We start from the raw sequence: 112,859 nt of genomic DNA on the forward strand, positions 1-112,859 counted from the left end.
GTGGTGACGACCTCTTCGCCCATTTCTCGGAAATCCGCGCCGACGGCTTCAAGTCGCTGCAGGAAAACCAGCGCGTGCAGTTCGAAGTCAAGAATGGCCCGAAGGGCCTGCAGGCCGCGAACATCACCCCGCTGTAAGCGTTGACTGCCGGCGCGCCCCGTGCGCGCCGAACAGCATAGAACCCCGCCCGATGGCGGGGTTTTTTGTTTTCAGACGCAGGTAGCGCCACTGGCGGCGCTACCTGCGCCACCTTCATCACACCCCGGCCCGCCCCGCTCCCGCCTGCCCCGATCGCCGGCCAGGCGCCCCGCTCTTGCTCCCGCCCGCCGATGCGGCCGACAGCCAGCACTCCTGGCCTTGCGCGGCACGCCATCCCGCTCACCACCCTGCCTCTCGCCCCACGCAGAATCGGGTACGCCCTGCTGCGCCGCACGAAGTCCAAGGCTGCCCGTGGACGTCGCAGAAATGGGTACGGTCGGCCTGCCGGGCTAACTCGCGCTGTGCAGCGCCGTACGCAGAAACAGGTACGCCCTGCGGCGGATGTGGCCTTTCCAGAGGCCTTCTGGCACGCAGAAACGGGTACACCTGGATTTTTCTTCACCTTTGATTCGGTCGATGGCAGCGCTTGTCTGCTCCCGCATTCCGCCGACATATCCACAAAACGGGACCGGGCCGACGACGCAGAAACGGGTACGGCGGATGCTGCAACGCAGTAGCCACCTGAAGGCCTGAGGCTGCCCGCACCCAACGCAGAAACAGGTACGCCGGCGGGAGCAGGTGCACAACGTCATGGCACGCAGAAACGGGTACGCCCCCAAAGATGCGAGGCGGATGGCCACCAGGTCGCGCCGCGGCAACCATGGCATGTCTGCGCAGAAACGGGTACGGCACGCACCTTGGCGAGTTTGTCACGTATACGTTGAGTGTAAGCGCTAGCTTTTTATGCAGCGCCCATGTACAATGGAAACTGGGTGGCAATTCCGCTGGCGCAACCCCAGAAGTCTGCGCAGAAACGGGTACGCTGGGCCGAGGAAGTCCGGTGGCAGGCACGCAGAAACAGGTACGCTTCGCCGCGCACAAGACTCCCGGGGCGGGACGCAGAAATGGGTACGCCGCAGAAACAGGTACGCTGCGCCAGCACGGCGGTCGCTTTTCAGGCCAGCGCAGAAACAGGTACGGTTTCAGGCTTCGGAACGCAGAATCGGGTACGCATGGCGCGCAAAGCGCCCGGCGGCAGATCGGCAAGTGAACCTGTTTCTGCGTGGATAACCGGGCCCTGGCGGTGCTTTTCTGGGGAAGGAAGACTCAAAACACCCGTAAACTGCGTATACCCGGCGCTCGCTCGCAGAAACGGGTACGGTTTGTGGGGTAGCCGCTGTGGAAAAGGCTGTGGAACCAGCGAGTTATCCCCGCAGAAACCAGTTCGCGCCACCCGCAGATACAGGTTCGGCTCGCCGCAGATATGGGTTCGGCCTTTCGCAGAATCGAGTACGCTTGTCCGCAGAATCGGGTTCGGTGGGGTTGCTTTTTCCCTTAGGAATCAAGGCCCTGAACTTCACGTATACGGTTTACAAGTAGTTAACCCGTATCGGTATCGTTTACTGGTAGTGGATGGCTGGCGAACCGTGGACAACCCTGGCGGGTTGCCCACCGTCCGCCACCATGCGACCAATCGTGAGATCCCCAACTGGCAGAAAACAGGCGAGCAGGGCAAAGGCTTTGCGTACCTGTTTCTGCGTGACAACCTTTGCGGCTTCGAGTACAAAGGCGGGTAATCTGAAGCTCGCCAATATGCCCATCAAACGCTCCCCGGCCACCACGGGGGATCGACGCGTCCTCGACCTGGACGCCGAACCCTCCCGCATCATTGTTCCCGGCAACGAGAACAACCTGGTTCCGTCCGAGAAATTCCAGCGTCTGTTCGACGAAGCGCAGGCCATGGAGCGTGAAGACGCCTGGCAAAGCGGCGAAGTCGGCTTCCTGAGCCGCGCCAGCGTTCAGGTGACGCTGCCCTACCGCGCGCCCAAGGGCGCGCCGCCGGTATGGACCCGCACCAGCGGCAATATCTCGCTGATGATCCAGCCTGGCTACTTCACGCAGCAACGCTCCGAGCGTGCCGCCAACGGCCGCCAGAAGCTGGTGTCCGAGACCGTTTCGCTGGGCTACCCCTATGGCTCCTATCCGCGGCTGATGCTGGCCTGGATCGGCAAGGAGATCATGGCGAAGAAAAAGCGCGGCGAATTCACCGGCACGGTAGAGGACCGGCGCATTTCGCTGGGCAATTCGCTGTCCGAGTTCATGTACAACCTCGGTATTCCGATGGCCACCGGCGGCAAGCGCGGCACCATGACGCTGGTGCGACAGCAGATGATCCGCCTGTTCTCGGCCACCATTGCCATCGTGCAGAACAAGTCGACGCCGAGCCAGAACCAGAACCCCAACCACGAGCCGCTGTCGATCGACCGGGTGGGCTACCTGCTGGCCGACCAACTGTCGACCTGGTGGGACCCGATGCAGCCCGGCCAGGGGTCCATGTTCGAGAGCTTCGTGGTGCTGTCCGAGCCGTTCTTCAACGAGCTGGTCAACCGTCCGGTGCCGGTGGACATGCGCGCCCTGAAAGCGCTGAAGCAGTCGCCGTTCGCGCTGGACGTGTATTCGTGGCTGACCTATCGCTTCTTTACGATCCAGCGCCGCACGGAAATCCCGTGGGAAGCACTGCAGATGCAGTTCGGCACCGAGACCGAAAGCGAGCGCAAGTTCCGCGCGCTGTTCCGCAAAGCCCTGAAGGATGTGCTGGTGGTGTACCCCGGTGCCAAGGTCGATGCGGATTCGTCCAAGGCACTGATCCTGCAGCCCTCCCGGACCAGCGTACGCAAGCTGGGCTGATCTCCTGACTACCGGCCCGGGCCGCGCCCGCCATTGCGCGCGCTCTCGGGACGGCAGCAGCGGAAGGCGTCCACCATGCCCGCTCCCCTGAGTGCAGAAAAGGCAAGCATTGAACGCTTGCCTTTTTTGGTTTGCCCGCCGCGGACGGGTCCGCAACGGGCGGGTCAGCCGAGGCTGGTCAGGCCGGCTTGATTGCCGAAGCCTGCAGGCCCTTCGGGCCTTGCTTGACTTCAAACGTCACGCGCTGCCCATCCTTCAGGGTCTTGAAGCCCGAGCCCTGGATTTCCGAGAAGTGCGCGAACAGGTCTGCACCACCGTCGTCCGGGGTAATGAAGCCAAAGCCCTTGGTCTCGTTGAACCACTTGACCGTACCGGTTGCCATAGGAATTTCCTTTTCGAAGCAAGTTCTTGTACACAACGCAAACAACCGTTCAAGCACGTTGAGTTCTCGTAGATACCGAACGGAAGCCGACGAGGTTGACACGACTTGACTCGACTGTAGCGCGCATCATAACCACTTTGGATTGCGGTGTCATGTGCGGCGTAATGCGCACTACAGATACTTTAGGCACATTCCGGCCTGCTTTTCAAGCAATTTTACGGTCCGGCCTGATTCCGGCTGCCAAATGGCGGCCGGTGCTCCCAGTGGCCGTAACATATATTTTGTAAATTTGAAAAACGGTTGAAGCATCACCTGGTTTTGGCTACAGTTGCGCCTTAAGAATCAACCGCGCTTTCAGCGCTGAAAGAGAGGTCGCAGTGCCAGCCAAAATCATCACAGTCTTTAACCAGAAAGGCGGTTGCGGCAAGACCACGGTCAGCATGCACCTTGCCGGCACGCTCGGCCTGCGCGGCGCCCGCTCGATGCTGGTCGACATGGACGAGCAAGGCACCGCCACCCGATGGGCGGCGCAGGCCAGCGACGAGCGGCCTTTCCCGGCTTCCGTGATCGGCCTGGCGCCCTCGGGCGGCGCCATGCACCGCGAGGTCCGCAAGTTCGTCCAGGATTATGACTATATCGTCGTGGATTGCCCGCCGGCGGTGCATTCGGCAGCGCCATCGAGCGCGCTGCTGATTTCCGATCTTGCCATTATCCCGGTGGTACCTTCGCCGCCGGATCTGTGGGCGGCGGTAGCGGCCAAGACGCTGGCGCAACACGCCCAGGTCCAGAATGAATCCTTGCTGATCCGCGTGATGGCCAATATGGTCCAGCGCCGCGTCTCGATCGCGCGCCAGGCTATTGAAATCCTTGGCGACGACGGCGACGTACCGTTGTTGAATTCGATGATTGGGTCGCGCTCGGCATTCCGGGAATGCCAGGCGATCGGCTGCACCGTGCATGGCGTTGCCGGCGCACGTGAGGCGGTGCAGGAGGTCGACATGATGGTCGACGAAATACTGTCTTTGATTGAGCACTAGGCATGGCTACCAAACTGAAGAGCCTTAAGGCTGGCATGCTGGCCGGCATGGCGGCCGAAAAGAACCGCAACGAAACGCTGGACCGCTTCGCACGCGCGGAAGCGGCCATTTCCCAGCATCCGAACGGCTTGCTGCAGGGCAGGGGAGCCGATGGCACGCCCGTTTTCAGCGCTGAAAGTCTCGGCGAAGCCGCCAAGGGCCGGCAGCTGATCAGAATCCCGCTGGCGCAACTGCACGACAATCCCCTCAACGCTCGGCGCCTCTACGATCCGGCCGTGGTGCAGGAGCGGGCGGCATCCATCGCCACGCACGGCCAGAAGACACCCGGCCTGGCCGCGCCCGACCCGGCGCGCTCCGGCCATTACATCCTGATCGACGGTCATTACCGCAAGCGAGCCCTGGCCTCCGCCGGCAAGCTCGAGATGGAATGTTTTGTCGAAGACGACCTGAGCGACCTGGACTTCTACCGGCTGTCGTTCATGCTCAACGAGCAACGCTCGGACCAGTCGGCGCTGGACAATGCGATCGCCTGGCGCCAGCTGCTGGACGAGGGCAAGGTCCAGAAGGAAGAGGAAATTTGCGAGCTGACCGGCATCTCGGCCGGCACCGTGAACAAGACGCTGGCGCTGCTGCGCCTGCCCGAGTCCGTGCTGGGCGTGATGCGCGAGCGCCCGAGCGCGATCGGCATCGCCGCGGGCTATGAGCTGACGCTCTACTGCAAGCTGGCGGGCGAGGAGCGCACGCGCGACCTGGCGGCGCGCATCATCAATGACGGCCTGTCGAGCCGCGAGGTTGAAGCCATCCGCAAGCATGCGCAGGAGGGCAAGGCGCGTAAGGTCAAGGAAATCAGCCGGCAATACAAGATCCGGACCGACAGCGGCCAGTTGCTGGGCACCATCAAGGAATGGGACTCGGGACGCGTGATGCTGGACGTGCAGCTGAGCGACCGCAGTGCCCGCGAGGCGCTGGTCGAGGCCCTGAAGGCCCGCTTCGGGCTGGACAAGACGCTGCTCTGAGCCGGACAGGCAAGTCATGATGCTGCGGCGGCAGTACTGCCGCCGCAGAGCTCAGGCGAGCAGGTCGCGCGGCGACCGCGCTCCAAACTCCGGATCACAGGTCTTGCGGTAGCGCTCAAGCATGCTGGACAGCAGGGCGTGAAGGCCGCGCACCGAGTAGCCGGCCTGGGGCAATGCCGCCAGCTTGCGCTGCGCGCGCCGGGTCGGCGGCGCGGCGGGTGGAGCGATCAGCGAGGCGTCTTCGGTGCCCGCGCCATCCCACTGGAGATTGCGGTCACGCCAATGCCGGGCCAGTGCGTGCTGCGTGGCCGGGCCAAAGCCAGGCGTTCCGTCTGGCGCAGCGCTTCCCATACCGTCTTCCCGGCTCCGCACAGGCGGCTGCTTCGGGGCCAGTGAACGCCGCGTGACCGAGGTCAGCCGGTCCAGGCTGAGCCGGTGTTCCCGCAACAGCAGGATTGCCGCATGGGCCGTCCGGTAGCGCTGGCCATCGCCGTCGCCTCCCCGGCGTTCCAGCCATGACAGGAAGGGGGCCAGGCTGGCTGCGGGAACCTGCGTGGCGTCCGGCCGCGCCGCCGCAGTTGCCGCCATTGCTTCGGTACCGTCCGAGACCTGCGCTGGCCAGAGCGCTGCGCCGGGGTACCCGTTGGCATGCATCCAGCGGAAGAGGGCGGCCAGCACCCGCATGCTGTGCCGCACGCTTGCCGGACTAAGCGGGCCGGTGAACGGACGCCATGCGCCCAGGTGGCGCGGTGCGCGCGGTCCGCACCAGCGGCTGGCCGGTTCGGGCTGTGCCAGGAAGCCCAGGTAGGCCCGGCGGTCGTCCAGATCGAGCTGGGACAGGCCCTTGCGACGCTCCAGCGCTGCCCAGAGCAGCAAGCGTTCCGCCTCCTTGCGGTAGGCCGAAAACGTGCTGCCGCTGTCGCCGGCGGCATCGCGCAGCCAGGCCTGGACCACGTCCAGGCCCTGGCTGTACGGGCAACTGGCGTCAAGGTCCAACGCGGGCGACGCGGTCATCCATTCGAGCGGCAACGGCTGGCGCATCCCTGGCCCCAGCCCGCCTTGCTCGACCAAAGTGCGGTTGCCGATATGCGCGCCCAGCAGCGGCTTGCCGTCCGGGTCCCGGAAGGCGGCGCGGTTCTCGCTGAGCCAGCGGTTGACGGCCGCGCCGGCCAGCGCGCCAATGCGCGGGACGGCTCGCCACCAAGCGCCGCCGCGTTGGTTCGCGAGCGCGAAAAGAGTATTAAGCGTCACAATTTCGGCTTTGCGCAGGCGCCGGGCCAAAGCCGGAGCAAACCACAACTCCACGCCATGCTGGGGGCGCGGCGCCGCCGTGCCCAGCCGTTCGAGCTCGGCCAGCGCGTCCACCCGGCGGTCCATGCCGCGGTTGGAGCGGCCGGGGCCGGCCAGCAGCAGTTCGGCCAGGTCTCCCCGGCCATGCAGGTGCGCAAGCTGGACCATCCGGTCGCGCAGGGCAAGCAGGATCCGCAGTGAAGACTCGGCCCCGTCTTCGTCGTCATCGGTTTCGTCGGCCAGGTAGCGGGGCACCACCATGGCCGCCGGCATGCCCTGGACATAGGCGCGCACCGCCGCAAATTCGCTGCGGGTGAGGCTGACCGTCATCATTCCAGGAATCATGGGCACGTATGCGCTGAATGGCTAACTTATTGATTTATAAGGCACTTGAAGCGAGCGAGAATTCATCGGCCCCAAAATGCATAGCGAAATACAATGCCGATAATTTTATGCGTGTTTTCACTGGAAAGTCATCCCCGCTGGCCTTGTGCGATCCGTATGCTGGCGTCAGGCAGTGCTCGGGGAAAACCCGCCGCAGCGCACCATCACCTTGCATTCGCCCTACGCGTTTCATATGCTGCAGGTCAGGAGTTATAAATACTTAGATCAGACTTCAGTCGCATCTAAGACTGTTTCTACATAAGCGTGTTAACACGCAAAACGGGGCGATCCGGTATCTCCACGGGAAGGACGGACCTGCAGCCAGACGGGAAGGCTGCAAGGCGGTCTGGAGCGATGGCGGATCGTATGGAACTGCAACCGCAAGATAGCGGAGCATTTCCGACAAGCAAGCGCGGATTGTCGCAGGGTCCGTACTTGCCGCAATAATAAGAGAGCGGCCATGGCCACCATCCTCTTGATCGAGCCTCACCCCCTCCTGCGCCTGGGTCTGCGCCATCTGCTGGCCCAAGCACACATTCCTGGTGACCTGATCGATATCGATCCCCTCGCCCCTGTCGATTCGGATTTGTGGCTGTACGATGCCGACCTGCTGATCTATGGTCTGCCTGCCGACCACGCCGGCGGCTGGACCATGCTGGAGGACCTGTGCCAGCGGCTACGCCCGCAGCGCGTGCTGGTCCTGAGCGATCAGGCGGCACCATCGCTGCCGGATGCGGGCTTGCCTGACCCGGTGCGCGGTTGCGTGGCCAAGAGCTGCAGCGCGGATGCGCTCGATGCGGCGGTGCGGCTGGTGCTGGCCGGCGGCGAGTGTTTCCCGGCGCGTGCCCAGGGCAGCCACGCCTGGCAACCGGAACTCGAAGCCGGCCATGCCCCGGTGGCAGGCAGCGCAGGGCAGGGCGAGGCCCGGGTTGTGGCGCTGCGCGCAGGCATCGGCGAAGCCGTGCTCGACCACGCGGTGCCCGCGCCCCAGCGCCATTTCCAGGCGCATGCGACGTACCACGAAACCCCGTCGGCCGGCGCGCACCTGCTGAACATCACCGAACGTCAGTATGAAGTGCTTGCGCTGCTGGCGCGGGGCTATCCCATCAAGACGGTCAGCCGCATGCTGAATATCTCGGTGGCCACCGCGAAGACGCATGCCTGCACGCTGTACCAGCGCCTGCACGTGCGCAACAAAGGCGAAGCCGTCTACGTTGCCCTGCAGAAGGGTGCCACGCTCAACTGGGCCGGGCCCGCCACGCCCGCCAATCCGGTGACCCGCGTGCCGGCGCCCGACCACACCTGCCAGGCTGCATGACTGGTGGCGGCGCGGGGTTCCAAGGGGGGCAGGCGCGGATCAGCGCGTGGCGCCAGAGCGCTCCGGGCCGGCCGCGCCTCATCCTTATTGCGCGCGGCTCTCGGCCAAAAGCATGAGGCAATGGCGGCGGCGGCTTGCTACCTTGTGATGAAAGGCATCTGCAGACACTTTTGCCGGCGGCCGGCGCTGCTCTGATGCCCTGCAAGGCGGGCCGCGCCGCGGCCCGGATCCCGACCGGGTGGCAAGCGCATCTGCGGCCCGGGTCCGCTGCCAGACCGAGTCAATGCCGACCTACCTCATCGCCAGCAATGAAATGATGTGCCGTGTCCTGGCGCGTCGCCTGAACGCACTGGACGTGCCGCAGCCGATCACGTGGCGCACGCCGCAGTGGCTGCATGAATCCATGAGCGCATCGACGCAGGCCTCGTCATCGGAGCCGTCGCCGGACCCGGCCGATATTGCGCTGATCGACTGCAGCGCGCTGGAGGGCGACCCGCGTGCGTTGCTGGACCAGCTGCAGGCACGCCTGGCGCCACGGCGCTGGCTGGTGCTGTCCGATCGCCTCGATGCCACGCTGATGCTGCATGCCGCGCTGCTCGGTGCCAGCGGGTGTCTCCTGCTGCCGGCTCCGCTCGAACTGGTCTGCGCAGCCACCGCGCTGGTCTGGGCCGGCGGCCAGTGCTTTCCGCGCATGGCGCTGTCACTGACGGGCGCCAACGGGACGACCGCCTCCCTCCTTTGAGCGAGCAGACCTACATCCACCGGAGGAGTGCGCATCGCACCCGATTGCCTATGCTTGATTCGCCCGGAGGCAGAAGCCAGCCCAGTTTGCAGGCAGGCCGCCCCGGGGAAGTAAGGGGGTCATATGGAGGCCGGACTGGAATTCCTCGTCGTTCGCGGCTTTGCTGTGCGCGAAGGCAGAGGCAAGTGGGCGTGCTGCTTTGAGATCAGGCTGGCTGCCAGCCTGGACGATGGTTGCCACGCGGGTGCCAATGAGGGCAGCGATGAGCCGCTGCTCTACCGCGGTGAGCTGCACGGGCGTCAGTTTGACTGCGAGCTGGCCGCCGCCGACGCGGCCCGCGCGGCCGGCGAGCGCGAAGCGCGTCTGCGTGTGGAAAGCCTGAGGGCGCTGATCATTGCTCAGCATCGGCATCGCGTGCCGCCGCCACTCGTAGCCTGAGCCTGCAGGCATCCCGCGAGCATCATGCACAGTGGCACCCGGCGGCCTCGCCGGGTGCCACTGTGCCATTCCCTTCGTGATCGCGCAGCTAGTGTCCTGTTCCGTAGATCGCTTACCAAAATGAAATCGTCCAGTTGGCCGTCAGGCTAGGCGCGAGGAGGCGCCATAGCCGTAGCCATGGCAACGACGAGCAACGACGCATGGCGGGCAACTGGGCGATTTCATGGCAAGGCATTTGCGGAACAGGACACTAGCCGGCGAGCCAAAAAAGAAGCCCGCCGACCGGGGGACCATGCGGGCTTTGAAGGCGTGCGGGCCATACTGCCCGCCCACACGTCTCCTTGACGATAACCAATCGGCTCGCCCTCCTCCATCAACCAGAAGCACCATGCGCGCATATTTGCGGCTGAGTGCCCCTGAACTGCCTGCCTGTTTGTGCGCCGTCCAACAGACTGGCCTGAACCGCGCGCGCCAAGATCGCCATTACGGCCAATGGCAGCAAGAATCTGGCTCGGGTTCAGGGGGAGACGGAAATGACTGGTGTCAGCGCTCGGCCTGCCGTATCGCACGTCAGGCACGCGCGCGGGCCCGGCATGGGCCGTCCGTACCCGCTCATGAAACGGCAGGGCAGGCGCGGAGGTCACTAGTGCACGGCGACACCAGGATGCGTGGACGGGGCGGACCGGGGTTGCGCGGCGGCAATCCGGTGTGGTCGCACGTCAACTGCCATATCGACCTTTGGATCGAACTGCTGCACGGGCTGGACCTGCCGCCGGTCGCGGCACTGGCCTGCGCGGTGCGGCAGGACTTCGAGGCCGACCACTTCACGCAGTGCCGCTTTCCGGATGCCGACCTGGAGCGGCTGTACGGCCTCACCGTGCACGCGCTGGCGTTCTACGACTCACTCGAGTCGCACGTCGCGGCACAGACCTCGCGCGGCCATATCGTCGTGATGGAGCTGGACAGCAGCCAGCTGCCGCCACCGCGCGGCGCCGGCTACCTGCGCCATTGCACGCCCACCTGCATTGCCATCGATGTGCTGATCCCGGAGGCCGGCGCGGTCGGCTACTACCACTCCGACGGCTACCACACCGCGACCGGCGAGGACTACGCCGCCATCATTCGCCTGGCACCGGGCGTGCGCAGTGCCGAGGCGCTCCCCTTCATGCATGCCGACGTGGTCCGCCGCAACGGGCACCCGCACGCTGCCGAGACGCTGCTCGAGGCCTCGCTGGCATTGCTGCGCTTTCACCTGAGCAACCGTCCGCGCGAGAACCCCGTCACCCTGTTTCGCGCGGTGTTTCCCCAGCATCTCGAGCGGCTGATGGCGCGCGGCGAGCCGGGCTTTCACCACTACGCGTCGGGCGTGCTGCGCCAGCTGGGCGCCAATTTCGAGCTGCTGGCGCGCTACCTGCGCTGGCTGGTGATGCACGGGCAGGAGGTGCCTGAGAAGGCGGCGCAAGCCTGCTACACCATGGCATCGGAGGCGATGGTGATGCAGTTCCGCCTGATGCGCGCGGTCATCAGCCGCAAGCCGGACCCTTGTGAAGACTGCCTGGACCAGCTCGAAGCCTCATACCTGGCCAGTGTGCCGTTGCTGGCCGCGCATTTCGGCGAGTTCACGCCATGAGCCGGCTGATCGAGCCTGCGGCGGGCAACCGGTGGCCTGCGTGCCGCCTCTGGCGCGCGGCACAGAACCGGTTTGATCCGGCGCCGGCGGCAACCCGGTGCATCCGCCTTTTGCACGATAGCCCGCATCTCATGCCGACAGCGGAGGGCATGCCATGTATCCAGCCTTGCGTGCCTGCCGTGGCTGACTAGCCCGGAACTGCTTCCAGCCGCGGGGCCGCCTCGCCTCGCGCGGCGGCGGCAGACATCGCAGCCGCCGCGGGCGCATGGTGCCTTTGTCAGCGCCCGCTTCACTCTCGCCTTTCCGTCCAACCTCCCGATGGATGACCGTTTCCCAGCCGTTCGCCTACTGTCGGAGCGCGCTGCCATGACGCTAAATAGAGGCACTGGCTTGCAAAGAGCGCCGCATCTGGGTCGGTGGCGCAGCCAGCCGGTTCTCGGATAGCAGTCATGCCGAGCCAGGCCGGCAGAGCATTGTTCCCGCACACGGGATTGGACAGGGGGTACGAAAATGATTACGCATCGATCGGATCTGCATGTCAATCACCTGCTCAGCGCACTGCCGCGCGGCGAGTGGGAGACGCTGGCGCAGCACTTCGAGCTGGTCCGTCTGCGCGCCGGTGAACTCCTGACTGATTCCGGCCAACGCATCGTCCACGTCTATTTCCCGACCACCGCGGTGGTGTCGCTGCTGTCGCTGCTCGAGGACGGCGCGACGGTCGAGATTGCCGCGGTCGGCAACGAAGGGCTGGTCGGCATCCCCGTGGTCACCGGCGGCGACACCATGCCAAGCCGGGTGGAGGTGCGCAGCCCCGGCATGGCCTATCGCATTCCCGCCCGCCTGCTGCGCGGCGAGCTGCCGCGCCTGCCCACGCTGCAGCGCGTGACGCTGCTGTACGTGCAGGCCATGCTTACGCAGATCGCACAGACCGCGGCCTGCAACCGCCACCACTCCCTGAACAAGCAACTGTGCCGCTGGCTGCTGCTTGCCATCGACCGGCTCAGCTCCAATGAGCTGGTGATCACCCAGCAGGTCATCGCCAACATGCTCGGCGTGCGCCGCGAAGGCGTGACCGAAGCAGCCGGCAAGCTGGAAGACCTGGGCCTGATCCACCACAGCCGCGGCCATATCACCGTGCTCGACCGCTGTGGGCTGGAGAAGCATTCTTGCGAGTGCTACAAGCTCGTCAAGCGCGAGTATGACCGCCTGCTGCCCGCGCTGGCCAGCGCCTGAGCGGCACGCTCCGGCGCGCGTGGCCTGCGAAGCGCGGCGTGCATACGCCGCGCCGATCCCATTTGAGGAGCTGTACTCGTGAGCAGACTGTCATATGCCGGTGGCCCGGCAGAGAGCGCCACCCCGCGCCGTGATGCCCAGCCGGGCGTCACGCAGGCGCGCGCGCTGATGGACCACCTCGGCTGGATCGCCGCGGCTGGCGTGGCCGGTGCGGCCGCAGGCTTGCTGGTGGCGCTGTCGGCGCCGCCGCAGTATCGCGCGCAGGCACTGGTGCAGGTCGAGGGGCGCGATGGCGGCATGCGCAGCGTCGCCCAGATGCAGGGCCCGGCGGCCTTCGACGCGGGCCTGCTCAAGAGCCGCGCCGTGGTCGGTCCGGTGGTGGAGCGGCTGCGGCTCGATATCACCGCGCAGCCGCTGCGTGCGCCGCTGGTGGGCGCGCTGGTCCAGCGCTTTTCCACACCCGGCCAGCCGCGCGGCACCTGGCCCGCCAGCCTGGGCTATGCCTGGGGGGGCGAGCGCCTGGTGATCGCCAGCATGACCGTGCCCGAGGCGCTGGTAGATCAGCAGCTCACGCTCGAGGTGCGCGGCGAGGGCCGCTACCGCCTGAGCCAGCAGGACACCGTGCTGCTCGAAGGGCAGGCCGCCGAGACCGCGATGGCCAACGGCATTGTGCTGCGCGTGGACAAGATCGAGGCCGGGCCCGGTACGCGCTTCCAGCTCACGCGGCACGACCTGGCCCGCACCGCCGAGTCCGTGCGCCGCGGGCTCACGGTGGAAAGCGAACGCAGCGAAACCGCGGCGAGCCTGGGCGGCGCGGCCGACCCCCTGACCGCGCCGGGCGGCACCGTACGCGTGAGCTGGGAATACCCGGACCGCCAGCTTGCCGCCCAACTCGTCAACGGGGTGACGCGCGCCTATATCGACGGCCAGACCGACAAGCGCCGCCAGGACGCGGCCGGCACGCTCGCGTTCCTGTCGGGCGAGCTGCCGCGCGTGCAGAGCGAACTCACGCGCGCCGAAGAGGCGCTCACGCGCTACCGCGCGCGCACGGGTTCGCTGCAGCCCAGCCGCGACGCGCAGTCGTTCCTCAGCAACAGCATGGAGTACCAGCGCCAGATCGCAGCGCTCAGGCTTGAGCGCACGCGGCTGCTCCAGCGCTTCACGCCCGAGGCCAACGAGGTCCGCACCGTCGACAGCCAGATCCAGCAGATGACTCGCGAGCGCGCGGAGATCGACGCGCGCATGCAGACCCTGTCGGCCTCAGAGCGCGAATCGGTGGCGCTCACGCGCGACGTCAAGGTGGCCGAGGACATGTACATGTCCTTGCGCAGCAAGGTCGAGCAGCTGTCGCTGATGCTGTCCGACAGCTCCACCCAGATGCGCGTGGTCGATGCCGCAATCGCGCCGGTCACACCGGTCGGTCTCGGCGCGTGGCCGTTCGCTTCCGCCGGCGCCTTGCTCGGCCTGTGCCTGGGCGTGGCCGCGGTCAACCTGCGCCAGCGCATGCGCCCGTCGGTAGCCAGCGCCGCCGATGCCGAAGAGCGCCTGGGCATGGCCATGCTGGGCGATATCGCCTTCAGCAACGAGCAGACCGAGCTGGAACGGCTGGTCGATGCCAAGCGCCGCCTGGGCATCGCCTCCGGCTTTGTGCTGCCGCCCAATGTGCGCCTCGGCTGGCCCGACTCTGTCACCAGCGTGATCGACGCCGCCACGGCGGCCGCCCCCGAGGACGAGCGCGCGCGCGCCGAACGGCTGCTGCGCCAGGGCCTGCACGACCAGTTCCTGCTGGCGCGGCGCGCCCCGCATTCGCTCGCCGTGGAAGGCCTGCGCACGCTGCGGGCGGCGCTGCATTTCGCGTTGCGTGATGCGCCCAACTGCGTGGTTGCGGTGACCAGCCCCGCCGCCGCCGCCGGCAAGACCTTCGCCGCGGTCAACCTGGCGGTGCTGTTCGCTGAAGCCGGCCAGCGCGTGCTGCTTGTCGACGCGGACCTGCGCCGCGGCCGCGTGGCGGACTGGTTCGACCTGCCTGCCGAACCAGGGCTGGCAGAAGTGCTTGCGGGCCGCAGCGCGATCGCCGACGCGGTCAAGCCGAGCGTGGTCAACGGCCTGTTCCTGCTCAGCCGCGGCGCGGTGCCTGCGAATCCGTCCGAGCTGCTGATGCTGCCCGCGCTGGCTGAATCCCTGCGGCTGTGCGCGGGGCGCTTCGACCTGGTGCTGGTGGACACGCCGCCAGTGATGGCGGTGGCCGATGCCACGCTGGTGGCCAACCTGGCCGGTTCCACGCTGGTGGTGGTGCGCGCCGATGTCACGGCGACGGCGCAGGTCGACGAAACACTCAAGCGCCTGGCGCATGCCAATGCGCGGCTGGCCGGCGGCATCCTCAACGGTGTTATGCCCCGGCGCAGCAACCGGGCGGACTTCAACACCATCAATCCCTATCTGGGCATGCCCCTGCCGCCGCCACAGCTCAGGCATCCGGCGCTGGCAAAGTCAGAAGCGCCCGGGCAATCCTGAGCGGCAGGACGTCGGCCGTACCCATTTCTGCGTGCGGTCCGTTAGTGTCCTGCCGCAGGAATGGGCCGCGGCGGCAACGCGATGGCGTGCAAGTCAGGTCAGCGCGCCGGCGCGAGGCCGCTATGGCGCGAGCAGGATATGGGCACCAACGACGTTGTTTGCAGCATCGGCACCGGCGCCCACCTTGATGGTGTAGTTGCCACCGGTCAGGTCCGTCGTGATCGAGTTGTTCATGAACGTGGCTGCCTTGATGATGCCGACCACCGATCTGGAGCCGAAGTTCTTGTGCGGATAGGAAAGCTTGTTGCCTGAGAAGCTGGCAACCCCGGCCCTGATATTGGGAAAATCGTCGCGGTAGTCAGGCCCGTGCGTGCTGATGAAGGTGTTGTTTTCGATCACGACGCTTGCCCCCGCATCGGCCGCCTGGAGCCCGACGCCACTGCTCCTGATGGTGTTTCCCCTGACGATCGTATTCACTGCCTTCATGTCGCCAATGCCTTCCGAGAAAGAGGGATAAACACCGCCGTCGATGGTATCGATCTGATTGTTTTCAATGACGGCTCCGGGCGCCGACAGGATGATCACGTAAGGGTGCTTGTTCCCGGCCCGGCCGACGAATTCCGAATTCCGGATGGTGACGTTCTCGGTGTTGCGGCCATTGTCGCCGCCGACGAACTGCGAGCCTTTGTTGTTCACGAAGCGGCAGGCATCGAAGACCATGTCTCCGGTTCTTGCGGTCACGCCGTCGGCCGGCGTCCCGTCTGGCTCGATATCCACCCCGGCGGCGGGCGCGTGGGTAGGGTAGGCCCCGTCGGTCAGGCCCGTGTTGCGGAATGAGGAGTTTGTGATGCGGAAGGATCTTGCCTGCATGATGCTCATGCCCTGACGGGCATTGTTGTACGAATCCACCGCGTGGATGGTGCCATTGAGATCGGCGGTGAAGTCGCCGCCGATGAACAGGCCATCGCAGGCAAAGTGATGGATCTTCAGGTGGCTGAGTTCATAGTTGGAACTCGCGTGCGTCTGGATGCCGAAGGAAGGCGTTTCACTCAGGGGCTTGCCATTCGCCGAGGGCGGCCGCGACAGCTTGTCGACGTTGCCGTTGAGCTCCAGGCCCGAGATCCTGAAGTTGCTGGCGTTCCTGATCTCGAACCCGAGCTGGTGCCTGGCCGAATACCATGATCGGCCAGAGAAGTGGTCGTTGGTGATGGTGAAGTTCCCCTTGAAGGAAACCACGGACCCGGTGCAGCCGATCAGGCTGAAGTTGCTGGCTTTCAGCAGCCGGATATTCTGGTTATGGTTCGTCCAGGGACCGCGGGTGACGGCGTAGCGATCGATGTAGTAGGTGCCCTTGGGGAAATATACGATCTGGCGCCTGGTAAACCGTTGATTGGAAATATCCGCCGCCATCATCTGGAAGGCCAGATATTCATCCGTGACGCCATCTCCCCTGGCCCCGTAGGAGGTGATGGACCTCACGGTGGCGCCGGGATAAGCCTGTTTCTCGGCGCTCAGGAGGGGGCAGGGATCCGCGCGTCCGGAAGGCTTCGTGGCCGCGGCGTCTGCCGCGCCTGCGCCCGATGGGTTGCCGGAACCTTGCCGGGTCTCATTCGCACTCCCGCTTGTCGCCCGGGATCCGGCCTGCGCGTAGCTCGGAAGCAGCAGGAACGAAGAACAGGCGACAGCGGAGACTGACGGCCAGAGGCGCTTCGATTTCTTTCGCTTGTGCGGAGCAGACATCATGTCCCCCTGAATGACCGCTGGCTGACCCGGCGGTATTTGCCAGTAGCTGTCACGACTTCACATGGCAAGCCCTCCGGTCCGGTAGCGGACGGAGGGCTTGCATGCCGGCGATAGTCCGGAGTCCTACGTATTTCTACTTCGTTGGTCGTGGTCAATGCCGGCTGAGCTTCCTCAGGCCCGCTTTGGCGGCTTGGCGCTGTACTCGCCAAGGTAACGGTATTTGCCGAAGTAGTAATGCGCCCGGTACCAGCGCCCCTCGATGCGCAGGCCGTTGAGCAGCACACCCTTGACGTCCGCCCCGCTCTGTTTGAGGGCCCGATACGATGCCTGCAGTTCGTTCACGGTGGTCTTCTCGGCGAGCGCCACCAGGAAGACCGCCGCAGCCTTGCCCGCCAGGATGCCGGCGTCGGTGGCGGCCAGGATGGGCGGGGTGTCGATCAGGACCAGGTCGTAGCGCTTGGTGAGTGTGTCGAGCAAGTTCTCCATGGCGGGGCTGAGCAGGACATCCGCCGCATGCGGCGGCTCGCTCCCGGTCGAGATGAAGTCCAGGCCGGGCGCGACCTCTCTCTGCACGACCTGTTCGAACGGCGCGCCCAGCAACAGTTCAGTGAGCCCGGGCGTGCGCTGGGCGCCAAAGCGGCGATGCAGCGATCCGCGCCGCAGGTCGGCGTCAATCAGCAGCACACGCCGGCCGCTGGCGGCGATCGCCGAGAAGTTCGCGCAGATAAAGGACTTGCCGACGCCGGGCGCCGGACCCGTGATGACCACGGTCCGGTTCTTGTTGCCGGCCAGCGCGAACTGCAGGGCGGTGCGGAAACTGCGCAGCGTCTCCACGGCGGGATCGTCCGGCTGCTCGCGTACCAGCAAGCCGCCACCGCTTGCGGCGTCCCGCGTCTGCGCTTCCTGCGGGGCGAAGGGGATCGTGGTGTAGACCACCAGGCCCGTCCTGCGCTCGATCTCGTCGGCGTCCGCGACGCCGCCGTTGAAGGCATGGCGCAGCACCACCGCAGCCAGGCCGGCGATCAGGCCGAGCACGACCGCCAGCGTGGCAATCACCTCGCGGTTCGGGCGGATCGGGCCGAGCGGCACTTCCGCCGCGTCGACCAGGCGCGAGTTGCCCACCTTGCTGGCCTTCATCAGCCTGAGCTGCTGCACATCGTTCAGCAGGGACTGCAGCATTTCGGTGCTGACCTTTACGTCGCGCATCAGGCGCAGCACGTTCTGCTCGACGTCAGGCAGCTTCTGGATGCGGCCCGCCAGGCCGTTGATCTGGGCGTTGACGCTGGCGATCTGGGCGTCGATCAGGGAAATGATAGGGTGGTTGGGCATGAAGCGCGCGTCCAGCTCCTGCCGCTTCTGCCGAAGCTCTTGCAGCTTGGTCTGGAGCTGGACCGACTGGTTCAGCATCAGTTTGGATTCCTCGGGCAGGTCAACCGTGCCGCGCTGGTTGCGCATGGCGTTGTAGCGGTTCTCTGAGGTCTCGACCTGCTGCTTGAGCTGAGGCATTTGCTGTTCCAGGAAGGCCAGCGACTTCTCCGCTTCGGCAGCCTTGCGCAGCACGTTCTGTTCGACATACGCGTTGCCGATCTCGTTGAGCGTGGCCGCCACCATCGCAGGGTCGTCGCCTTCCAGCGAGATGCCGATCACGCCGCTTTGCCTGCCGCGCTCGGTGATCACGAGCTTGCCCTGCAGGCGTGCGATGGCGGTGCTGCGTGGCAGCCGGCGCAGTTCGAACCTGGCGCCGGGGCGTGCGTCGAGCTGGCTCACCAGCAGGCGGACGGCGCCGGCCGGCGTGGCGATCGACAGGGGCGCGCCGACCTTGCCGCTGGCCCTGGCGTCGCCGCCATTGAACGACACCGAATAACCGCCGTTGCCGGTCGCGGTCAGGTCGATCCTGCGGTCTTCCATCGATTCCGGCACCTCCAGCTCCTTGACCGCAATCGATTCGCTGCCCCAGGCATAGCCACCCCAGCCGAACAGGCCCGGGTTGGACAGTTCGCGCTTGAAGTGCGCGATGGTCTGCCCGATCAACGGAAAGTAGCGCGGCTGCGCCTCGACATCCAGATGCAGGGATGCCACGGCCTTGCCCACCACCATGCGCGAACGCAGCAGCTCCATTTCCGCCGTAGCCGCCGGCTTGATGTCCAGCACCGGCGATATCGACGTGGCCAGCTTGCTGGCACCTCCGCCATTGCTCTCTTCCACCTGGACCACGATGTCGGTGCGGTAGACCGGCGAGGCCACCATGGCGTAGAGCAGGCCCAGCGTGACGACGAAGATGGCGACGCCGCAGAACGTCCAACGGTAGCGGACCAGAATGTCGAGGTAGGCGGTCAGGTCGACAGACTTGTCCTGGTCTGCGGCTTCCTCGATCGCGTCATCTCGGTTGGTTATCGTTCTCATGTCGCCTCCCTGTGGCTGTCAATCGACGCAATGGCGTGTTCCTGTTCCAGTTGCGACGACCAGGACAAGATTCCCTGCTTGATCATCTCCAGGACAATGCTGAACATCTGCTGCGAACTGCCGTACGGGTCGGGCACGTCGAGATCCATGCCTTCGCAAAGCCGGAACGTCTTGCCGCGCGACTGCGGGAAGCGCTGTTCGAGCGCTTCCCGCTGGAGGCTCTCCATGACCAGTACCAGGTCGGCGGATTCCACCAGGACGCTATCGACCGCGCGTGCCCGGTGGCCGGCGAGGTCGCAACCCTCGTGGGCCAGCAAGCGCACGGCGCGCGGATCGGCCGCGGCGCCGACAGGCGGCGCGAGCCCGGCCGACGTCACGTCGAAACCGGGCAGGGCGCGGTTGAGCAGCACTGCCGCCATCGGGCTGCGGCAGATATTGCCGAGGCAGACAACGAGGATGGTTCTGGGCATGCCTGTTTCACTCACTTGATCCCTGCCGCAGTGCCGATCAGCGACGTGGACGGCAGCAGCAGGCTCATCACGCGGCTCCAGCGAACCAGGTCGCGGGCGTCGACATAGACCACGTCTTTCGGCTCCAGCTCAAAGCCTTCGGCAATGGCGAGCGCCGCCGGCGAAGTGCCGTCCAGGTGGAACACCGAGGGTTCGCCGTTGGGCGCTTTGCGGATGACGAAGATCTGCTCCGCGTTGGCCGTGCCCGGGTTCACGCCACCGGCGTCACCGAGCGCCTCGTTCAGCGTCATGCGGCCATTGCGCATCAGCAGCGATGTCGGTTTCCCCACCTCGCCGGTCACGAAGATCTTGTTGTCCTCGCGCTGCTCCACGCGCACGATGTCACCGGAGCGCAGCATGATGCGGGCCGGATCGGTGCCCCTTGCCAGCAAGGCCGGGATATTGACGTACCAGCTGCGCTCGCCGCGCGTCACGCGTATGCGGCTGTTGTCGCCGGTCAGGTTCAGCACGCCGCCGGCACGGTTGAGCGCCTCGACCAGCGTCATCGGCGCATCGTCGATGGCGAGCATGCCGGGCGTACGCACTTCGCCGTCGACATAGACGCGCTGGCTGCGGAAGCCCAGCACGCGCACGGTCATTTGTGGATTGCGCACCACGCGGGAGAGGATGCGGGCGGTTTCGTCGCGCACCTGGTTGGCGGTCTTGCCAGCGACCTTGAGCGAGCCGGCATAGGGAAACTGGATGTCTCCCTGTGCGCTCACCACGTAGCCGGGCAGGTTGGAGCCACCGGTCGATGCGGGAATTTCGAAGCTCGCGCCGGGGCTGTAGGTCTGGGTTGGGAAGACCAGTTCGGGGTGGTCCCAGACCACCACTGAAATGATGTCGCCCGGGCCGATCCGGTAAGGCTGCGCCGGGGCATACAGCTCTTCGACGCGCTCATTGGCGGGCTTGATCTTGTGGCGCAGTTGGCGCACCAGATCGAGCGTGATCGGCGTCACGGTGGTGGTCGCGTTGGGCCCGACCGCCTTGACCGGTGCGTTGCTGTCGAAAACCATGCCGGGGGAGGCGGCGCATGCCGTCAGCAGTGCACTGGTCAGGAGAGGCAGCAGCGACGCCGCAGGGCCGCGGCGCCGCGGCTGGTTGGAGCGCTGGATGGCACAGCTGTAGATTGATCTCACGGCGATCTCCTCGCGAAGCGGGCAGGCAACCAGGCCGGTACTTCACCCACGATGCATTAATCGTAGGAATGCCGGCTGAAAGTCTCGGTGCGCTGACACACATTGCTTTCAAGCGAGAGCACCGACTACGGCACGACCGAAAGCAGCACGGCACGGACGGCGGTTCCCCTCCTCCATCAGGAGGAGACGGCCATCTGGATGATGGTGCCGCCACGGCCAGGCTGTAGTCTGCGGGAACACACAGCCGGCACGGCTGCATGTCTGGTCAGCGAATGGAGCATAGGCCACGGCCATGGGGGCAGCCCTGACGGGGCGCCCCGCAGTGTGCGGGGGGCAACAGTGAGCGCGGTTGCTGGGGGGCAGAATACTTAGAATCGGTGCAAGCGCCCGGTCAACCGGGTGGCAGCGCCAGGCGCAGCCGCGGCGACTGAGGTTCAGTGCCGGGAGGCGTCATCAGAACGAAGCGGAGACGGTCCTGGCAAGGCGCGCGGCCCCGGACAGCAACAGTTGTACGGCAGGATCGCGCAACGAAGCCAGCGTGCTTTTGATAGGGGTTCCAACGAAGACCGGCAAGACTGGCAGGTGCGCGCGGCACATCCGGCGGCCCTGCCGGCAACGACTTTTCCGATCTTCTTTCCGGAGAGACCTGGCATGCAAATGCAGATCGCCCGCAATGTATTCTGGCTGGTCTTCGAGCGTGGCCTGCAGGTGGTGTTCGGCATCGTGAGCGTGGCCATGATCGCACGCGCCGTCGGCCCCGAAGGCTTTGCCGAGTTCCAGTACGCTCAGTCGCTGGTGCTGATTGCATCGGCGGTCGCCCTGATCTGTGGCAATGAAGTGGTCATCCCGCGCCTGGTTGCGGACCAGGCGCCGGCCGCGCAACACCGGCTGCTGGCCCATGTATTCGGGCTGCGCGAGATTGCCGCCGTGGTGGGCTACCTGCTGCTTGTGGTGGTCGTGGCAATGACGGAAGACGACGAGGTCATTGTCGTGATCGTTTTCATCACTGGCATCCCCATGCTGTTCCGCGAACCCTTCGGCGCGGTCCGGACCTGGCTGCAGGCGCGTACCGACAGCCGCCCTGCCGTGATCTTCAGCATGGTCGGCCTCGCCTTCCGGATGATTGCGGTCTCCGGGCTCTACCTGGCAGGCACGGACTCCGCGCCGGTCTTTGCCTGGGTGGTGGCGGTGGAGTCGCTGTTGTTTGCCGTGCTGCACGCCCGCTACTACCGCAAGCGCAGCCCCCGCGTGGCGGTCGAGCTTGACTGGTCTCTTGCCAGGAAGCTGTTGCGCGACGGCACGGTGTTCTGGGCGAGCATGATCCTGATGCTCTGCGCCAAGCGCATCGATCAACTCCTGCTCAAGCCGCACATTTCCCTGTTCGAGCTTGGTGGCTATGCCGCCTCCATGCAGGTCCTCGACAACTTCATGATGCTCAGCGCGATCGTCGCGAGCTCGGTGGCGCCGTTGATGATCTACGCGCAGCCGACCTTGACGCTGGTACGGCGCAATGTGCTGTACGTCGTCGCCGGCATGGTCTTCATGGGGGTCGCGGGAGGCGCAGTGCTGGCTTACTGCGCGCCCTGGATCATCGCCCTGATCTACGGCGATCACTATGATGCCGCGGCCAGCCTGCTGCGGCTTTCCGCGATGGCATCCGGGCTGGTGTTCGCTGATGCGGCCCTGTCGCTGCTGGTGATCTACCTGCGCAAGCCGAACTGGCTGGTGGAGAAATGGCTGCTGGTGCTGGGCACCATGATCCTGGTGGATCTGATCGCGATCCCCATCCACGGTGCCCGGGGCGCCGTCTATGGCTATATCGCAGGCAATTTGGTAGCGGTGATTGCCGGCATCGGCTTCTTCATCCGCTCCCGTGAGCCGGTCGCAATGGAGCAGGCGGTGTGACCGGCAGGCGCGCCTGAGGCGGCCAACTCTTGCTTGGGGTTTCGACCATGGAATACGCATCTTCCGCGTGGCATGTCATCAGCGCGACGCTCGTGCTGATGCTGGGCGCACCCGTGGCGGTGAGCATGGGCCGCAAGTTCGGCACCCGGCCGAAATGGGGGCTGTTTCTCTATGTCTGGCACACCATTTTCTGCATCTTCTACGCCAAGCTGGTGATGGAGAGCGGCGGAGACGCCGCGGACTACTTCGAGGCGTCGCTGGCGCCGTCACCCGAGTTTGGCATCGGCACGCGCGCCGTGAGCTACTTCACGCATATCTTTTCCATCTACCTCGGCTTCTCGTACGTGGGGGTGTTCTTTGTCTTCAACATCTTCGGGACGATCGGCCTGCTGGCGTTTGACGCGGTGCTGCGCACGGTGACACAGGACAGGAGCCGATTCCTGCGCAGGCTGGCCGTGGTGATCGTGCTGCTGCCGTCGATCAGCTTCTGGAGCGCCGCCATCGGCAAGGATTCGGTCGCCTTCATGGCCACCAGCCTTGCGCTATGGGCAAGCATGTCCATGCCGCGCCGCAGCTGGCTCATGATCATCGCCATCGCCTGCATGTTCCTGATGCGGCCGCACATCGCGGCGATCATGATCCTGTCGCTCGCTGCCTCAATGGTGTTCTCGGCGAAGGTCCCCTGGAAGTGGCGGGCCGCGCTGGTCAGCGTGGCATTGGCCGCCTCCGCGGCTATCGTGCCGTTCACCATCCAATACGCCGGCCTGGAGATGCCGGCGGACGGCGATTCCATCGAGACCTATGTCGAAAAACGCCAGGGCTACAACCAGCATGGCGGGGGCGGCATCGACATCGGCAGCATGTCGCTGCCGATGCAGCTCTTCACCTATGTCTTCCGGCCCCTGCCGTACGAGGCAAACGGCATCTTCGGCCTGGCGGCGTCGCTGGACAACGTGGTGCTGCTGGTGCTCGCGGTGCTCGGTGTGTGGGGGATGATTCGCCGGCGAGGCGATCGCGTGGTACTGAGGAACGCGGCGTTTCTCTGGATCTACAGCGCCGGCACCTGGCTGATCCTGGCGCCGATGACGGCGAACCTGGGCATCTCCGTGCGGCAGAAGTGGATGTTCGTGCCGATGCTGGTCTGCCTGCTGATCTGCAATGTCAGGGAAAGGCAGGTCAGGCGCCGGGCTTCGGCCGCTGAGTACCAGCCGCTCGGTACCAGCCGCTGAGTTTCAGCCGCTGAGTTTCAGCCGCTTGCCGCCACGTCGGCCCGCCTGGCCATCACCATCATCCGCCGCCCACGCAACAATCCGCGCAGATGGGCGGCGTTGCCCCCTTACCCAGCCCTTGATCCAGTGCTCCGTGCGCGCCTGCCTTGCTGATCTGAGGCGGCTGCGTACTCCCTGTCTCGCGAATCAGTGGGTCGCTCTGATACCTCCACCGGCTTTGCCCTGGCACCAAAGCGGCGATTGATATAAATCCGCATCGGCTTCTCGACGACGAAATGCAGCAGGATGGCGATGCCGACCGTCAACGCCAGCAGCAACGCTGCCTGCGCTACCCCCGGCAGGGCGGCAAGGCTCGCCATCTTGCCCCGCGCGAAGGCGAACATGTATTGCGGAATGCGCTGCACGATATAAATGCAGTAGGAGACCTCGCCGAGGAAGACGAGGCTGCGCAGCGACAGCACGCGGGTAAGAGCATCCTTTTCGTAGGAGAGGAAGAACACCAGCCCGGCCGCGCCGGCGACGAACAGGACATCCAGCCCCAGTCCGACGCCGAGCACGCAGACAGCCAGCGACAGCATGCCGCCAGCGGCGAAACCGTTGTGGCGCGGCATCGCTTCGCGCAGCCGGCAGAGCAGCACCCCCAGCAGGAATTCCGGAACCAGCCGTGCCACGCCGCCGCTCAGCGACAGATGGTCGGGCGCGGTGGCTTCCACTGCCGCGAGGGCCGCCAGGGCCAGGCAGCCGGCCATGGCGATGCGGGCCTTGTTCAGGCGTGGCGCTGCCAGCAGGAACAGCGGGAAGAAGACATAGGCAAACCATTCGGCGCTGACCGACCAGCCGACGTCATTCCACCCGCTCGGCCCGGCGTACTGCCACGCGCCCAGCATCAGCGCTTCCGGCACGAAGCTGGACAAGGTGTAGTTGCCCGTGCCGACGGTGTGCGTATGCAGGCCCAGGTCGCGGACGATCACAGCAAGCGCGAAGGCGAGCAGGCAGAAGAGGTAGACCGGGTAGATGCGGGCGATCCGCGCCACGATGAACTTTTTCCACTGCAGCTGCTGCCCCGGCGCCGGATCGTAGTTGTAGGCGAGGATGAAGCCGCTCAGGATAAAGAAGCCGTCGACGCCCAGGTAGCCATGATCGAAGTACGTGCTGGTGAAGCCGATGTTGAAGAGCATGGCGTCCTGCTCGTAGACATGGAAATAGTGCCTGCACAATACCCATAGGGCCAGGAACAGCCGCAGGCTGGTGAGTGGCTTGAATTGTTGCATCGAACGCTCCCGTTTCTGTCAATGCCGAAGCCGGCTGGTGGCCGGTCTGATAGTCGTGGGTCTGCGCCTGTTGCTTCCGTCACCGCCGCACGCCGGCCTCGGCTGGCGATGTACCGCCTGCAGGCGCAGAGTGCTAATCGGCGGGGCTTTTCGCCTCCTGGAACGCCGCCGCCGGAGGATGCGGTAAGACCCCGGTGCGGCTCTCGGCCAGGGGCTGCGGCACGGCGGGCGCATCGAAGGCACGGCTGCCGCCTTCCGCGGCGTGGCACCGGCTGATATGCCGCGCGATGCGGGGCGCGGCATACTTGGCGCCATAGACAAAGCGCAGTACCGGCCCAAAGCTCAGCGCCGACGCCGGTCCGGTGATATAGAGTCCCGGCATGGCGGATTCGAAGTTGCGCGACACGTCCGACCAGCCATCGACGAGCGACAGCGCGCTGACGATTTCCGGCGACAGGAAGGCATGCCTGGCCAGGTCGACCTTGAACCCGGTGGCGGCGACGACGTGGTCGCCGGTGATGGTTGCCGGTCCGTTCTCACCGTTTACCTCCAGCACCACCTCGTCGTTGCGGATCGCGACGTGCCGGACCGTGGTGTTCATCCGGAGCTCGATCTTGCCGGCCACCCGGTCACGCAGCCACCACGCCCCGGAGGGGCCGAACGAGGCCTCGGCGATGCGCTTGCGCGTTCGCTGCCCGACGCCCCGGAACAGGTACGGGAACTCAGACAGGACATAGGGATACCAGCCCTGGGCCAGCCCGCCCTCGGGACGCAGCATGCGCGACAGCAGGCTGCGTCCGACCTCCGGATCTTCGTTCCAGGAAATGATGCCGCCCCGGACCAGCACACGGACATGGGCGCCCAGTTCGTTGAACAGTGCCGCCAGGCCAAGCGCCGACTGCCCGCCGCCGACGATCACGATGCGCTTGCCCCGGGCCCATGCCAGGTTGCCGATCTCACCTGAGTGCAGCACATGCGGCCTGGGCAGCCCCTGCAGCACCTTCGGCGTCTGCTCGAACCCCTTGAGCCCGAGGGCGACCACCACGCGCCGTGCGGCCAGGGCGCTCCCGTCGCTCAGGGACAGGAGGAAGCCGTCGTCCTGGCGGCGCAACTCCGTGACGTCCACCGGGCGGACGTGGCCAACGAGCTGCGACTGGAACCAGAGCCCGTACTCGACAAACCGTTCAAGCGGCAGGCGCATGCCGATGGGGGCATAGGGCAGGTGCATGAGGCGGCAGTAATCCTCCAGCCGGTAGCCGGCGTGGGGCGCGTACAAGTCGGAGGCGAAGGCCTCCGATCGCATCAGCATCCCGGGCGGCATGAAATTGCGCCAGGCCAGCATGGGTTCCCCCAGCACCTGGTGGGGCACGCCGGCGTCGCTGAGGTGGGCCGAGATCGACAGTCCATACGGGCCAGCCCCGATAATCGTAGTGTCTGTGGTCGAGATCATTGCTGTTCCTGTTGGACCTGGTCGCGGCGCGTGGAAGGAAACCAGCCGCTCCAGTGCAGCAGGAAGCGGTCGAGCGGCATGCTCAGGCAGTAGTGTTGGATGGCAGGCAGCGGGTCATCCCAACGGAAATAACCGTCGAAAATTCGCGCGCCGTGGGGCATCAGGCTGCGCGGCGCGGAACGGAGGAAGGTCGCGCGCCAGACCGCGCCGCCGGGCGGGGGCGTGGCCGCCGGCAGGTCGGGCAGGCCCAGTTCATGCCGGTAGGCCGCCAGCGGGATATTGACCCCGCACAGCGTGGCGATCTCCTCCTGCCAGTCGATCCGCCCGACGGTCGGCTCGATCATCACGAAGCGCCGGTGGATCTCGTCCCACTTGTATTCCATGCTGCCCATGCCGTAGAAGCTGGCGCGCTCGGCGAAGGCCAGCGTGATCGGCTCCAGTTCCTCGCTGGCTTCGGGGGCCGCAACGCAGACGGCGGTGCTGCCGATTTCCGGCGGCCAGCAGGCGAGCTTCCTGCCCGTGAACACCGCCGCGGCCTTGCCATCCATGCCGCGGTAGAAGAGCGTGAAATGGATATTGCTCTGCGGGCCTTCGATCCATTCCTGCGCTACGATGCCGCCAGGGGTGCGCAGCATGGCGCGGGCGTGGGCTTGTCCCTCGGCAAGCGATTGCACGCGGATTGCGCGCTCCTTTTCCCCGGTCAGGGCCTGGCGCTTGTCGTCGGGCTTGATCACGGCGGGATAGCGCAGGCCGGACAGCAGGGGCACGTCGAGTTGTCCGTTCATGATGACCGTGCGCGGCACCGGGAAGCCGTTCTCTTCGGCAAAGCAATGGAAGGCCGACTTGCTGCTGAGCATGCGCACGCCTTGCGCCGGCGGCACGCAGAACCGGAACCATTCCGACAGCTCATCCCGGTTTTCCGAGACGCTGTGCACGGCATCCTCGTCGGTCAGGAACAGGACGGGCCGCTGGCCGAGACGCCGGGCCAGCGCAATCAGGTCTTCGGTGAATTCGCGCCCGACCAGGCTTCGAATGATGTGCCGGCGCGCATGGCGGGACCAGGACGCCGGCGTGGTGTGCCCGGTGTCTGCCAGGAGGACGGGAATCCCCTTGCCCGCCAATGACCGCACTAATCCAAGCCCGCCGAGTTCGCCGCCGACGACTACCGCCGCGGTTGTCTCTGCCGGATCCAGCGTGCTTTTCATCATGATTTCCGGGAAGTGTTAGGCGCTGCACTGAGGCCGGAAGGGGCCAGAAAAAGGGCAGGAAGGGGGTGCCTGGCGAGGTCCGCACGGTCTGCCCGTCGCGTCGATACCGGTGCCCGGCATGCGCACAAGTCGACGAATGCAATCTAGATCGATGCACATGGCTTATCCGTACGAGGACACACACACCGTTTGAAACATCCAGCACGGTCCTGCCGTCCTGTCGACACGGGTGCCGGCAATGCGCACCGGGTCGGCACTGGCAAGCTACCGCGACGCAAACGGGTGATCCGTACGGGGGCACACACATGCCGGCTTTTCCAACACTCGCGCACGGCAGCCGGCGTCACCACAGGCCGGCTACCTACCGAAGGATGATTGCGGCTCCGCCCTAAGGCTAATGTCGGGGCGCTGCATCCCGGCGCCAAATACCAGGAGCCATTGCACCCGATCGCCAGGGAGGAAGACATGTCCTGTCTGTTGCCAGAGACCGCCGCGCGGGAGAGCCTGGTCATCATGGTCACTACAACCGAGCCCGCAGGCTGGGAGCGGTTGGTGGTGCAGCGTCTGCAAGCCTCGGGCACGTGCCGAGTGGTCGAGCGCGCGCTTGGCGCCATGAACGCGCTGGAGGAAGCGAGCGGCACTGCCGATCGGGCGAAGGCGCTGCAGGCGGGCGGGCCGGTGACCGCCATCGTCGACCTGACCGGCAGGCTCGATACCGGCTGGAGCCGCCACGCCGCAGAGGGCGTGTGGCGCCTGTGCGACGCGCGCGGCCTTGCCCCGGGCGACCCGCACCACGGCCTGGAGACCCACGCTAGCGGTGCCGGCATCCGCCTGCACCTGGTGGCCTGGACGCCCTCGCATGCGGTCATGGTCGATACCGCGTCCGGCTATGCCGAACCCTGCGAGAAGGTTCGCCCCGAACGGCTTGCCGTCATGGGTGCGTCGCTGCTTGACGGCGCCCTGCGCGAGATCCGCGCCCTGGGTGGACTGTCGGGGCGCCAGGCGTGGACGGGGTGCCATGGCCGCGTGCCGGCATCGCGGCGCCTGCTCTGGCGCCTGCGCGCCCTCGGCAGTCACGCCATCATCCAGCTCAAGGGATTCGTGCTGGTGGAGGAATGGATGGTGGGCATCGTCGAGATGGCGTTTGCCGACGCCGTGCGCGCGCAGCGCCTGCCGGTGCGCTGGCTCGGCACTCGCATGCCGTCGTACTGCTGGGCCGATCCTTTCGGCGTGCCCGGCAGTCCGGACGAGATCTATTGCGAGGAAGTCGACTTGCGGCAGAACATTGGCCGCATCGTCAGGCTCAAGCTGGACGCGCACGAGGCGCCGTCCAGCGCGGGGCAGGTCGATCTCGGGCTGCCGGGGCACCTGTCGTTCCCGTATCTGTTTCGCCATGACGGGGCGCTGTACTGCGTGGCGGAGTCTTCGCAGAGCCGGCGCTGCGTGCTGAACCGGCAGGAGGAAGGCGGGCGCTGGCAGCAGGTCGCGGTGCTGCTGGAGGACGTGGCCGCAGTCGACCCGACCATCTTCGCGCATGAAGGCCGTTTCTGGCTGTTGTACACCGACGTCGCGATGGGGCAGTTCGACAACGTATGCCTGTGCTATGCGGATAACCTGCTCGGCCCCTGGCAGCCGCACCCGCAGAACCCGGTCAAGTTCGACCACGGCTCGGCGCGCGCGGCCGGCTCGGTCATGCGGGAAGCAGACGGGCTGCTGCGAGTGGCGCAGGTCTGCAAGACCGGCTACGGGCAGGCCATCGCCGTCAACCGCATCGTGCACTGCACGCCCGAGTTCTATCGGGAGGAGACGGTGGGGGTCATCAGCCCGGCGGGGGATCGTGTCAACCCGCACGGCTTGCACACCTTGTCGGCGTGGGGCGGGCGCGTCGTGGTGGACGGCAAGCGCCATGGTTTCAATGGCGGCGTGCTGTGGCACAGGATCGTGTCGCGCGCCGCCCGCGCCTTGCGCCTGCCGCTGCCTACTCGAACCCCATCTCGCGCAGCATCACGGCGTTGACCTTGCGCACGTCGTACTTGGACTCGGCGATCTGACGCGAGCGCTGGCCCATGCGCACGACTTGCTCCCAGTCCTCGATCAGCTGCATCATGGCCTGCTCCAGCGCGCCCACGGACTTGACCGGCACCAGCAGGCCGTTGTCGCCGTCAACCACCGTCTCGCGGCAGCCTGGCGCATCGGTGGTGATGATGGGACGGCCCATCGCCATGGCTTCCAGCACAGAGCGCGGCGTGCCTTCACCGTAGGAAGGCAGCACGTAGACGTTGCAGCCGGCAATGGCGGGGCGCACGTCGGACAGGCGGCCGAGGAAGTCGACGGTTCCGTCCGCGACCCATGCGTCCAGCTCGTCCTGGGCGATGGCGTCGGGGCTGGCATCGATCCAGCCCACCAGGCTGAAGCGCGCACCGGCGCCCCGCGCCCGGATTCTTCGCGCGGCCTCGGCATACTCGCGCACGCCCTTGTCGCCCAGCAGGCGGGCGATCAGCAGGAAGCGCGGGCCGTCGTCGGGCAGGGGCGCGACCTCGAAGCTCGCCACGTCCACGCCGGAACCATTGACAATGCACGAACGCTTGCCGGCCGGCAGGATTTCCGCGCGGCGGAACAGCGCCTCGTCATCGGGATTCTGGAAAAAGGTCGTATGGGCGCGGCTGAGCGCCAGCGCGTAGAGCCGCTGCACCACCGCGCGCAGCCGGCTTCTGCCGCTGTCCTCGCGAAAGGCATAGCCCAGCCCGGTGATCAGCGCGAAGCGGCGCGGCACGCGCGCCAGCCAGCCCGCCAGCATGCCGTAGATCACCGGCTTGATGGTGTAGCTCATCACGCAGGCGGGCCTGACCCGCCGCATCAGCCGATGCAGGGCGAGCAGCGTGCGCGCGTCGGCCAGCGGGTTCATCCCGGTACGCTGGAGCGGGACGTGATGCACGACCACGCCACGCGATTCCAGCGCGGCGCGCACCTGGTGCCCCGCTGGCAGGTCGGGCGCGGCGATATGCACCTCCAGGCCCTTTTGCTGCAGCGCTGCGATGAGCGGGCCGCGAAACGCGATCAGTGACTCGGCATAGCTGGCGATCATCAGGAAACGCATGCGGGACTCCTTTCCTGTGCGGTCTGGTGCGCGAGCCATGCCTGGAACATCAGCACGCACCAGAGCTGATGCTGCCAGTTGCGCCGCCCGGAAAGATGCTCGGCCCAGCGCTTGCGTATCGGCTCCGTGTTCAGGTAGCCCTCGCGCCGCAGGCGCCGGGGATCGATCAGGTCCTCGGCCCAGTCGCGCAGCGGCCCGCGCAGCCACGCGTCGATCGGAATGCCGAAGCCCATCTTGGGCCGCTCGATCAGCGTGCGCGGCACATAGCGGTCCAGCACCTGGCGCAGCACCCATTTGGTGGTATAGCCCCGTGCTTCCCTGCGCAACTTGTACGCCAGCGGCAGGCGCCACGCGAATTCGACCACGCGGTGGTCGAGGAACGGTATGCGGGTCTCAAGGCTGTGATGCATGGCTGCGCGGTCGACCTTGGCCAGGATGTCGTTGGGCAGGTAGCTCAGCATGTCCAGCGCCATCATCCGCTCCACGTCGGTCAAGGCGCTGAAGGCCTGCGCGCTGCCGTCCAGCACCGTGGCCGCCTCCGCGCCGCCGACGACGAGCATCTCCGGGTGGGGCCAGTGGGACACCATGCCGCGGTACAGCTCGGCCGACGAGCGCGCCGCCATGACGCCGGCGCCCTTGTGGATCTTCTCGCCCACATTGGCCCAGCGCGAGGCGACGGGGAACGCGGCTGCGATCCGGTTGATGCGGTCTGGCGGGCATCGTGTCAGGCTCCATGCCGCAGCTGCCCGTAGCGGGGCGGGAATGCGCGAGAGCCGGGGCCACAACTCGGCCGTGATCTGGTAGCGGTTATAGCCGCCGAACAGTTCGTCGCCCGCGTCGCCGGAAAGCGAAACGGTGACATGCCGCCGCGCCAGCTCGCTGACCAGCAGCGTCGGAATCTGCGAAGAGTCGGCGAATGGTTCGTCGTAGATCCGGGGCAGGCCGGGGATGACCGCCATCGCATGTTCGGGCGTGACGTACAGCTCGGTATGGCTCGTGCCAAGATGCCGCGCCACCGCCTTCGCGTGTGGGGCTTCGCTGTAGTCGGAATTATGAAAGCCAATGGAGAAGGTGCGGATAGGCTGCGACGATTGCGACTGCATCAATGCCACCACCGTCGAGGAATCGATCCCGCCGGACAGGAAGGCACCGAGCGGGACGTCCGCCATCATCTGGCGGCTTACCGCATCACGCAACAGCATCTCCAGCTGGTCCACGGCTTCGTCCGGGCTCCCGGCGAAAGGATGCTGAACGCCGTCAAGCGCGGCCTCGGCACCGGACCAGTAGGGCCGCAGCACGGGCTCAGGCGCCCCCAGCGAGACCGTCAGCAGATGCGCCGGCGGCAGCTTGGCGACATTGTGGTAGATCGAATGGCTGCCGCTCACATTGTTGTGGCGCATATACAGGCACAGCGCGTCGCGGTTGATGCGGCCCTCGAACGCCGGGTGCGGGCGCAGCGCCTTGAGTTCCGACCCGAACAGGAAGGCACGGCCCCTGCCGGTTGCCTGCCAGCCGTAGTAGAGCGGCTTTTCGCCGAGCCGGTCGCGCGCCAGTGTCAGCGTGCAGGTCCGCCGGTCCCACAGCGCAAACGCAAACATGCCCACGGCGCGCCGGACCGTGGCCTCGGCGCCCCAGGCGTCGATGCCGGCAAGCAGCGTTTCGGTGTCGGAGTGGCCGCGCCACCGGGGCGCGACGCCGGCACGCTCCAGCTCGGCGCGGATGTCCAGGTGGTTGTAGATCTCGCCGTTGAAGGCAATGACATGGCGGCCGCTGGCGGCGGTCATGGGCTGGTGTCCGGCCGCGGACAGATCGACGATCGCCAGGCGGCGGTGGGCCAGCCCGAACGGCTGGTCCGGATCGCACCAGGTGTCGCCATGGTCCGGTCCGCGGTGGCGGATCTGGTTGGCCATGTCGGCGAGCAAGTCCGCCCGGTCGGCGAGGGTGGCGGGCAAGCCGCCAAGAAATCCTGCAAATCCGCACATGGCTATGTCCCGGTTGTGCTCAGGCGTTCAGTGCCTGCTGCATCTGCACGTACCAAGGCATCGCCTCGGCCAGCCCGTCGCGGACGCGGTGGGTGGGCAGGTATCCCAGCAGGCGTTGTGCCTTGCCGATGTCGGCCTGGCTGTGGCGCACGTCTCCGGCCCGGAAGCCGCGATAGACCGGCTCGGTGCCGGCGGCGACGCCGTAGGGCCGCAGCCCGTCGCGAAGCAGCTCGAACAATGTGGCCAACGTGGTGCGGTCGCCGACCGCCACGTTGTAGACCTGGCTGTCCCCCTCGCAGTGGTCGCTGGCGGCGGCGAGCAGGTTGGCCTGCACGGCGTTCGCGACGTAGCAGAAATCGCGGCTGGTTTCTCCGTCGCCGTTGATGTAGACGGCCTCGTGCCGTAGCAGGGCTGCGATCCATTTGGGAATCACCGCCGCATAGGCACCATTGGGATCCTGGCGCGGCCCGAACACGTTGAAGTAGCGCAGCCCAGTGGCATGCACGCCGTAGCATCGGTGGAAGACGTCGGCATACAGCTCGTTGGCGTACTTGGTGACCGCGTAGGGGCTCAGCGGCTTGCCGATGCGGTCTTCCACTTTCGGCAGGCCCGGGTGGTCGCCGTAGGTGCTGCTGCTCGCCGCATAGACGAAGGTACTGACCTGCGCGTCGCGGGCGGCGACCAGCAGGTTCAGGAATCCGCTGATATTGACGCTGTGAGTCGCGATTGGGTCTTCCAGGCTGCGCGGCACGGAGCCGAGCGCCGCCTGGTGCAGCACGAAGTCCACCGGGTACAGGCCGTTGGCTGCGCCCTCGCGCCCGGGCGCGCAAAAGCGCATGGCGCTGCGGCAGTGCTCGAGGTTGCGGATATCGCCTTCGATAAAGCGGAAATTGGCCCACTGCCGGGGCGACACCAGCGCCTCGACCTCGATGAGGTTGCGGCGGTGCCCGGTGGAGAAGTTGTCCAGGCCGACCACGCGCTGGTCGAGGCGCAACAGCGTTTCCAGCAGGTTGCTGCCGATGAATCCGGCGACGCCGGTGACAAGCCACGTGCGCGGCGTGGCGGCCAGGCGGGCCTTGAGGTGCGCGTAGGCGTTCTCTTGCATGGGGACGGTGGTTCCGTTGCGCCGCTTCCGGCGGGTTTTCCGTGCGTGACCGCAAGGCGGCTACAGGCGTGCGTCGATTTCGCTCCTCGGCAGGATGCCCTTGACGTCGAACAGCACCGCATGCGCCTTGCCGAGAGCCTTGATCGCCCGCACGCCCATGGTGACGAACTGGTGGTGCGCGACCGCCAGCACGATGGCGTCGTACTGGTCGTTGCGCGGGGCCTCGCGCAGGCAGGACAGGCCGTATTCGTGCTCGGCGTCTTCGATATTGATCCACGGGTCGTAGACATCGACCTGAGCGTTGTAGCTGCGCAGCGTGGTCACGATGTCCACGGCCTTGGTGTTGCGCACGTCCGGGCAGTTCTCCTTGAACGTCAGGCCGAGCACCAGCACGCGGCTGTCGAGCACCGGAATGCCCCGGCGCAGCATCAGCTTCACCACCTCGTCGGCAACGTGGATCGCCATCTTGTCGTTGATGCGCCGGCCTGCCAGGATGACCTGCGGGTGATAGCCGACCTCCTGCGCCTTGTGCGTCAGATAGTAGGGATCGACCCCGATGCAGTGCCCGCCGACCAGGCCCGGGCGGAACGGCAGGAAATTCCACTTGGTGCCGGCGGCCCGCAGCACTTCGAGCGTGTCGATGCCCAGCTTGTGGAACAGCAGGCTGAGTTCGTTCATCAGCGCGATGTTGACATCGCGCTGGGTGTTCTCGATGACCTTGGCCGCCTCCGCCACGCGGATGCTGCTGGCGCGGTGCGTGCCGGCCACGATGATCCTGCCGTAGAGCTTGTCGATGGCCTCGCTCGCCTCGGGCGTGCTGCCGCTGGTGACCTTGCGGATATCCGGCAGCCGGTGCTCCTTGTCGCCGGGGTTGATGCGCTCCGGGCTGTAGCCGCAGAAGAAGTCCACGTTGAACTTCAGGCCGCTGTGCCTCTCCAGCACCGGCACGCAGATTTCCTCGGTGGCGCCCGGGTAGACGGTCGATTCGTAGATCACCACGGCGCCCGGCGCCATCGCCCTGCCCACGGTCTCGCTCGCCAGGATCAGCGGCGTCAGGTCGGGGCGCTTGGCCCGGTCCACCGGTGTGGGCACGGTCACGATAAAGACCTGGCAGTCCCTCAGCGCTTCGGGATCGTTGCTGTAGCGCAGGTGGTGCGCGCTGCGCAGCTCGTCCGGGCTGACCTCCAGCGTGGCGTCGTGGCCGGCGCGCAGTGCTTCGATGCGTGCGGCATTGACGTCGAAGCCCAGCACGGGCTGCTGCTTGCCGAACTCCACCGCGAGCGGCAGGCCGACATAGCCCAGCCCTATGATGGCGACTTGTGCGTGACTGAGTTCCATGACCGTGATCTTCCGAGTAGTCGAGCCTGTCGTCGTCGGCATGGAAAGGCAGACTCGTTGAAATTATCGTGCGCGGGCGGCGTGCCGTGCGCGGCGGTTCGTGTCTTGACGTACACAAGCCCGCAGCCGTGCGGCAGTGGTGGCCCGCGTCATGCCATGCCGATTTCGCTGGTGGTGGTTTCTCCGGATGTGCCGGACAGCAGGCGTTCCCAGTGCGTGCCGATTTCGCCCGGCGTGAACCTTTGTGCGTGACGGCGGCCCGCTTCGGACAGGCGGGCCGCCAGTTCGGGACTGGTGATGACCGCCGCGATCCCACGCGCCAGCGCGGCGGGGTCGTCGACCGGACTGAGCTGGGCGTTTTCTCCGTGAGTGAGCATGGCCTTCACCCCGGTCTCGCAGTTGGTGGCGACCACCGGCAGGCCATATGCCATCGCCTCCAGCAACACCAGCGAAAAGCCTTCAAAGCGGGAACTGAGGCACAAGAGAGAGGCGTCGCGGTACACCGACTCGATATCGCTGCGTGCCGGTTCGATGTGTACGCAGTCCTGCAGGCAGAGCCGGTCGCGCAGCTGTGTCAGGGATTCGAGCAACTCGCCGTTGCCCACGATCCGCAGCCGCCAGTCCGGAAACGTCGTGGCGATGGGCACCCACGCTTGCAGCAGCACGTCGAAGCCTTTGACGTCGGCCAGGCGCCCCACGGCAACAGCGGTGCGGGACGTGCGCGCAGCCGGCTCGGCGGGGATGGGGAAGGTCAGGATATTGGGGATGACGTCGATATTGGTGCAATGCAGGCTGCGTACCCATTTCTCGCGGTCCAGCTCGGTCAGCACCACGATCCGCTCGCAGGTGCGTGCGGCGAGGCGGCGCGCGATGCTGCGCAGCGGCAGGCCCAGGTCCTGGTCGAAGTTGCAATGCTCCCAGGCAATGCGGCGCATGCCCAGCCCCAGGCATGCCGGCAGGGTGAACAGCGTCAGCAAGGGGTCGACTTCCACCAGCACCGCAATCTTGTGCTGCCGGAGGTAGCGCCGCAGGCGCGCGATGGTGGGCAGGAATTGCGAACGGAAGGAAGGGCGCCGATCGAACAGGGCGTCGTGCCGGACCGCCGGATCGAGCCGGAAGCAGCTGCGGGGATCGCACAGGCTGAGGATGTGGATGTCGTGGCCGCGCCGCGCCAGCTCGTTCGCCACCGTGGCGGCCATGCGCTCGGCCCCGCCGAATACGTTCAGCGTGCCGGTCAGGAAGCAGATCGCCGGCGCCGCCGTCGCGTCGGCGTCCTGGTGCCGGCCCGGGCTACTGGTAGCGCGCGGCCGCATCGGTGGCCTCCACGTGTGGCGCCGCGCCGGCGCTGGCGAGCCTTGCATACAGGTGCAGCCACTCGCGGGCAATGACCTCGATGTTGAATGCCGCCGCGATATGCTGGTGCCGCGCCGCTTCGTCGACAGGCTCACCGCGCCCGTGCGCGACCGCGTCGCGAATGGCGCGCGCCAATGCCGCGGTATCGCCACGAGGGACCAGGGTGCCGATGGTGCCGAGCATGGCCGGGACGCCCGAGGCATCCGTGGCGACCACCGGGCATCCGCACGCCAACGCTTCGCCCACGACCAGCGGCATCCCTTCGATCAGGGACGACAGCACGAACAGATCCGCCGCATTCAGCAGCGCCGGCACGTCCGCCCGCTGGCCCAGCAGACGCACGCGCCCGCTCAGCCCGTACTGTGCGATGCGCTGCGCCAGGGCATCGCGCAGCGGCCCGTCGCCAGCGATCATCAGCAACGTGCCGGGCCCGGGGCACGCCTGCGCGAAGGCATCGATGAGGTCGGCCTGGGCCTTGTCCGGCACCAGCCGGCCAACGTTGAGGACGAACCGGTCGCCCGGGCCCAGGCCGAGCCCGGCACGGGTGGCGGCGCGCTGTTCAGCGCTGGGCCGGTAGCGGGTGGTATCGAAGCCGTTGGGCATGTAGATGATGCGCGTCTCAGGGGCCGCCCGCACCTCGATCATGCGCTGCCGGCCTTCGTTGCTGACCTGGGTGGTGAGATCGGCCCAGCGGTCGGTGAGGCGGTACGCCAGCATGCGCCAGGTGCTGCCCTCCATGTAGTTGTGCGCCGTGCAGATCGTGGCGGGGACCGGGCACACGCGTGTCAGCAGGCGCGCGACCAGGTTGGCGTGAACCAAGTGGGCATGGATGACGTCGGGGCGCCAGCGCAGCACGAACCGCCGGACCTGCATGAGGGTGGCCAGCAATGCCAGCGGGGTCTTGCGTATCGCCAGCATCAGGGTCTCGACGCCTTCCGGAAGCTTCACCTCGCAGCCCGGCATCAGGCTGATCACTGAGACCGCGTGTCCCAGCGACAGGTACTGGCGCGCGAGCGCGGCCACCTGCTGTTCCGCGCCCCCCATCTGCAGGCAGGTGATGAGCAGGGTGATCCGCATTGGCCCGGCTGGCTTTCCGGATTGGCTCTGGTCCATCCTGTCTCCTCGGCATGGTTGATGCGGTCCCAGGCACGCTACCGCTGCCGGAGCGCGGCATCTGTTCGGCGTCGAACGCAGGCGCTTGCCCCCTGCGCCATGACGGCCGGCGAGGTTCTGTGGTGTACGACACGTTCCCGCGCGCTCGGGTGGTTCACAGGGACGGGCGAATCGGATTTCATATCTCCTGTACATGGCACAGGCGGCGGGAATCGATCATGAAGCGCGTTCTGGATGTTGTCCTCACGTCGGTGGCGCTGGTGGTGCTGGCGCTGCCCTTGCTGGTCGTGATGGGGCTGGTTCGCTGGAAGCTTGGCGGTCCGGTCTTCTTCCGGCAGACGCGGGCAGGCCTCGACGGCAAGCCCTTCGAAGTCATCAAGTTCCGCACCATGACGGATGAGCGCGGTCCCGATGGCGAACTGCTGCCCGACGCGCAACGGATCACGCCGTTCGGCTGGATGATCCGGCGCACCAGCATCGACGAACTGCCGGAGCTCTGGTGCGTCCTGAAGGGCGAGATGAGCCTGGTCGGGCCGCGCCCGCTGCCCACGTTCTACCTGCCCCTCTACTCGCCAGAACAGGCGCGGCGGCTGCTGGTCCTGCCGGGCATCACGGGCTGGGCGCAGGTCAACGGGCGCAATTCGCTGAGCTGGGAGGAGAAGTTCCGGCTGGACGTCTGGTACGTGGATCACCAGTCGTTCTGGCTCGATCTCAGGATCCTGTGGCGAACCATCGGCACGGTGCTGGCCAAGGAAGACATCAGTGCCGCCGGCGAAGTCTCGGCGACCCGCTTCTGCGGGAGCAAGGAGGCGCCATAGACGCCATGGGCGCCGTGGCCCGCACCGCAACCCTTGGGGAATTGCCAATGCTCGATACCGGATTCTCGCCCTGGCCCAGCTTCAGCCGCGAAGAGGCGCAGGCAGTGCAGCGCGTGCTGCTCTCGAACCGTGTCAACTACTGGACCGGCACCGAGTGCCGCGACTTCGAAAAGGAGTTCGCGGCATGGTGCGGCGCCGAGTACGCCGTCACCCTGGCGAACGGAACGCTGGCGCTCGATGTGGCGCTGCATGCGCTGGACATCGGGCCGGGCGACGAGGTGGTCGTCGCGCCCCGCACCTTCCTGGCCAGCGTTTCGTGCGTCGTCAATGCGGGGGCGAAGCCGGTGTTCGCGGACGTCGATCCGGACAGCGGCAACCTCAGCGCCCACACCATCGCGGCCGCGCTGACGCCGCGCACGCGCGCCGTCATCTGCGTGCACCTGGCCGGTATGCCGTGCGACATGGACCCCATCATGGCGCTGGCGCGCGAGCACGGCTTCAAGGTGATCGAGGACTGCGCGCAGGCGCACGGCGCCGTCTACAAGGGACGCATGGTCGGCACCATCGGCCATATCGGGGCCTGGTCCTTCTGCCAGGACAAGATCATGACCACAGGGGGCGAGGGAGGCATGGTCACCACCGACGATCGCGAGCTGTGGTCGCACATGTGGTCATACAAGGATCACGGCAAGAGCTGGGAGGCCATGCATGGCCGCGCGCATCCACCAGGCTTCCGCTGGGTCCACGACGCCTTCGGCACCAACTGGCGCATGACCGAGATGCAGGCCGCGATCGGCCGCATCCAGTTGCGGCGCATGGCTGACTGGCACGAACGGCGCACCGCCAACGCCATGGCGCTGGCAGATGCGCTTGGTGCTTGCGATGCTCTGCACGTGCCGCTGCCGCCAGCCGGGATCGAGCATGCCTGGTACAAGTTCTATGCGTTCGTGCAGCCCAGGGGCCTCGCCGAGGGCTGGAGCCGCGACAGCATCATGGCTGCCATCAATGCCGCCGGCGTGCCCTGTTATGCGGGCATCTGTGCCGAGGTCTACCTCGAGAAGGCCTTCGACGGCACCGGATTGCGCCCGCCTGCACGGCTGCCGGCAGCGCGCGCGCTGGGCGAGACCAGCCTGATGTTCCTTGTGCATCCCACGCTCACGGATGATGAAGTGCGCATGACCGGGCAGGTGGTGCGCAGCGTGATGCAACAGGCAACGCGCGTGGCGGCTTGATGGCGACTTTCCTGTGGAACCACTACCTCTATTTCGGCGAAAGCCGCGTGGCATTGCCGCTGGTGGCCTGGGTCGCGGTCTGCTTCGTCGTGGCCGGGCAAGGCTGGCGCGCGCTGCGCTGGGCGGTATCGTTCGGCGTCGGCGGCGCATTGCTGATGGCGGCCAAGTCCGCGTTCAGCTACGCCGGCTGGTCCCTTCCGACCATCGGCGTCTACAGCGTCAGCGGGCACGCCATGCTGACCGCAGCGGTGTACCCGGTGCTGCTGATGCTGCTGGGTTCCGTGCTGGGCAGGCAGATGGCATGGCTCGGACTGGCGACTGGGGTGGGGCTGGCCTTGTTCATGCCCGTGGTGCTGGTGACGGATTTTCACCATACGATCGGTGAGTCGCTCATCGGGCTGGGGGTCGGGTTTGCCGTTGCCGGGGTGACCCTGTGGCGCTGGCGGCCGGTTGGCTTTCTGCACGTCGGCGCGGCCGTGGCATTGCTGGTGCCGGTGGCGCTGCTGTTCGACCCGCGCGACGCCGTCGAAGACTTGCAGGGCGCGTTGCGCAGCCGCGTCATGCTCTGGACGGGAGCGACCGGCGAATACTGGCGCAGCATCGACCCGGATCCGGCAACGGGAAGGCGGGTCATCTCCGTCGGGTTTTGGAGTGAGAGAGACACGTCAGGGCAGGTCCCCCATCGGCGCCGGCATCACAGCGCATGGCCGTCGTATGAAGTTCTCATTGAGCGCGCTGGACGGCACCCATGAAATCTGCCACGGAATTCGGCTCATTCTTCCCGCTCGACCCCGCCGTCCCCCTGGGCGGTGAGGCCTGGCTGCGCCCGGGCGACCTGCTGACCGGCACCGGCCGCGATGCGCTGCGCGCGATGGTGGCGCACGGGCGCTCGCACGGATGGCGGCGGCTCTATGCGCCCAGCTACTACTGCCATGCGGTGCTGGACGACATCGCCCGCGACATCGACGTGCGCATGTATCCGCATGCTCCGTTCGGCGGCCCGGCGCAGCTTGCGCTGGGCGACGACGAGGCCGCGATCGTTCCGGAATACTTTGGCCTGCAGGCCGAGGTGGAGGTGCAGGGCGGCAGCGTCCTGCTCGACCGCTCCCACGACCTGCTCGCCACCTGGTCCTACGCGCGGGCGCCGGACTATGTGTTTGCGTCGCTGCGCAAGACCCTGCCGGTGCCCGACGGGGGACTGGTGCGGCCGCCGCCCGGGCAGCCGTTTGCACGTTCGCTTGCGCCCACGCCGGCACATGTGCGCGCCGCCGCCAGCATGGCCGCAGCCATGGCGATGAAGGCGGCGTACCTGGCCGGCGCGCAGGTCGCCAAGGCGGCCTACCTGGCGCTGGCCGCCGAGGCCGAGGGCAATCTGCGCAGCGATGCCGAAATCTCCGGGCCATCGGCGCTGACGCGCGTGCTGGCGCCGGCCGTCGATCTTGGCTGGATGCGGCAGCGGCGGCAGGAGAACCTGGCGCTGCTGGCCCGCTGTTTCGCCGGCCCGCACGCCGCCCTGCCCGCCGGCATGCAATGGCGGGAAACGCCGGCCTTTGGCATCCTGCTGTGCGCCGATGCGCCGCAGCGCGAGCGCGTCCGGCAACGGCTGATCGGCGCGGATGTCTATCCGGCGGTGCTCTGGCCCATGACCTGGCCCGGCGTCCCCGAGGACAACCACCGCCTGTGCGGGCGCATACTGGTCCTTCATGCCGACTACCGCTACGGCCTGCACGACATCGGGCGCCTCGGCGAGATCATCTTGCAGATCGCCGCCAGCATTGCCGCAAATCCCGATACTTCCGACGAGGACCGACGATGATGAAGATCAATCTGCTGGAGACCTCCAGCGCCGAGTGGCTCGACGTGCTGCAGCGTTGCCGGCACGACAGCCACCATATGCCGGGATGGCTGCGGGCGGCGCAACATGAAGGCAGTGGCAAGGCGTTTGCCATCCACGTCATGGATGACGGCCATGAACTGTTCGTGCCGCTGCTGAACCGCGACATCAACGGCAAGGACTGGGATGCAAGTTCGCCCTACGGGTTTGCCGGCCCGCTCGTCAGCGACGACGCGCCGGACGCGTTCATTGACACCGCCTTGTCCGAGGCCCTGGAACTGCTGCGCGGGCGCGGCTGTGTTTCATGCTTCATCCGGCTGAATCCGATTGTCAACGCGCCATGGCGCAGCGCCGTCGGCACGCTGGTCGATCATGGCATGACGATCTCGATCGACCTCTCGAAGAGCGAGGCCGAGCATTGGCACGACACCTCGCACGGGCACAGACTGGAGATCTCCAAGGCCATGCGCGCGGGGGTCACGGTGCGGCTGGACGAGACCCTGGAAACGCTGCCGCATTTCATCCGTCTCTACAACGCATCGATGGACCGGCTGCGTGCTTCCGACTACTACTTCTTCGACGACGCTTACCACTACACGCTGGCCCGGGAGCTCGGCGACCGGCTGCGGCTGTTCGTGGCGGAGGAGGATGGCGTCATCATCGGCGGCGCGACCGTCACGGTGTCTGACGGCACCGGCATTCTTCAAGGCCACTTGATGGGCATCGACGCACGCTACCGGCACCGTCAGCCCAGCAAGATCATGCTGCACGCCATCCGGCAGTGGGGACGGGAGCAGGGCCACCGCTATTACCACCTCGGCGGAGGCCTCGGCGGCTCGGCCGAGGATTCGCTGTTCCGCTTCAAGCGCGGGTTTTCGCCGGACACCCATGTATTCCGCACGCAGCGGGTGGTAGTGGATCCCGGCAAGTACCTGGCGCTGTGCGACGGCACGCCCTCGGTGCTTGAGGATCTGAGCGGATACTTCCCTGCCTATCGACGGTAGGCCCGGCAGGGCCCGGGCACGGATGACGAACGACAGCCGCCCTTTGAGGCGGCTGTCGTGTCTGGCAAGCAGCGCTCGGGGGATGGCGAATCAGAGCTTGCCCGGGCTCGAGAGCGACACCGGCTTCGCTTCGCTGGCCAGCTCGGGCTGGCCCAGCGCGTGGGCCGCGACCCGGCGCAGCACGACCTGGCGCGGCACCCCGGCGTCGTCCGGCGTGTCCTGGATGGCCTGGCCGCTTTCGGCGGGCACGGCGGCAGGCACCGGCTTGCGGCTGGCGTCGTCGAGCGAGGTATACGGGGCGTATTCCGGCACGATCGCCTGCACCATCGTCTGGATCTTCAGTTCGTCGCGGGCGTCGCAGGCCGCGTAGAGCCGGGTCAGCATCTCCCGCAGCTCCGCCTCCTCCAGGCTTGGCTCCTGGGAGCACATGATGCGTTCGTGGTCGCTGGGCGTGACATTGCCGCCGATCAGCAGCTCCTCGTAGAGCTTCTCGCCCGGGCGCAGGCCGACGAACTTGACCTCGATGTCCCCGTTCGGGTTCTTGGGGGTGCGCTCCACCAGCCCGGCCATCTCGATCATGGTCCGGGCCAGATCCACGATCCGCACCGGCTGCCCCATGTCCAGCACGAACACCTCGCCGCCGCGGGCCATCGCGCCCGCCTGGATCACCAGCTGCGAGGCTTCGGGGATCAGCATGAAGAAGCGGATGACATCGGGGTGTGTGATCGTGATCGGCCCGCCCGCTTCAATCTGGCTGCGAAACAGGGGAACCACGGAGCCGGAAGACCCCAGCACATTGCCGAAGCGGACCATCGCGAAGACCGTGCGGGTGCCGGGCCGTGCCGCCGCGGCCTGGAAGATCAGCTCCGCGATGCGCTTGCTCGCGCCCATCACGTTGGTGGGGCGGACGGCCTTGTCGGTCGAGATCAGCACACAGGTCTGCACGCCGAAGCGGTCAGCCATGTTGGCGATGGTGAGCGAGCCCAGTACGTTGTTGCGAATGCCCTCGGGCATGTTGCTCTCGACCAGGGGCACGTGCTTGTAGGCCGCGGCGTGATAGATGGTATCGACCTGCTGGCCCTGCATGGCGGCGGCCACGGCATTGGCGTCGCACACCGAGCCGATGCGCGCCAGCAATGGCACCCCGGGGAAGTTCCGGCGCAGGTCCTGCTCCACCATGTACAGCGCCCATTCGGAATGGTCGAACAGGATCAGCTTGCGCGGCTGCTGCGTGGCAACCTGGCGGCACAGCTCGCTGCCGATGGAGCCGCCCGCGCCGGTCACCATGACGACCTTGCGGTGCGTGCACTTGGCGAACAGCGCCTCGCGCGGCGGCACGGCTGGCCGGCCAAGCAGGTCCTCGACCTTGACCTCGCGGATCGACTGCATGGTGATCTTGCGGTCCACCAGCTCGAGCAGCGTGGGCAGGGTGCGCACGCTCACGGCGTATCGATGCAGCTTGTCCAGGATGCGCTTGCGCCGGTCCGGCGACAGCGAAGGCACCGCCAGCACCACTTCGTCGATGCCCAGCCGCTGCAGCTGCTCCCGCATGCGCGAGGTATGGAACACCGGCAGGTCGGTGAAGGTGTGGTTGTCCAGCGAAAGGTCGTCGTCGAAGAAGCACACGGCCTCATGGTCGACGCTGGCGCGCATGGCGTTGGCGAGCTGGAAGCCGGCCTCGCCGGCGCCAAAGATGCCCACGCGCCGGGTCGGGCGCCCGCGGGCGCTGCGCCACAGCTCAGTGCGCCGCAGCATGGCGCGGATCAGGAAGCGCGAGATCACGACGTAGGCGAAGGCGATGAACCAGTAGATCAGCAGGCCGGCGCGCGGCAGCCGGCTGTCATTCATGAGAAAGGACACGGCGTAGGTCAGCCCGACCATGGCTGCCATGCTGATGCCGGCGGCCCACAGCACCTTGAGGTCGATGTAGCGCAGCACGGTCCGGTACAGGCCGCTGAACGAAAACACCGGGATCGTGCACGCCGCGATGAACAGCGGCGGCAGCAGGCCGTACTGGACGATCAGCTCCTGATTGCCGGAGCGCAGCAGCAGGGCCAGCGCGAAGCACAGGGGCAGGGCCAGCAGGTCGACCGTCATCATCAGCACGATCTTCTGGCGGCGCGAAAGGGATAGCAGGCGCAGGGAGCGCGGGGCTGTCATGCCCGGAACTCCTGCAACACCACCGCTGCCATTGTCACTGCTACCCGCATGGCCCACAGGCTCTGGCTGGCGGGAACCGCTCGATGCATCCATATCGGTGTGTCCATTGCACGGCTCTTCTGCCCGGAAGGCGCCGGCGTCAGCCTGCGACTGGCTGTGATGCCATGGGTCGCCGTGGGTTCACGCATCACCGTGTGCCGGCGTGAATCCGCTTTCCTGCAAAGCTATCGTTTCTGCGTGGTGTGGCGCAATCGGGCTACGTGCGCTGCCGAACGTGGAATGGCGATGGGCCAGGGCACGCAGAAACGGGTACGCATGCCATTGCCGCCAGCTGGTGTCGTCATCGATCGCGCCATGGCAGGCTGGCGCAGAGGGAGCACGGGGAAAGGGCGTTATTGCCGCGGCGCAGGCGCTGCAATGCGGGTACGTGCGTTGCAGCACAGGCGCTGGCGAGGGAGCGCAGAAATGGGTACGCTCCCCGGGCCTGCGTGGCGGTCAGTCGCGCGGCAGTGGCGCGCTGAGGCCGGTCCCTGACCCCTGGCGCCCGGCTGGTCGCGGGCCGCGTAGCAGCTGCCACAGGCAAGTCGCCGTGTCATAGAAGGTGCCGGCGCCGCGCAGGCCGGCTGCGCGCAGGTGGTGCGCAAGGTCGTGCGGCAGGGCCAACAGCAGGAACAATGCCGTCTTCAGCGGGTGCTCCGGGCCATGGTCATAGCGCCGGCAGGCCACATACAGCCGTGAGGCGTCGCTGGCGGGGCACGGCCGGTCGGCCGACACCGATGGCAGGCGCTGGTTGACTGCGCTCGGGACCATCTCAATGCGGTAGCCGAATTCCTGCACCGCGCGTGCGGCCAGTTCCAGGTCGTCGTAGCCGACGGCAAGGTGCTCGTCGAACGACAGGTTCTCGAACAGCTCGCGCGGGAACACCGCGCTGTGCAACAGCACCGAGCACAGGCGCTCGCCGCGGCGGTAGTCCAGTGTCGGGTAGCCCAGGAACGCCGGCTTGCGCGGAGCGCCGCGCCGCCCCTGGCAGACCTCGGTCCCGGTCAGGATGAGCGGCGTCGCGCAGCCGGCGGTGGCCCGCCGGAGATGGTCGTCGGCTACGGACTCGGTCATCTGCTGCAGGAAGGTTGCGCCCAGCAGGGTCTGGTCATCCAGGAACAGTACGTGCGAGCCGGTGGCCGCGCGCAGGGCGCGGTTGCGGTTGGCGGCCCTGGAGCGGCGCGGGCCTTCCAGGTAGGTGATGTCCGGATAGTCCCGGCGCATCATCTCGCGCGTGTCGTAGCCGCTGCTGTCGTCGGTGACGATGAGCTGGTGCGGCGGCATGGTGGAATCAGCGACCGATTGCAGCGTGTGCCGCAGCTGCTCGGGATGGTCGCACGTGGAGATGCACACCGAAACGGTGGGCAGGAAAGAGCTTGCCGGCATGGTGACCCCTCCAATGTTCGGCAGATGGCAGACGCCTGCGCCGGCCCGTCTGGTGCGGGCGCGGCGCAGGGTCCTGAATTACAGCACCGGGCTGGCGGCCTGGAACGCGGCGTCGCTGGTGCGGGATGCAACCACCGGGCGCGCGTTGCTGCCGCGCGTGAGGCGTTCATCGCCGCTGACCCACTCGAGCGTCGCGCCACGCTGCAGGGCGGCATAGACGGCCTCGCCCTTGTTGCGTACCTTCAGGCGCTGGTACAGCGTGCAGGCGTGGCTCTTGACCGTGGCCACCGAGATATTGAGCATGCGGCTGACGGTCTTGATCGGGTAGCCGCGTGCCAGCAGCACCAGCACCTCGTACTGGCGCGGCGTGATCTTCAGCATTTCGGCTTCGTCGTAGCTGGGCTCTTCCTCGACCAGCGGCGCTGGGCTGGTGGAAGCCGGGGCCGACAGCGGCTGCCCCGGCCGCAGGCAGGTGAGGTCGCGCACCGCCACGGTGGTGCGCGCGGCTCCGGGCGTGCCGGCGCATGCCACCAGCGACAGTTGCTCGCCTGTGAGCGCGTGCGCAGGGTTCAGCGGCAGCGGCGCGGCCGAGGCCAGCGACTGCACCGCCGGCATGGCCGAGCGCGACGCCGACGGCATGGAGCCGGTCTCGGCCGAGAACAGCAGCCCCTGCACGCCTGACACCGCCAGCCGGATGGCCGCCTCGATCACCGCAAGCGAAGCGGATTTCGGCAGGCAGCCGCATACGCCGCGTGCGCTGTCCGCGTTGGGCACATGCAATGGCAAGATGTCCGCCAGGATCAGGATGCGGTGCGGCGACAGGGCTTCGCGGGCCTGTTCGAGTTGCGGCCAGCCAGACCCCACATCGGCGGGCATGCCGAATACCAGCAGGTCGGCATTGTGGTGCCGGGAATCCAGCCTGGCGATGTCCGCAGGCGCAATGGCGGCAACCTGGGCGGACTCCTGGATGTTCTCGAGCATCTGCAGCAGCCCGAGCCGGAGCAGTGGATGCTCCTCGATCAGCAACGCATTCATTGTCTTCACTCCCCGTTACTCGGGAGCGGACTGCGGGGCGCTTTGCGTATGGAGGGGCATTGCAGGACAGCAGTCACCCGCGGCGACTGGCTGCTTGTCTGACCCCCATGCTTCCATGCTCCCGCAGTCCCGTTCTTCTGGATGGAACTTGTCGGCGGCTGGAAGGTTGACCCGAACCCGGACCCGAAAGATTCTCGCTCCTAAATCGGCTTAAATTCATCTTATGGGCTGGTTGAATGGAATGCAAGCAGGCCGGTCTGGGACGAGTAGGGGTGGGAATGAAAGGACATACATAATCCTTTCAAAAATCACCCAAATGCGCCGGTCCAGGTTCCGCAAACGCCGCGCTGGCGCGGGGTCCAGGAGGTTTCATGGATGTGACATCCGGATTTAATTTGGTTGCAGCACTGAAACAGATAGCATTATTGACACCCCTCGTAAGTAGTGTTCTTAACCCCATCGTGGGGTATCGGTAATATATCTGCGGCGGATTGCTCCAATCATGAAACGCCGCTTTCATATGTGTTTTCGAAATAGGCCTGCCTGATTTTCAGGCAGGTCGGGCGCATGGCCTAATGCTTCTGGATGAGAGACGTCTCCCACCTCGGGATGAGCCCTGCGGCGTCGGCTGCACCGGCCTGAACCGGGCTTGCCACCGCCTGCCGGGAGGGCAGGGCGGCGGGCCCGGGGCCGGCCGGCAGGTCCGCCCGCGGAGGCGTCAGCGGGCCCAGTGGCCGGGGCGCATGACCCAGCCGTGCGGGCCGCGCACCCAGCGCTCGGGCACATAGCGGTAGCCTGGACGCTGCGCCTGCCAGTAGCCGCCACGCCAGTCGTAGCGCCCGCCGGTGGCGGCCCAGTGGCCCGGCACCCAGACCTGGCCGCGGCGCGCGGCGGGGTGCGGTTCATAGCGCGGCGGCGGGGGCGGATGGCCATAGCCGTGGGCGACCACCACCGGCTGGGCCTCGGCGGGGGCGGTCAGTCCGAAGACGCCGCCCGTGGCGAGGACGGCTGCGGCAAGCAGGAGCTGGCGTTTCATGTGGATTCTCCTTGGGGCGGTTGGAAGTGGCTGGATCGATCAATAGCGGTCGTAGTGGTGGTAGCGCGGCGGCGGCCCGCCGCGCGGTGGCACTACGATGCAGGCGGACAGCAGTGCGGCCGTGGTGGACAGCAGCACCACCAGCGAGAGGGCGCGTTTCATATGGACTCCTGGCGGGTTCGCGTTGGACACGGCTTCAATGTAGCGAGCCGGCCCCGCACTGCGCGCTTGCACTTGTAAGGCTGTCTCACATGGGCTTGTCCCGCTGGCGCAGGCCTGCGCCGAGCGCGCGGCATCCCGGAAGCCCTTGCGTATCAAGGCATTGCGCGCATGGCGGCAGGCCCATGGCGTGGTGTTCGCGTGCCGGGTCGGAGGTAATGTGACGTTACACCGGAAATAATTCTCGCAAGGCAATGGGCCCCGGCGCGGGCGTTGCACGCTTTGTGGGCGGTCTGGCTGGGCACGCAGAAACGGGTACGCCGCGATGGTGCGCGATGCCTCGGCATGGCCCGGTGAAGGGCGTACTGGTAGCGTCACGGCGCCATCGTGGTGCCGTCACGGGACTTCAGGCGCGCATTTCAGTGGGGCGGAAATGGCATGAAGCTTGCGCCATGGGCTATACCAGTCGGAAGTGGCCTCGTGTGCTTGAAGGAGGCGTCATGCCGGTCATGCTCATCGTGCTTGCCCTGCAATGGCTGCAGGGGTTGTCGCCGCCCGCCGCGGCGTTGTTCGCGCTGCCTCAGGAGATGGCGCCCGTGGACGCCGCGGCCATCATCGAACCCGCGCTGACACGCTGACATGGGCTGACGCCGGGGTGGTATGACCACCCTGCCGCCGTGGCAGTCCGAGTGGTTCCATCCAACCTACCACTGTCATGGAGTCAGCATGAACCGCAGCGACGTCACCGACCTCATCATCGAAGCCAAGGTCACCCGCGGCATTACCTGGGCGCAGGTGGCCGAGCGCGTCGGCCGCAGCAAGGAATGGACAACCGCGGCGTGCCTGGGCCAGATGGCATTCGACGCCGCCGGCGCGCGCGCGGTGATGGAGGCGTTCGGGCTGCCGCCCGAGGCCGAGCCCTGGCTGCGCGAGGTGCCGTACAAGGGCTCGCTGCCGACGCAGGTGCCGGCCGATCCGCTGATCTACCGCTTCTACGAACTCATCAGCGTGTACGGCACCACGTTCAAGGCGCTGATCCATGAAGAGTTTGGCGACGGCATAATGAGCGCGATCGACTTCCGCATGGACCTGCAGCGCGAGCCCGATCCCAACGGGGACCGGGTGCGCATCGAGATGTCGGGCAAGTTCCTGCCCTACAAGACTTACTGAGGGGCGACTGCGCGCACGGGCGGCAGCGCAAAGGACACGTCATAGCGCGCCGGGTCCAGGCGCATGGTCAGCACGCCCACCAGCGCGGCGCAGGCCAGGTGGTACCACCAGCCGGCGGCGAAGTCGCCGGTGCGTTCGTGCAGCATGGCGGTGATCCAGGGCGCCAGCGACGCCAGCAGGAAGCCGCCGCCCTGCATCAGGGCGCTCAGCGCGCCGGCGCTGTCGGGGTCCGGCAGGTGGTCCAGCGCCACCACCAGGTACAAGGCAAAGCAGCCGCCCAGGCCGGCGCCGCCGATCACGGCCCACGCGTGCGGCGCGGCGTCGGGCCACAGCGCCAGTCCGCCGAAGCCCGCCACCTGCATGGCCAGCGCCAGCGCCATCCAGGCGCGGCGGTCCAGGCTGCGTGCGGCCAGCACCGGCAGCAGCAGTGCCGCGGCGGCCTGCGCCACCGCCATCAGCGCCACCAGCGACCCGCTCGCCGAAGCGCTCCAGCCGTGGTCCTGGTAGAACGGCGCAAGCCACGCCACCAGCGACGCATAGCCGCCGTTCATGACGCCAAAGCAAGCCATCAGCAGCCAGGTGCGCGGACGCCGCAACAGCGCGCGAGTTGCCCCCGCCGGGCGGCTTGCCGGTACCCCGGGGCCGCGCGCCGCGGCGCGCGGCAGCGCCACCCAGGCCAGCGCCAAGGCTGCCAGCGCGGGCATGGCCCACAGCGCCAGCGCATCGCGCCAGCTGCCGGCCAGCGCCGTCACGTAGGGCGACAGCTGCGCGCCGAGCGCGCCGCCGCCCATCAGTGCGGCGGAGTACAGCCCCATCACCGGCGCCACGCGCCCCGGGAATTCCTGCTTGACCAGGCCCGGGCAGGCGGCCTGCACCACGGCCACGCCCAGCCCGCACAGCGCGGCCGAGGCGATCAGCCAGGTGCCGTCCGCCACGCCCAGCCGCAGCGCACAGCCGGCACCCAGCAAGGCCAGCGCGCCCAGCACCGCAGCGCGCGCACCCAGCCGTTCGCGGATGGCCGGCCCGAAGAAGGCGCCCACACCCATCAGCAGCATCGGCAGCAAGGTCAGCCAGGCCATGCCCTGGTAGCTGAGGCCGGTGCCGGTGCGGATGGCCGGGGCCAGCGGCCCCACCGCGGTCAGGAACGGCCGCAGGTTCAGGCCGATGCCGGCGACCGCGGCCAGCACCAGCCAGCGCGGGGTGGTGCGGATGTTGCGGACCGCGCTGCCGTTGGCGCCGCGCGCGCCCTCAGCCACGGGGCGCGCGCGGGCCGTAGAGCTGCGCCGCAGAGAGATCGACCGGCACCCGCGTGAGCGGCAGTGGCGGCGAGTTCAGCGACAGGCGCAGCGCCTGGTAGGCGGCGTCGCTCGACATGCCGTAGGGCGCCGCATCTTGGTTGTCGAAGGCGTAGTAGACCGCCTGCACGCCGGCCATGGTCATCGCCGCCAGACACATCGGGCAGGGGTGGCCGCTGGCGTAGATCACGCTGCCGCGCAGGTCGGGACGGCCCAGCTTGCGTGCGGCGGCGCGCACCGCCTCCATCTCGGCATGGGTGGTGGGGTCGTGGCTGTGGACGATGTCGTTGACGCCGGTGGCGACGGCCTCGCCGTCGAGCACCAGCACCGCGCCGAAGGGGCGCGCGCCACGGTCACGGTTGGCCGCTGCAAGGCGAATCGCCTCGCGCATGAATTCCTGGTGAGTGGTCATGGTTGGCAAAGAAGTGAGTGCATGCTCTCGAACAGGGCGGCATGGGTCTTTGAGGGGCGTTCCCGGCGGCTGCAGGGCGCGGGCCGGGGCAGCGTGCCAACTGTACGCGGGGGCTTGGTAATTGGGAAATTAAATGATGAAATCGCCGGCAGTGGAAAAATCAATGGATAAACCGGCCATGCACGACCCTCGCCTCGATCCCGTGCTGCTGCAGAGCTTTGTCGCGGTGGCGGAAAGCGGCAGTTTTACCCGCGCCGCGCAGCGCGTGCACCTGACCCAGTCTACGGTCAGCCAGCAGGTGCGCCGGCTGGAAGACCAGCTCGGCTGCGTGCTGCTGGACCGCGGCGGCCGCTATGTCACCACCACGCCCGAGGGCGAGCGCCTGCTGGGCTACGCGCGCCGCCTCCAGCAGCTGATGGCCGAGGCGGTGGGGCAGCTGCGCCAGAGCGCTGGCCAGGGCGAGATCCGCATCGGCGTGCCCGAGGACTTTGCTGCGCGGCCGCTGACGCCGGTGCTGGCCGGGTTTGCCGATGACTGGCCGGGCATGCGGCTGGAGGTGACCAGCGGCATGAGCCATGAGCTGTGGCAGCGCTTCCAGGACCGGGAACTGGACCTGGTGCTGGTCAAGCAGCGGGTCGGGCAGGCGCCGGGGCTGGCCAGCTGGCCCGAGCCCCTGTGCTGGATCGACAGCCGCGGCCGCCCGGCGGTGGCGCGCGACCCGGTACCGCTGGTGGCATTTCCGGTGGGCGGGCTGTACCGCGGCGAGATGACGCACGCGCTCGACGCCGGCGGACGGCGCTGGCGCGTGGCCTTTGTCAGTGCCAGCCTGGCCAGCATCCTGGCCGCGGTGGCCGACGGCCTGGGCGTGACGCTGCTGCCGCGGCGCCTGGCCACGGCCCAGCACCAGGTGCTGGAGGACCACGGCTGGCCCGCCGCGGTGCCCGACGTCGAGCTCAGCCTGCACGCGCAGCCGGATCTGCCGGCCGCGGCGCGCGACATGGCCGCACGGCTGGCCGCGCTATGCGAGACCGTGATGGGACCGGGCGAGCCGCCGGATCAGCCGAAGAACTCGTTGTAGTAGCGGGTGCAGGTGCCGGCCGGGCGGAAGGTGTAGGGCAGCTCGGCCATCGCCGCGGCTTCCAGCGAGCCGAACGGGATGTCGGGCGCGGCCAGGGGGCCGGCTTCGGGGGCGGATTGGTGGTCGGGGCGCGCAAGCTGGGCGCGGGGGTTGGATGGCGAAGTCATGTCAGGCTCATTCTCAAGGGCCGGGCACTGCACCCGGAAATTGCGGATCGGCGTTGTCAACGCGTGCAGCCATCCTAATGCTGCAGCGCGGCGCAGTCAGCCACCCCAGCCTGAACACACTGTTGCGCAATCGGGCCCAATCGGGGCGACTTGCCCGGCGTTGCCCGCGCCTGGGTGCCGCCGGCGACTTGTGCCAACGCCGTGCGCGGCAGGGTCTATATTTGGCTGAGGGTTGCCTGCGCCGCTTGCGTTGCGGCCAGCGCGGCCCGAGTGCCGCTGACCTTTCGGAGCGTGCCATGTCGATGCCACCATGCTTTGCCGATCGCCGCGAGGCTGGCCTGTACCTGGGCCGCCGCCTGGCTGAGCTGGGTTTCGGCGCCGCACAACTGGGCCAGCCCGCGCTGGTGCTGGCGCTGCCGCGCGGCGGGGTGCCGGTCGCGTTCGAGGTGGTGCGCGCGCTCGACGCGCAGCTGGATGTGCTGCTGGTGCGCAAGATCGGCGCTGCCGGCTATCCCGAGCTGGCGCTGGGCGCGGTGGTGGAGGGCGATGCCGGCGGCGGCGGCCCGCACACGGTGGTCAATGACGATCCCTGGGCGCGGCGCGCCGTGGAAAGCGGCAGCTTCGATGCCGAGCGCGGCCGCCAGCTCGACGAGATCGCGCGGCGCCAGCAGCGCTATCGCGGCGGTGCGCCGGTGCCGGCGCGCGCCGGGCGCACGGTGATCGTGGTCGATGACGGCGTGGCCACCGGCGCCACCATGCGCGCCGCGCTTGAAAGCGTGCGCATGGCCGGGGCGGCGCGCGTGGTGGCGGCCACGCCGGTGGGGTCGGGGGAGGGGCTGGCTAGCCTGTCGGCCGCGGCCGACGAGGTGATCTGCCTGAACACGCCACCCAGTTTCGGCGCGGTTGGCGCGTTCTACCTGGATTTCTCCCAGACCAGCGACGAAGAGGCGCTGGCCCTGCTGCGCGCGGCGGCGGCGCCGCCTGCGCGCTGAGGTTCGCTCAGCCCTGGTCCGCCTGGCCCTTGCCCAGGCGCGCCTTCAGGTGCGGCACCAGCCCGCCGGCGGCCAGGATCGCGCGCAGGAAGTCAGGGATGGGCTCGCACGCGACCAGGCTACCGTCGTCCAGGCGCAGTTGTGCCGACGCCAGGTCCAGCACCGCGTGCGCGCCGTCGGCCAGGCGGCTGGTGTCGGCGCAGACCAGCACCGGCAGGCCCAGGTTGATGGCATTGCGATAGAACAGCCCGCCGAAGGACTGCGCCACCACGGCGCCCACGCCCAGTTCGCGCAGTGCCTGGGGCGCCTGCTCGCGCGAGGAGCCGATGCCGAAGTTGGCACCCGCCACCAGCACGTCGCCGGCGCGCACGCTGCCGGGAAACTCCGGGCGCAGCGAGGCCAGGCAATGCCGGGCCAGCACCGGCAGTGGCGATTTCATCAGCACGGCGGGGGCCATGGCATCGGTGTCGATGTTGTCGCCGAAGCGCCAGAGGCGGCCAGCGGGGGCGGGGGCGATAGCAGAGGTCATGCAAGAAGTCTGTCCCGCCAGGCGGGCACTAAGTCAGGCCCGCAGCGTTACTCCAGCAGGGTGCGGGGATCGGTAATGCGGCCGGTGACGGCGCTGGCGGCCACGGTCATCGGCGAGCCCAGCCACACGGCGCTGCCGACGTCGCCCATGCGCCCGGAGAAATTGCGCGCCGTCGACGCAATCGCGCGGCTGCCCGCCGGGAAGCGCGCCGCGCCATAGCCGGCGCAGGCGCCGCAGGCGTTGGGAAGCAACGTGGCGCCGGCGTCAGTCAGGATGCCAAGCGTGCCCTCCTGCTCGGCCAGCAGCTGGTCGCGGCGCGAGGCCGGCGCCACCTGCAGGGTCACGCCCGCGGCCACGTGGCGCCCGCGCAGCACGCGCGCGGCCATGCGCAGGTCTTCCAGTTTGGCGCCGGTGCAGGCACCCAGGTAGGCGATCTGCACGGGCTCGCCGGCGGCCTGGCCTACCGGCGCGCTGTTGGCCGGGGAGTGCGGCGCCGCCACCTGCGGCACCAGTGCCGCGGCGTCGAAGCGGTGGGTGGCCAGCACCGGCGCGTCGGGGTCGGTGCGCCAGTGGGCCAGGTCGATCGCGGCCAGCGTCTGCGCCGGCACGCCGGCCTCGGCCAGCCAGCCGAGCGTGACCGCATCGGGCGCCACCAGGCCGGTCTGCGCGCCGAGCTCGGCGCTCATATTGGCCAGCGTCATGCGCTCCTGCATCGGCAGCGCGGCGACGGCGCTGCCGGTGTACTCCAGCGCCTCGTAGCGGCCGCCGCCCATGCCGAGCGTGGCGCACAGGAACAGCATCATGTCCTTGGCGCAGACGCCCGGTGCAAGCTGGCCGTCCCATTGCAGCCGGATGGTATGGGGCACGCGCAGCCAGATCTCGCCGGTGGCCAGCACGCCGGCCATCTCGGTCGCGCCCACGCCGAACATATAGGCGCCGAAGGCGCCGCCGGTGGGGCTGTGGCTGTCGCCGCCAACAATCAGGCGGCCCGGCAGCACATGGCCGCGCTCGGGCAGCACCACATGGCAGATGCCTTCGGCGTCGATGAAGTGGGCGCCGGACTGGCGCGTCCAGTCGCGCGTGAAGCGCAGGATCGACTCGGCCTGGGCATCGCCGCCCGGCACGAAATGGTCGGTCACCACCACGTAGCGCGACGGGTCCCACACGCCGGTGCCAAGCTCCTGCAATAGCGGCGCCACGCGGCGCGGGCCGCTGGAGTCGTGCGACATCGCCAGGTCGACCCGGCAGATCACCACCGTGCCGATCTCTGCATGCGCCAGCCCGGCGGCGCGCGCCACCAGCTTCTGCGCCAGCGTGGCGGGGGTGTGGCTCATTCCGGCGAGGCTCCCGAGTACTTGACCACGGCGGCCCAGCGCTTGACGTCCTGCTTCACGAATGCGGCGAAGGCTTCGGGCGTCGTGCCCATCGGCTGCGCGCCGTCGTTCTCCAGGCGCTTGCGCACCGCAGGTGTTTCCAGCCCCTTGCGCGCGGCCTGGTACAGCGCCTGGGTGACGTCGTGTGGCATGCCGGCCGGACCGAACAGGCCGAACCATGCGCTCGACTCGAATCCCTTCACGGTGGCGCCGATCGGCGCCGCGCCCGGGAACTGCGGCAGCGGCGCGGGGCTGGTCACCCCCAGCACCTTGAGCTTGCCCGCGCGCACGTGCGGCAGCACGTTGATGGTGCTGGCGAACATCAGGTCGCACTGGCCCGCCAGCACGTCGGTGAGCGCGGGCGCGGTGCCCTTGTACGGAATATTGACGATGTAGGTGCCGGTCATCATCTTGAACATGTCGCCAGCCATGTGCAGCGACGAGCCCACCGAGCCGATGGCAAAGTTCAGCTTGCCCGGTTCGGAACGCGCCAGGCGGATCAGCTCGGGCACGTTGCTGGCCGCCAGCTTCGGCGTGGCCACCAGCACGCTCGGCACGGTGGCCACCAGCGTGATCGGGGTGAAGTCCTGCACCGGGTCGAACGGCAGCTTCTTGTACAGCGTGGCGTTGATGGTGTGGCTGGTGAAGCTCATCAGCAGTGTGCTGCCGTCCGGCGCGCTCTTGGCGACCAGGTCGGCGGCGATATTGCCGCCGGCGCCGGGGCGGTTCTCGACCACCACCGGCTGGCCCAGCTCCTGGGACATTTCCTGGGCGATGGTGCGCGCCAGCGTGTCGGTGGTGCCGCCGGCGGGCGCGCCCACCAGGATCCGGATCGGCTTGCCGCCTGCCACCTGAGGATGCCCCTGGGCGGCGGCGGACAGCGGCAGGGCCAGCGCGCACGCGGCCAGGCTGGCCATGGCCAGGCGCTGCACCGCGGCGCGGCGGGGGATCGAAGGCGAACGGGTCGGGCTGGACGGGACCAGGCGGAACACTGGCATGGCGACGGCTCCTCGCTTGATGTGATCAGAGATGCGCAGTATCGCCCGGAACGTTACGTGGCGCATCCCTGGCAGCGCCGCCCGCGGGAAATCGGCGGCGGTCCGCGGGGTCAGTCGCGCAGGCCCGGGCGGGTTTCGCTTTCCACCCAGACGTTGGCGCTGTCCACGCCGGCCGGCGACAACTCCATCCGGTATTCATAGCGGTCCGGGCGGTACTGGCCGAGCAGCAGCTGCACCGGGCGCCCGGCCGCGTCCTTGACCACGCGGCGCACCGCCAGCAGCGCGCCGCCTACCGGCACGTCCAGCAGCGGCGCCACCACCACGTCGGCCAGGCGCGCGGACAGCACCTGGGTGGCACGGCCCAGCTTCACGCCGCCGGCCTCCAGCAGGCGCAGCACCGGCCGCTCTTCCAGGGACTGGCGCGTGATCGGCCGGCCCAGGTCGGCGGGCAGGTAGACCGTGATGTGCGACAGCGGCCGGTTGCGGTAGTGGCGCACGCGCACGATCTTCACCACCGGATCGCCCGGCTCGATCTGCAGCGATTCGGCCACGTCGGGCGTGGCATGGACTTCGTCGATCGAGATCACCTTCACCGACGTCTTCTGGCCCATGTCGATGATGTTGTCGAGCAGGCTGGTGCCGCGTTCCTCGCCGGCCGCCGCCGCCGGGCGTACCGGATGCGGATTGACGAAGGTGCCAAGCCCGCGGTGGCGGCGCACCAGTCCCTCCTGCACCAGGCGGTCGAACACGCGCCGCATGGTCACGCGCGAGGCGTGGAACTGCTTGGCCAGGTCGATCTCGCCCGGCAAGGGGCCCTGGCCGAAGCGGCCTTCCACGATCTGCTGGCGCAATACGACGTAAATCTGGTGATACAGGGGAACGACGGCTTCACTCATGGTTTCCCTTGCGGAGAGATGACAAGTCTGTAATGCCTCTAATGTACTTTAAATCAGACATAGAGCCTAGCATGGATAGCCGCAGTGGCGCTTGCGGAACAACGTCGCCGGCGCAGTGTTGCGGTGACGCATCCCGTCTCCGCCAAGGCCCCTTGGCTGATTGCGCCAGTGCGGGTGAAGTCGGTTCGGCGCTGCTGCATGCGTTGCTGGGCGGACCAGGCCGGCGCGGCGGACCGGGCTTGTGCCGGGCGGCGAGGACATGACATCGGGGCTGCTGCTGCAATGTGGGATGCCTGACACGGGCGGCGGTGACGGCACCCTCGGCGTCGTGTTTCAGTCCCGATACGTACGGTCGCGCCTCGGGCAAATCCTGACTGCCTGCATAAGGCACTGAAAAATAAGGCGTTTTCTGACCACTCCGGCCCCCCCTCAGGTGGGCTGGGAGTGGCCGTGTCACAGCAGTGTGACATGTCGTCTGCCGTGCACAGCGACGAGGGCGCTAGCGATCGCGCAAGTCAGCGGAAAGTTCCCGTTAGAGTGCCGGGCAGGCCTTGTAATACAAGGAGTTGGCGCCGCAGGCGGCGCGGCTGGCACCGATTATGCGCAGGGGGAGTCTGGTTTGGCTGGGTGCCGGACCTGAACCTCCAGCCGTTGTTCCTCGCAAGAGCGCCGGCCGGAGGCTGAGCCGCTGTGACACTGTGCAATTCTCCTGGGAGCTTCGTATGAAAAAGACCTTACTGGCGTCGGCTATCGCCATGGCATTTGCGGGACAGGCCTGGGCAAATCCGACCAATAACAACGACGTGGTAAGAGGTGGCGGCGACAACACGCAAACCGCCACAGCGAACTCGACGCAGAGTGGCAGCGGTGCGGCGGCGAACGAAAATTCGACCGCGGTGCAGGCCAATGACAGCAGCACCAACACCAAGACCACCACGGTTGGCGTTAGCAAGACCAAGACCACGACCAACTCAAACAACAAGAGCAAGATCGACTTTGACCATGGCGTAGGCAACGCCGGCGCCAACGGCGGCAGCGCAACCTCCAGCGTCAGCAACGCCTTCAACACCAGCAAGGCACTGGCCATCAGCAAGCTGAATGGCACGGTTTCCGGCAACACGATCGGCCCGATTGGCAACTACGCCACCAACTCGGGTAACGCCAATGGTGCAGCCGGCGGTCGCGGCGGCTACGGCTATGGCGGTACCGGCGAAGGCGGGCACGGCGGCAATGGCGGCAACGGCGGTGCCGGCGGCAGCGGCGGCTCCGGTGGCAGCGCTGTCAACGGCAGCGCCACCAATGGCAACGCCACCAACGGTAGCGCCACGGCTGGTGATGGCGGCGCCGGCGGCAAGGCGATTGGCTGGGCCGGCGGTGGCGGTGACGGCAAGGCATATGGCGGCAGCGCGCTCTCCGCAGCGGGCAGCAAGGGCGGCGGCGGTGGCGATGCCTATGGCAAGGGCGGCGGCGCTCTGAGCGCATCGCTCGGCGCCGGCGGCCGCGGCGGCAGTGCCGGCGCGATCGGCGGTGGTGGCCTGGGTGCCAGCGGTGCCCTGGGCGGCTTGGCAGGTTCGGCCGGCGGCTCGGGTGGCAGCAGTGGCAATGCCAACGGTGCGGGTACTGACACCACGACTGGCGGCGCAGGCGGCGCAGGCGGTGCCGCGACCGGTACCAACACGGCTGGTGCGGGCTCCGGTTCGGGCGGCGCAGGTACCGCGACTGGCGGTACGGGCGGTGCCGGAACGGCGAGCGCAGGCGCAGCCGGCGGCAATGGCACCGGCACCGGCGGTGGCGGTGGCGCAGGCGGCGCGGCGACTTCGACGGCAACGGCGGGCGCGGCATCCGGCACTGGCGGAGCAGGCGGCACGCAAGCCAGCGTTGGCGGCGCGGGTGGCGCTGGCGGTTCGGCCACCAACGGCAGCGCATCGAGCTCGGCATCCAATGGCAGCTCCACGGCCGGCAACGGTGCTGTGGGTGCTACAGGCGGCGCCGGCGGCGCCGGCGGCGTCGGCAATGGCGGCACTGGCGGCACCGGCAACGGCGCAGTCGGCGGCGCGGGTGGTGCTGGCGGCTACAACTATGTCGACGCGGGCACCTTCAATATGTCCAACACCATGACCAGCGTTGGTCAGACGGCGGCGGGCATCATGATGGCCAACCAGAACAGCGGCGCTGCCTCGCTCGTGCAGCAAAGCGTGAACGTTCAGGCCAACCTGCAGGTCGGCGGCAACCGGTAAGGGCGCAGCCACGGTCCGGCCCGGGCCTTGTGCCCGGGCCGGACCGGCAGCTCGCACTCATGCCGGCAGGACCGGCGCCCGCATCCTGTGTGCGGGCGCGCGGGTCCTGTCATGCCCATGCAAGCCTGATTGCCTGGCGGCCGCCCGGATGGGGGCGGCCAGCAGGCAAGGGGAGACGACACCATGCAATCGGTCCGCTTCGCCGTCGGGGCATTCGCGACGGTCTTACTCGCCTGGCCAGTGCTGCAGGCGCACGCTGAGCCGCCAGGGCTGGACGCCACCATGGCAGCAGCGCGCGCTGCCTCTGGCACAGCGCCAGACACGGCGGCAACCACCACAGCGCAGCCGGCGGCCGCAACCTCTTTGTTCGGAGGGGTGGCGAAAGCTGTTCCCGTGTCTAAACTGGATGACATCCGTGGCGGCGCCGAAGTCACAGTCAACGATATGCGCCTGCACGGCACCGTGGCCGACAACGCCGCGGTCAATATTTTGTCCGGCACGAACAACATCACGGACGGAGCCTTCTCGAATGCGACGGGGATTCCCACCGCGATCCAGAACTCGGGCTCCAACGTACTGATCCAGAACGCCACGATCGTCAACGTTCAGTTCAAGCAATGAAGCCGCTGCGAAACCTGCTGGCATCGTTACCGTTCGTGCTGGCCGCGGGGGGCGTTCCGTGTGCCCAGGCTGCCGACACCGTGATTTACGGGCCGGTCGGCGAGCCCTACAACGTCCGGGTCACGAGCGTGCGCGAGGCGCGCTTCAAGTCCACGATCCGGCAGCAGTACGACTTCAGCTGCGGCTCGGCCGCGGTGGCCACGCTGCTGAGCTACCAGTACGGCCATCCGGTGAACGAGGCCACGGTCTTCCAGAACATGTACCTCAACGGCGACCAGCAGAAGATCCGCGCCGAGGGGTTCTCGCTGCTCGACATGAAGCGCTTCCTGGCTGCGCTCGGCTACGAGGCCGACGGCTATGAGCTGCCGCTGTCCAAGCTGGAAGAGACGCAGGTGCCAGCCATCGTGCTGATCGTGGAGAACGGCTACCACCATTTCGTGGTGGTCAAGGGCGTGAAGGGCGACCGCGTGCTGATCGGCGATCCCGCACGCGGCACGCGTGCGTTGTCACGCGAGCATTTCGAGCAGATCTGGGACAGCCAGCTGCTTTTCGTGATCCATAACCGCACCGAACGGGCGCGGTTCAACCTTGCAGCCGACTGGCGCGTGGCGCCCAGCGGCCCTTACTGGATGGGAGTCAACCGGGATAGCCTGTTCTTCACCGTCATGCCCAAGCATGGCGCGGGCGATTTTTGAGGAACGCATCATGTTGCAGACTTCCTTCCCGACCCCAGCAGCCCCTCGCAGCGCCGGTCATGCGGCCGCGGCGATGCTGCTCGGCGCCGGGTTGGCCTGTGCCGGCACGGCGCAGGCCACCATGCTGCCACAGCCCGACGCCCTCGACGCGTCGGCGCTTCCATCGCAGGAGATCATGCCTGCGAGCGACGGGCAGGACCAAAACCCTCTGGCTGCCGCACGCGGCAGCATGGCCGGCTGGAAACCGGTGGCACACGAAAAACTCGACGACATGCGGGGCGGCTTCGAAGTGCCGGGCTTGCAGGTTTCGTTCGGTATCGAACGCGCGGTGTACATCAACGGGGCCCTGGTGGTTGCCACCAGCATTAACATCCCCGATGTCAGCCGCATCACCGCCGACCAGGCTGCGCGGCTTGCCTCGACGCTGGGTCCGGCCATCGTTGCCAGCACCAATGCTGCGGTCGCCAACGCGCTGGCGGCCAATCCGGTGACGGCAGGCGCGGATGGCGCCAGCGGCAGCGCCACCTCGGCGGCGAATGGCGCATCGGCCAGCAGTACCGGCGCGTCCGGGGCCAGTTCGGGCGCCAGCGGTGCGGCCGGCTTGCCCGTGACGGTGGTGAATACGGCCACCGGCCAGGTCGTGAGCAACGGGCTGCTGAACGTGATCCAGAACGGCCCGGGCAATGCGGCCGCGGTCGGATCACTGGCGGGTACGCCCGCGACGGTGATCCAGAACACATTGAACAACCAGAGCATCCGGAGCCTGATGACAATCGACGCAAGCGTGAATACGCTGCAGGCATTCCGGTCTCAATTGGCCAACACCGCGCTTAACGGCGCGCTGATGCGGGCCGCAAGCATGAGGTAGTCGTAGCGAGGCATCGGGCAGTACAGGTCGCAGGCTCCTGCAAGAACAGTCTGCCGTCCCGGGGGAGGAAGACGTCATGAAGAAGCGGTCGATGCAGGGCATTCGCAATGCGGGATGCTCGACGTTACTGTTACTCGGCGGCCTGGCGCAGGCCCAGACGCCGCCGGACGCGGGACCACCCGCAGCCGGACTGGAAGCACTGCAGAAGGAGCTCGCCGAACAGGCCACCCAGCTCGACGCCATGAAGCGGGCGCTGGCCGAACAGGAGGCGGTGATCCGCGAACTGCGCAACGTGATCGGCACCGAGGTGCTGGCCAACAAGCGCGGCGGCCAGCGCGCGGGGCCCGGCGTGTCGCCGTCCGACAACGCCACCAACGCCGCCACCGCGGCGGCCGCTGCCAGCGCCACCCAGTCAGCGCCCAACGCGGTCAACAACCCGCAGCAGATCATTCTCCAGCCGCCGCAGGAGATGGCCCAGGGTCCGCAGGCGGGCGAGTCCGCCGACGGGAAGACCGTGGCCCTGGAAGAACCCGTGGGCCGCCCGCCGGAGGAAGACCGCCGTCCGCCCGAGATCGCGCCGATCATCGACCAGCCCGGCGTGCTGACCGCCCAGGGCAAGCTGGTGATCGAGCCCGGCTTCCAGTACGGCTATTCGTCCAATAACCGCGTCGCGCTGGTCGGCTACACGGTCATCCCGGCCATCCTGATCGGCCTGGTCGATGTGCGCGAGGTCAAGACCTCGACCTACATCCCGTCGGTCGCGTTCCGCTACGGCTTGACCAAGCGGCTGGAAATCGAAGCCAAGGTGCCTTACGTGCATTCATCGGGCCAGACCGTCAGCCGCGAGGTCTTCACCGGCACGGCCGTCGACAGGGTGTTCAATGCGAGCGGCAGCGGCATCGGCGACGTCGAGGCGACGGTGCGCTACCAGCTCAACTACGGCAACGAGAAGATACCGTACTTCGTCGGCTGGCTACGCTACAAGTCCAATACCGGCACGGACCCGTTCGAGGTCGTGACCGACTGCGTGACGCGCTGCGTGGGCAATGCCACCGGCACCGGCCTGCCGCTCGGGCTGCCCACCGGCACCGGCTTCCAGGCGATCCAGCCCGGCGTCACCTGGCTGCTGCCGACCGACCCGGCGGTGTTCTTCGGCACCTTCAGCTACCTGCACAACTTTGCGCGCGACAACGTGAGCCGCACCGTGCTGAACGGCGAGAAGGAGAATCTCGGCAAGATCGCCCCGGGCGACATCTTCGAGTTCAGCTTTGGCATGGGCCTGTCGCTCAATGAGAAGGCGTCGTTCAGCATCGGCTATGACCAGGCCATCATCTGGCCGACCAAGCAGAACGGCCAGACCGTGCCGGGCTCGGTGCGCGTGACCCAGGGCACCTTGCTGGTGGGCTATTCGTACCGCTTCAACAACCGCTACACGCTGAACCTTTCAGTGGGGGCGGGGCTGACGCGCGACACCCCCGACCTGCAGGTGAATCTGCGCCTGCCGATCACTTTCTGACGCGCCTTTCTGCGCATTTTCGTCTGACGTGACGCGTGCCCCGCATGTGCGGGGCTACGCGTGCGCATCACATCCGCGGCCAGGGTGCGCAGGTACGGAATCGCGCCTTGCGCTGGCCCCTTGAACGGCGTACAAAGAAATATCCCCGCGCCGCCAGCGGTACTTTCTTACCAGGTTCAAACTCACCGGTGGTGCGGCCTGAAAAAGGAGAGAGACATGCGCAAACGCATCTTCTGGTTGTTGCCCGACCTGGCGAGTGCCCGTCGCACCATGGACGACCTGCTACTTGCCCGCCTCGAGAACAGCCACATCCACTTCGTGGCGCGCGACGGCTCCGACATGACGGGCCTGCATGAAGCCAACCTGTTCCAGACCTCCGACATCGTGCATGCCGCCGAGATGGGCCTGATGGTGGGCGGCGGCGTGGGCGTCGTGGCCGGCGTGGTGGTGGCGATGTTCCCGATTGTCAGCGACACCCCGCAGTGGGGCCTCGTCGGCGTGCTGGCGGTGCTAGGCGCGGTATTTGGCGCATGGGCCTCGAGCATGATTGGCAGCTCGGCACCCAACAGCCGGCTGCGTGCATTCGAGAAGGACATCGAGGCCGGCAAGATCCTGCTGATGGTCGACGTTCCGCGCAGCCGTGTCGAGGAAATCGAAACCCTGCTCGCGAACGCGCATCCGGAAGCCAGCTTTGCGGGGTTGGACCCGGCTGTACCGGCTTTCCCCTGAGCCATCGGCTTATCGCCGCTGGTTGTTGTTCAGCGCTGTCGCATCTCTTTACGCGCGCCCTTGTGGCGCGCCCTGACGCGCATCCTTTCGCGCGCCCCGGCTCACACCGGAACTGCCTGCGCGGTTCCGGTGTGATGCTGCTGCAACACTCCGATCTTTCCCGGTTTGCCCCCATGAGACGCATGCGGTAACTTGCGTGACGGCACACGGCCGTGCATGCCGTGCCGCAATAAAACGATGAAGTCAGCCGGACAGGCGCAGGGGTCGAGACAATGAAAGCGAAATGGATCGCGTGCGGCATGCTGGCCGCCACGCTGGGATGGGCCGCGCAGACGGCCCTGGCGGAAACGGGCGTGACCCGCAATACCATCCGCATCGGCCAGTCGGCCGGCATCACCGGTCCGGTGGCCGGTTCGGTCAAGGAGCAGATCGCCGGCGCGCAGGTGTACCTGCGCACCATCAACGCCAGCGGCGGCGTGGCCGGGCGGCGCATCGAGCTGGTGACCCACGATGACGGCTTCGATGCCAAGCGCACGCCCGACAATGTGCGCAAGCTGATCGACGAGGACAAGGTGTTCGCGCTCTTCATGGTGCGCGGCACGCCGCAGAACGAAAGCATCCTGCCCATCATCGCCGCGCAGAAGGTGCCGCTGGTGGCGCCGCTGACCGGCGCCATCACGCTGCACCGGCCGGTGAACCGCTACGTGTTCAACGTGCGCGCCAAGTACCAGGACGAGGTGGCGCGTGCGATCAACCACCTGGCCACATCGGGCATGAGCCGCATCGGCATCTTCTACGCCAACGACGGCTTTGGCCGGGACGTGCTGGAAGGCTACAGTGCCGCGCTGCAGGCGCGCGGCGTGCAGCCGGCGGCGACGGCAAGCTTTGCCCGGCCCATGGGCGATATCACCCAGAGCGTGGCCGCCATGAACAAGGCCAACCCGCAGGCGGTATTGGTGATCGGCTCGGGCTCGGAGGCGGCGCGCATCATCCGCGAGCTGCGCCGCGCCGGCAGCGAGGCACAGTTCGTCACGCTGTCCAACAACGCGGCCGATTCCTTTATCCGTGAACTGGGCGCCGATGCGCGCGGGCTGATCATCACGCAGGTGGTGCCGGGCACCAACTCCAGCCAGATGACGCTGGCCAGCGAATACCGCAGCCTGGCCAAGCAGCAGGGCGTGGAGCCGTCGAACGCCGGCATGGAGGGTTTCATGTCGGCCAAGGTGCTGGTCGAAGGGCTGCGCCGCGCCGGCCCCGACCTGACGCGCGAGCGCCTGGTCACGGCGCTGGAAGGCATGCGCGACTACGACCTTGGCGGCATCCTGATCAGCTACAGCGCCGAGCGCCATACCGGCTCGTCGTTCGTGGAAATGTCGATCGTCTCGTCCACCGGCAAGCTGATCCGCTGAATCCCGCGGGCAGGGGGCTGCGGTATAGTCCCCGCATGGCTACTCCTACCCCCTCCCCCGATTCTCGTACCCCGTTCTCGCTGCACGGCCGCGTGGCGCTGGTGACCGGCGGCGCGCAGGGCCTGGGCCTGGCGATTGCCGCCGGGCTGGCCGATGCCGGTGCCCATGTGCTGGTGGTGGCGCGCAATGCGCAGCGCGTGCAAGCGGCCGTCGCGGCGCTGGCCGCGCGCGGCGGCAGCGCCGAGGCGCTGGTGCTCGATATCACCGATGAAGCCGCCGTGGTGGCCGCGTTCGACCGCATCGACGCCGCCTATGGCCGGCTCGACATCCTCGTCAACAACGCCGGCGCGCGCAACCGCAGCACCATGGCGCAGCTCGATGCCGGCGACCTGCGCGCCATGCTCGAGACCAACCTGGTGGCGCCCTACGCGCTGTGCCGGCTCGCCGCGCAGCGCATGCGCCGTGGCGACTACGGGCGCATCGTCAATGTGAGCTCGATCGCGGGCCAGGTCGCGCGCGCCGGCGACGTGCTCTACCCTGCCACCAAGGGCGCCCTGGACGCGCTCACGCGCGCCATGGCGGCCGACCTGGGGCGGCACGGCGTCACCGTCAACGCGATCGCCCCGGGCTACTTCGCCACCGAGCCCAACCAGGCCATGGTCGAGGACGAGGGCGTGGCCGAGTGGCTGCGCCAGCGCACCTCGCTGGGCCGCTGGGGCCAGCCAGAGGAAGTGGCGGGGGCGGTGGTATTCCTGGCGTCGCCGGCCGCATCCTATGTCACCGGGCAGGTGCTGGCCGTCGACGGCGGCTATCTCGGGCACTTCTGAGGGCGCCGCCGGCAGCAAAGCGTACCCAATTCTGCGTGCCGCTTTTGCCGGGTTTTCAGCGCCGCGCGGGCGGCTTGCCGCCGCGGTAGAACGCCTGCAGGCAGTCGATCATCGCGGCTGCCGCGGCCGAGTCGCCGCGGTCCTTGAGCCGCACCAGGCAAATATCGCGCACCAGCGACGGCAGCTGCAGCGGCCGGATCGCCAGCCCCTCGCGCCGGAACTGAAACAGCGCCAGCGACGGCACCGCGCTCACGCCCAGCCCCGCCTGCACCAGCGCCGCCACCGTCGCCAGGTGCTCCACCTCCATCACGCTGGTCAGGCGCAACGGATGCAGCGCGGCGTCCAGGTGCTGGCGCACGCTGGTCGTGCGCGACAGCTGGATAAACGGCAGGCCCGCCAGCATCTCCGGCGTGATGCGGCGCTTGCGTGCCAGTGGGTGGTCCGCCGGGCACACCAGGTGGAAGGTGTCGCGCACCAGCGGCTCCACGCGCAGGTCGTCGTCCTGGGCCGGCGCCGGGGCCAGCGCAAAGTCGGCGCGGCCCTGGCGGACCAGTTCGATGCAGCCGTCGGCGAGCTGGTCGAACAGCTCCAGCAGGATGCCCGGATAAAGCGCGCGGAACTGCGCCAGCAACGGCGGCAAGTCGCCGGCGGCCAGCGACGGCAGCGCCGCGATCGACACGCGCCCCTTGCGCCGCTCGGCGTGCGCGCGCAGGTCCTCGAACGCGGTTTCGAAATCGGCCAGCAGCCGGCGCGCGGTCTGCTCGAAGCGCACGCCGTCGCTGCTCAGTTCCACGTGCCGCGTGGTGCGTTCGAACAGCCGGCTGCCGGCCTGTTCCTCCAGCGTCTGCACCAGCGCGCTGAAGGCCGACTGCGACAGGTGGCAGGCACGCGCCGCGCGCGTGAAATTGCGGTAGGTGGCCAGCGCCACGAAGGCGCGCAGGTGCTTGACCGAGAGGTTCATGGGGCCCTGGCGGATTTATCCAGCAAGTCGATAGATTAATCCAAATAATCCGTTTTTTGGCTGGACGTCCCCGCTCTAGAATGGGATCGAGTCCACCAACAACCTGCCCCCACCATGACTGCTCCCTTGCTGATCGGCTCCGGCGCCGGCTTCTCCGGCGACCGCACCGATGCCGCGCTGCCGGTGGTGCGCACGCTGATTGCCTGCGGCCAGCCGGCCGCGCTGATCTTCGAGACCCTGGCTGAACGCACGCTGGCGCTGGCGCAGCTGGCGCGGCGCAACGATCCCGCGCAGGGCTACGAGCCGCTGCTCGATGCGCTGCTGGTGCCGGTGCTGGGCCTGTGCCTGCAACACCGCATTCCCATCGTCGGCAATTTCGGAGCCGCCAACCCGCGCGCTGCGGCGCGGCGCGTGCTGCAGCTGGCGCAGGAACTGGGCCTGCCCGCGCCGCGCGTTGCAGTCGTTGAGGGCGATGACCTGTCCGACGATGCGGGGCGCGCGCGCTTGCACGGCATTCTTGGCGATGCCTTTGAGGCCGATCGCTTCGTCTGCGCCAATGCCTATATCGGCGCGCAAGGCATCGCCGAGGCGATCGCTGCCGATGCCCAGGTGGTGGTGTGCGGGCGGGTGGCCGATCCGGCGCTGGCCGTGGGGCCGGCGATGGCGCACTTCGGCTGGTCATGGGATGACTGGGACCGCCTGGCCGCCGCCACCATGGCCGGCCACCTGCTGGAATGCGGGGCGCAGGTCACCGGCGGCTACTTTGCCGATCCCGGCATGAAGGACGTACCCGATGTGCATGCACTGGGCTTCCCGATCGCGCAGCTCGATGCCGACGGCGGCATCGAGATCTTCAAGGCCGCCAATACCGGCGGCTGCGTGGACCTGCGCACGGTCAAGGAGCAGCTGCTGTATGAGGTCCACGACCCGGCCGCCTACCTGACGCCGGACGTGGTGGCCGACATAGGCGCCGTCACCGTGGCGCAGCTGGGTCCGGACCGGGTGGCGGTGCGCAATGTGCGCGGCCATCCCCGTCCGGCGCAGCTCAAGGCCAATGTGTTCAGCCACGGCGGCTGGCTGGCCGAGGGCGAGATCTCGTACGCCGGCCCCAATGCCGCCGCCCGCGCGCGGCTGGCCGCCGACATCCTGTGCCGGCGCATGCAGCTGCTGGGCCATGACGCGCCCATCCGCTTCGACCTGATCGGCGTGCTCAGCGTGCTGGCCGACGATGGCGGCGCGATGTTCGCCCAGCGCCAGCCGCATGAGCAAGCGGCGCAGGACGTGCGCCTGCGCGCTGCGCTGGCGCACGACGACCTGGCGGTGGCGCAGGCCCTGCAGCGCGAGGTCAATGCGCTCTATACCTGCGGCCCGGCCGGCGGCGGCGGCGTGCGCACCGCGCAGCGCGCGCGCCTGAATGCCGTGTCGTGCCTGGTGCCGCGCGAGGCCGTGACGGCCACGCATAGTTTCATCGCCTGAGGAGGTCCGACCATGACTGACACTGCTGCGCTCTACCAGTTCGCCCACGGCCGCACCGGCGACAAGGGCAACCGTTCCAACATCAGCGTGATCGCCTACGACGCGCGCAACTACGACCACCTGGTCACGCACGTGACCGAAGACGCCGTGCGCGCGCTGTTCCGCGAGCGCCGGCCCACGTCCGTCACGCGCTACCTGGTGCCATCGCTGCAGGCGATGAACTTCGTCCTCGACGGCGTGCTCGATGGCGGCGTCAACGACGCGCTCAACCTCGACACGCACGGCAAGGCACTGTCGTTCCGACTGCTGCAGCTTGAGATCCCTGTGCCGCCGCGGCTCGCGTCCGGCGCCGCGGATAGCCACTGATCCATCGCTTCACACCGACAACAAGTTCTACAGGAGACCACGATGTACCCATTTCTCAAGCCACTGGCCGTTGCCGCGCTGGCGCTGATCCTGCCCGCGGGGCTGGCCTGGGCCGAGTTCCCGGACAAGCCGATCCGCTTCGTGGTGCCGTTCGCGGCCGGCAGCGCCACCGACCAGCTGGCGCGCGCCATCGGCCAGGCCATCACCGTGGACAGCAAGGCCACCGTGGTGGTCGACAACAAGCCGGGCGCCAACGGCTTCATCGCCGCATCGGACGTGGCCAAGGCCGCGCCGGACGGCTACACCGTGCTGATCAGCACCAACACCACGCATGCGGCCAACGAGCACCTGTTCAAGAAGCTGCCCTACGACCCGGTCAAGGACTACGCGCCGATCACCACGCTGGGCCGCGGCGGCCAGATCATGGTGGTCAACCCGCAGGTGCCGGCCAAGACCGTGGGCGAGTTCATCGCGCTGGCAAAACAGCAGCCGGGCAAGCTCAGCTTCGGCAGCGGCAGCTCGTCGTCGCGCATTGCCGGCGAGCTGTTCCAGCAGATGGCGCATGTGGAGTTGCTGCACGTGCCGTACAAGAGCAACCCGCTGGCCATCACCGACCTGCTCGGCAACCAGATCCAGATGATGATCACCGACACGGCCACCGGCCTGCCGCAGGTCAAGAGCGGCAAGCTGCGCGCGCTGGGGGTGTCGGGCAAGACGCGCTCGCCGCTGGCGCCGGACGTGCCGACCATCGACGAAGCCGGCGTCAAGGGCTATGAGATGAGCTACTGGTTCGCGGCCTATGCGCCCGCCGGCACGCCGCAGCCGGTGGTGGCGAAGCTCAATGCGATGATGGTCAAGGCCGCGCGCGGCGATACCGCGGCCGGTTTCTACAAGTCGACCGGCACGGAGGTGTTCACCAGCACGCCCGCGGAGCTGGCGAAGTTCCAGTTGCAGGAGTCCGGCAAGTGGGGGCGCATCATCAAGGCGGCGAATATCCAGCCAGAGTGAACGCAGGGCAGCGCAAGCTCCCATGCATGGAAAACGGGGCCAAACGGCCCCGTTTTTTACGCAGAAGTAGGTACGCTTTGGTGCTTGCGGCCTTGATGGACAAGGGCCGGCTAAGATATGCCTGGCAGCGCGGCCTTGCCGCTCCGGCCTACTCCTCGACAACACCAACCAGAACAGGAACAGGATATGAAGCAGCAGTCCGTGGTGTGCCATGCAACCTTACGTCCGGGCCGTCGCCCGGTGCTGCGCCAGGCCGTATTGCGTGCCGCCATCGCCGTCACCATCGGGGCCGCCGTGCTTCCCGCCATTGCCACTGCGCAGACCACCACGCCGCCGGCCCAGCAGAAGACCCAGGTGCCGGGCTACTACCGCATGATGGTCGGCCAGCTCGAGGTCACGGCGCTCTATGACGGCTACATCGACCTGGACCCGAAGATCCTCAAGTACACCAGCGCGCGCGAGGTGCAGAGCCTGCTGGCGCGGATGTTCGTCGAATCGACGCCGGGCATGCAGACCGCGGTCAACGCCTACCTGATCCATACCGGCAGCCACCTGGTGCTGGTCGATACGGGCGCGGCAGCCTGCTTCGGGCCCACCCTCGGGCGCATCGGCGAAAACCTGCGCGCGGCGGGCTACGCGCCGGAACAGATCGACACCGTGCTGCTGACCCACCTGCACGGCGACCACGCCTGCGGCCTGGCCACGGACGGCAAGGCGGCGTTCCCGAACGCAACCGTCTATGTCGACAAGGCCGATGCCGACTACTGGCTCAGCGAAGCCAATGCCGCCGCCGCGCCGAAGGAGGCGCAGGGCCTGTTCGCCATGGCGCGCGCCGCGGTCGCGCCGTACCAGGCGGCGCAGCGCTTCCGCCCCTTCAGCGGCGGCGCCGGTGTCGAGCCCGTTCCCGGTGTGCGCGCGGTGCCGGCCAATGGCCATACTCCGGGCCACAGTGGCTACCTGTTCACCTCGGGCAAGGACAGCCTGCTGCTGTGGGGCGACATCGTGCACAGCCATGCGGTGCAGTTCCGCCGCCCGCAGGTGGCGATCGAGTTTGACGTGGACAGCCACCAGGCCGTGATCACGCGCCAGCGCATCCTGGCCGATGCCGCCAAGGGCCGGCTGTGGGTGGGGGGCGCGCATATGCCCTTCCCGGGCCTTGGTCATGTGCGCCGCGATGTGGCCGGATATGCGTGGGTGCCGGCGGAATTCGGGCCGATCCGCAACGACCGCTAGCCGACCACGCCGGGCCGTCGCTTTTTCGCCTAGAGTCATCCCAGCGGCCCGTATGACGTACGGGACGGATGGTCGTGTCCACTGCGGAGGATTTGCGATGAACGCCAGGGCATCCCGCTTCGATCCTGCCCGCCGCCGCTGGCTTGGCGCCGGCGCCGCGGCCCTGGTGCTGGCCGCGCCCCTGCCACGCGCCGCGTGCGCCCAGCCTGGCCCGGCGGCCGGCCGCGAGGCTGCCGCGCAGCGCATCGGCGTGATCGGCTCGGGCCGCATCGGCGGCACCGTGGGCGGGCTGTGGGTCAAGGCCGGACACCCGGTCCTGTTCTCGTCGCGGCACCCGGAGGCACTCAAGCCGCTGGTCGAAGAATTGGGTACGCTGGCGCGCGCCGGCACCGTGGCCGAAGCCATTGCGTTCTCTAACGTGCTGTTCCTGGCCACGCCCTACGGCGCGCTGCCGCAGCTCAGCCGCGACCATGCCGAGGCCTGGCGGGGCAAGATCGTGCTTGATGCCACCAACGCCTACGAGCACCGCGACGGCCCGATCACCGAGGAGGCCAGGCGTGACGGCATCGGCATCACCACCGCGCGCTACCTGCGCGGCGCGCGCGTGGTGCGGGCCTTCAACTTCATGGGGGCGGCGCAGTTTGCCAGCGAGCATCACCGGGCGGGCGGCCTGGTGGCGGTGCCCATCGCCGGCGACGACAAGGCCGCGCTCGACGTGGCCGCGCAACTGGTGCGCGATGCGGGATTTGAACCGGTGGTGGTGGGGCCGCTGGCCAGCGCGGATCGCTTCGCACCGGGCGGGCCGCTGTTCCGGCAGGTGGGTACGGCCGAGGAGTTCCGGCGCAAGATGGGCGCACGCTGACGCTGCGCCCGGGGGTGCTGGCGGATCAGGGCCGGCGCCGCTCCATTGCCACCATCGACGGCGTGAAGCCGAGCTGGCCGAAGAATGCGGCTTCGGAGGAACGCGCCGCGCGCAGCATCCAGGTGATGTCGGGGTCGTTGCCCACGATGTGCCGCACCAGGGCGCGGCCGATGCCGCGCCGGCGGTGGCTGGGCGCGACGGCAACCATCGACAGGAAGCCGTCGCAGACGTCGTCGCACAGCGCGCGGGCAAAACCGACGATCTCGCCGTGCTCCACCGCCACGACCACGCGTTGGGAGTTGGCCACCAGCCGTGCGAATTTCTCCGGGCCGCCCACCCGGTGGGCCCAGCCGTTGGCGATCAGTAGTTGTCTGGCTGCCTCGATGTCGTCGGGCAACAGGTTACGGATTTCCATCGGCGGCTCTCCCAGTAAAGCGTGTACGGCCCCTCGCCGCCCCTTGCCACGAGGGGCGCCGCGAGTCGAGAACAGCACGGGAACCCGTGCCGCGCAATTGGCGGAGTGTAGCGAGCGGGCGCGGGCGCGTCAATTTGGCTTCCGGCGGGGTCGGGTGCTGCTCACGCCAGCGCGCCGGCGCGGTATCATGGCCTCCATGAACGCCCCCGTCTTTTCCTCCGCACATCCGGCCGACCAGCTTGCCGAGTTCACCGACGCGGATGCGGCGATCGCGCGCATCCGCGACATCTACGAAGCTTCGGTGGGCGCCGTGCGCGCGCGCTTCGACGCCTTCGCCAGCGGCAAGCCGCTGCCCTCGGCCGCGCATGCGTGCTATCCGTACCTGGGCATCTCGGTCAACATCGAGACCATGGTCACCGACAGCCGGCCGTCATGGGGCACCGTGGCCTACCCGGGGGTGTATGGCACCACCGTGACCCGCCCCGACCTGCTGGCGGACTACTACCGCGACCAGATCGAGCGGCTGATGCGCTATCACCGCGTGCCGGTGGTGGTAGGGCTGAGCCGGCGCCCGATCCCGCTGCCGTTCGTGATCGAGGCTTCGACCACCGACATCAGCTACACCCAGGCGCGCGAGCTGGAGGCATCGTTCGTGCTGCCCGAGCTGAGCCGCATCGACGACGGCATCGCCAACGGCACCTATGAGCCGATCCCGGGCGAGGCCTGGCCGCTGTCGCTGTTCCCGGCCGAGCGCGTGGACCTGGCCCTGCAGCGGCTGTACCACTACACCGGCACGGCACCGCAGCATTTCCAGCGCTTCGTGCTGTTCACCAACTACCAGCGCTATGTCGACGAGTTTGTCGAGCTGGGCCGGGGCCTGATGGCCAGCAGCGACGGCGGCGGCTACACCCGCTTTGTCGAGCCCGGCGACGTGATGCAGGAACTGGGCGGCGCGGAACCCGACGACGCCTCACGCCCGCGCGCGCTGCCGCAGATGCCGGCCTATCACCTGGTGCGCGAAGACAAGCTGGGGGTGACGCTGGTCAATATCGGCGTGGGCCCGTCCAACGCCAAGACCATGACCGACCACCTAGCCGTGCTGCGCCCGCATTGCTGGCTGATGGTGGGCCACTGCGGCGGCCTGCGCCGCTCGCAGCAGCTGGGCGACTACGTGTTGGCGCACGCCTATGTGCGCGACGACCACGTGCTCGACCACGACCTGCCGCCGTGGGTGCCGGTGCCGCCGATCGCCGAGATCCAGGTGGCCCTGCAGGAGGCCGTGGCGCGCGTGACCGGGCTGTCCGGCAACGAGATGAAGACCCGCATGCGTACCGGCACGGTGGTCTCGACCGATGACCGCAACTGGGAACTGAAGTCCAAGTCGCTGTATGCGCGCTTCAACCAGTCGCGCGCGATTGCCATCGATATGGAAAGCGCGGCGGTGGCGGCCAATGGCTTCCGGCTGCGCGTGCCCTATGGCACGTTGCTATGCGTGTCGGACAAGCCGCTGCATGGCGAGCTCAAGCTGCGCGGCATGGCCAACGCCTTCTATCGCCAGCGCGTCAGCCAGCATATGACCATCGGGCTGGAGGCGATCCGCATCCTGCGTGAGAACGGGGTGGAGCAGCTGCATTCGCGCAAGCTGCGCAGCTTTGATGAGCCGGCGTTCCGGTAGGTCCGCATCCTCGCTCATCCGGAAAAGCAAAAGGCCGGCGCCTGATTGGCGCCGGCCTTTTGCATGGCACTGCAGGATCAGAAGCGATACCCCACACCCATGCTGAACAGCCACGGATCCAGGTTCACCTTGGACACCTTGACATCGCCGGCCTTCACATCGCTCGACAGCCAGATCTTCTTGATGTCGGCGTTCAGGAACCAGTTCTTGGTCAGCTTGTAGTCCATGCCGATCTGCAGCGCGGGACCGACGCTCCAGCTATCGAGCTGCAGCGCGTTGTTGGCAATGTTCTCGCCCCAGATGCGGGTGAAGTTCAGGCCCGCGCCGATATACGGGCGGAAGGTGCCGTTGGGAATGAAGTGGTACTGCACCAGCAGCGTCGGCGGCAGATGCTTGAAGGTGCCGACCTTGTTGCCGTCCAGGTAGACGTTCTGCTTCTGCGGCACGGTCAGCACCAGTTCGGCGGCGATGTTCGGCGTGAAGAAGTAGGTGACGTCGAACTCGGGAATCCACTTGTTGTTGACCGTAATGCGGTCCGACGGGCCGACGCCGCCGACGGGGTCGGAGCTCTTGGCCATGTCGAGATAGGTGCCGCGCAGGCGCACCATCCAGTTGCCCTGGGCATCGTCCGCGGCGGCGGCAGGGGTGGCAAAGGCGCCCAGCATGGCGCAGGCGGCGATGGCGGAACAGGTGACCCGGGTGCGAAGAGAGAGTGTTTTCATGAGGTTCTGCTTGGTCTGGTATCAAATCCGGATCCAGTTTGGCCGAGCAGGCCGGGCTGGGCTTTGACCCAAAACAAGTAGCGGGGAACGGGGCTGGCTGGGTCGCGCAGGCGCTACAGCGAGGAAGGCGCCACGGTGCCCAGTTGCGCCGACGCTTCTAAACACATGCGGAATTATTCGTGGCGCGGTGCGATGCTGCCCCTTACGCTGTGCGAAAGATCCGAGCACGCCAGCAGCGTGTGCGGATCGGCACCGAGCATGTCGTGGGCGTCCGCAAGGGCCTCTTTCCGGGTGTGCCCCGTGGGGGCGGGGCACACCGGTTTTCTTGCGGCGGCTTGCGGTGTCAGGCCTCGGCGGCCTCTGCTGACTGCGAGGCTTGCGCCACGCCAAAGCCGGCCTGCAGGTGCCGGTTCACGCCCGAGATCACCGCGCGCAGCGAGGCCGTGACCAGATTGGCGTCGATGCCGGCGCCGAACCCTGTCGGCGAATCGCCCACGCGCACTTCCACATAGCAGGCCGCGCGCGCATCGGCGCCGGCGGTCATTGCATGCTCGTGGTAGTCCATCACGCGTACCGGCAAGTCCAGCGCATTGACGAAGGCATCGATGGGCCCGTTGCCGGTGCCGCGCACGCTGCGCTGCTTGCCGTCGCGCACCATCTGCACTTCGATCTCCGTGGCGCCGCCGCTGTCAGACACCAGCTGGTGCGATACATAGCGCAGCGGTGTCTGCTGCGCGAGGTACTCGCGTTGGAACAAACCATAAAGATCATCGGCACTTGCCTCAAGCCCGGTGTCGTCGGTCATGGCCTGCACTGCGCGGCTGAATTCGATCTGCAGGCGGCGCGGCATGTAGATGCCATGCACCTGCTCCAGCAGGTAGGCCATGCCGCCCTTGCCGGACTGGCTGTTGACGCGGATCACTGCGTCATAGCTGCGGCCGAGATCGGCCGGGTCGATCGGCAGGTAGGGCACTTCCCAGATGCTGTCCGGCTGCTGCTGCGCAAAGCCCTTGCGGATCGCATCCTGGTGCGAGCCCGAGAACGCGGTGAACACCAGGTCGCCCACATACGGGTGGCGCGGATGCACCGGCAGCTGGTTGCAGTGCTCCACGCACTGGCGCACCGCGTCGATATCGGAGAAGTCCAGTCCGGGCGCCACGCCCTGCGTATAGAGGTTGAGCGCCAGCGTCACCAGGTCGACATTGCCGGTGCGCTCGCCGTTGCCGAACAGGCAGCCTTCGACGCGGTCCGCGCCTGCCATCAGCGCCAGTTCCGCGGCGGCCACCGCGGTGCCACGGTCGTTGTGCGGGTGCACTGACAGCGCGATGTGTTCGCGCCGTGCCAGGCGGCGGTGCATCCATTCGATCTGGTCGGCGAACACGTTGGGCGTGCTGCATTCGACTGTGGTCGGCAGGTTCAGGATCATCGGCCGGCCCGGGCCGGCCTGCCAGGCGGCAGAGACGGCGTCGCTGACTTCCAGCGAGAAGTCGAGCTCAGCCAGGCTGAAAGTCTCGGGTGAATACTCATAGGTCCATGCCGTCCCGGGCATGGCATCGGTCAGCGCCTTGATCAGGCGCGTGCCCGAGACCGCGACTTCCTTGATCTCTTCACGCGAGGCATTGAAGACAATGCGCCGCCAGGCCGGTGCGATCGGGTTGTACAGGTGCACCGTGGCCCGCGCTGCGCCGCGCACGGACTGGACGGTGCGGCGGATCAGGTCTTCGCGCGATTGCGTCAGCACCACGATGTTGACGTCGTCGGGGATGCGCTGCTCTTCGATCAGCATGCGCACGAAGTCGAAATCGGTCTGCGAGGCGGCGGGGAATGCGACTTCGATTTCCTTCAGGCCGATCTTCACCAGTTGCTCGAAGAAGCGCAGCTTGCGCGCCGGGTTCATCGGCTCGATCAGGGCCTGGTTGCCGTCGCGCAGGTCGGTGCTCATCCAGCGCGGTGCGCGCGTGATGGTGCGGCCGGGCCAGGTGCGGTCAGGGATGTCGACGGTAGCGGCGGGCTGGTACTTGGTGGCGGGATTGCTGAGCATACGGGGTCTCCTTCCTCGCTAAGGGAAGCAAAAAAAAGAAAAACGGGAAAAGGGTGGCGAAAGGCTGCCGAACTGCCACGGGGCACTAGGCCCGGCAACCGATCGATAGGCTTAGCAGTAGCGAGGAAGCGCGCAGGGCGCGGCCCGATGCCTGGGCAGCCAGCACGCGAGCGCGGGCAGCGATGCGGGACGCATCGGCAGCCTGGCTGAGTGTGCTGGTGTAACGGTTCATCGTGCCTGGAGGAGGAGGGCGGGGAGCCGCTCGTGGTTGGTGCGCATCCGGCAGGCGCCGGATGGCCTGCAAAGGTTAGTCGACAAGGCCGGCCCCGGTCAAGCGTGGGAGCGCGCCGGGTGCGGGCGTGGCCCGATCGGGGGACTGCCATGCGCGGGTTGCGCCAAACGGCTGGGTCCGGCTTGCGGGCGGAACCCTGCCGGTCTTATTTGCCTCGCCCGAATGGCGGTGCCGCTGCGCTGAAAGGATGAACCACGCGCATGCTCTGTGCGCCGCACCTCAGTCCTCTGGCCGGTATTGCGCTGGCACCTTTGTGCCTAGGCTGGTAGCGCGGGAAAAAACACACGACTGGGGGGAACATCATGAGACTGAGAACGTGGGCATCCTGGCTGGCAGGCGCTGCCATGACCTTGCTGCTGGCAGCGTGCGGCGGTGGCGGCGGCGGTTCGGGCACGCCCACCACGCCAAACGCAGGCGGCACCACGCCGCTGACCTATACGGTGAAGATGAGCGTGACCTCCGGCGAGGTCGGCGTCGGCCGCACGATCACCATCAGCGCGCTGGCGGTGGACAGCAACGGCATCGACGTGTCCGGCAACACCACCTTCAACTGGACCAGTACCGACAGCGGCATTGCCACCGTGGAGCCGAGTGCCACCACGCCGGGCAGCGCCGTGGTCAAGGGCATTGCAACCGGGACGACCACCGTCCAGGTGGTGGCGAGCGTCAAGGGCGCCGACAACACCACGGTGCAGCTGCCCGCGCAATCCGCCACCATCACCGTGGTGCCGGCCTCGGCGCTGAGCTACAGCCTGTCGATCCCGAACAGCAGCCTGTCGATGAGCGACGGGCAGACGCTGCCGGTCAAGGTATCGCTGGTCGACAGCAATGGCGCCGATGTGTCCGCCAGCGTCAACAGCTGGGCATGGTCCAGCAGCGGCACCGCGGTCCAGGTCACGGCCAGCCAGAACAGCGCCACGCTGAAGGCGAGCAACAGCTCACCCACCGCCGTGGCCACGGCCAGTGTCTCGGTGTCGGTGACCGCGCCGGACGGGCATGCCATTGCCGGGGTGATCGCGGTGACGGTGCAGAAGAACGGCGCTGCCGCCTATCGCGTGGTGACGACCAAGGGCGGCCGCGAGGTGAATGCGCTGCAGGTCTTCAGCAACCGTCCGGAAACCTTCACCTCGCGTGTGCTGCGCCACGATGGCCAGGACGTGACCGCGGACTTCGACGGCGCCTGGACCTACAATGCGACCTCGGCCACGCTGTCCGCATCGGAAGCGGCGGGTACGCATGACGCCACGGTGAGCACCAGCCTGGCCAGCGACAAGGGCCCGGTCCAGAGCAGCCTGACGGTGACCGCAGTCAGCACCAGGCTGGGCGAGCGCCGCAGCGCCACGCTGACGGTGACCGAGAACCCGGTCTGGGCGCTGGTTGGCGACAACCAGGATCCAATGACGCTGCTGCTGATGCCGCCGACGACGGTCGAGGTGACCGCACGCATGAAGCACCTGGGTGATGACGCGCAGTACACCGCGTGCAACAACTGGGCTTGGGACAAGACCGGTCCGGTGACACTGAGCCCAAGCATGGTCATGCTGCCGAACCAGGTGCGCGCCGCCGGCACCGCGGCTGGCGACTTCACCATTACCGCGACCTGCACTGCGGCCGCCGACAATACGCCGCTGAAGCTGGTCTTCTACGGTACGGTCAAGTAAGCAGCAGGTTCCCGCGCCTGACGAAACGCCCTCCATCCGGAGGGCGTTTCGTTTTGGGGCACACCAGCGGCCGTCGGGAGGGAAGCCGTCAAAGCGTACCCGTTTCTGCGTGACTGGCGCCGAGCGTTCCAGGCGCTGCCGGGGCCTGCCGACAAAGGCGTCCGGACAAGGCTGGGCCTGCCTTTGCGGGACGTGCCCGAGATGCGTGCCAGGCCAGCCAGTGCGCAAAGCGTACCCGTTTCTGCGTGCCCACGGCGCAAGCCTTTCCAGGCGGGTTCTCTCTCCGCCAGGCCGTCAACAGGCGAGCGCAAACCGCTGCTTCCGCGCCGGGCGGAAGCAGCGGGCGTACCCGTTTCTGCGTGGATATGTAGAGGGGGAAAGCGCGCCGCTCAGCGCTTGCGCACGAAGCGAACCACCTGTTCGGCAGTCTGGCCCTGCGCGCCGGAGGTGGTGTTGGCGGTGTTGGATCCGCAGGTATTGCAGCCGCCGTCGTCGCAGCCGCTGGCACAGCCCGCGGCGGCCTGCGGGGCCAGCCAGCGCGCCAGCCGGGCGCGCCAGCCGGCGGCGGCGCTGCCGCCCAGGCGCGCGGCGAGTGCCGCCTTGACGCGCTCGCGCGTGCGCGGCGCGTAGCGCGCGATCACCTGCACCGCGCACGCCAGCACGATCAGCGGGACCAGCAGCGTTTCGATGGCGTGGTAGAGGGACATGGCGGCGTGGTGCCTCAGCTGAACATCAGCGCGACGCGGTAGGTCACGAAGGCCGCCAGGTAAGCCAGCCCGGTCAGGTAGGCCGCCGACAGCGCCATTACCTTCCACGAGTCGGTCTCGCGCCGGATCACTGCCAGCGTGGAGATGCACTGCGGTGCGAACACGTACCAGGCCAGCAGCGACAGCGCGGTGGCCAGCGACCATTGCGCGGAGATCATCGGCGCCAGCTGCGTGGCCACGGCCTCTTCGCTGCCCGACAGCGCATAGACGGTTGCCAGCGCACCCACGGCCACCTCGCGCGCGGCCAGGCCCGGCACGAGCGCGATGCAGATCTGCCAGTTGAAGCCCACCGGTGCGAACACCTTCTGCAGCGCATGGCCGATCATGCCGGCAAAGCTGTAGTCGATGGCCGGCGCGGTCGCGCCCACGGGCGCGGACGGGAAGGTCGACAGGAACCACAGCAGCACCGTCAGCGCCAGGATCACCTTGCCCACCCGCGACAGGAAGATGCGGGCACGCTCCCACAGGCCGATGGCCACGTCGCGCGGATTGGGGATGCGGTACGACGGCAGCTCCATCAGCAGCGGATGGTCGGTGCGGTCGCGGCGGAAGAACTTGAGCGCGTAGGCCACCACCAGCGCGCTGACGATGCCCGCCACGTACAGCGCGAACAGCACCAGCCCCTGCAGGTTGAACAGGCCCATCACGGTGCGTTCGGGGATGAAGGCGCCGATCAGCAGCGCATACACCGGCAGCCGTGCCGAGCAGGTCATCAGCGGCGCCACCAGGATGGTGGTGAGCCGGTCGCGCGGGTCCTGGATGGTGCGGGTGGCCATGATGCCGGGGATGGCGCAGGCAAAGCTGGACAGCAGCGGGATGAACGAGCGCCCCGACAGCCCCGCGCCCATCATCAGGCGGTCCAGCAGGAAGGCCGCGCGCGGCAGGTAGCCGGATTCCTCCAGCGTCAGGATGAACAGAAACAGGATCAGGATCTGCGGCAGGAACACCACTACGCTGCCCAGGCCAGCGATCAGGCCGTCGACCAGCAGGCTCTTGAGCATGCCGTCGGGCAGGTGGGCACCCAGCATCTCGCCGGCCCAGTGCACGCCGCCCTCGATGCCGTCCATCAATGGCTGGGCCCAGGAGAACACGGCCTGGAACATCAGGAACAGCAGCACCGCCAGCAGCAGCAGGCCGATCACCGGATGCAGCACGATGCGGTCGAGGCGGTCATCCAGCGCGGCGGTGCGCGCCGGCATGCTCACCGCGGCCGCCAGCAGGCGGTTGACCTCGGCATGCACGTCAATGTCGTTGGCGGGTTCCGGCGTGGCCGGCGGGGCCGGCGGCAGGGTGTCGTCGAGCAGGCTGACCAGCGCCGCGGCACCGTCGTGCTTCACCGCCACGGTGCTGACCACCGGTACGCCGAGCGCGGCCGACAGCTTGTCGCGGTCGATCCGGATGCCGCGCCGCGCGGCGGCGTCGCTCATATTGAGCACCACCACCATGGGCAGGCCCAGGCGGCGCAGTTCCAGCACGAAGCGCAGGTGCAGGCGCAGGTTGGTCGCATCGACCACCGACACCAGCAGGTCCGGGCGCTGCTCGCCGGCGCGCATGCCCAGGCAGACATCGCGCGTTATGGCTTCATCGAGGCTGGCCGCGTGCAGGCTGTAGGCGCCCGGCAGATCCAGGATGCGCACCTGGCGCCCGGCCGGCGACACGAAGTAGCCTTCCTTGCGCTCGACGGTCACGCCCGCATAGTTGGCCACCTTCTGGCGGCTGCCGGTCAGGCGGTTGAACAGTGCGGTCTTGCCGCAATTGGGATTGCCGACCAGCGCAATGCGCAGGGCAGAAGTGGAAGGAGCTGCAGACATAATCCGGGGGAAGGCTCAGGCAGTCCGTTTTGCGGACGGTTTGGCGGTCTGGTCGCCGCCCTGCGTGGCGGGGGCGATGCTGGTGACCGAGGCGCTGGCGACCTCTACGCCGATGCGCGACGCTTCCGAGCGGCGCAGCGCAAAGCGGGTGAAGCCTACCTGCGCCACCAGCGGGTCCATGCCGAAGGGGCCGTAGGCGATGATCTGCACGGCTTCACCGGGGACGAAGCCCAGTTCGCGCAGGCGGCGCGCGACCGGGTCTCCCGGGGTGGCGTCGTCCACCGATTGCACAACGGCGGGCGTGCGCCGTGGAAGTTCAGACAACCGCATCATGCTTCCAGTCCGTGGCGCGGTCTGCCGCCAAGCGGCCAGCGCGACCACGCCGGGGTGTGTAAATGAAAATCGTTTTCATTGTATCGCAAATTAGGCATGACGTTGCCCCCTCAAAGGGCGGGGCACGCCGGCCTGCTGCCGCGTCATTGCGCCGCAGGAGGCAAATGATAACCGCTCGGGATGGGGGTGACGGGGGGTGCGCGGGCGGGTAATGCTGCCCAGGTAACGTTTCTTTCGCCTACCGTCATCCCCGCGCGAGCGGGGCCGCGGGCGGCCCGGCTGAAGTGTAGAACGCCGCGCATGAATTCAACCCGATGCAGCGCAGTTCGGCTTTGCGAAGCCGAATGCAACCAGCTTCATGTAGCGCCGATCAATTACTACATTTGCGTTATTGGATGCCGTAAGCGGGCAGGGTTAAGCTCCAAGCACGCTGAACACCCCGTTCCACGCGTACTTCACAAGCCATCGGTCTATCGGCCGGTGGCTTTTTCTTTGTGGCTGCCCTGCGCGGCGGCTGTCATCTCCCGCACCATGCCGACAAAGTGATCGCGCGCAGGATGGTCCGGCGCCGTCTTCCACGCGCAGTAGACCTCCGAGCGCACCGCCGCGTCTGCCAGCGGCCGGAACGCGGCTCCGGCCATGCCGGAGCGCGCCAGCGCCGCGGGCACCACCGCCACGCCCATCCCCTGCGACACCAGCGACACCACCGACAGCCAGTGCCGGACTTCATGCCGGATCTGCGGATAGAAGCCCTGCGCCGCGCACATGTCGAAGATGCGGCTGTAGTAGTCCGGCGAGGCCTTGCGCGAGAACAGCACGAACGGCTCGCCGCGCAATGCCGCCAGCGGCAACTCCGGGAGCGCGGCCAGCGCATGGTCGGCCGGCAGGCAGCAGACAAACGGTTCGCTGTGCACCAGCGTCGCCTGCAGCGTGTCCGGCACGCGGCCGGTGTGGATAAAGGCGGCGTCGAGCTCGTCGTGCAGCAGCGCGTCGATCTGCTCCTGTGAGTTGAGCTCGGTCAGCGCCACCTGAATGCCGGGATAGGCCGCCTGGAACCCGCGCAGCGTCTGCGGCAGCCCGCGATACAGCATCGAGCCGACAAAGCCCACCCGCAGCCGCCCGACTGCGCCCGCTTCGATCTCGCGTGCCAGCACCCGCGCCGCCTCGGCCTGCGCCAGCAGCGCCATGGCCGATTCGCGGAAGGCCCGCCCGGCCGCGGTCAGTCGCACCCCGCGGCTGTCGCGGTCGAACAGCCGGGCCCCGACCGAGGCCTCCAGCTGCTGGATATTGAGCGACAGCGGCGGCTGGGAAATGGCAAGCCGGCGCGCGGCCCGGCCGAAGTGCAGTTCCTCGGCCAGCACGAGGAAGTAACGCAGGTGGCGGAATTCCATGGCGATACAGAAATTATATGGATCAAGCCAATTTTAGAATTAGACGCGAATCTTTGGGGTTCCAATAATGGAGGCCAAAGGGGCCGCAAGCCGGCACCAGCCAATTCCAGGAGACCAGCCATGCCGTCCAGCGCCGTGCGCGACACCACACTTCAAGCCCACTCCACCGCACCGGCCGCTGCCCACCCGGTACCCGACCGCCAGGGCGGCAGCCTGTTTGCCGCCGACCCGGACCTGCGCGCGCTGCTGCCGCTCTACCTGCCGCCCGACCTGTTCAACCACCTGCTGCCGCACCTGGAGCGCATGGGTGCGCTGGCCGGCGGCGTGCTCGACGAACTGGCCGGCGTGGCCGACCGCCATCCCCCCGAACTGACCTACCGCACCCGCGCGGGCGTCGATGCGCAGCGCATCGACAAGCATCCGGCCTATGTGGAGATGGAGCGCGTGGCCTTTGCCGAATTTGGCCTCGCGGCGGCGTCGCACCGCGGCGGCGTGCTGGGCTGGGACAAGCCCATGCCGCCAGCAGCTAAGTACGCACTCACATATCTGTTTGTGCAAGCCGAGTTCGGCCTGTGCTGCCCGCTGTCGATGACCGATTCGCTGACGCGCACGCTGCGCAAGTTCGGCGACCCGGCGCTGGTCGAGCGCTTCCTGCCCAACCTGACCACCCAGGTCTTTGACGATCTCTACCAGGGCGCGATGTTCATGACCGAGCAGGGTGCCGGCTCCGACGTCGCCGCCACCGCCACCCGCGCGGTGCGCGACGCTTCGGCCGAGGGCGGCTGGCGCCTGCAGGGCGACAAGTGGTTCTGCTCCAACCCCGATGCCACGCTGGCGATGGTGCTGGCCCGCGTGGAGGATGAGGCCGGCAACGCCGTGCCGGGCCACAAGGGCGTGTCGCTGTTCCTGCTGCCGCGCAAGCTGGCCGATGGCAGCGACAACCACTACCGCATCATCCGCCTGAAGGACAAGCTGGGCACGCGCTCGATGGCCAGCGGCGAGATCCGGCTGGAAGGCGCGCATGCCTGGCTGGTCGGCGAACCCGGCCGCGGCTTCGTGCAGATGGCTGACATGATCAATAACTCGCGCCTGTCCAACGGCGTGCGCGCCGCCGGCCTGATGCGCCGCGCGCTGACCGAGGGCCTGTTCATCGCGCGCGAGCGCCAGGCCTTCGGCAAGCGCCTGCAGGACATGCCGCTGATGCGCCGCCAGCTGCTCAAGCTGACCCTGCCCACCGAGCAGGCGCGCACCATGGTGCTCCAGACCGCCGAAGCACTGCGCCGCGCCGATGCCGGCGAGGCCGACGCCTACCCGCTGATGCGCATCCTGACGCCGCTGATCAAGTTCCGCGCCTGCCGCGACGCGCGCAAGGTCACCGGCGACGCCATGGAGATCCGCGGCGGCTGCGGCTATATCGAGGAATGGAGCGATCCGCGCCTGGTGCGCGATGCCCATCTCGGCTCGATCTGGGAAGGCACCAGCAATATCGTCGCGCTTGACGTGCTGCGCGCGGTCCGCCGTGAAGGCGCGCTGCCGGTGCTGCAGGCACACCTGGCCGGCCTGCTGGCCGATACGCCGATGCATGCGGCGGCGCGTGCCGTGTTCGAAGGCGCCATCGCCGCAGCGGCGAAGCTGGCCGCGCAAGCCGCTGAGGCCGGCGCCGACGGCGAACTGCTGGCGCGCCAGGCGGCTTCGGCGCTGTACCACGTCACCAGCGCGGTGGCGATGGCCTGGGAGGCCGGGCGTATCGGCTCGGTGCGCCGCATGCGGCTGGCGCAGCTGGTGCTGCGCCATCGCGTGCTGCCGCAGGATCCGCTTGCAGCGCAGGCCGAGCCCGAGTGGCTGGCCGAGACCGTCGCGCCGGCTGACGGCACCGTGCATGCCGCTGGCGCGGTCGACCAGGTCAACGTGTTCTGACCGGATCCACGTCCGGCAACCATTCCCCGCAACACCATCCCGCCACCAGCGGGAGACGTCCTATACCCAGGAGACAACGCCATGAAACTCTGGCACCGCGTAGCGGCCATCGCCGCCTGCTCGCTCTGTATCGCCCCCGCCTTCGCGCAGAAGGACTTTCCGTCCAAGCCGATCATGATGGTCGTCACCTACCCGCCGGGCGGCCCTACCGATGCCATGGCGCGCACGCTTGCCGCCGCGCTCAAGACCAGCCTGGGCCAGCCGGTGGTGGTGGAGAACCGCGCCGGCGCCGGCGGCAATATCGGCGCCGAGGTGGTGGCGCGCGCCGAGCCCGACGGCTACACGCTGATGTTCGGCACCTCCGCGCCGCTGGCGATCAATGTGAGCCTGTACCGCAAGATCAACTACGACCCGGTCAAGAGCTTCGCGCCGGTGATCCAGATCGGCCAGCTGCCCAATGTGCTGGTGGTCAACCCGTCCGTGCCGGCGAAGAACGTCACGGAGCTGATCGCCTATGGCAAGGCGCACCCGGGCAAGCTGACCTATGCCTCGTCCGGCAACGGCGCGTCGTCGCACTTGGCCGGGGTGCTGTTCAACAACGTCACCGGCACCGACTTCCAGCACATCCCGTACAAGGGCACCGGCCCCGCACTGAACGACCTGCTGGGCGGGCAGGTCAGCATGACCTTCACCGACGTGCTCACCGCGATGCCCTTCATCAAGAGCGGCAAGGTGCGCGCGCTGGGCGTCACCACCAAGGCGCGCTCGCAGGCGCTGCCGGATGTGCCGACCGTGGCCGAGCAGGGCGTGCCAGGCTTCGATGTATCGGTGTTCTTCGGCGTGGTCGCACCCGCCGGCACGCCGCCCGAAGTGATCGGCAAGCTCAACCGTGCCTTTGCCGATGCGCTCAAGCAGCCCGAGGTGCGCAAGACCCTGCAGGCGCAGGGCCTGGAGTTCGCGCCGTCGACCACGCCCGAGCAGCTTGGCGGCTTCGTCAAGGCCGAGGTCGGCAAGTGGCGCGCCGTGGTGCAGAAGTCCGGCGCCCAGCTTGACTGAACCGCACAGGAAAACCAGCCATGACCCAAACCAGCCCCGGCGCGCTCGCCGGCATCCGCGTGGTCGACCTGTCGCGCATCCTGGGCGGCCCATACTGCGGCCAGATCCTGGGCGACCACGGCGCCGACGTGCTCAAGATCGAACCGCCGCAAGGCGACGACACCCGCACCTGGGGGCCGCCGTTCAAGGACGGCGTGGCGTCTTACTACTTCGGCCTGAACCGCAACAAGCGCGTGATGCGGCTGGACCTGACCGCCGAAGCGGATCGTGAGGTCCTGCTTGTGCTGCTGGCCGAGGCTGACGTGCTGGTCGAGAACTTCAAGACCGGCACCATGGAGAAGTGGGGGCTGGGCTACGACACGTTGTCCGCGCGCTTCCCTCGGCTGGTCCATTGCCGCGTATCCGGCTTCGGCGCCGATGGCCCGCTGGGCGGCCTGCCCGGCTACGACGCCGCCATCCAGGCCATGTCCGGCATCATGAGCATCAACGGCGAGGCCGATGGCGATCCGCTGCGCGTGGGTTTGCCGGTGGTGGACATGGTGACCGGCCTGAACGCCGTGATCGGCGTGCTGCTGGCACTGCAGGAGCGCGCGCACAGCGGGCGCGGCCAGTTCGTCGAGGCCGCGCTCTATGACTCCGGCCTGTCGCTGCTGCATCCGCATGCGGCCAACTGGTTCATGAGCGGCAAGACGCCGCAGCGCACCGGCAATGCGCATCCCAACATCTACCCGTACGACACGGTGGCGACCGCCACGGACCCGATCTTCCTGGCGGTGGGCAACGACCGGCAGTTCCGCATCCTGTGCGAGCACCTGCGGCTGCCTGCGCTGGCCGATGACGAGCGCTATGGCACGGCGGGCGCGCGCTCGGTGAACCGCGTGGCGCTGAAGGCGGAGCTGGAAGCCAGGCTGCGCGAGTTCGATGGCAAGGTGCTGGCCGACGAACTGGTGGCAGCAGGCGTGCCCTGCGCGCCGGTGCTGTCCGTGGCCGATGCCTTGCAGCATCCGCATACGCAGCACCGCGAGATGGTGGTGGAGATGGAAGGTGGCTACCAGGGGCTGGGTGCGCCGGTCAAGCTGAGCCGGACGCCGGCGACATACAGGTATGCGCCGCTCACCGAAGGGGACGAGTTCCTGGATTAGACGCGACGTTGCCGCGCGGCAAACGAGAAAGGCGGCCATATGGCCGCCTTTCTTCATGGATTCCGGCCCATCACCCCGGAATCATCCCCGGCAACAGGTAAGCCTGCACCACCGTCATGATGCCGATGATCACGGCAAACAGCAGGCTGTGCCTGACCGTGAAGCGGAACAGCTCCGACTCCTTGCCCACCAGCCCGGTCGCCGCGCAGGCCACGGCGATCGATTGCGGCGAGATCATCTTGGCCGTGACGCCGCCGGTGGTGTTGGCGGCGACCAGCAGCGTGTCCGACACGCCGATCTGATGCGCCGTGGTGTTCTGCAGCGCGCAGAACAGCGCGTTGGACGAAGTGTCAGAACCAGTCAGGAACACCCCCAGCCAGCCCAGGAACGGCGAGAAGAACGGGAACGCCGCGCCGGTGCCGGCCAGCAGCAGCGCCAGTGTCGACGACATGCCGGAGTAGTTGGCGACAAAGGCGAACGCCAGCACCAGGCCGATTGACAGCACCGGGCGCGCCAGTTCCACCAGGGTCTCGGCAAAGGTAGCCAGCAGCATGCGCGGCTTCATGCGCAGCAGCACCGCCGAGATCAGCGCGGTCAGCAGGATGGCGGTGCCGACGGCGGAGAGCAGGTCGAGCTTCAGCACCGCGTCATAGGCCTTGGGCGTGGCCACGATCGGCGCGGCCTTGATTACCATCTGGTCCAGCCCCGGGATCTTGAACTTCAGCACCGTGCCCGCCAGCGCGCCGTTGGCTGCGAACAGCGCCTTGAACGGCTGCAGGCTCCACACGGTGACGATGGCGGTCAGGATGCCGAACGGCGCCCACGCGCGCAGCGTCTGCGCCAGGGTGTAGGGCGACGCCTTGCGCCCGGACATCGCGCCGCCGAAGCCGCCGCCGAAGCCGGCCAGCGCGACGGTGCCGCCGCTGACATTGCCACCGGCGCGCTGCGACGCGCCGCGCGGCTGCCATACCTTCAGGAACGCGGCCAGCGACACCAGGCTGACCAGCGCCGAAGTGATGTCCGGCAGTTCGGGCCCGATATGGTTGGACGTGAAGTACTGCGTCACGGCAAAGCTGCCGCCGCACACCAGCGCCGCCGGCCACGTTTCGCGCACGCCTTTGGCGCCGTCCATCATGAACACCAGCCAGAACGGCACCAGCAGCGACAACAGCGGCAGCTGGCGGCCGGCCATCGCGCCGATATGGAAGGGATCGATGCCCGTCACCTGCCCGGCCACGATGATGGGGATCCCCATCGCGCCAAACGCCACCGGCGCGGTATTGGCGATCAGGCACAGGCCCGCCGCATACAGCGGGTTGAAGCCCAGGCCCACCAGCAGCGCCGCGGTGATCGCCACCGGCGCGCCGAAGCCCGCGGCGCCTTCCAGGAAGGCGCCGAAGGCAAAGCCGATCAGCAGCATCTGCAGGCGCTGGTCGTCGGTGATCGACAGCACCGAGGCGCGGATCACGTCGAACTGGCCGGTCTTGACCACGATCTTGTAGAGGAACACCGCGGTCACGATGATCCATGCAATCGGCCACAGCCCATAGGCAAAGCCGAAGCCGGCCGAGGCCAGCGCCTGCTGCGCGGGCATGCCGTAGGCGAAGATCGCCACGGCCAGCGCCAATAGCAGCGTCACGGCCGCGGCGACATGGCCCTTCATGCGCCAGACGGCCAGCGCAATGAAGAAGAACAGGATGGGAATGGCTGCCGCCAGCGACGACAGCCACAGGCTGCCCAGCGGCGTATAGAGTTGGGTCCAGGGTTGCACGGTTAGTCTCCTGCTTTGGTGGTGTTTCGGGAAATCTTTGTTTTGTTTGCAAGCACTGCGTGAAGGCCTACTCCGGCTGTCCCTTCTCCTTCAGCAAATCCGCCAGGCTCTTCGCCGCCGGCTTCAGCGGCGTGCGGTGCTGCGTCCAGCCCATCTGCTTCGACGGCGTCAGCGCGCGCAGCCGCGTGGCGGCCCAGCGGAACAGCCGGTACGTCGCCGGGTGCGAATACGCGCCGCTCCAGAAGCGCCACACCAGGTGCTCGCCGCGGCTGTACTTCGCGCCCTGGCCGCGCAGCGGGTTGGCGACCTGCTCTTCCGGATCGCGGTTGGCCTCGGTGCGCAGGCGCACCAGCAGTTGCGGGATCGGGATGCGTACCGGGCATACCTCGCCGCAGGCGCCGCACAGGCTCGACGCGGTGGCCAGGTCGGCGGTGGCGTCCAGCCCCAGCAGGTGTGGCGAGATGATCTTGCCGATGGGGCCGGGATAGGTCGTGCCGTAGGCGTGGCCGCCGATGCGCGTGTAGACCGGGCAGTGGTTCATGCACGCGCCGCAGCGGATGCATTGCAGCGTGGCGCGCAGCTGCGTGTCGGCATAGGCCTGGGTGCGGCCGTTGTCGAGCAGCACCAGGTGGACCTCGCGCGGGCCATCGCGCTCGCCCGCGCGGCGCGGCCCTGAGATCAGGTTGAAGTAGGTGGTGATGGCCTGCCCGGTGGCCGAGCGCGTCAGCAGCGTGGACAGCGGCACGATGTGCTCCAGCCGGGCCACGACCTTCTCCATGCCCATGATGGCGATATGCACGTCGGGCACGGTGGTGGAAAGCCGGCCATTGCCCTCGTTCTCCACCAGCCACAGCGTGCCGGTGTCGGCGGCGGCGAAGTTCACGCCGGACAGGCCGATATCCGCTTCGACAAAGGCTTGGCGCAGCGCACGGCGGCCGGTCTGGATCAGCGCGTCGACATCCTCGGTATAGGGCGTGTCGGGGATATGCGCCTGGAATAGCTGCGCGATATCGCCCTTGGTCTTGTGGATCGCCGGCATCACGATATGCGAGGGCTTCTCGCCGGCCAGCTGGACGATGTACTCGCCCATGTCCGACTCGATGCAGTCCACGCCGCGCTCGGCCAGGTAATGGTTCAGCTCGATTTCCTCGCTGGCCATCGACTTGCCCTTGATCACGCGCTGCGCCTGCTTCGATGCCGCGATGCGGTGGATGATCGCGTTGGCTTCGTCGGCGTTCTCGGCCCAGTGCACCTGCACGCCGGCGGCGGTGAGCTTTGCCTCCAGCTGCACCAGCAGGTCCGGCAGGTTGGCCAGCGCGTGCTGGCGCACCGCCTCGCCCAGGTCGCGCAGGCGTTCCAGCTCATCCGCGTCGGGGAACTGCGCCAGGCGCTTGCCCTGCAGGAAGTCCATCGCGCCGCGGAAGCTCTGGCGCAGCTTGGGATCGTCCAGCGCCTCGCGGGCGCGTGCCTTGAAGTCCTGCGGCGGAACAAAATTGAGTGTGTGCTGGCTCATTGCCCGGCCTCCGCAGTGTCGGTCTCGATGATGACCCACAGCCGGCGCGGACCATGCGCGCCGTAGGCCAGCGTCTGCTGGATGTCGGAGGTCTTGGACGGGCCGGAGATCAGCACCAGGTTGGTCGGCATGCCGTCGGACCAGCGTTCGGTGCGCGCGGCCATATGCAGGTCGGTGTGCAGCGTCGAGGCGCGCACCAGCGCGACATGCAGCGGCGGCACCAGCGACACCGTGCGTGGCGAGCCCGCATCGGGCGCGACCACCAGCGTGCCGGTGGCGGCAATGCCGGAGCGCGCCACGGTGAAGCCGGCATCGATGGTGTCGAACAGCTCCGCCTTCCAGGCTTCGATCGGGCGGTCGTAGCCGATGGCTTCGATATGGGCCGGCAGGGCGGCCGCCAGCGCGGCACCGGCCTGGCTGGCGGGATCAAGCAGCAGGCGCTTCACGCCGGCATTGGCCAGCTCGGTGGCCAGCAATGCCGGCCAGGCCGCCTCGCTGGCGCACCAGACCTCGGCATGCAGGCCTTGCAGTGCCGCCAGCATCGCGCCGGTCAGTTCGCCAATGGCGGGCGCGCCGTGGCGGCGTGCCTCGAAATGGCCGTCGATGCGGCGGTCGAGTTCCGCGGTGCCTGGGGAAGGTGCAGGCGCGGCAGCGCGCAGCCGGCCGAGCATGCGTTCGCGGGCGCCGGGCGTGCTCATGCGGCATCTCCGGTACGGCGCCACAGGAAGGTGGCCAGGTGCTCCACCTGCAGCGGGGCGTGGTCATGCGCCGCGGTATGGCCGATATTGAGCAGGCAGCCGCAGTCGGCCGAGACCAGCCGGTCGCAGCCGGTGGCGCAGGCCGAGGCCACCTTGTCGCGCACCATGGCGCCGGAGATATCGGGATGCTTGAGCGAGAAGGTGCCGCCAAAGCCGCAGCATTCTGACTCGCGTTCATGCTCCACGCGGGTCACGCCCGGCAGCGCGTCGACCAGGGCCACGCCGTGCTGGCGCGTACCCATTTCTCGACGGGCGCCGCACGAGGTATGCAGCACGATGCGCTCCTGCGGCTGGCCCGCCGGTGCGGCATCGCCAAAATCCAGCTTCAGCACATGGAGCAGGAACTCGCCCAGTTCATAGATGCGTCCGGCCAGTTCCAGTGCCTTGGGGCCGGCCACCGGATCGTCGGCAAAGAGCTGCGGCCAGTGGTGGCGCATCATGCCCGCGCACGAGCCCGACGGCACGATCACCGGCCAGGGCTGGCTGAACAGGTCGAGCTGGGCGCGCGCCACCGCACGGGCCGCGTCGGGGTTGCCGCTGCTGTAGGCGGGCTGGCCGCAGCAACTCTGGCCGCGCGGGAAGTGCACGGTGAGCCCTTCGCGTTCAAGCAGCCGCACGGCGTCGAGGCCGGCCTGCGGCACGAACATGTCGACCAGGCAGGTGGCAAACAGGTAGGCCTGCGCGGGGGCAGGGCCGGTGGGGTACTGACGATCCTTCATGTCTCGCTCCGGACGTGCTGGGGTCGCACGTTTCGGCGCATAATTCCCGCTTCTGCGCGGCGGTACAAATTGGTTGGACCAATCTGCCCGGCGACCCGCGCAAGCTCAGGAGCGAGGACATACGGCATGACGGCAGCGGCAGCAAGGCACGGGCGCACCCGCGGACGCGTGGAGTCGGTCATGCGCCGGATCGAGACCGCGCTGCTCGACGGCACCTGGCCGCCCGGCACGCGGCTGCCGGCCGAGCGGGTGCTGGCCGGGCAATACGAGGTGGCGCGCAACACCGTGCGCGAGGCGATCCAGCGCCTGGCCGCGCGCGGCCTGCTGCAGAGCCGGCGCGGTGCCGGGGTCTACGCCACCGACCAGCTGCGCGCCGGCATTGCCTCGCCCTGGGGCCAGCTGGTGGCCGACCACCCCGCGCTGCGCGACGACATCCTGGAGTTCCGCCGCGTGCTGGAGGGCGCGACCGCGTATTTTGCGGCGCTGCGCGCGGATGCCGCTGACGTGAAACGGATCCGCGCCCTGATGGCCGAGCTGGAACGCGCGCGTGCCGCCGACGACAAGCAGGCAGAGGCCGATGCCGATGCGCAGTTGCATGACGCCATCGCCCAGGCCTCGCACAACACCATGTTCCTGCACCTGCATACCAGCGTGATCGGCATGCTGCGCGAGCACATCACCATCAACGGCACCGGCCTGCGCGAACAGGACGACGGCGCCTCAGACCTTCTGTTGCTGCAGCACCGCACGCTGTGCGATGCGATTTGCGCGCGCCGCCCGGAAGAGGCGCGCACCGCCATGCAGACCCATATCGACTTCGTGCGCAGCCGGGTGGAGCAGGACGGCGCCTGAATCAGGTATTGGTCCTACCAACGCTGCGGCATGCCGGCCGCGGCACTCAGATCAGCCCGGCGCCGGCAAGCTCCCGCTTCAGGTAGGCGTAGAAGATCGGTCCGGCGATCACGCCCGGGATGCCGAACAGCGTTTCCATCAGCAGCATCACCGTCAGCAGTTCCCACGCCGCGGCCTGGATGCGCGCACCGATGATGCGTGCGTTCAGGAAGTACTCCAGCTTGTGGATCACCACCAGGAACACCAGCGACGCCACCGCGATCGGCAACGACACCGACAGCGAGGCCACCACGATGGCGGTGTTGGAAATCAGGTTGCCCAGCACCGGCAGCAGCCCGGCCACGAAAGTGATCACCAGCAGCGTCTTGGTCAGCGGCAGGTGCACGCCAAAGAGCGGCAGCACCAGCAGCAGGTAGATCGCCGTCAGCACGGTGTTGATGGTCGAGATCTGGATCTGCGCGAAGATGAACTGCGAGAACGCCTGCTGCAGCGTGCGTGCGCGCGCCACCAGCGCCGCGGCCAGCGGCCGGCGGTTGGGCCGCACCACCGCGCGGTACAGCGCCACCATCGCGCCGATCACCAGCCCGATCAGGATATGCACCAGCGTGCGCAGCACCTCGGCACCCAGCTTCTGCGCCATCGCGGCATGCTCGCGCAGCGTCTCGATCAGCGTGTTGGCCAGCTCGTCCACGCCGTTGGGAAGCGCATCGCTGAGCCACGGCGGCATCTGGCCACGCGAGCGGTCGATGATGTCGGCCACATGGTTGAGCAGCCCGTCCAGGGTATTGCCCTCGCCACTGACAAAGCGCACCAGCAGCCAGCCCGCCAGCGTCAGCGCCAGCAGGATCAGCGCCGACAGGATGGCCACGGCCAGGGCGTCGTGGCGCTGGTTCAGGCGCTTCAGGCGCGGCGCCAGCACGTCCACCAGCGAGTACAGCAGCAGCCCGGACAGCAATGCCGCCACCAGGTTGGCGTGGAGCACGGTCCAGAGCGCCAGGGCGGTCAGCAGGTAAGCGACGGTGCCGACGCTGTACCACGCGGCCGGCAGCAGGCGCGGGGTGGTGGTCGGGTCGGGGTCTTTCATCGGGGTCTCCGGCATGCAATTTGCTCAAATTTATTCTGAATTCTCGCCGATCCAGATGTTGTTCCTGAGTCAGGCCGTGTGCGCTGAGGCGATGTTGGCATCACGGCACACGCAAAGGCTGTCTATATTAGGGGGAATCGTGCCCGGCAAGGCGCCTGGCGCACCGCTGTCATCGTTTTCCCCAGAGCCCAGGAACGGAGCGCATGGCCTACACCCACACCATCGGCACCCACCGCCACGTCTTTGCCGACCTGCGCACGCTGCTGGCCCGGGCCAGCCCTGCGCGCTCCGGCGACGCGCTGGCGGGCGTTGCCGCGGCCAGCGAGCAGGAGCGGATGGCCGCGCGGCTGGCGCTGGCAGAGGTGCCGCTCAAGCAGTTCCTGACCGAGGCGCTGGTGCCGTATGAGGACGACGAGGTCACGCGCCTGATCCTGGACCGGCACGATGGCGCGGCCTTTGCCGCCATCGGCGCCACCACCGTGGGCGACCTGCGCAACTGGCTGCTGCTGCATGAGACCGACAGCGCCACGCTGGCGCGGGTGGCGCCGGGGATCACCCCGGAGATGGCCGCCGCGGTCAGCAAGCTGATGCGCAACCAGGACCTGGTGGCGGTGGCGCGCAAGTGCCAGGTGGTGACGCGATTTCGCAGCACGGTGGGGCTGCCGGGCCGGCTCTCGGTGCGGCTGCAGCCCAACCACCCGACTGACGATCCCAAGGGCATTGCCGCGTCGATCATCGACGGGCTGCTCTATGGCTGCGGCGATGCCACCATCGGCGTCAACCCGGCTTCGGACAACCTGGGCGCCATCGTCTCGCTGCTGCGCATGATCGATGAGCTGCGCAGCCGCTTCGACATCCCCACGCAATCCTGCGTGCTGACCCATGTCACCAACACGCTGCGCGCGATCGGGCAGGGCGCGCCGGTGGACCTGGTGTTCCAGTCGGTGGCCGGCAGCGAGCGCGCCAATGCGGCCTTTGGCATCAGCCTGTCGCTGCTGGCCGAGGCGCACGATGCCGCGCAGGCGCTCGCGCGCGGCACCGTTGGCGACAACCTGATGTACTTTGAGACCGGGCAGGGCAGCGCGCTGTCGGCCAATGCGCACCACGGCGTCGACCAGCAGACCATGGAGGCGCGCGCCTACGCGGTGGCGCGCGCGTTCTCGCCGCTGCTGGTCAATACGGTGGTGGGCTTTATCGGTCCCGAATACCTGTACGATGGCAAGCAGATCATCCGTGCCGGGCTGGAAGACCACTTCTGCGGCAAGTTGATGGGGGTGCCGATGGGCTGCGACGTCTGCTACACCAACCATGCCGAGGCCGACCAGGACGACATGGACACGCTGCTGACGCTGTTCGGCGTGGCCGGCATCAATTTCATCATGGGCGTGCCCGGCGCCGACGACATCATGCTGAACTACCAGAGCACCTCGTTCCACGATGCGCTGTACCTGCGCGAGGTGCTGGGGCTGCGCCCCGCGCCGGAGTTCGAGGCCTGGCTGCAGCGCATGGGCATTGCCGATGCCAGCGGCAGGCTGCTCGAGCCCGCCGCGCGCCAGCCGCTGCTGCAGATGGCCCACAGCCTGTAAGGTGCAGCCGATGACGGCCAGACGCCCGCCTCCCGCCGCTCCTGCCAACGCCGATGCCGATGCCGACCCGTGGCAACGCCTGCGCCAGTTCACGCGCGCGCGCGTAGCGCTGGGCCGTACCGGCCACAGCCAGACCACCGATGCGGTGCTGGCCTTCGGGCTGGCCCATGCGCAGGCGCGCGATGCGGTGCACCTGCCGCTGGACGTGGGCGCGGTCACCGCGGCGCTGGATGCGGCGGGGGTACAGAACCTCGCCGTGCACAGCGCGGCGCCGGACCGCGCGCACTACCTGCGGCGCCCCGACCTGGGCCGGCGCCTGGACGATGCCAGCCGCGCGCGGCTGGCCGCGGCACGGCCGGGCGACGCGCCCGATGTGGTGTTCGTGGTTGCCGACGGCCTGTCCGCGCTGGCCACGCAGACGCACGCGCTGCCGTTGCTCGATGCCACCCGCGCGTGCTTGCCGCAGACATGGCGCATCGGCCCGGTGGTGGTGGCCGAGCAGTCGCGCGTGGCGCTGGGCGACGAGATCGGCGAGCTGCTTGGCGCGCGCCAGGTGGTGATGCTGATCGGCGAACGGCCCGGCCTGAGCTCGCCCGACAGCCTTGGCATCTACCTGACCCATGCGCCGCGCACGGGCCGCACCGATGCCGAGCGCAACTGCATCTCCAACGTGCGCCCCGAAGGCCTGCCGTATGCGCAGGCCGCCGACCGGCTCGCCTTCCTGCTGCGCGGCGCGGCGGCATTGGGCCGCTCGGGCGTGGACCTGAAGGACGACAGCGTGCCGGCGTTGCCTGAAGGCTGAAGCGTCTGCATCCCCCACCCGCCAGCATGCAAAACGGCCACCGCGCGGGTTCGCAACCCGCGTGGTGGCCGTTCAGTGGCCAATAAAAAGCGCCGCTTACATCATGCGGCGCGAAAACTGCCCGTGCCCAGCGTCCGACATCAGCCGCGAGAACTGTTCGCCGCTCATGTGCACCAGTTCCTGGTGGTCGCCGCCTTCGAAATACACGTCGGGCTGCGCCATCAGGCTGTCGTCCACATAGGTCTGCATGCCGTAGGCCATCGCCACCGGCGGGATCGCGCCGAGGTCGCAATCCTTGAAGATCTCGCGGATCTCGTCCTCATGCGCCAGTACCAGGTTGCGCCCGGTCTGTTCGCAGATGGCGGCCATGTGCAGATGGTGGCTTGAAGGAATCACGGCGGCGACATAGCCGCGGTCATCCTCCAGCAACAGCGTCTTGGCCAGCCGGTCCCCGGGAACATGCGCGGCCTCGGCAGTGGCCATGCTGCTGAGGGTGTAGGGGTGGCGGATGATGTCGTACTGGGTGTTCTTGCTGCTCAGGCAGCTTGCAAGCGTGCTAGCCAGGGCCATGGTAGCTCCTCAGGTGCGGATGCGCCGACGGTTATCCTTGTGCTCCTACTATAGTCCGTGGCGCCGCTGCCGAAGGCGACGCGCCCAGGGTCTGTTCCCCCATGGGAACAGACCCTAGCGGTGCAGGCGCGGCCACACTGCCTGCAGCTCGGTCTTCAGGAAGTTCAGCAGATAGCGCGTGGCCAGCGTCTGGTAGCGGTTGGGCATGGTCAGCATATAGAGCTTGCTGCCGAACACGCTGATGCGGTAGTCACAGAGCAGCGGCACCAGCGCGCCGCTGTCCAGTTCGGCGCCGATCGCATAGATCGGGAGAATGCCGATCCCCAGGCCTGCCAGCACCGACTCCTTCAGGAAAGCAAAGTTTTCCGAGGTCAGCGTCGGTTCGAGCACCACCTGCTCGCGGGTTTCGTTCGCGTCATGGCCTTCATCGGCATCCAGCCGCGTGCCCGATGCCTTGAGTTTCTGGCCCACCGGCGACGCGCACACCATCGCATGTCCTTGCAGCCCGGTGAGTGTTTTCGGCGCAGGATGCGCGGCGAGATACCCCGGCGACGCGCACACGATCCAGTCGACTTCGCCAATCTCCGTGGCGACCACCGAATCGGGCGGGGTGGAGATAATGCGCAGCGCCACGTCCACGTCCTCGGACACCAGGTTGTGCACGCGGTTGTCGAACATGACGTCAAGCGTGATGTCGGGATAGCGCTGCTTGAACAGCACCAGCAGCGGCGACAGTAGCGTATGCCCCAGCCCTGTGGGCACCGAGAGCCGCACATGGCCCTGCAGGCTCTTGCCCATATTGCTGATCAGCGCATTGGCGGCCGCTACTTCGCCCAGGATGTTGCGGCCGTGCTCGTACAGGCCGGCGCCGACCGGGGTCGGCTCGACATGGCGCGTGGTCCGGCGCAGCAGCTGCACGCCCAGCTCTTCTTCGAGCGCCTTGAGCCGGTAGCTCACATTGGCGCGCGTCATCTTGAGCTTGCGCGCGGCCGCGCTCAGGTTGCCCGCATCGACGATGTCGACGAACAGGCGAAGGGCGTTCAGGTCCATGGGGTGATCAATGAAAGACGGGGGCAATTGCGGCCCCCGTATATTGCCATGCTCGTGGCGGCGTCCCGCGGCATTGCACCGCGGGGTGCGCATCAATGCTCGTGATGCAGGTATTTGGCCTGGCGCGGCAGGCGCAGGCTGACGAAGAAGGCAATCACCATCATCGCCGTCACATACCAGTAGAACGCGGTCTCGTGGCCGAGCGTCTTCATGCCCAGCGCCACGTATTCGGCGGAGCCGCCGAAGATCGCGTTGGCGATGGCATAGGCCAGGCCCACGCCCAGCGCGCGCACCTCGGGCGGGAACATCTCGGCCTTCACGATGCCGCTGATCGAGGTGTAGAAGCTGACGATGGCCAGCGCCACGGCGATCAGCACAAAGGCAAGCTCGGGGCTGCTGACCGTGCCCAGCGCGGTCAGGATCGGCACCGTGCAGAGCGCACCCAGCGCGCCGAACAGCAGCATGTTGGTGCGCCGGCCGATGCGGTCGGACAGCGCGCCGAACACCGGCTGCATGCACATATACAGGAACAGGCATCCCGTCATCACATAGCTGGCGGTCTTGATCGACATGCCGGCGGTGTTGACCAGGTACTTCTGCATATACGTGGTGAAGGTGTAGAAGATCAGCGAGCCGCCCGCGGTATAGCCGAGCACCGTGAAGAAGGCGGCCTTGTGGTTGCGGAACAGCGCGGCCACGCTGCCGGCTTCCTTGCTGCCGCGGGTGGCTGCCGACGAGGTCTCGTGCAGCGTGCGGCGCAGGAACAGCGCCACCACCGCGGTGACCGCGCCGACCACGAACGGGATGCGCCAGCCCCAGGCCTTCAGTTCGGCCTCGTCCAGCAGTTGCTGCAGGATCACCACCACCAGCACCGCCAGCAACTGGCCGCCGATCAGCGTCACATACTGGAACGACGAGAAGAAGCCGCGCCGGCCGCGCAGCGCCACCTCGCTCATATAGGTGGCGGTGGTGCCGTATTCGCCGCCGACCGACAGGCCCTGGATCAGGCGCGCGAGCAGCAGCAGCGCCGGCGCCCAGTTGCCGATGCTGGCATAGGTGGGCAGGCAGGCGATCAGCAGCGAGCCGGCGCACATCATGATCACCGAGATCAGCATCGAGTTCTTGCGGCCGTGGCGGTCGGCGATGGTGCCGAACAGCCAGCCGCCGATGGGCCGCATCAGGAAGCCGGCGGCAAACACGCCGGCGGTGTTCAGCAGTTGCGCGGTGGGATCGGACTTGGGGAAGAATGACGGCGCAAAGTAGATCGCGCAGAAGGCGTAGACGTAGAAGTCGAACCATTCGACCAGGTTGCCCGACGAGGCGGCGACGATGGCGTAGATGCGCTTGCGCACCTCTTCGCGGCTCGGGGCGGCCGTCTGGGCTAGGGTAGCGGGGAGATCGGTCATGTTGTTGTCTTGCAGTCAGGGCGGCGCAGGGCAGCCGCGGGTCAGGTCGCGCTGCGCAGTGCTGGCGGCAGATGCCGGAAACATGGCGGCCGCAGGCCACCGGAACGGTGGGCGGCAAGGGGGAACACGGGGAAGGCCGGGCGGGAGCCCGTCGGTCTGGGGCGTGAACTGGCGCGCACTGCGGCGCATTTGCCATCGAAGCGTAGCCCGATCCGCCGGACCTGCACACCCCTTGGGTGTGCTGCGGTGCAGCATAGGCCTGCCGGTCGACGCAGCCATCAGGGTTTGCGGGCGATTGTCCACGTGGCTGGACACTGAATCCGGCTGCGGCCCGTCTGGCGCCCGGCCGCAACAGGGTGTTGCGTGCGCTGCGGCTTGCACTGTGCGCGGGTCTGGGCAATGATGCGAGCCGGACCCTCAACTGGCCTACTGCGCCCCCCGTTTGCCATGCACCGCTCGTTGCGTCGATGGCTGTGCCTGCCGTTGCTCTTTGCCGCCGCCAGCGCCCCTGCCCAGGACCTGGTCGAATGCAAGCGGATCGAGCACGACCAACTGATCACAGCCTCGCAGGAAACGCTGCTGTTCCTGCGCTGCCGCGCGCGCCGGGTCGCGTATGAAGCGCCGCGCCTGAAGGGCGTTTCGCAGCGCGTAAAGGACGACCTGGTCTTCGCCTGCCTGGACCAGGCCGACGCCGTGGAGCACCAGCTGCGCGTGCGCCACGGCTACTCGCGCGAGGCGCTGGCGCGCCTGCGCTGCGAACTGTGAGGGCCGACGCCGGGGGGCTGAATTCCGGCCGGCGCGGACGGTCTGCTCAGGCAAAGCCGCCATTGACGCGCACCACCTGAGCATTGACCCACGCCCCATCCGGCCCGGCCAGGAACGACACCGCCGCGGCAATGTCCTCGGGCGTGCCCAGCCGCTCCAGTGGCGCCACTTTGGACAGCTGCGCCACCTGCGCTTCCGATTTGCCATCGAGGAACAGTTCGGTCGCGACCGGCCCCGGCGCTACCGCATTGACGGTGATGCCGCGCCCGCGCAGTTCGCTGGCCAGGACCCGCACCAGCCCTTCCACGCCTGCCTTGGCGGCGATATAGGGACCATATCCGGGGAAGGAGCGCGCGATCACGCTGGTCGACAGCGCAATGATGCGTCCGCCTTCGCCCAGCCGCGCGGCGGCTTCGCCCAGCACCAGGAAAGCGCCGCGCAGGTTGGTGGCGATGGTCTGGTCGAAGGCGTCCAGGCTGGCCGGCGCAACCGGCGCCATCTGCATGATGCCGGCGCTGTTGACGACCACGTCGAGCCGGCCGAACGCCTGCTGCGCGGCATCGAACAGCCGTGCCACGTCTGACGCCTGCGCCACATCGCCCTGGATAGCGATGGCATTCACGCCGCTCTCGCGCGCCGCCGCCACCGTCGCTTCGGCCCGGGCGGCGTTGCCGGCGTAGCCAATGGCTACGTCGAAGCCGTCGGCGGCCAGCCGCAACGCGATGGCGCGGCCGATGCCGCGGGAGGCGCCGGTGACGAGCGCGGCGCGGCGGGAGATGGCTGGGGTGGAGGTCATGGCAGTTTCCTTGGGAGCGAATGGAAGATGACCTCATGATGGATGTTGGCTGTCTTTGGATAAATTCGCGAAAAGTAGTTTGATTAGCCAGAATTTCTTAACAATATCGGGCGTGCCGCATGCGCCGCACCGCATTGCACATCCCGGAAATCCCGCGCTGGCGTTGCAGGCTCCGCCTGCGCCGCTCCCAGGCATGCGTTAAGATTCTTCCTTTCCAGCCGTCTTTGGCGCTGCATCCTGCCGCTGTATCCCGCGTTTCGCCATGAGCAACCTGAACCAGCAATCCATCCTCTCCGTCCATCACTGGACCGACACCCTTTTCAGCTTCACCTGCACGCGCGACCCTGGTTTTCGCTTTGAAAATGGCCAGTTCGCCATGGTCGGGCTGGAAGTGAACGGCCGCCCGCTGCTGCGCGCCTACAGCATCGCCAGCGCCAACTATGAGGAAACGCTGGAATTCTTCAGCATCAAGGTGCCCGATGGCCCGCTGACCTCGCGCCTGCAGCACCTGCGCGAGGGCGACCAGATCTTCGTCGGCAAGAAGCCGACCGGCACGCTGCTGGTGGACAACCTGCTGCCCGGCAAGACGCTGTGGCTGCTGGCCACCGGCACCGGCCTGGCGCCGTTCCTGTCGATCATCCGCGATCCGGAGGTCTACGAGCGCTACGACAAGGTCGTGCTGACCCACACCTGCCGCTTCGTTGAAGAGCTGGCCTATCGCGAGCTGATCCAGGAACACCTGCCGCAGCACGAGCACCTGGGCGATCTGGTGCGCGAAAAGCTGGTGTACTTCCCGACCGTGACGCGCGAAGAGTTCGACAACCGCGGCCGCATCACCGACCTGATCGCCTCGGGCGAGCTGTTCGAGCGACTGGGCGTGGAGCCGTTCTCGCTGGAGAACGACCGCATCATGCTGTGCGGCAGCCCGGACATGCTCAAGGACGTCCGCGGCATCCTGGAAGCGCGCGGATTCGCCGAAGGCAATATGAGCCATCCCGGCCATTTCGTGCTGGAAAAGGCCTTCGTCGGCTAAGGCCGGCCTGCCCCGGCGCGGCTCGTTCCGTGCCGGGGCGCACCCTTGCTGTACCCCCCGGCTATACCTCCCGCGTCATCCCCTTCAGGTCGATCCACTCGGCAAACTGCGCCTCGGTGACATGCCCCGACGCGATCGCCGCCTCGCGCAGCGACAGGTTGCGCTTGACCGCCAGCTTGGCGATCTCTGCGGCCTTGTCGTAGCCGATATGCGGATTGAGCGCCGTCACCGGCATCAGCGAACGCTCCAGCAGTTCGGCGATGCGCTCGCGGTCGGCCTCGACGCCTTCGACCATATGCTCGGCAAAGCTCGACGCGGCCCCCGCCAGCAGGCTCACCGACTGCAGCAGGCTGTAGATGATCACCGGCTTGTAGGCGTTCAGCTCCAGCGTGCCCAGCCCGTTGGCCAGCGTCACCGTGGTGTGGTTGCCGATCACGCGGCAGCACACCATCGCCAGCGCCTCGGCCTGGGTCGGGTTGACCTTGCCCGGCATGATCGATGAGCCCGGCTCGTTGGCCGGCAGCACCAGCTCGGCAAAGCCGGCACGCGGGCCTGAGCCCAGCAGCATGAAGTCGCGCGCGATCTTCAGGAACGACGAGGCCGTGGTGCTGAGCGCGCCGGACAGGTCGGCCAGCGCATCGTGCGAGGCCTGCAGCGCATAGCGGTTGGGCGCGGGCTCGAACGGCAGGCCGGTGTAGTCGGCCAGCGCCCGCGCGAAGGCCGCGGCGAAGCCGTGCGGGGCGTTCAGGCCGGTGCCCACCGCGGTGCCGCCCTGTGCCACCGGCATCGCGCGCAGCATGGCCTGCTGCAGGCGCGACTGCGCATCGGCCACTTGCGTCATGTAGCCCGAGAACTCCTGCCCCAGCGTCAGCGGCACAGCATCCTGCAGGTGGGTGCGGCCGACCTTGACGATATCGGCAAAGGCTTCCACCTTGCGCGCGAAGGTCTGCTGCAGCTGCTCCAGTGCCGGCAGCAGTTCCTGCTGGATCGCGCGCGTGGCGGCGATATGCATCGCGGTGGGGAAGCTGTCATTGGAAGACTGGCTGGCGTTGACGTGGTCGTTGGGGTGCACCGGCGTCTTGCTGCCGACCTTGCCGCCCAGCAACTGAATCGCGCGGTTCGCGATGACCTCGTTCAGGTTCATGTTGGTCTGCGTACCGGACCCGGTCTGCCAGACCGACAGCGGGAACTCATCGGGCCAGCGGCCTTCGATGACTTCGGTCGCGGCCTGTTCGATCGCGTGCGCCAGTTCGGGCTTGAGCACGCCAAGCTCGCCGTTGGCGCGCGCCGCGCAAAGTTTCAGGATGGCGAAGGCCTCGATCAGTGCCGGCGGCATCTTCTCGTTGCCGATGCGGAAGTTCTGGCGCGAGCGCTCGGTCTGCGCCCCCCACAGGTGATCGGCGGGCACGGGCACGTCGCCCAGGCTGTCTTTCTCGATGCGGGTGGCGGAGGTGGACGGGGCAGACATGGGCAGACTCCTATGCAAGGCAGCGGACGGTTGGGCCGGGTGGCCTGGTGCAGTCCATTAGAATACCGCTTCACCGCGGCCGGCGCCCAAGCGCCCGCCGCCTTGCCTTGCCCTTAGCGACATCCCTCGGCCGCATGCTCATCGCCCAGCTCAAGTCCTTCTTCATGGTGGCCCGCATCGGCAGCGTCACGCAGGCCGCCAAGCGCCTGGGCCTGTCGCAGCCCACCATCACCGCGCAGATCCGCGCGCTGGAAGAAGCCTACGGGGTCGAGCTGTTCCACCGCGGCGGGCGCCGCCTGGCGCTGTCAGACGCGGGGCTGGCATTGCTGCCGCGCGTCGAGGCGCTGGTGCAGCAGGAAACCGAGATCGATTTCTTCCTGCGCCATTCGGGCGACCTGCGCACCGGCAGCCTGCGCGTGGGTGCGACCGCGCCCTACTATGTGCTGGAGCTGATCCGCAGCTTCAGCGAGCGCTTTCCCGCCATCGATGTCAGCGTGGTGACCGGCAATTCGCAGGAAGTGCTGGAAGCGCTGCAGGAATACCGCGTCGATATCGCCACCTCGTCGCAGCGGGTGGACGATGCGCGCCTGTCGCGCGTGCTGCTGGGCGTGGATCCGCTGATGCTGGTGGTGCACCGCACCCATGCGCTGGCCGGGCACACCGAAGTGGCCGTCAGTGCGCTGGCAGGCTGCCGCCTGCTGATGCGCGAACTCGGGTCGACCACGCGCATCGCCACCGAAGACATGCTGGCGCAGGCGCGCGTGAGCCCCGCGGCGCAGATGGAGATCGGCAGCCGGGAGTCGATCCGCGAGGCGGTGATACGCAACCTGGGCGTATCGGTGATTGCCCGGCACGAGGTGCCGAGCCATCCGGACCTGCGCGTGCTGGGCTTCACCGATGCCTCGCCCTGCCTGCACGAGTATCTCTATTGCCTGCGCGAGCGGCGTGGCGCCAGGCTGATCGATGCCTTCGTCGCGCTGGCCGAACCGCCGCAGGGGCAGCAGGAATCGGGCTGGGACCGCTAAGCCGTCATCTTCAGGCACTGCTCCATGCAGGCTGCGCAGGCGCGGGCGCAATCCTGGCAGTGCTCGTTGTCATGGTGCTCGCATTCCTCCTTGCACCACTTGCAGACTTCGGCGCAGTCTTCACACACCAGCGGCGCGAACTCGCTGTTGCGCAGCATGTAGGACGCGGCCAGCTGGGCGATGCCGGCGCAATCCATGTCCAGCGCGATGCAGCGCGCCATCTTGCGCACGTCCTGTTCTTCCAGGCAGGCCGCGGCGCACTTGAGTGCGGCAGCGGCTGCGGCATTGCAGGCGGCAATGCAGTCGGCGTAGCGGGCGGCGTTTTCCTGCACGGTGGGTCGGATCATGGAACGTCCTCCTTCGGGGGTAGGTGGATGGGACCAGCATGCCCACGGTGCCGGAAGCGGCGCATCCGCACGCGCACGGGGCATCGTTATCCACAATAGCAGGCGCTGGCGGTTCCTGTCGGCCCGGTATTTGCTGCGTCGCGCTGGTTACAATGCCATCTGAGCGCAGCAGATCGGCGACGGCGCGCACGCAACGCGGCCGTCACCTGCGACAATGGCCGGGCACCACCAGCACGCATTGCGCATCTAACAGGCACGGTCCCGCCGCACTGGCGGGGCCGATGCAAACACACACCGGCAGCACGGGGAAGGAAGGCACATCATGGGCGAGGCAAAACGGCGGGGTACCCCCGAGGAGCGTGCGGCACAGGCACGCGCAAAGATTGAGGCCTTGCGCCCCGCCCAGCTGGTCTGCGGGCACTGCAAGACCGCGTTCGCGCAATTCGACGCGCTCGACGTGCCGGGCCTGCCCGGCATCGATGCCGTGTTCGGCGGCGAATGCCCCGGCTGCGGCAACGACGTGGTGGTGTTCAAGGGCGCGCCCGATGCGGTGGCCCAGGCCATGATCGCGTGGGAGAAGATGCTGGGCGCCGATGCGCAGCTGGGCTACCAGTCCAGCGACGGCCGCCACGTACCGTTCGAGCCCGAGGGGGCCGGCGGCGCGGCGTCGGACAAGCCCGGCGGCACCATCCACTGAGCCCTCGGCCGGGGCTGCCTACTGCGCGCTGAGCTCGCCCGCCAGTTCCGGCGGGCCGATCTCATAGCGCCCGCGGCCCGCGCCCTTGGCGCGGTATAGCAGCACGTCCGCCAGGCGCATCAGTTCGCGGTCCTGCGCCGGACCGCCGTTGTAGAGCGCCACGCCGATGCTGACGTCCACGTCGGCGGACACGCCCTCGAAGTCGAAGGGCTCGTCCGTTGCCTGCAGGATGGACTGCGCCACGCGGCGTGCCGCGGCGGGCCGGGTCATGTCTTCGAGCACCACCGCGAACTCGTCGCCACCCAGCCGGGCGACGGTGTCGCGCTCGCGCACGCAGCGGCGCACGCGCTGGGCAAAGGTCTGCAGCAGCTGGTCGCCGGCGGCGTGGCCGTGAATATCGTTGACGGCCTTGAAGCGGTCCATGTCCAGGTACAGCAGGGCCATCAGCGTGCCATGCTCGCGGCTGCGCACCATCGCCGCGTGCAGCTGGCCCTCGAAAGCGCTGCGGTTCATCAGCTGCGTCAGGTGGTCGGTGCGCGACATGCGCGCTAGGCGCTGCGTCTCCAGCTTGCGCTGCGTGATGTCCTGCACGTGGATATGCACGCCCACCACCTCGCTGCCGTCGGCGCTCCATTCCGGGCGCAGGCTGCTCTCCATGCAGTGGTATTCGGGGTCGCTGTCTTCGGTTTCGAAGGTCACCGCAGTGCCCGCCAGCGCGCGCTGCATGAATGGCTGCACGCGCGCGTAGCGGGCCTCGCCCAGGATCTCGCGCACGTGCCTGCCGCGCAGTTCCTCCGGCTTCAGGCCGAAGACACGCTCGTAGGCCTGGTTGTTGAACACATAGCGCTCATCGGTGTCGATAAAGGCCAGCAGCGACGGCAGCGTGTCGGTCACCGCGCGCAGGCGCCGTTCGCTGCGGTCCAGCGCCTGGCGGCGCTCGCGCACGTCGCGCATCAGCTTGATGAAGGCGCGCGTCACGTCGCCGATCTCGTCGCGCTGCTGCCGTGTCGGCAGCCGCTCGAACGCGGACAGGTCGTTGGCGCTGGCCTGCACCACCTTGTGCAGGCGCGCCAGCGGCGCCAGCTGGCGCCGCACAGCCAGCCAGATCAGCAGGGCCACCGCCGCCATGGCCACTCGGCCATGCTCAGGAAGCGCTGCTGCATCTGGTGCAGCGGTGCGTAGGCCTCGCGCGCGGGCAGCAGCGCCACCAGTTCCCAGCCGGTGCTCGACATCAGGTAGCGTGCGATCACCGGCCGCGCCGGCGTGAGGAATTCCAGCGGCGCGGGGCTGTCATCCTCGCCGCAGGTATCGGCCACGGCCTGCGCCGGCTGGCGCGCCTGCGCGGGATCGGGATGGCGGATGTAGACCGGCTCGGGGCCGGCCGACACCAGGCAGTAGTAGCCGGTGGTGCCGAGGCGGTTGTGCAGGATCTCGACCAGGAAGTTGGCGCTGGACAGGTCCAGCCAGCCGCCCACCAGGCCGACGAAGGCCTGGTTCGGCGCCAGCACCGGCACCGCCACCATCACCCCCATCTGGCCGTTGGTGCGCGAGCGGATGGGCGGCGACACCACGGGCGCGAGCGAGCGGGCGGCCTCGCGGAAATAGCTGCGGTCGCCAATGTCCGCCCCGCTGCCGCGGTTACTGACGATGTTGCCCTGCATGTCGGCGACCAGCAGCGCGTTGAACGCGGCCGGCACCGGGATCGCTGCGGACAGCGCATCCAGCGCCCGCTCGCGCACCGCGGCGGCTTGCGCGCCATGCGCCTGCGCCAGCAGGCCGCTGAGTTGCGCAGCCTGGTGCGAGAGCAGCACGATTCGGTCGCTCATGGCGGTGTCGAGCTGGCTGGCGGTCAGCTTGACGACGGAGTCCTGCTGGACTTGCAGCGCATCGTGCAGGTCGCGGTGGGCATCGTACAGGGCGGTCAGTACGATGCCGGTGCCGAACACCGCGGCCAGCACGGTGGTGATGATCGCAATGCGCGCTTTCAGCGTGGGTGTGTAGACGGGCATGTAGGGCGCAGTTGGGGCGTTAGTGTCCTGTTCCGCAGATACCTTGCCATGAAATCGCCCAGTTGCCCGCCATGCGTCGTTGCTCGTCGTTGCCATAGCTACTGCTATGGCGCCTCCTCGCGCCTAGCCTGACAGTCAACTGGACGATTACATTTTGGCAAGTTATCTACGGAACAGGACACTAGTGGCGCGGACTGTCGCGTACTTGGAGGGGGCATCTCCGGTGGAACCCTACCATACCCCGCCGTGGTGGGGCATGCGGTCTTTCCCCCGAACGGGTTCATCCCCGGCGGGGGTGTGCGGGCTGCCTGTGCCACGGTATAGTCCCCCGTTAATGCGAAGGCAAGTCCACGCAGACGGCATGCCCCTGCTGCATGCCGGAACCGATCGACCATGAGACTGACTTCGCTTTCCCCTGCCTTGTTGTCATTGCTGGTCGCGGCCAGCGGCGCGCTGTTGACGGCAGGGGCATGGCTGCAGGCGGAGCGGCTCGAGCGCCGCGAGGCGCAGCAGCATTTCGACGCACTGCTGGGACAGGCCGGCAGCGTGCTGCGCGAGCGCATGCTGGAGAACGAACGCCTGCTGCGCGGCGTGGCCGCCGTGCTGAGCGCCAACTCGGACACCTCGCGCGCGCAGTGGCGCGACTATCTCTATACCGCCCAGCTCGACGACCTGCCCGCCGGCACCCAGTCGATCGGCTACGCGCCGCTCACGCCGTTGCAGCGGGTGCCGCGGCTGGTGCAGGCCGCCCGTGCCGACGGCCTTGCCGACTACGACATTCATCCCGGCGGCACGCGCGACCTGTACGCACCCATCTTCTATATCGAACCGCTGGACGGGCGCAACACGCGCGCCGCCGGCTTTGACATGCTGTCCGAGCCGACGCGCCGGGCGACGCTGGAAGCCGCCCGCGACAGCGGCGAACCGCGGCTCACGCCCGGCCTGGCACTGGTCCGCGAAGCCGAGGCGGCGCAGCGCCAGCACGGCGCGCTGATATTCCTGCCGGTCTACGCCGGGGAGGCGGCGGTCAGCACGGTGGCGCAGCGGCGCCACGCGGTGCTCGGCTATGTCTACGTGTCGCTGCGCCTGGGCGACCTGATGCGCGCGGTCGGAGCCCCGGCCGCGGCGGAACTGGAACTGTCGCTGTATGAGGGCTCCCCGGCCGCTCCCGGGCCGATGCTGTCCGGCGGGCCGACCGAGGGCGAGCGCCGTGAGGACGGCAGTGCCGCGCTGCTGCAGGGCGAGCGCCAGCTCCAGTATGGCGGCGTCACCTGGACGCTGCGCGGCGCCACGCGCCCCGCCTTCGAAGCCGCACATGGCCCGCGGCAGGCGTACCTGGTGCTGGCCGCGGGCACGCTGGCCACGCTGCTGCTGGCGTGGCTCGCCCATGCACTGGCATGCCGGGGCCGCGCCGCGCGCCAGCGCGAAGCGCAGGCCGTCCATGCCTGGGAAGATGACAACGCCATGCTGCAGGCGTGCATGGCACAGTCGGCCGACGGCTTCCTGCTGGCCGATGCCCAGGGCGTGGTGGTGCGCGCGAGCGAGCGGGCGGGGCAACTGTTCGGCGCCGATCCGGCGGCACTGGCCGGGCGCAGCCTGGACACCCTGGTACCCGGCGCCACCGGCGTAGTCCCCAGCGGCGCTGCGGCCGGGGTCGAGGCCCACCGTGAACTGGCGGGCGTGCGCGCAGACGGCAGCCGCTTCGCGCTGCGCGCCGGCGCCGCGCGCCTGCCTGTGGCCGACGGCGGCACCGCGCACTGGCTGTGGGCGGTCACGGACCTGGAGCCGGAACGGCGCGCCCAGCAGGCCGCCGCGGTGCAGGCCGCGCGCTATGCCGGGCTGCTCGACCATGCCGCCTTCTGCGTGATCACCTTCGATGAGGACGGGCTGATCACCGGCATCAACGCGGCTGGCCAGCGCATGCTCTGGTACAACACCGCGGAGCTGGTCGGGCACATGCACATGACCGGCCTGCATATTGCCGACGAACTGGCCGACCATGCTCGCATGCTCAGTGGCGAACTGGGCGAGCCGGTGCCGCCGGGGCTGCCCGCCCTGGTGGCCAAGGCACGGCTTGGCCTGACCGACGAGCGCGAATGGACCTGGGTGCGCAAGGGCGGCTCGCGCATGCCGGTGCAACTGGCGGTGTTCGCCTTGCCGGCGCCCATCGAGGCTGCGGCCGCCGACGCCGCGCCAGCCGGTCCCGCCGATGGTGCCGAGCCCCGGTCCGCGCCGTCGCCTGGCTACCAGGCCATCGGCTACGATCTGACCGAGCGCCTGCGCGTCGACGAGTACATCCGCCACCTGGCGCTGCACGACCCGCTGACCGGCCTGCCCAACCGCGCCGAGCTGAGCGAGCGCGCGCAGGCGTTGCTGCTGCACGCGCGCAGCCACGGCGAGCGCGTGGCCCTGCTGCTGCTCGACCTGGACCATTTCAAGCACATCAACGACTCGCTCGGCCACCCGGTTGGCGACGACGTGCTGCGCACCATGGCCGACCGCCTCAAGGGCACGGTACGACAGGGCGACCTGGTGGCGCGCATGGGCGGCGATGAATTCGGCGTGGTGCTGGGCGGCCTGCGCCACGACAGCGAAGCCGAGCTGATTGCCGCCAAGATCCAGGTGCGCGTCAATGAAGAACTGCAGGCCGGCGGCCAGCGCCTGCGCGTGACGCCGTCAATCGGCATGGCGATCTTCCCGGACGATGGCGATAGCCTGACCGAGCTGCTCAAGGCTGCCGACTCGGCCGTCTACGCGGCCAAGCACGACGGCCGCGCGCAGTTGCGCCGCTTTGCCAGCGCCATGGCCGAGGCCTCGTTGGCGCGCTTCACCATCGAAGGGCTGCTGCGGCGCGCGCTCGCCCGCGATGAGTTCCGGCTGCGCTACCAGCCGATCGTCGATGCCGCGACGCTGGCCATCACCGGCGTCGAGGCGCTGATTACCTGGAACACCCCGGAACGCGGCGCCATGCAGCCGGCCGAGTTCATCCCCATCGCCGAGCAGAGCGGCCTGGTGGCGCCGCTGGGCGAATGGACCCTGGCCACCGCCTGCCGCGAAATCCAGGCGCTGCGCCAGGCGCTGGGCAGCGAGATCGAGGTCGCGGTCAATATCTCGCCGCTGCAGCTGCGCCAGGCCAACTTCCCCGATACCGTGGCGCACTGCCTGCAGCAGGCCGGCCTGCCGCCGCAGGGGCTGGTGATCGAGGTCACCGAAGGCATCCTGGTCGACGGCGGCGAGACCACCATCGAGACCTTCCGCCGGTTGCGCGAGCTGGGTGTGGGGCTGTCGATCGACGACTTCGGCACCGGCTACTCCGGGCTCAATTACCTGACCCGGCTGCCGATCAGCCGCCTCAAGATCGACAAGTCCTTTGTCGACGACGTGGCCACGCCCGGCCACGACCAGGCGGTGGCCGCGGCGATCATCGCACTGGGTCACCAGCTGCACCTCAAGGTGATTGCCGAAGGGGTGGAGACGGCGGCGCAGTTCGAGTTCCTGCGGGCGCAGGGGTGCGACGGGCTGCAGGGGTTCCTGTTCAGCCAGGCGGTACCGCACGAGGTGCTGCGGGAGATCCTGGAAAAGGGGATTCGGGCGCCGACCCCCACGTCTGCGGGCGCCACTGCGCTGCGCGAGTCATAATCGCCCAGGGGCACCATTCCTAACTTGCCGGCGGGCCCCCCGGTGCCGCTGCCCCATCTCAAATCCCCCGATACTTCCATCGAAATACTTTGCCGATCTGCCACACGGCTGGCATCTGCGCTGCCTATGATGGCGACCGATTCCATTGAGATTGCGGAGATTCGGTCATGCAGGCAGGCAAGTCCGGGGAGGGCCGGGCGTTCCTGGCGGTGGAGCAGGTCAGCAAGCGCTTTGGCAGCTTCATGGCGCTGGACGGCGTGTCGCTGTCGGTCGGGCAGGGCGAGCTGCTGTGCCTGCTGGGCCCGTCCGGCTGCGGCAAGACCACGCTGCTGCGCATCATCGCGGGACTTGAGCGCGAGGACGCAGGACGCATCCATGCCGGCGCGCGTGAACTGACCGGGTTGCCGCCGCAGGCACGCGACTACGGCATCCTGTTCCAGTCCTATGCGCTGTTTCCCAACCTGACCGTGGCGCAGAACGTGGCCTATGGCCTGCACGGGCGCGGCATGGGACGCACGCACCGCGACGCGCGCGTGGCCGAGATGCTCGGCCTGGTCGGCCTGGCCGGCAGCGAGCGCAAGTTTCCGGGCCAGCTCTCCGGTGGTCAGCAGCAGCGCGTGGCGATGGCCCGTGCGCTGGCGCCGGCGCCTTCGCTGCTGTTGCTGGATGAGCCGATGTCGGCGCTCGACGCGCGCGTGCGCGAACACCTGCGGCTGGAGCTGCGCCAGCTGCAGCGCCGCCTGAACATCACCACCGTGATGGTCACCCACGACCAGGAAGAGGCCATGACCATGGCCGACCGCATTGCCGTGATGGACGGCGGGCGCATCGTGCAGGCCGGCACCCCCGCCGAGATCTATGAGCAGCCGGCGTCGGCCTTTGTCGCCGGCTTTGTCGGGCAGGCCAACTGGCTGCCGGGGCGCAGCGCGCAGGCCGGGCGCTTCACCGTTGGCGAGGGCAGCCAGGCCGTCGATTTCCTGGTCGACACGCCGCAGCCTGCGGCATCCGCCGGCCGGCTGTGCTGCCGCCCGGAAGCGGTGCGGCTGGACCCGGATCCCGCCGAGTCCAACCGGCTGCTGGCGCGCGTGGTCGACCAGACCTACCTTGGCAACCGCTACCGGCTGGCGCTGGAAGCGGACCGACTGCCAGGGCTGACCCTGTTTGCCGACGTGGCGCGCGAGGCGCGGCACCGGCTGCCCGACGCCGGCGGCCACAAGTTCTGGATTGCGCTGCCCGCGCAGGCGTTGCGGGTGTTTGCATGATGCGCGCCGCAGCCACGGTCGAGTCGCACCCGGGCACGCAGGCCGCCTCCTCGCGCGGCACCGGCCTGGCCTCCCGGCTGGCGCACGGTGCCCCGGCCGCGATGAAGTGGATCTGGCTGGCCGGGCTGGCCGTCGGCTTGCTGCTGCCGTTGCTGGCGCTGTTCCGCCAGGCCTGGTTCGATGCGGCGGGCCAATGGGCGCTGGGCGCGCGCATGGCGGCGCTGGTGACCAGCCCCAACTTCCTGCCGATGCTCGGCCGCAGCGTGGCGGTGTCGCTGGCGGTGGTGGCGCTGGTGGTGCCGCTGGCATTTGGCTTTGCCTATGCGCTGCAGCGTTCCTGCATCGCAC

The 112,859-nt window shown here is 67.9% G+C and carries 96 protein-coding genes and 1 pseudogene (2 of these 97 cut by a window edge); 50 read left to right on the top strand and 47 right to left on the bottom strand.

The features are described 5' to 3' along the window. Both AC1Q7H_RS13100 and AC1Q7H_RS13105 read left to right on the top strand, forming a co-directional pair. A protein-coding gene (locus AC1Q7H_RS13100; RefSeq protein WP_010811149.1) for a cold-shock protein crosses the window boundary here: on the top strand, window positions 1-137 show its 3' portion. Its footprint begins 67 nt before the window's first position; only the last 137 of its 204 coding nucleotides appear in the window; the start codon falls outside the window, past its left edge; it ends in the stop codon at window positions 135-137. Between the two features lie 1,654 nt (window positions 138-1,791). After that, entirely contained in the window at window positions 1,792-2,886 is a 1,095-nt protein-coding gene (locus AC1Q7H_RS13105) for a replication protein RepA (protein WP_013951727.1), read from the top strand. Window positions 2,887-3,064: 178 nt separating this feature from the next. On the opposite strand, the gene AC1Q7H_RS13110 is transcribed toward AC1Q7H_RS13105, so the two are convergent. Further along, window positions 3,065-3,268, bottom strand: coding sequence for a cold-shock protein (locus tag AC1Q7H_RS13110; protein ID WP_006159056.1), 204 nt, complete (start codon window positions 3,266-3,268; stop codon window positions 3,065-3,067). Window positions 3,269-3,645: 377 nt separating this feature from the next. Between AC1Q7H_RS13110 and AC1Q7H_RS13115 the strand changes: the two genes are divergently transcribed. Both AC1Q7H_RS13115 and AC1Q7H_RS13120 read left to right on the top strand, forming a co-directional pair. Beyond that, the gene (locus tag AC1Q7H_RS13115; RefSeq protein WP_010811147.1) at window positions 3,646-4,305 is read left to right on the top strand and encodes an AAA family ATPase; all 660 of its coding nucleotides are present in this window, start codon (window positions 3,646-3,648) and stop codon (window positions 4,303-4,305) included. 2 nt (window positions 4,306-4,307) lie between these two features. Further along, on the top strand, window positions 4,308-5,321 hold the full coding sequence (locus tag AC1Q7H_RS13120; protein WP_013951728.1) for a ParB/RepB/Spo0J family partition protein: 1,014 nt from the start codon (window positions 4,308-4,310) through the stop codon (window positions 5,319-5,321). Window positions 5,322-5,372: 51 nt separating this feature from the next. On the opposite strand, the gene AC1Q7H_RS13125 is transcribed toward AC1Q7H_RS13120, so the two are convergent. Beyond that, entirely contained in the window at window positions 5,373-6,956 is a 1,584-nt protein-coding gene (locus AC1Q7H_RS13125; RefSeq protein ID WP_194946817.1) for a phage integrase family protein, read from the bottom strand. A gap of 499 nt (window positions 6,957-7,455) precedes the next feature. Here AC1Q7H_RS13125 and AC1Q7H_RS13130 point away from each other — a divergent pair, with 499 nt between their 5' ends. The 6 genes from AC1Q7H_RS13130 to AC1Q7H_RS13155 all read left to right on the top strand — a co-directional run bounded on the left by AC1Q7H_RS13130 (window position 7,456) and on the right by AC1Q7H_RS13155 (window position 14,870). Beyond that, a complete protein-coding gene (locus AC1Q7H_RS13130; RefSeq protein WP_013951730.1) occupies window positions 7,456-8,313 on the top strand; it encodes a helix-turn-helix transcriptional regulator in 858 nt (285 codons plus the stop codon). Window positions 8,314-8,596: 283 nt separating this feature from the next. After that, on the top strand, window positions 8,597-9,055 hold the full coding sequence (locus tag AC1Q7H_RS13135; RefSeq protein WP_013951731.1) for a response regulator transcription factor: 459 nt from the start codon (window positions 8,597-8,599) through the stop codon (window positions 9,053-9,055). A 123-nt stretch (window positions 9,056-9,178) separates the two neighbouring features. Then, window positions 9,179-9,493 (top strand): hypothetical protein, encoded by a 315-nt coding sequence (locus AC1Q7H_RS13140; RefSeq protein ID WP_013951732.1) that lies wholly within the window; start codon window positions 9,179-9,181, stop codon window positions 9,491-9,493. 664 nt (window positions 9,494-10,157) lie between these two features. Next, entirely contained in the window at window positions 10,158-11,123 is a 966-nt protein-coding gene (locus tag AC1Q7H_RS13145; protein ID WP_013951733.1) for a DUF1839 family protein, read from the top strand. A 510-nt stretch (window positions 11,124-11,633) separates the two neighbouring features. Further along, window positions 11,634-12,356 (top strand): Crp/Fnr family transcriptional regulator, encoded by a 723-nt coding sequence (locus AC1Q7H_RS13150; RefSeq protein WP_013951734.1) that lies wholly within the window; start codon window positions 11,634-11,636, stop codon window positions 12,354-12,356. Window positions 12,357-12,434: 78 nt separating this feature from the next. Then, entirely contained in the window at window positions 12,435-14,870 is a 2,436-nt protein-coding gene (locus tag AC1Q7H_RS13155; RefSeq protein WP_492381381.1) for a polysaccharide biosynthesis tyrosine autokinase, read from the top strand. A 120-nt stretch (window positions 14,871-14,990) separates the two neighbouring features. On the opposite strand, the gene AC1Q7H_RS13160 is transcribed toward AC1Q7H_RS13155, so the two are convergent. The 4 genes from AC1Q7H_RS13160 to AC1Q7H_RS13175 form a co-directional block, all read right to left on the bottom strand. Continuing rightward, window positions 14,991-16,613, bottom strand: coding sequence for a glycosyl hydrolase family 28-related protein (locus AC1Q7H_RS13160; RefSeq protein ID WP_436224513.1), 1,623 nt, complete (start codon window positions 16,611-16,613; stop codon window positions 14,991-14,993). A gap of 171 nt (window positions 16,614-16,784) precedes the next feature. After that, complete coding sequence (locus AC1Q7H_RS13165; protein ID WP_211979518.1) at window positions 16,785-19,016, bottom strand: polysaccharide biosynthesis tyrosine autokinase; 2,232 nt, start codon at window positions 19,014-19,016, stop codon at window positions 16,785-16,787. Next, the gene (locus tag AC1Q7H_RS13170; protein ID WP_013951738.1) at window positions 19,013-19,486 is read right to left on the bottom strand and encodes a low molecular weight protein-tyrosine-phosphatase; all 474 of its coding nucleotides are present in this window, start codon (window positions 19,484-19,486) and stop codon (window positions 19,013-19,015) included. The genes AC1Q7H_RS13165 and AC1Q7H_RS13170 overlap by 4 nt, the downstream gene beginning before the upstream one ends. Window positions 19,487-19,497: 11 nt before the next feature. Next, entirely contained in the window at window positions 19,498-20,664 is a 1,167-nt protein-coding gene (locus AC1Q7H_RS13175; RefSeq protein ID WP_211979519.1) for a polysaccharide biosynthesis/export family protein, read from the bottom strand. Between the two features lie 651 nt (window positions 20,665-21,315). On the opposite strand from AC1Q7H_RS13175, the gene AC1Q7H_RS13180 reads away from it, so the two are divergent. Both AC1Q7H_RS13180 and AC1Q7H_RS13185 read left to right on the top strand, forming a co-directional pair. Continuing rightward, window positions 21,316-22,569: an oligosaccharide flippase family protein gene (locus AC1Q7H_RS13180; RefSeq protein WP_013951740.1), complete on the top strand. Its 1,254-nt coding sequence runs from the start codon at window positions 21,316-21,318 to the stop codon at window positions 22,567-22,569. A gap of 47 nt (window positions 22,570-22,616) precedes the next feature. Next, window positions 22,617-23,798: a hypothetical protein gene (locus AC1Q7H_RS13185; protein ID WP_153954309.1), complete on the top strand. Its 1,182-nt coding sequence runs from the start codon at window positions 22,617-22,619 to the stop codon at window positions 23,796-23,798. Between the two features lie 107 nt (window positions 23,799-23,905). Here the strand turns inward: AC1Q7H_RS13185 and AC1Q7H_RS13190 are convergent, their stop codons facing one another. The 3 genes from AC1Q7H_RS13190 to AC1Q7H_RS13200 form a co-directional block, all read right to left on the bottom strand. Next, complete coding sequence (locus tag AC1Q7H_RS13190; protein WP_013951742.1) at window positions 23,906-25,069, bottom strand: acyltransferase family protein; 1,164 nt, start codon at window positions 25,067-25,069, stop codon at window positions 23,906-23,908. 133 nt (window positions 25,070-25,202) lie between these two features. Further along, the gene (locus AC1Q7H_RS13195; protein ID WP_492378460.1) at window positions 25,203-26,519 is read right to left on the bottom strand and encodes an NAD(P)-binding domain-containing protein; all 1,317 of its coding nucleotides are present in this window, start codon (window positions 26,517-26,519) and stop codon (window positions 25,203-25,205) included. Continuing rightward, window positions 26,516-27,727, bottom strand: coding sequence for a carboxylate--amine ligase (locus tag AC1Q7H_RS13200; protein WP_153954311.1), 1,212 nt, complete (start codon window positions 27,725-27,727; stop codon window positions 26,516-26,518). The genes AC1Q7H_RS13195 and AC1Q7H_RS13200 overlap by 4 nt, the downstream gene beginning before the upstream one ends. A gap of 465 nt (window positions 27,728-28,192) precedes the next feature. Between AC1Q7H_RS13200 and AC1Q7H_RS13205 the strand changes: the two genes are divergently transcribed. Continuing rightward, complete coding sequence (locus tag AC1Q7H_RS13205; protein WP_492381382.1) at window positions 28,193-29,743, top strand: glucosamine inositolphosphorylceramide transferase family protein; 1,551 nt, start codon at window positions 28,193-28,195, stop codon at window positions 29,741-29,743. On the opposite strand, the gene AC1Q7H_RS13210 is transcribed toward AC1Q7H_RS13205, so the two are convergent. From AC1Q7H_RS13210 to AC1Q7H_RS13235, 6 genes are all read right to left on the bottom strand, one after another. Then, entirely contained in the window at window positions 29,706-30,824 is a 1,119-nt protein-coding gene (locus tag AC1Q7H_RS13210; RefSeq protein ID WP_013951746.1) for a glycosyltransferase family 4 protein, read from the bottom strand. The two genes, AC1Q7H_RS13205 and AC1Q7H_RS13210, sit on opposite strands and share 38 nt — an antisense overlap. Then, a complete protein-coding gene (gene asnB / locus AC1Q7H_RS13215) occupies window positions 30,812-32,806 on the bottom strand; it encodes an asparagine synthase (glutamine-hydrolyzing) (RefSeq protein WP_211979520.1) in 1,995 nt (664 codons plus the stop codon). The genes AC1Q7H_RS13210 and asnB overlap by 13 nt, the downstream gene beginning before the upstream one ends. Before the next feature lie 19 nt (window positions 32,807-32,825). After that, entirely contained in the window at window positions 32,826-33,911 is a 1,086-nt protein-coding gene (locus AC1Q7H_RS13220; protein WP_013951748.1) for an NAD-dependent epimerase/dehydratase family protein, read from the bottom strand. Window positions 33,912-33,971: 60 nt separating this feature from the next. Next, a complete protein-coding gene (locus AC1Q7H_RS13225; protein ID WP_041228496.1) occupies window positions 33,972-35,249 on the bottom strand; it encodes a nucleotide sugar dehydrogenase in 1,278 nt (425 codons plus the stop codon). Between the two features lie 149 nt (window positions 35,250-35,398). Continuing rightward, on the bottom strand, window positions 35,399-36,562 hold the full coding sequence (locus AC1Q7H_RS13230; RefSeq protein WP_153954317.1) for a glycosyltransferase family 4 protein: 1,164 nt from the start codon (window positions 36,560-36,562) through the stop codon (window positions 35,399-35,401). Further along, window positions 36,540-37,715: a glycosyltransferase gene (locus tag AC1Q7H_RS13235; protein WP_492381383.1), complete on the bottom strand. Its 1,176-nt coding sequence runs from the start codon at window positions 37,713-37,715 to the stop codon at window positions 36,540-36,542. Before AC1Q7H_RS13235 ends, AC1Q7H_RS13230 begins: the two co-directional genes overlap by 23 nt. A gap of 218 nt (window positions 37,716-37,933) precedes the next feature. Here AC1Q7H_RS13235 and AC1Q7H_RS13240 point away from each other — a divergent pair, with 218 nt between their 5' ends. From AC1Q7H_RS13240 to AC1Q7H_RS13260, 5 genes are read left to right on the top strand one after another with little or no spacing between them, the layout of a single operon-like run. After that, on the top strand, window positions 37,934-38,533 hold the full coding sequence (locus AC1Q7H_RS13240) for a sugar transferase (RefSeq protein WP_013951752.1): 600 nt from the start codon (window positions 37,934-37,936) through the stop codon (window positions 38,531-38,533). A gap of 47 nt (window positions 38,534-38,580) precedes the next feature. After that, on the top strand, window positions 38,581-39,765 hold the full coding sequence (locus tag AC1Q7H_RS13245; RefSeq protein ID WP_013951753.1) for a DegT/DnrJ/EryC1/StrS family aminotransferase: 1,185 nt from the start codon (window positions 38,581-38,583) through the stop codon (window positions 39,763-39,765). Next, complete coding sequence (locus AC1Q7H_RS13250) at window positions 39,765-40,517, top strand: phosphatase (RefSeq protein WP_153954319.1); 753 nt, start codon at window positions 39,765-39,767, stop codon at window positions 40,515-40,517. Before AC1Q7H_RS13245 ends, AC1Q7H_RS13250 begins: the two co-directional genes overlap by 1 nt. Further along, on the top strand, window positions 40,514-41,581 hold the full coding sequence (locus AC1Q7H_RS13255; protein WP_153954320.1) for a hypothetical protein: 1,068 nt from the start codon (window positions 40,514-40,516) through the stop codon (window positions 41,579-41,581). Before AC1Q7H_RS13250 ends, AC1Q7H_RS13255 begins: the two co-directional genes overlap by 4 nt. Further along, window positions 41,578-42,603, top strand: a complete 1,026-nt coding sequence (locus tag AC1Q7H_RS13260; RefSeq protein WP_492378463.1) for a GNAT family N-acetyltransferase — start codon at window positions 41,578-41,580, stop codon at window positions 42,601-42,603. The genes AC1Q7H_RS13255 and AC1Q7H_RS13260 overlap by 4 nt, the downstream gene beginning before the upstream one ends. 90 nt (window positions 42,604-42,693) lie before the next feature. Here the strand turns inward: AC1Q7H_RS13260 and AC1Q7H_RS13265 are convergent, their stop codons facing one another. The 5 genes from AC1Q7H_RS13265 to AC1Q7H_RS13285 all read right to left on the bottom strand — a co-directional run bounded on the left by AC1Q7H_RS13265 (window position 42,694) and on the right by AC1Q7H_RS13285 (window position 48,421). Further along, entirely contained in the window at window positions 42,694-44,763 is a 2,070-nt protein-coding gene (locus AC1Q7H_RS13265; RefSeq protein WP_153954322.1) for a polysaccharide biosynthesis protein, read from the bottom strand. A gap of 495 nt (window positions 44,764-45,258) precedes the next feature. Then, window positions 45,259-46,188 carry a glycosyltransferase family 2 protein gene (locus AC1Q7H_RS13270; protein WP_013951758.1) on the bottom strand — a complete coding sequence of 310 codons (930 nt, stop codon included), beginning with the start codon at window positions 46,186-46,188 and terminating at the stop codon, window positions 45,259-45,261. Between the two features lie 78 nt (window positions 46,189-46,266). After that, a complete protein-coding gene (locus AC1Q7H_RS13275; protein WP_013951759.1) occupies window positions 46,267-47,223 on the bottom strand; it encodes a LuxR C-terminal-related transcriptional regulator in 957 nt (318 codons plus the stop codon). 718 nt (window positions 47,224-47,941) lie between these two features. Then, window positions 47,942-48,259, bottom strand: a complete 318-nt coding sequence (locus AC1Q7H_RS13280) for a YXWGXW repeat-containing protein (RefSeq protein ID WP_153954323.1) — start codon at window positions 48,257-48,259, stop codon at window positions 47,942-47,944. A 39-nt stretch (window positions 48,260-48,298) separates the two neighbouring features. Continuing rightward, window positions 48,299-48,421 carry a hypothetical protein gene (locus AC1Q7H_RS13285; protein ID WP_013951761.1) on the bottom strand — a complete coding sequence of 41 codons (123 nt, stop codon included), beginning with the start codon at window positions 48,419-48,421 and terminating at the stop codon, window positions 48,299-48,301. 497 nt (window positions 48,422-48,918) lie between these two features. On the opposite strand from AC1Q7H_RS13285, the gene AC1Q7H_RS13290 reads away from it, so the two are divergent. Then, window positions 48,919-49,056: a hypothetical protein gene (locus tag AC1Q7H_RS13290; RefSeq protein ID WP_013951762.1), complete on the top strand. Its 138-nt coding sequence runs from the start codon at window positions 48,919-48,921 to the stop codon at window positions 49,054-49,056. Between the two features lie 88 nt (window positions 49,057-49,144). Next, entirely contained in the window at window positions 49,145-49,588 is a 444-nt protein-coding gene (gene cynS / locus AC1Q7H_RS13295) for a cyanase (RefSeq protein WP_041228499.1), read from the top strand. Here cynS and AC1Q7H_RS13300 read toward each other — a convergent pair. Further along, complete coding sequence (locus AC1Q7H_RS13300) at window positions 49,582-50,844, bottom strand: cyanate transporter (protein ID WP_013951764.1); 1,263 nt, start codon at window positions 50,842-50,844, stop codon at window positions 49,582-49,584. The two genes, cynS and AC1Q7H_RS13300, sit on opposite strands and share 7 nt — an antisense overlap. Then, on the bottom strand, window positions 50,837-51,295 hold the full coding sequence (locus tag AC1Q7H_RS13305) for a nucleoside deaminase (RefSeq protein ID WP_080569576.1): 459 nt from the start codon (window positions 51,293-51,295) through the stop codon (window positions 50,837-50,839). Before AC1Q7H_RS13305 ends, AC1Q7H_RS13300 begins: the two co-directional genes overlap by 8 nt. 178 nt (window positions 51,296-51,473) lie before the next feature. Between AC1Q7H_RS13305 and AC1Q7H_RS13310 the strand changes: the two genes are divergently transcribed. Then, window positions 51,474-52,373, top strand: a complete 900-nt coding sequence (locus AC1Q7H_RS13310) for a LysR family transcriptional regulator (RefSeq protein WP_492378464.1) — start codon at window positions 51,474-51,476, stop codon at window positions 52,371-52,373. Here AC1Q7H_RS13310 and AC1Q7H_RS13315 read toward each other — a convergent pair. Then, window positions 52,352-52,540 (bottom strand): hypothetical protein, encoded by a 189-nt coding sequence (locus AC1Q7H_RS13315; RefSeq protein ID WP_041228500.1) that lies wholly within the window; start codon window positions 52,538-52,540, stop codon window positions 52,352-52,354. The two genes, AC1Q7H_RS13310 and AC1Q7H_RS13315, sit on opposite strands and share 22 nt — an antisense overlap. A gap of 296 nt (window positions 52,541-52,836) precedes the next feature. Between AC1Q7H_RS13315 and AC1Q7H_RS13320 the strand changes: the two genes are divergently transcribed. Beyond that, a complete protein-coding gene (locus AC1Q7H_RS13320) occupies window positions 52,837-53,532 on the top strand; it encodes a phosphoribosyltransferase (protein ID WP_436224488.1) in 696 nt (231 codons plus the stop codon). 7 nt (window positions 53,533-53,539) lie between these two features. Here AC1Q7H_RS13320 and AC1Q7H_RS13325 read toward each other — a convergent pair whose 3' ends face one another. The 4 genes from AC1Q7H_RS13325 to AC1Q7H_RS13340 all read right to left on the bottom strand — a co-directional run bounded on the left by AC1Q7H_RS13325 (window position 53,540) and on the right by AC1Q7H_RS13340 (window position 57,328). Further along, window positions 53,540-54,061 (bottom strand): LeuD/DmdB family oxidoreductase small subunit, encoded by a 522-nt coding sequence (locus AC1Q7H_RS13325; protein WP_013951769.1) that lies wholly within the window; start codon window positions 54,059-54,061, stop codon window positions 53,540-53,542. A 47-nt stretch (window positions 54,062-54,108) separates the two neighbouring features. Continuing rightward, a complete protein-coding gene (locus AC1Q7H_RS13330) occupies window positions 54,109-55,395 on the bottom strand; it encodes a 3-isopropylmalate dehydratase large subunit (RefSeq protein WP_013951770.1) in 1,287 nt (428 codons plus the stop codon). Next, entirely contained in the window at window positions 55,392-56,432 is a 1,041-nt protein-coding gene (locus tag AC1Q7H_RS13335; protein ID WP_013951771.1) for a tripartite tricarboxylate transporter substrate binding protein, read from the bottom strand. Before AC1Q7H_RS13335 ends, AC1Q7H_RS13330 begins: the two co-directional genes overlap by 4 nt. A gap of 110 nt (window positions 56,433-56,542) precedes the next feature. Next, complete coding sequence (locus AC1Q7H_RS13340; protein ID WP_013951772.1) at window positions 56,543-57,328, bottom strand: GntR family transcriptional regulator; 786 nt, start codon at window positions 57,326-57,328, stop codon at window positions 56,543-56,545. Between the two features lie 722 nt (window positions 57,329-58,050). Between AC1Q7H_RS13340 and AC1Q7H_RS13345 the strand changes: the two genes are divergently transcribed. From AC1Q7H_RS13345 to AC1Q7H_RS13380, 8 genes are all read left to right on the top strand, one after another. Then, window positions 58,051-59,565, top strand: coding sequence for a hypothetical protein (locus AC1Q7H_RS13345; RefSeq protein ID WP_492378465.1), 1,515 nt, complete (start codon window positions 58,051-58,053; stop codon window positions 59,563-59,565). Between the two features lie 183 nt (window positions 59,566-59,748). After that, on the top strand, window positions 59,749-60,186 hold the full coding sequence (locus tag AC1Q7H_RS13350; protein ID WP_492378466.1) for a hypothetical protein: 438 nt from the start codon (window positions 59,749-59,751) through the stop codon (window positions 60,184-60,186). After that, on the top strand, window positions 60,183-60,881 hold the full coding sequence (locus AC1Q7H_RS13355) for a C39 family peptidase (RefSeq protein ID WP_492378467.1): 699 nt from the start codon (window positions 60,183-60,185) through the stop codon (window positions 60,879-60,881). The genes AC1Q7H_RS13350 and AC1Q7H_RS13355 overlap by 4 nt, the downstream gene beginning before the upstream one ends. Before the next feature lie 10 nt (window positions 60,882-60,891). Next, on the top strand, window positions 60,892-61,749 hold the full coding sequence (locus AC1Q7H_RS13360; RefSeq protein ID WP_492378468.1) for a flagellin: 858 nt from the start codon (window positions 60,892-60,894) through the stop codon (window positions 61,747-61,749). A 76-nt stretch (window positions 61,750-61,825) separates the two neighbouring features. Next, the gene (locus AC1Q7H_RS13365) at window positions 61,826-63,265 is read left to right on the top strand and encodes an acetate kinase (protein ID WP_492378469.1); all 1,440 of its coding nucleotides are present in this window, start codon (window positions 61,826-61,828) and stop codon (window positions 63,263-63,265) included. A 216-nt stretch (window positions 63,266-63,481) separates the two neighbouring features. Beyond that, window positions 63,482-63,994 (top strand): hypothetical protein, encoded by a 513-nt coding sequence (locus tag AC1Q7H_RS13370; RefSeq protein ID WP_013951778.1) that lies wholly within the window; start codon window positions 63,482-63,484, stop codon window positions 63,992-63,994. 272 nt (window positions 63,995-64,266) lie between these two features. Beyond that, window positions 64,267-65,403, top strand: a complete 1,137-nt coding sequence (locus AC1Q7H_RS13375; RefSeq protein ID WP_013951779.1) for an ABC transporter substrate-binding protein — start codon at window positions 64,267-64,269, stop codon at window positions 65,401-65,403. Window positions 65,404-65,438: 35 nt separating this feature from the next. Further along, entirely contained in the window at window positions 65,439-66,230 is a 792-nt protein-coding gene (locus AC1Q7H_RS13380; RefSeq protein WP_492381384.1) for an SDR family oxidoreductase, read from the top strand. 55 nt (window positions 66,231-66,285) lie between these two features. Here the strand turns inward: AC1Q7H_RS13380 and AC1Q7H_RS13385 are convergent, their stop codons facing one another. Then, window positions 66,286-67,191 (bottom strand): LysR family transcriptional regulator, encoded by a 906-nt coding sequence (locus AC1Q7H_RS13385; RefSeq protein WP_492378471.1) that lies wholly within the window; start codon window positions 67,189-67,191, stop codon window positions 66,286-66,288. Window positions 67,192-67,305: 114 nt separating this feature from the next. On the opposite strand from AC1Q7H_RS13385, the gene AC1Q7H_RS13390 reads away from it, so the two are divergent. The 5 genes from AC1Q7H_RS13390 (at window position 67,306) to AC1Q7H_RS13410 (ending at window position 72,136) form a co-directional block, all read left to right on the top strand. After that, a complete protein-coding gene (locus AC1Q7H_RS13390; protein ID WP_013951782.1) occupies window positions 67,306-68,667 on the top strand; it encodes an acyclic terpene utilization AtuA family protein in 1,362 nt (453 codons plus the stop codon). 12 nt (window positions 68,668-68,679) lie between these two features. Further along, window positions 68,680-69,033, top strand: coding sequence for an AtuA-related protein (locus AC1Q7H_RS13395; RefSeq protein WP_013951783.1), 354 nt, complete (start codon window positions 68,680-68,682; stop codon window positions 69,031-69,033). A gap of 42 nt (window positions 69,034-69,075) precedes the next feature. Further along, window positions 69,076-70,041, top strand: a complete 966-nt coding sequence (locus AC1Q7H_RS13400; protein ID WP_153954329.1) for a Bug family tripartite tricarboxylate transporter substrate binding protein — start codon at window positions 69,076-69,078, stop codon at window positions 70,039-70,041. A 186-nt stretch (window positions 70,042-70,227) separates the two neighbouring features. Next, window positions 70,228-71,274, top strand: coding sequence for an MBL fold metallo-hydrolase (locus AC1Q7H_RS13405; protein ID WP_041228502.1), 1,047 nt, complete (start codon window positions 70,228-70,230; stop codon window positions 71,272-71,274). Between the two features lie 97 nt (window positions 71,275-71,371). Then, the gene (locus tag AC1Q7H_RS13410; RefSeq protein WP_013951786.1) at window positions 71,372-72,136 is read left to right on the top strand and encodes an NADPH-dependent F420 reductase; all 765 of its coding nucleotides are present in this window, start codon (window positions 71,372-71,374) and stop codon (window positions 72,134-72,136) included. Between the two features lie 25 nt (window positions 72,137-72,161). On the opposite strand, the gene AC1Q7H_RS13415 is transcribed toward AC1Q7H_RS13410, so the two are convergent. Further along, on the bottom strand, window positions 72,162-72,551 hold the full coding sequence (locus AC1Q7H_RS13415; RefSeq protein ID WP_010814084.1) for a GNAT family N-acetyltransferase: 390 nt from the start codon (window positions 72,549-72,551) through the stop codon (window positions 72,162-72,164). 187 nt (window positions 72,552-72,738) lie between these two features. Between AC1Q7H_RS13415 and AC1Q7H_RS13420 the strand changes: the two genes are divergently transcribed. After that, entirely contained in the window at window positions 72,739-74,226 is a 1,488-nt protein-coding gene (locus tag AC1Q7H_RS13420) for an AMP nucleosidase (RefSeq protein WP_011616336.1), read from the top strand. Window positions 74,227-74,303: 77 nt separating this feature from the next. Here the strand turns inward: AC1Q7H_RS13420 and AC1Q7H_RS13425 are convergent, their stop codons facing one another. Together AC1Q7H_RS13425 and leuA are read right to left on the bottom strand one after the other, a co-directional pair. Further along, on the bottom strand, window positions 74,304-74,948 hold the full coding sequence (locus tag AC1Q7H_RS13425; RefSeq protein ID WP_153954331.1) for an OmpW/AlkL family protein: 645 nt from the start codon (window positions 74,946-74,948) through the stop codon (window positions 74,304-74,306). 343 nt (window positions 74,949-75,291) lie between these two features. Further along, window positions 75,292-76,989 (bottom strand): 2-isopropylmalate synthase, encoded by a 1,698-nt coding sequence (gene leuA / locus AC1Q7H_RS13430; RefSeq protein WP_013951788.1) that lies wholly within the window; start codon window positions 76,987-76,989, stop codon window positions 75,292-75,294. 594 nt (window positions 76,990-77,583) lie between these two features. Between leuA and AC1Q7H_RS13435 the strand changes: the two genes are divergently transcribed. Continuing rightward, window positions 77,584-78,942 carry a hypothetical protein gene (locus AC1Q7H_RS13435; protein WP_492378473.1) on the top strand — a complete coding sequence of 453 codons (1,359 nt, stop codon included), beginning with the start codon at window positions 77,584-77,586 and terminating at the stop codon, window positions 78,940-78,942. Window positions 78,943-79,331: 389 nt separating this feature from the next. Here the strand turns inward: AC1Q7H_RS13435 and AC1Q7H_RS13440 are convergent, their stop codons facing one another. The 4 genes from AC1Q7H_RS13440 to AC1Q7H_RS13455 form a co-directional block, all read right to left on the bottom strand. After that, entirely contained in the window at window positions 79,332-79,649 is a 318-nt protein-coding gene (locus tag AC1Q7H_RS13440; protein WP_013951790.1) for a DUF6587 family protein, read from the bottom strand. A gap of 14 nt (window positions 79,650-79,663) precedes the next feature. Further along, window positions 79,664-81,520, bottom strand: coding sequence for a ferrous iron transport protein B (gene feoB, locus AC1Q7H_RS13445; RefSeq protein WP_013951791.1), 1,857 nt, complete (start codon window positions 81,518-81,520; stop codon window positions 79,664-79,666). A gap of 15 nt (window positions 81,521-81,535) precedes the next feature. Then, complete coding sequence (locus AC1Q7H_RS13450; RefSeq protein WP_041228503.1) at window positions 81,536-81,850, bottom strand: FeoA family protein; 315 nt, start codon at window positions 81,848-81,850, stop codon at window positions 81,536-81,538. Between the two features lie 473 nt (window positions 81,851-82,323). Then, a complete protein-coding gene (locus tag AC1Q7H_RS13455; RefSeq protein ID WP_013951793.1) occupies window positions 82,324-83,244 on the bottom strand; it encodes a LysR family transcriptional regulator in 921 nt (306 codons plus the stop codon). Between the two features lie 120 nt (window positions 83,245-83,364). Here AC1Q7H_RS13455 and AC1Q7H_RS13460 point away from each other — a divergent pair, with 120 nt between their 5' ends. The 3 genes from AC1Q7H_RS13460 to AC1Q7H_RS13470 all read left to right on the top strand — a co-directional run bounded on the left by AC1Q7H_RS13460 (window position 83,365) and on the right by AC1Q7H_RS13470 (window position 87,359). Then, window positions 83,365-85,161 (top strand): acyl-CoA dehydrogenase family protein, encoded by a 1,797-nt coding sequence (locus AC1Q7H_RS13460; protein WP_492381385.1) that lies wholly within the window; start codon window positions 83,365-83,367, stop codon window positions 85,159-85,161. 81 nt (window positions 85,162-85,242) lie between these two features. Next, on the top strand, window positions 85,243-86,217 hold the full coding sequence (locus AC1Q7H_RS13465) for a Bug family tripartite tricarboxylate transporter substrate binding protein (RefSeq protein ID WP_013951795.1): 975 nt from the start codon (window positions 85,243-85,245) through the stop codon (window positions 86,215-86,217). A gap of 20 nt (window positions 86,218-86,237) precedes the next feature. Next, entirely contained in the window at window positions 86,238-87,359 is a 1,122-nt protein-coding gene (locus AC1Q7H_RS13470; RefSeq protein ID WP_153954334.1) for a CaiB/BaiF CoA transferase family protein, read from the top strand. A gap of 70 nt (window positions 87,360-87,429) precedes the next feature. On the opposite strand, the gene AC1Q7H_RS13475 is transcribed toward AC1Q7H_RS13470, so the two are convergent. The 4 genes from AC1Q7H_RS13475 to AC1Q7H_RS13490 form a co-directional block, all read right to left on the bottom strand. Beyond that, entirely contained in the window at window positions 87,430-89,130 is a 1,701-nt protein-coding gene (locus tag AC1Q7H_RS13475; protein ID WP_211979525.1) for a lactate permease LctP family transporter, read from the bottom strand. Between the two features lie 67 nt (window positions 89,131-89,197). Then, a complete protein-coding gene (locus AC1Q7H_RS13480; RefSeq protein ID WP_013951798.1) occupies window positions 89,198-90,643 on the bottom strand; it encodes a LutB/LldF family L-lactate oxidation iron-sulfur protein in 1,446 nt (481 codons plus the stop codon). Continuing rightward, a complete protein-coding gene (locus tag AC1Q7H_RS13485) occupies window positions 90,640-91,341 on the bottom strand; it encodes a LutC/YkgG family protein (RefSeq protein WP_153954335.1) in 702 nt (233 codons plus the stop codon). Before AC1Q7H_RS13485 ends, AC1Q7H_RS13480 begins: the two co-directional genes overlap by 4 nt. Continuing rightward, entirely contained in the window at window positions 91,338-92,120 is a 783-nt protein-coding gene (locus AC1Q7H_RS13490; RefSeq protein WP_492381386.1) for a (Fe-S)-binding protein, read from the bottom strand. Before AC1Q7H_RS13490 ends, AC1Q7H_RS13485 begins: the two co-directional genes overlap by 4 nt. A 126-nt stretch (window positions 92,121-92,246) precedes the next feature. Here AC1Q7H_RS13490 and AC1Q7H_RS13495 point away from each other — a divergent pair, with 126 nt between their 5' ends. Beyond that, window positions 92,247-92,972, top strand: coding sequence for a FadR/GntR family transcriptional regulator (locus tag AC1Q7H_RS13495; protein ID WP_013951801.1), 726 nt, complete (start codon window positions 92,247-92,249; stop codon window positions 92,970-92,972). 46 nt (window positions 92,973-93,018) lie between these two features. Here the strand turns inward: AC1Q7H_RS13495 and AC1Q7H_RS13500 are convergent, their stop codons facing one another. Then, window positions 93,019-94,056, bottom strand: coding sequence for an AI-2E family transporter (locus AC1Q7H_RS13500; RefSeq protein WP_013951802.1), 1,038 nt, complete (start codon window positions 94,054-94,056; stop codon window positions 93,019-93,021). Window positions 94,057-94,259: 203 nt separating this feature from the next. Here AC1Q7H_RS13500 and AC1Q7H_RS13505 point away from each other — a divergent pair, with 203 nt between their 5' ends. Continuing rightward, complete coding sequence (locus AC1Q7H_RS13505; RefSeq protein WP_013951803.1) at window positions 94,260-95,642, top strand: ethanolamine ammonia-lyase subunit EutB; 1,383 nt, start codon at window positions 94,260-94,262, stop codon at window positions 95,640-95,642. A gap of 10 nt (window positions 95,643-95,652) precedes the next feature. Next, window positions 95,653-96,444, top strand: coding sequence for an ethanolamine ammonia-lyase subunit EutC (gene eutC, locus AC1Q7H_RS13510; protein WP_492381387.1), 792 nt, complete (start codon window positions 95,653-95,655; stop codon window positions 96,442-96,444). 96 nt (window positions 96,445-96,540) lie between these two features. Here eutC and AC1Q7H_RS13515 read toward each other — a convergent pair whose 3' ends face one another. From AC1Q7H_RS13515 to AC1Q7H_RS13525, 3 genes are all read right to left on the bottom strand, one after another. Then, window positions 96,541-97,014 carry an aminoacyl-tRNA deacylase gene (locus AC1Q7H_RS13515; protein ID WP_013951805.1) on the bottom strand — a complete coding sequence of 158 codons (474 nt, stop codon included), beginning with the start codon at window positions 97,012-97,014 and terminating at the stop codon, window positions 96,541-96,543. A 114-nt stretch (window positions 97,015-97,128) separates the two neighbouring features. Then, the gene (locus AC1Q7H_RS13520; RefSeq protein WP_013951807.1) at window positions 97,129-98,064 is read right to left on the bottom strand and encodes a LysR family transcriptional regulator; all 936 of its coding nucleotides are present in this window, start codon (window positions 98,062-98,064) and stop codon (window positions 97,129-97,131) included. 92 nt (window positions 98,065-98,156) lie between these two features. Next, window positions 98,157-99,470 (bottom strand): MFS family transporter, encoded by a 1,314-nt coding sequence (locus tag AC1Q7H_RS13525; protein WP_492381388.1) that lies wholly within the window; start codon window positions 99,468-99,470, stop codon window positions 98,157-98,159. 447 nt (window positions 99,471-99,917) lie between these two features. Between AC1Q7H_RS13525 and AC1Q7H_RS13530 the strand changes: the two genes are divergently transcribed. After that, window positions 99,918-100,235 carry a hypothetical protein gene (locus tag AC1Q7H_RS13530; protein WP_228772747.1) on the top strand — a complete coding sequence of 106 codons (318 nt, stop codon included), beginning with the start codon at window positions 99,918-99,920 and terminating at the stop codon, window positions 100,233-100,235. 46 nt (window positions 100,236-100,281) lie between these two features. Here the strand turns inward: AC1Q7H_RS13530 and AC1Q7H_RS13535 are convergent, their stop codons facing one another. Beyond that, entirely contained in the window at window positions 100,282-101,031 is a 750-nt protein-coding gene (locus AC1Q7H_RS13535) for an SDR family oxidoreductase (RefSeq protein WP_013951810.1), read from the bottom strand. 262 nt (window positions 101,032-101,293) lie between these two features. Between AC1Q7H_RS13535 and AC1Q7H_RS13540 the strand changes: the two genes are divergently transcribed. Then, window positions 101,294-102,064: a ferredoxin--NADP reductase gene (locus tag AC1Q7H_RS13540; protein WP_013951811.1), complete on the top strand. Its 771-nt coding sequence runs from the start codon at window positions 101,294-101,296 to the stop codon at window positions 102,062-102,064. A 61-nt stretch (window positions 102,065-102,125) separates the two neighbouring features. On the opposite strand, the gene fumC is transcribed toward AC1Q7H_RS13540, so the two are convergent. After that, window positions 102,126-103,532, bottom strand: coding sequence for a class II fumarate hydratase (fumC, locus tag AC1Q7H_RS13545; RefSeq protein ID WP_013951812.1), 1,407 nt, complete (start codon window positions 103,530-103,532; stop codon window positions 102,126-102,128). Window positions 103,533-103,666: 134 nt separating this feature from the next. On the opposite strand from fumC, the gene AC1Q7H_RS13550 reads away from it, so the two are divergent. Continuing rightward, window positions 103,667-104,557 carry a LysR family transcriptional regulator gene (locus AC1Q7H_RS13550; RefSeq protein WP_041228504.1) on the top strand — a complete coding sequence of 297 codons (891 nt, stop codon included), beginning with the start codon at window positions 103,667-103,669 and terminating at the stop codon, window positions 104,555-104,557. Here AC1Q7H_RS13550 and AC1Q7H_RS13555 read toward each other — a convergent pair. Further along, complete coding sequence (locus AC1Q7H_RS13555) at window positions 104,554-104,904, bottom strand: four-helix bundle copper-binding protein (RefSeq protein WP_013951814.1); 351 nt, start codon at window positions 104,902-104,904, stop codon at window positions 104,554-104,556. The genes AC1Q7H_RS13550 and AC1Q7H_RS13555 overlap by 4 nt on opposite strands. Window positions 104,905-105,226: 322 nt before the next feature. On the opposite strand from AC1Q7H_RS13555, the gene AC1Q7H_RS13560 reads away from it, so the two are divergent. Next, complete coding sequence (locus AC1Q7H_RS13560; protein ID WP_010814047.1) at window positions 105,227-105,601, top strand: hypothetical protein; 375 nt, start codon at window positions 105,227-105,229, stop codon at window positions 105,599-105,601. An 18-nt stretch (window positions 105,602-105,619) separates the two neighbouring features. Here AC1Q7H_RS13560 and AC1Q7H_RS13565 read toward each other — a convergent pair. Further along, window positions 105,620-107,610: pseudogene (locus AC1Q7H_RS13565) on the bottom strand (sensor domain-containing diguanylate cyclase). 393 nt (window positions 107,611-108,003) lie between these two features. Between AC1Q7H_RS13565 and AC1Q7H_RS13570 the strand changes: the two are divergent. From AC1Q7H_RS13570 to AC1Q7H_RS13580, 3 genes are all read left to right on the top strand, one after another. Further along, window positions 108,004-111,249, top strand: a complete 3,246-nt coding sequence (locus tag AC1Q7H_RS13570) for a bifunctional diguanylate cyclase/phosphodiesterase (RefSeq protein WP_492378478.1) — start codon at window positions 108,004-108,006, stop codon at window positions 111,247-111,249. Window positions 111,250-111,416: 167 nt separating this feature from the next. Then, the gene (locus tag AC1Q7H_RS13575; RefSeq protein ID WP_013951817.1) at window positions 111,417-112,511 is read left to right on the top strand and encodes a putative 2-aminoethylphosphonate ABC transporter ATP-binding protein; all 1,095 of its coding nucleotides are present in this window, start codon (window positions 111,417-111,419) and stop codon (window positions 112,509-112,511) included. After that, window positions 112,508-112,859, top strand: the 5' portion of a protein-coding gene (locus tag AC1Q7H_RS13580) for a putative 2-aminoethylphosphonate ABC transporter permease subunit (RefSeq protein ID WP_013951818.1). 1,379 nt of this gene lie beyond the right edge of the window; the window shows 352 of its 1,731 coding nt (coding positions 1-352); the start codon lies at window positions 112,508-112,510; its stop codon lies beyond the right edge, outside the window. Before AC1Q7H_RS13575 ends, AC1Q7H_RS13580 begins: the two co-directional genes overlap by 4 nt.

The sequence above is a fragment of the Cupriavidus sp. GW823-FHT06D04 genome (assembly GCF_058795055.1).

Bases quoted from the DNA above. Each gene is read 5' to 3' on its own strand.
- AC1Q7H_RS13105 (WP_013951727.1), top strand. From the start codon at position 1,792: ATGCCCATCAAACGCTCCCCGGCCACCACGGGGGATCGACGCGTCCTC.
- AC1Q7H_RS13110 (WP_006159056.1), bottom strand. From the start codon at position 3,268: ATGGCAACCGGTACGGTCAAGTGGTTCAACGAGACCAAGGGCTTTGGC.
- AC1Q7H_RS13120 (WP_013951728.1), top strand. From the start codon at position 4,308: ATGGCTACCAAACTGAAGAGCCTTAAGGCTGGCATGCTGGCCGGCATG.
- AC1Q7H_RS13125 (WP_194946817.1), bottom strand. From the start codon at position 6,956: ATGATTCCTGGAATGATGACGGTCAGCCTCACCCGCAGCGAATTTGCG.
- AC1Q7H_RS13130 (WP_013951730.1), top strand. From the start codon at position 7,456: ATGGCCACCATCCTCTTGATCGAGCCTCACCCCCTCCTGCGCCTGGGT.
- AC1Q7H_RS13135 (WP_013951731.1), top strand. From the start codon at position 8,597: ATGCCGACCTACCTCATCGCCAGCAATGAAATGATGTGCCGTGTCCTG.
- AC1Q7H_RS13140 (WP_013951732.1), top strand. From the start codon at position 9,179: ATGGAGGCCGGACTGGAATTCCTCGTCGTTCGCGGCTTTGCTGTGCGC.
- AC1Q7H_RS13145 (WP_013951733.1), top strand. From the start codon at position 10,158: ATGCGTGGACGGGGCGGACCGGGGTTGCGCGGCGGCAATCCGGTGTGG.
- AC1Q7H_RS13150 (WP_013951734.1), top strand. From the start codon at position 11,634: ATGATTACGCATCGATCGGATCTGCATGTCAATCACCTGCTCAGCGCA.
- AC1Q7H_RS13160 (WP_436224513.1), bottom strand. From the start codon at position 16,613: ATGATGTCTGCTCCGCACAAGCGAAAGAAATCGAAGCGCCTCTGGCCG.
- AC1Q7H_RS13165 (WP_211979518.1), bottom strand. From the start codon at position 19,016: ATGAGAACGATAACCAACCGAGATGACGCGATCGAGGAAGCCGCAGAC.
- AC1Q7H_RS13170 (WP_013951738.1), bottom strand. From the start codon at position 19,486: ATGCCCAGAACCATCCTCGTTGTCTGCCTCGGCAATATCTGCCGCAGC.
- AC1Q7H_RS13180 (WP_013951740.1), top strand. From the start codon at position 21,316: ATGCAAATGCAGATCGCCCGCAATGTATTCTGGCTGGTCTTCGAGCGT.
- AC1Q7H_RS13185 (WP_153954309.1), top strand. From the start codon at position 22,617: ATGGAATACGCATCTTCCGCGTGGCATGTCATCAGCGCGACGCTCGTG.
- AC1Q7H_RS13190 (WP_013951742.1), bottom strand. From the start codon at position 25,069: ATGCAACAATTCAAGCCACTCACCAGCCTGCGGCTGTTCCTGGCCCTA.
- AC1Q7H_RS13195 (WP_492378460.1), bottom strand. From the start codon at position 26,519: ATGATCTCGACCACAGACACTACGATTATCGGGGCTGGCCCGTATGGA.
- AC1Q7H_RS13200 (WP_153954311.1), bottom strand. From the start codon at position 27,727: ATGATGAAAAGCACGCTGGATCCGGCAGAGACAACCGCGGCGGTAGTC.
- AC1Q7H_RS13205 (WP_492381382.1), top strand. From the start codon at position 28,193: ATGTCCTGTCTGTTGCCAGAGACCGCCGCGCGGGAGAGCCTGGTCATC.
- AC1Q7H_RS13210 (WP_013951746.1), bottom strand. From the start codon at position 30,824: ATGCGTTTCCTGATGATCGCCAGCTATGCCGAGTCACTGATCGCGTTT.
- asnB (WP_211979520.1), bottom strand. From the start codon at position 32,806: ATGTGCGGATTTGCAGGATTTCTTGGCGGCTTGCCCGCCACCCTCGCC.
- AC1Q7H_RS13220 (WP_013951748.1), bottom strand. From the start codon at position 33,911: ATGCAAGAGAACGCCTACGCGCACCTCAAGGCCCGCCTGGCCGCCACG.
- AC1Q7H_RS13225 (WP_041228496.1), bottom strand. From the start codon at position 35,249: ATGGAACTCAGTCACGCACAAGTCGCCATCATAGGGCTGGGCTATGTC.
- AC1Q7H_RS13230 (WP_153954317.1), bottom strand. From the start codon at position 36,562: ATGCGGCCGCGCGCTACCAGTAGCCCGGGCCGGCACCAGGACGCCGAC.
- AC1Q7H_RS13235 (WP_492381383.1), bottom strand. From the start codon at position 37,715: ATGGACCAGAGCCAATCCGGAAAGCCAGCCGGGCCAATGCGGATCACC.
- AC1Q7H_RS13240 (WP_013951752.1), top strand. From the start codon at position 37,934: ATGAAGCGCGTTCTGGATGTTGTCCTCACGTCGGTGGCGCTGGTGGTG.
- AC1Q7H_RS13245 (WP_013951753.1), top strand. From the start codon at position 38,581: ATGCTCGATACCGGATTCTCGCCCTGGCCCAGCTTCAGCCGCGAAGAG.
- AC1Q7H_RS13250 (WP_153954319.1), top strand. From the start codon at position 39,765: ATGGCGACTTTCCTGTGGAACCACTACCTCTATTTCGGCGAAAGCCGC.
- AC1Q7H_RS13255 (WP_153954320.1), top strand. From the start codon at position 40,514: ATGAAATCTGCCACGGAATTCGGCTCATTCTTCCCGCTCGACCCCGCC.
- AC1Q7H_RS13260 (WP_492378463.1), top strand. From the start codon at position 41,578: ATGATGAAGATCAATCTGCTGGAGACCTCCAGCGCCGAGTGGCTCGAC.
- AC1Q7H_RS13265 (WP_153954322.1), bottom strand. From the start codon at position 44,763: ATGACAGCCCCGCGCTCCCTGCGCCTGCTATCCCTTTCGCGCCGCCAG.
- AC1Q7H_RS13270 (WP_013951758.1), bottom strand. From the start codon at position 46,188: ATGCCGGCAAGCTCTTTCCTGCCCACCGTTTCGGTGTGCATCTCCACG.
- AC1Q7H_RS13275 (WP_013951759.1), bottom strand. From the start codon at position 47,223: ATGAATGCGTTGCTGATCGAGGAGCATCCACTGCTCCGGCTCGGGCTG.
- AC1Q7H_RS13280 (WP_153954323.1), bottom strand. From the start codon at position 48,259: ATGAAACGCCAGCTCCTGCTTGCCGCAGCCGTCCTCGCCACGGGCGGC.
- AC1Q7H_RS13285 (WP_013951761.1), bottom strand. From the start codon at position 48,421: ATGAAACGCGCCCTCTCGCTGGTGGTGCTGCTGTCCACCACGGCCGCA.
- AC1Q7H_RS13290 (WP_013951762.1), top strand. From the start codon at position 48,919: ATGCCGGTCATGCTCATCGTGCTTGCCCTGCAATGGCTGCAGGGGTTG.
- cynS (WP_041228499.1), top strand. From the start codon at position 49,145: ATGAACCGCAGCGACGTCACCGACCTCATCATCGAAGCCAAGGTCACC.
- AC1Q7H_RS13305 (WP_080569576.1), bottom strand. From the start codon at position 51,295: ATGACCACTCACCAGGAATTCATGCGCGAGGCGATTCGCCTTGCAGCG.
- AC1Q7H_RS13310 (WP_492378464.1), top strand. From the start codon at position 51,474: ATGCACGACCCTCGCCTCGATCCCGTGCTGCTGCAGAGCTTTGTCGCG.
- AC1Q7H_RS13315 (WP_041228500.1), bottom strand. From the start codon at position 52,540: ATGACTTCGCCATCCAACCCCCGCGCCCAGCTTGCGCGCCCCGACCAC.
- AC1Q7H_RS13320 (WP_436224488.1), top strand. From the start codon at position 52,837: ATGTCGATGCCACCATGCTTTGCCGATCGCCGCGAGGCTGGCCTGTAC.
- AC1Q7H_RS13325 (WP_013951769.1), bottom strand. From the start codon at position 54,061: ATGACCTCTGCTATCGCCCCCGCCCCCGCTGGCCGCCTCTGGCGCTTC.
- AC1Q7H_RS13330 (WP_013951770.1), bottom strand. From the start codon at position 55,395: ATGAGCCACACCCCCGCCACGCTGGCGCAGAAGCTGGTGGCGCGCGCC.
- AC1Q7H_RS13335 (WP_013951771.1), bottom strand. From the start codon at position 56,432: ATGCCAGTGTTCCGCCTGGTCCCGTCCAGCCCGACCCGTTCGCCTTCG.
- AC1Q7H_RS13340 (WP_013951772.1), bottom strand. From the start codon at position 57,328: ATGAGTGAAGCCGTCGTTCCCCTGTATCACCAGATTTACGTCGTATTG.
- AC1Q7H_RS13345 (WP_492378465.1), top strand. From the start codon at position 58,051: ATGAAAAAGACCTTACTGGCGTCGGCTATCGCCATGGCATTTGCGGGA.
- AC1Q7H_RS13350 (WP_492378466.1), top strand. From the start codon at position 59,749: ATGCAATCGGTCCGCTTCGCCGTCGGGGCATTCGCGACGGTCTTACTC.
- AC1Q7H_RS13355 (WP_492378467.1), top strand. From the start codon at position 60,183: ATGAAGCCGCTGCGAAACCTGCTGGCATCGTTACCGTTCGTGCTGGCC.
- AC1Q7H_RS13360 (WP_492378468.1), top strand. From the start codon at position 60,892: ATGTTGCAGACTTCCTTCCCGACCCCAGCAGCCCCTCGCAGCGCCGGT.
- AC1Q7H_RS13365 (WP_492378469.1), top strand. From the start codon at position 61,826: ATGAAGAAGCGGTCGATGCAGGGCATTCGCAATGCGGGATGCTCGACG.
- AC1Q7H_RS13370 (WP_013951778.1), top strand. From the start codon at position 63,482: ATGCGCAAACGCATCTTCTGGTTGTTGCCCGACCTGGCGAGTGCCCGT.
- AC1Q7H_RS13375 (WP_013951779.1), top strand. From the start codon at position 64,267: ATGAAAGCGAAATGGATCGCGTGCGGCATGCTGGCCGCCACGCTGGGA.
- AC1Q7H_RS13380 (WP_492381384.1), top strand. From the start codon at position 65,439: ATGGCTACTCCTACCCCCTCCCCCGATTCTCGTACCCCGTTCTCGCTG.
- AC1Q7H_RS13385 (WP_492378471.1), bottom strand. From the start codon at position 67,191: ATGAACCTCTCGGTCAAGCACCTGCGCGCCTTCGTGGCGCTGGCCACC.
- AC1Q7H_RS13390 (WP_013951782.1), top strand. From the start codon at position 67,306: ATGACTGCTCCCTTGCTGATCGGCTCCGGCGCCGGCTTCTCCGGCGAC.
- AC1Q7H_RS13395 (WP_013951783.1), top strand. From the start codon at position 68,680: ATGACTGACACTGCTGCGCTCTACCAGTTCGCCCACGGCCGCACCGGC.
- AC1Q7H_RS13400 (WP_153954329.1), top strand. From the start codon at position 69,076: ATGTACCCATTTCTCAAGCCACTGGCCGTTGCCGCGCTGGCGCTGATC.
- AC1Q7H_RS13405 (WP_041228502.1), top strand. From the start codon at position 70,228: ATGAAGCAGCAGTCCGTGGTGTGCCATGCAACCTTACGTCCGGGCCGT.
- AC1Q7H_RS13410 (WP_013951786.1), top strand. From the start codon at position 71,372: ATGAACGCCAGGGCATCCCGCTTCGATCCTGCCCGCCGCCGCTGGCTT.
- AC1Q7H_RS13415 (WP_010814084.1), bottom strand. From the start codon at position 72,551: ATGGAAATCCGTAACCTGTTGCCCGACGACATCGAGGCAGCCAGACAA.
- AC1Q7H_RS13420 (WP_011616336.1), top strand. From the start codon at position 72,739: ATGGCCTCCATGAACGCCCCCGTCTTTTCCTCCGCACATCCGGCCGAC.
- AC1Q7H_RS13425 (WP_153954331.1), bottom strand. From the start codon at position 74,948: ATGAAAACACTCTCTCTTCGCACCCGGGTCACCTGTTCCGCCATCGCC.
- leuA (WP_013951788.1), bottom strand. From the start codon at position 76,989: ATGCTCAGCAATCCCGCCACCAAGTACCAGCCCGCCGCTACCGTCGAC.
- AC1Q7H_RS13435 (WP_492378473.1), top strand. From the start codon at position 77,584: ATGAGACTGAGAACGTGGGCATCCTGGCTGGCAGGCGCTGCCATGACC.
- AC1Q7H_RS13440 (WP_013951790.1), bottom strand. From the start codon at position 79,649: ATGTCCCTCTACCACGCCATCGAAACGCTGCTGGTCCCGCTGATCGTG.
- feoB (WP_013951791.1), bottom strand. From the start codon at position 81,520: ATGTCTGCAGCTCCTTCCACTTCTGCCCTGCGCATTGCGCTGGTCGGC.
- AC1Q7H_RS13450 (WP_041228503.1), bottom strand. From the start codon at position 81,850: ATGCGGTTGTCTGAACTTCCACGGCGCACGCCCGCCGTTGTGCAATCG.
- AC1Q7H_RS13455 (WP_013951793.1), bottom strand. From the start codon at position 83,244: ATGGAATTCCGCCACCTGCGTTACTTCCTCGTGCTGGCCGAGGAACTG.
- AC1Q7H_RS13460 (WP_492381385.1), top strand. From the start codon at position 83,365: ATGCCGTCCAGCGCCGTGCGCGACACCACACTTCAAGCCCACTCCACC.
- AC1Q7H_RS13465 (WP_013951795.1), top strand. From the start codon at position 85,243: ATGAAACTCTGGCACCGCGTAGCGGCCATCGCCGCCTGCTCGCTCTGT.
- AC1Q7H_RS13470 (WP_153954334.1), top strand. From the start codon at position 86,238: ATGACCCAAACCAGCCCCGGCGCGCTCGCCGGCATCCGCGTGGTCGAC.
- AC1Q7H_RS13480 (WP_013951798.1), bottom strand. From the start codon at position 90,643: ATGAGCCAGCACACACTCAATTTTGTTCCGCCGCAGGACTTCAAGGCA.
- AC1Q7H_RS13485 (WP_153954335.1), bottom strand. From the start codon at position 91,341: ATGAGCACGCCCGGCGCCCGCGAACGCATGCTCGGCCGGCTGCGCGCT.
- AC1Q7H_RS13490 (WP_492381386.1), bottom strand. From the start codon at position 92,120: ATGAAGGATCGTCAGTACCCCACCGGCCCTGCCCCCGCGCAGGCCTAC.
- AC1Q7H_RS13495 (WP_013951801.1), top strand. From the start codon at position 92,247: ATGACGGCAGCGGCAGCAAGGCACGGGCGCACCCGCGGACGCGTGGAG.
- AC1Q7H_RS13500 (WP_013951802.1), bottom strand. From the start codon at position 94,056: ATGAAAGACCCCGACCCGACCACCACCCCGCGCCTGCTGCCGGCCGCG.
- AC1Q7H_RS13505 (WP_013951803.1), top strand. From the start codon at position 94,260: ATGGCCTACACCCACACCATCGGCACCCACCGCCACGTCTTTGCCGAC.
- eutC (WP_492381387.1), top strand. From the start codon at position 95,653: ATGACGGCCAGACGCCCGCCTCCCGCCGCTCCTGCCAACGCCGATGCC.
- AC1Q7H_RS13515 (WP_013951805.1), bottom strand. From the start codon at position 97,014: ATGGCCCTGGCTAGCACGCTTGCAAGCTGCCTGAGCAGCAAGAACACC.
- AC1Q7H_RS13520 (WP_013951807.1), bottom strand. From the start codon at position 98,064: ATGGACCTGAACGCCCTTCGCCTGTTCGTCGACATCGTCGATGCGGGC.
- AC1Q7H_RS13525 (WP_492381388.1), bottom strand. From the start codon at position 99,470: ATGACCGATCTCCCCGCTACCCTAGCCCAGACGGCCGCCCCGAGCCGC.
- AC1Q7H_RS13530 (WP_228772747.1), top strand. From the start codon at position 99,918: ATGCACCGCTCGTTGCGTCGATGGCTGTGCCTGCCGTTGCTCTTTGCC.
- AC1Q7H_RS13535 (WP_013951810.1), bottom strand. From the start codon at position 101,031: ATGACCTCCACCCCAGCCATCTCCCGCCGCGCCGCGCTCGTCACCGGC.
- AC1Q7H_RS13540 (WP_013951811.1), top strand. From the start codon at position 101,294: ATGAGCAACCTGAACCAGCAATCCATCCTCTCCGTCCATCACTGGACC.
- fumC (WP_013951812.1), bottom strand. From the start codon at position 103,532: ATGTCTGCCCCGTCCACCTCCGCCACCCGCATCGAGAAAGACAGCCTG.
- AC1Q7H_RS13550 (WP_041228504.1), top strand. From the start codon at position 103,667: ATGCTCATCGCCCAGCTCAAGTCCTTCTTCATGGTGGCCCGCATCGGC.
- AC1Q7H_RS13555 (WP_013951814.1), bottom strand. From the start codon at position 104,904: ATGATCCGACCCACCGTGCAGGAAAACGCCGCCCGCTACGCCGACTGC.
- AC1Q7H_RS13560 (WP_010814047.1), top strand. From the start codon at position 105,227: ATGGGCGAGGCAAAACGGCGGGGTACCCCCGAGGAGCGTGCGGCACAG.
- AC1Q7H_RS13570 (WP_492378478.1), top strand. From the start codon at position 108,004: ATGAGACTGACTTCGCTTTCCCCTGCCTTGTTGTCATTGCTGGTCGCG.
- AC1Q7H_RS13575 (WP_013951817.1), top strand. From the start codon at position 111,417: ATGCAGGCAGGCAAGTCCGGGGAGGGCCGGGCGTTCCTGGCGGTGGAG.